Genomic DNA, 99,621 nt, shown 5'->3' on the forward strand with positions numbered 1-99,621 from the left:
CTGCCCCTTAGCTTCAATCACCCTGCTACGACAGGGCAATGGTGGTGGTCTCTCACCTCCACTCGATCGATCAGCGCCTCACGGCGCTCGTGGATGTCGCACCATTCGGGCGGTAGGTCGCAGCCGGGGAAGCTGCATCCACCGTCTCGGGCGATGAGGGCGTGGAACTGGCTCGCGGACGCGAGCCGCCTCGCCCGTCCCAGGAATAGCGGCACGCCGTTGGTGTTGAGGACCGCGGGAATGATTTTCAGGTCCGCCGCCTCCCGCAGCAAATCCCGTACCGGGATCCGTTGACCGTGGGTGCTGGTGGCGTATCCGCACTGGGTCATGAGGTGGTCGGCGTTCATGGTGACGATGACCGTCGCCCGGGTGCCGGCCTTACCGTGCACTTGACCGGTGTCGAGGAGCCGGTTGCAGATCGCCTCCAACGCGTCGTGGCGGCGTTGGGTACCGGTGCGCGGGTCGGGCCCGGACTCGCCTGTGGGTCGGGGCGCGGCGAGCGGGTCGATTAAGGCCTGCAGTTTCGCGCACGCTGCGGGTGTGAGTCGTCCGGTGATTTTCCCGTCCCGGGTGAGGGTCAGTGCGCGGCGGCGCTGCTGTTCGGCGTCCGATGGCGGGTCGCCGTCGGGGTCGAGGACGTCGAGGATCCGGGCGGCGGCGGTATCGAGGTCGGCGGGTCCGAGGGTGTTGGTGAGGTCGGTGAGGATCTGTTCGGCCTGCTCGATCTGTGCGGTGCCGATCCGGGGGTTCTTCTCGAACGCCTCGAGGTGGTGCAGGATCCGTCCGGCTTGCGGGGGCGTGACGGTGCCGTCTGCTTGTTTTTTCGCGAGGACCGGCCGCAGCGGTGCCATGGCCTGCCCGGTGAACGCGATCCGCGGCGCTAAGTTTTCGGCGGCGCGGACGCGGGCCCGCGCTTCGGCGGGCGTGATTCGTAGCGTCAGCGCGAGGAGGGTGGCGGTGGTGGGCCGCGCGAACAGGGTGGCGGCGTGCGTGGCGTCCAACGCCGCGACGTGGGCGTGGTCGGCGAGCGCGATCCGGTTACGGACTGTCTCGAAGTCGCGGGTCGAATCCAGCGCGCCTTGGGGTCCGAGTCCGGACAGGACCGCGGGAGTCGCCGTCTTGAGGTAGGCGCTGAGCGCGTCGTCGAGGTCGCGCCGGGCGGTGGCGAGTTGCTCGCGTGGGCTCATGTAGTCGGTCGTGACGGTTCACCTCCCGAAACAATCCCGAGTTGCTAGTTCGTACGTTCGACTGTATGAGGAGGTGCCGACAGTTTCGCGGGTGTAGTCCTGGTCTTGCGAACTGTTGCCGATTCGTAATATGTGTGCCGCTATCCGTGAGTTCGCGCCCGGCGATCCGCCGGAAAGTGCCCACGGTCAGCGCCTTCGATCGTCCGCGAGTTGTGCGCGAGCGGTCTTGACGGGTAACCGAAGCCATCCGAAGCGCCGCTGCGTGTGTTCGGCCTGCCTGCAGCGCAACCCGGGTCGAAACGTGAGGGTGCAGGAGTGACGGACGGCGGGACATTAGTGACGGACGGCGGGACATTAGTGACGGATCGGCAGCCATACGTGACGGACGGTGGGGTACAAAGTCACTCCGGGCAGATTGACTCACCGACCGAGCGCTCGTACGGTTGCTACATGCCAACGACTCGGGCCGTCCACACCCATGCCTCATGGCGCACATACGGTCCGAGCCCGGTCGATCCGGTGCTCGCCGCGGCGGTCGAGGCGTTTAACGAGGTCGGGTACGACGGTGCGACGGTTCGTGACATCGCGCGCCGCTGCGGTCTTTCGGTCGCTGGCATCTATCACCACTACGCCGGCAAGCAGGAGATGCTGTTCGCGGCCATGAGCTTCACCATGGACGAGCTCGAGTGGCGCGGCGCAGCGGCGTACGCCGAGGGCGGCGACGATCCGGTCGAGCGGTTCAAGCTCCAGGTCGAGACGCTCGCGCTGTCGCACATGCATTGGATCGCGCAAGTGTCCATCGGTTCGACCGAGATGCGTAGCCTCACACCACAGAACCGCGTCGTCATCAAGCGCCGCAGAGCCGATCTCGAACGACGAATTGAGGAAGACGTGCTCGCCGCCATCCAAAGCGGTGCGTTCGCGGTCCGGTATCCCCGTGAGGCGGTGCGAGCGGTATCGGTGATGTGCATCGCGACGGGGCAGTGGTACAACTCCGAGGGAGAGCTCAGTCCCGAGCAGATCGCGCATCGCTGCGTCGCCATAAGCCTCGACGCGATGCGATACACGGGGCCGGAAGTGGCCGTGGAGAAGGAGGCAAAGTAGCGATGACAGGCAACGAGGCGCCGGACCCCTACGAAGCGCGCCCGTGGCTCGCCTTGTACGACGGGGGTCAGCCGCAGGACATCGAGATCGAATACCAGTCGGTGCTTGAGGCGGTGCGTGCTTCGGCGGCGGCGCATCCTGACCTCGCTGCGATCAAGTACTTCGACGGCGAAATCCGGTACGGCGACTTCGATCGGCTGACGGATGCGCTCGCTGCCGGCCTCCAGGATCGAGGCATCGTCAAGGGCGACAGAGTGGCTCTATATCTGCAAAACGTTCCGCAGTACATCATCGGCATGGTTGGCATTTGGAAAGCGGGAGCGATAGTCGTCGCCATCAACCCGATGAACCGGTCGCGTGAGTTGACCTACCTCCTTGGCGACTCCGGTGCGCGGGCTCTGATCTGCCACGAGTCGCTCTATGCAGAGGTCGCAAACGCCGTCGTGCCGGACTCGGCGGTTGAGATCGTGCTCACCACCAGCGAGCTGGATTTCCAGTCCCGCAACGATTCGCGGGTGTTTGGCGGTTCGACGCGGGTCCGTAGTGACGGCACCGAAGACCTGGTCGAGTTCATGGCGGCGTACGACGGCCAGCAGGCGGCAGACCCTGGACTCCGCCTGGACGACCCGGCAGTGCTGACCTACACGTCGGGTACGACGGGGGAGCCGAAGGGCGCGATCAACACGCACTCCAACATGCTGTTCGCATCGCGCGGATTTCGTGACTGGAGTGGCTGGACGCGCGATGACATCGTGTTCGCCGTGGCGCCGCTCTTCCACGTCACGGGTCTCATTGCGCATATCGGCGCGGCATTCTTGACGCCGATGACGTTGGTACTGGGGTACCGGTTCGATCCGGTTGTGACCGCCGAGCTCATCGAAGAACACCAATGTACGACGACGACTGGAGCCATTACGGCGTTCATCAGCATGATGAACAACGAGTCGACTACGGCGAAACAGCTGGAGTCACTGAAGGTGATTTACTCGGGCGGGGCGCCCATTCCGCCGAAGGTTGCGAACGACTTCGAGGAGAAGTTCGGCCGACATATCTACCCGTGCTACGGGCTCACCGAGTCCACGTCTCCGGCGCACATAGCGCCGCTCGAGCGGCCGGCGCCGGTCGACCCCGAGTCGGGCGCGCTGAGCATCGGCGTACCGATCTACAACACGATCGTGCGGATTGTCGGGGAGGACGGGGCGGTCTTACCTGTTGGCGAAGTAGGCGAGTTTCAGATCGAGGGCCCGCAGATCGTGCCGGCGTACTGGGGTAAACCCGAGGAAACCGAACGAGCACTGCCGGGTGGCCGCCTCAACACCGGTGACGTCGGTTTTATGGACACTGCGGGCTGGTTCTACATTGTCGACCGCAAGAAGGACATGATCTCGGCATCTGGTTACAAGGTCTGGCCACGGGAGGTTGAGGATGTGCTTTACGGTCACGATGCGGTGCGTGAAGCGGCGGTGGTCGGCGTGCCGGATGAGTATCGTGGCGAGACCGTGCGCGCGTTCGTGAGCTTGAAGCGGGGTGTCCAAGCGAGCCCGGATGAGCTGGTTGCCTATTGCAAGGCGCAAATGGCGGCATACAAGTATCCACGCGAGGTCATCATCATGGATGAGCTTCCCAAGACAACGACCGGCAAAATCTTGCGCCGCGAGTTGCGTGATACAACTGCTTAGCCCGAACCCAACTCGCCGGGACACAGTCACACCAAAAGATCGCACCAAAAGATGAGGTATAGCCCCGAATGACCGATCCGGTGTCCACGGATGAACGTCCCTGGTTGAAGCGCTACCCGGCAAGCTATCCGAGCGGATTTGAGCCCGAATACGCCAACCTGGCGGAGGTCTTCGCCGCGACGGTCGCCCGCGACCCCGACGCCACTATCGTCCGTTACTTCGACTTCGATATGTCGGTGGCGCAGCTCGACGCTGCCAGCGATGCCGTGGCCGCAGGGCTGACCGACCACGGGATCGTCAAGGGCGACCGGGTTGCGCTTTATCTACAAAACATCCCGCAGTTCTTGATCGCGATGATCGGGGTGTTCAAGGTTGGCGCGGCAATAGTGACCATCAACCCGATGAACCGGCAGCGCGAGCTCGCCTACCAGCTCAAGGACTCCGGCGCGAAAGCCCTGGTGTGCTTACAAAGCCTGTACGACGTCGCCGCCGAAGTAGTGCCCGACACGGACGTGGCTCTAGTACTGACGACAAGCGAACTGCGTTACCAGACCCGTAACGACCAGCGCGTCCTCGGCAAGTCGGTCGACGTAGCGACCGGTGGATCGGATCTTGAGGAGTTCATCGAGCGTTACCGCGGCGTGGCCCCACCGGCTCCGCAGATTGATCCGGAGGACCTCGCTGGGCTCTGCTACACCTCCGGTACGACGGGCGAACCCAAGGGAGCGATGCTGCTTCACCGCAACCTCATCTTCGCCGCCCAGAACAAGGTGATGTGGAACCAGATCACGCCGACCGACGCGGTCTACGCCGTCGCCCCGTTCTTCCATCTCACCGGATTGATCAACCACCTGTTCGTCGGCATGTACGCCGGAATCCCGATCGCCATGACGTTTCGATTCGACCCGATCGTCGGCGCCGAAGAAGTCCGCGACAAACGGCTCACCCTCACGACCGGACCGATCACGATCTTTATCGCATGGCTCAACAATTCATCGGTGAAGCGCGAACATCTGGCGAGCATGCGTCAAATCGCTTCGGGAGGGGCGCCGGTGCCGCCGCAGATCGTCGCTGACTTCGAGGAGAAGTTCGGCAAATACATCCAGATCGGTTACGGCATGACGGAGTCGTCGGCTGGCACCCACACCGTCCCGATTGGGATGCGCGCACCGATCGACCCGGCGTCTAACGCGATCAGTGTCGGGCTGCCGGTCTTCAATACGATGGCGCGAGTGATTGATGATCAGGGTGTTCCGCTGCCACCCGGTGTTGTCGGGCAGTTGCAGGTCGAAGGTCCAGGCGTCATCGCTGGCTACTGGCAACTGCCGGAGGCCACCGCCGAGGCGATGCCGCGCCCGCGTTGCATCAATACTGGCGATATCGGGATGATGGATGAGGATGGCTGGTTCTACATTGTCGACCGCATGAAGGACATGATCTCCGCGTCCGGGTTCAAGGTGTGGCCGCGAGAGGTCGAGGATGTCCTCTACTCGCATCCTGCCGTGCGCGAAGCGGCCGTGGTCGGCGTGCCGGACGACTACCGCGGCGAGACGGTCAAGGCGGTCGTCAGCCTGGCCGAGGGCAAGACGGCGACCGCAGCGGAGATCCAGGAGTTTTGCAAGGCGCAGATGGCGGTCTACAAGTATCCGCGGTTCGTCGAGATCGTCGACGAACTCCCGAAGAACGCCAGCGGCAAGATTCTGCGCCGAGAACTACGGTTAACCTAGGGCAATGTTCCGGTCCGCGATTCGAGATGCTGCTGATAACAGCGCCGTTCAACGAGTGCTCAGCGAGGCGCCGTTCGCGCAAGGGGTGATCCGCAGATTCGTGGCGGGTGAAAATCTCGAGGCAGCGATTGATGTCGCGCGTAGCTTGTCGACGCAGGGATTGCGAATATCGCTGGAATATCTGGCCGACCCGATCGTTGAACGGGACGGCGCGGCACGGGTCACCAACAACTACGCGGAGATGCTTCGTAGGCTCGCGGTCGAGGGGCTGGCCGGCTCCGTTGAGGCCGCGTTGCCGCTGAGCGCGGTCGGCCAGGTCTTCGACCGGCATACGGCATACGACAATGCCGGGCTCATCTGCGAGGCCGCGCGGGAGGCAGGCACCCGCGTGACGCTGGAAATGCATACGCACCAGTACGTCGACGGCACGCTCGACATCCTGCGCCGACTGCGGCCCGATTTCCCTGACATCGGCGTCGTCGTACAGGCATACCTGAAACGCACCGAAGGCGATATCGCCGAGCTTGCCGGGCCCGGCTATCGGGTGCGACTGACCAAGGGCACGTACGACGAACCGGAGTCCGTCGCCTACCAGTCGAGGGCCGAGATCGACAAGTCCTATGTGCGGTGCATGAACCTGTTGATGTCGGGCGAGGGCTATCCCGTGTTCGGTACCCACGATCTGCGCCTGATCACGATCGCCAAGGAACGGGCCGCCTGGCACGGGCGGACGCGGGACAGCTTCGAATTCGAAATGCTGCACGGTGTCAACGCCGCGCTGCAACGCCGACTCGTTGCGGCCGGCTACCCGGTGCGGGTCTATGTGCCATACGGCGAGCAGTGGCATCGTTACCTCGGCCGGCGGCTGGCCGACCGGCCGACCGCGATGCTGGCCTTCGCCAAGGGGCTTCGACGTCACTATCCGCGCGAGACACTTCATCCGGTACCGAAGATGCACGAGGAGCAATAGTGGTAGCAAAGCACAATGTGGTCGGGTTCGTCGGCGGCGGCAAGATGGCCGAGGCGCTCATCTCGGGCCTGCTGCGCGACACCGCTATCGACACCGCTCAGGTCGTCGTCTGCGAGACCCATCCTGAGCGTGCGCAGTACCTTCGGGACACATACGGCATTCGCTCGTGCGGTTTCGAGGACTTGGCCGACCGCGCCGATATCATCGTGATCGCGGTGAAGCCGCAGGTGGTGCCGGAGGTTATCGAGTCGTTGGCGCCGCACATCACCGACCGGCACATGGTCATCTCGGTTGCCGCCGGTGTCGCTACGTCGACGTTTGAGGCGACGTTTGACCGGACCCCGGTCGTGCGGGTCATGCCCAATACGCCCGCGCTTGTCGGGCAGGGTATTGCGGTCGTCGCGCCGGGCGCGAAGGCCGACCAAGAGCACCTCGATATTGCCAAGCGAATCTTGGCCACCACCGGCGTCGTTCTGCAGCTTCCCGAGAACCAGCTCGACGCGGTGACGGCCGTATCCGGTACCGGCCCGGCGTATTTCTTCCTTCTTGCCGAGCTCCTCATCGACGCCGCCACATCCGTCGGCATTGAGCGGGATGTTGCGCGGGACTTGGTCGTGCAGACGGCGCTCGGCGCCGCGGTCATGTTGCGTGATTCGGGGGACGACGCTGCGGGCCTGCGCGCGGCGGTCACCTCTCCGGGCGGTACGACGGCCGCCGCGGTCGACGTACTCGAGGAACGCGGACTGCGCGACATCATCTCGGCCGCCGTGCACGCGGCGCGCGATCGGTCGGTCGAACTGGGTAATAAAGCCTGAAACGAGTGGTGCGCTTGTGGCGTCGCACCAAAATCGGGGCCATTATCTAACTGCGGGAGATAAGTCCAGTATTACGAAGTCGTGTCGATCACACAGTCTTCACTTCTATTAGTCACAGTAGTCACGCTAGGCTGCAACAAGCACGTGCGTGTCATGCCGCGGGTGGGGAAGCCAGCGGGCGACACGTGCCGAAGGAATAGGTGAACTATGTCCGCTGACCAGCAGGCCAAGAAAGGTCATGCCGCGCAGAGCAAGAAATCGACCACCAAGTCGACGATGAAAGATAGTGCAAACACAGAGCAGTCGCAACGGATGGCGAAGGTCGACTTCTTGACCGTCGCCGAGGTCGCGACGTTGATGCGTGTTTCGAAGATGACGGTCTACCGGCTCGTGCACAGCGGAGAACTTCCCGCTGTACGCGTCGGACGCTCGTTCCGGGTGCCGGAGCGCGCCGTGCACGAATACCTCGATTCGGCGTTCATCGAGACGGCATAACCGCATGCGGCGTCGCCCGTCTTTGGTCCAGACGTTAAACTCGACCAGTTAACTACCTAGGCTCCAACTAAGGATTTTTATGGGTTCGGTAATAAAGAAGCGTCGCAAGCGGATGGCGAAGAAGAAGCACCGCAAACTTCTGAAGCGCACACGCGTGCAGCGTCGCAACAAGAAGTAACCACCGCTAGACGCGAACCCGGTCTGAACTGGAGCCCATAAATGTCGCCGCGAGTAGTAATGGTGACTGGCGTCAGTCGATACCTCGGAGGTCGACTGGCGCAGGCTCTGGCTGCCGATCCATCGATCGAGCGGGTGATTGGCGTGGACTCGGTGCCACCGACCCGCGCCGGGCACGGCGGAATAGGTCGCACCGAGTTTGTCCGCGCCGACATCCGTAACCCGCTTATCGGCAAGGTGATAGCGGCGGCTGGTGTCGACACGGTGGTGCACATGAACATCTCGTCCACGCCGGCCAGCGACGGTGGTCGCATCCCGATGAAAGAGCTCAATGTCATCGGGACCATGCAGCTTCTCGCGGCGTGTCAGAAGTCCGAGACCGTACGCCGACTCGTGGTCAAGTCGACCAGCGCGGTGTACGGCGCGAGCCCTCGCGACCCGGCGTTGTTCACCGAGGACATGCAGCCCAAGTCGGTGCCTAGGTCGGGATTCGCCAAAGACGCTACGGAAATCGAGGCCTACGTTCGCGGGTTTGGACGGCGACGGCCAGATGTCTCGGTGTCCGTGCTTCGGTTCAGCAACTTCATCGGTCCCAAGATCGACTCCATCTTGACGTCCTATTTCGCGCTGCCGGTCGTACCGACCGTTCTTGGGTACGACGCTCGCCTTCAGCTTGTGCACGAGGACGACGCCGTCGAGCTGTTACGCCAGGTTTCGGTGAGCGAAGACGACCGCGTCCGTGGCGTCACCAACGTCGCTGGCGACGGTGTTTTGCTGCTGTCCCAGGCGATCCGGCGCGCCGGACGGCTGTCGGTGCCGGTGCTACCGCCTGCGGCGCGGTTCGTCGGCAGGGCGATCAGGCGGCTCGGGCTAGCAGATTTCTCGCCCGAACAAATGCGATTTCTCAACTTCGGGCGGGTCATGGACGTCTCGCGGATGAAGGATGTGCTCGGGTTCGTCCCACGTCACACCACCGCGGACGCCTTTGCCGATTACATCCAGGGCCGCGGATTGCAACCCACGTCGACCCTTCGGCTTGTCGAACGTGGACTATCCGGCCGCTCGTCGCGGGCGGGGGCCGGCGCATGACCGATGCCAAAGTAATCCCAATCAACCCCGGCTACCGCGATGACCCGGGTCTCGGGCACCCAGTCGACAACGAAGCATCCCAAGGTGGCGGTCTCGAGCATGCTCTGTCCCAGGTGGCGGCGTTCTTACGTCGCCGGATCGCCGGTGACTACGAGGTCGACGAGTTCGGGTTCGACAAGGACCTGTCCGACTCGCTGATGGTGCCGGCGCTGCGACCGCTCTACCAGAAGTGGTTTCGCGTCGACTGCATCGGCATTGAGAACGTACCGACCGACGGTGGCGCGCTCCTGGTCGCCAACCACTCCGGCACGATCCCGCTCGACGCTCTCATGCTGTGGACGGGCATCCACGACGAACTTCCCGAACACCGGTTCCTGCGGCTGCTCGGCGCCGATCTCGTGTTTACCACGCCGGTCCTCGGCCAACTCGCCCGCAAGGCCGGTAATACGTTGGCCTGCGCGCCGGACGCCGAACGGCTGTTGACCAGCGGCGAGCTGGTGGGCGTGTTTCCCGAGGGTTTCAAAGGCGTCGGCAAGGGCTGGTCCGAGCGTTACAAACTGCAGCGTTTTGGCCGCGGCGGATTCGTCATGTCGGCGATGAAGACCGGCGTGCCCATTATTCCGGTGTCGATCGTCGGCGCCGAGGAGACCTATCCGATGATCGGCGACATCAAGCTGCTCGCGAGGGCGCTCGGTTTTCCGTATTTCCCAGTCACACCGACGTTTCCGTTGCTCGGTCCGCTCGGCGTGATCCCGCTGCCGAGCAAATGGATGATCGAGTTCGGCGAGCCGATCGAGACTGCGTCCTACGGGGCAGAGGCATCCGAGGACCCGATGACTGTCTTCAACCTCACCGACCAGATCCGCGAGACAATTCAGCAGTCGATCTACAGTCTGCTTCTCCAGCGCAAAGGGATCTTCCGGTAGATCAGGGGACGTGCTTGCTCGTCCGCTCGGCGCCGGTCGGCGACGATCTTGCGGCGGATGCCGATCGTCGCGAGCACCAGCCCGGCAAGCACTCCGCCGGCGAGGGTCGTCGCCGCGCCGGCCTTGACGACCTTGCGTCCGGTGCGGAAGTCACGAATCTCCCAGCCGCGTGAGATCGCCTCTTTGCGCAGGTCCGCATCCGGGTTGACCGCGACGGCGGTACCGACCAGGGACAGCATAGGAATGTCGTTGACCGAGTCGCTGTACGCCGTGCACCGTGACAGGTCCAGACCTTCGCGCTCGGCGAGCGCCTTGATCGCCTCGGCTTTGGCCGGCCCGTGCATCATCTCGCCGACCAGTCGTCCGGTGTATTTGCCGTCCTTCTGTTCGGCGACCGTGCCGAGCGCGCCGGTCAGGCCGAGCCGGGTCGCGATCGTGCCGGCCAGCTCGACCGGGGTCGCGGTCACGAGCCAAACACGTTGTCCCGCGCTTTGGTGCAGCTGAGCCAGCGCCCGGGTGCCCTGGTAGATCTTGTCGGCCATCGACTCGTCGTAGATCTCCTCACCGAGGCGCACCAGCTCGGTGACGTCGACGCCCTTCACGAACTCGAGTGCCCGATCCCGCGAGGACTGCATGTCGTCGTGGTCCTCGGCGCCGACGATCCGGAACTTAAGTTGCTGCCACACCATGCTGGCCACGTCGCGGGTGGTGAAGAACTTGCGTGCAGCCAGCCCTTTGGCGAAGTGGAAGATCGACGCGCCCATCATCATCGTGTTGTCGACGTCGAAGAAGGCTGCGGCCGTGGGATCGGTCTTAACCTCGAGCGCGGCCTCGACCTCCGCGGCGGCCGCGGATGCGACGCCCGCCGCGCGGGAACGCTTCTTGGCATCCGATGCGCGTCCCTTGGGGGCGATCGCGGCGCGTAACCGTCCCATGGCGCTGACCTCCCTCGTCGTCGTACTGGCGCTGTCGTGTCACGAGTGTATGCGACACGATCCGGCGCCGGTGGACATCCGCGGGGCTACGGAAATGGTGCCGCAGGAAGGCAATTTCCGGCCCGTGGGGCCGCCTGGATGGGTGAGCGTCGATCCGGTGCGGACGGGAAATGGGCAGCGATCCGGCCATTCCCGTCCACGACCCTATCGCCAGGCGGTCACGAGGGGGTGCTGGCAGTACGTGTAATGACAGCCGCTTCCTCACGCGTTCAAAGACGCATTGACTGCAGTCATGTGTACAAGGTCAATTGCTGGTATTCCAGGTGGTGGCGTGTTGTCGGCGGCCGGTTCCGTTGTCTGATCGTGGATTGCTCGTCCCGGCTCCGGTCGCATCGGCGGGTCCCGCGATCCGTGCGCGTGCTTCGTTGGCTGTGGCGATGCTCGGATTCTTCGTCGTATCGCTGGACGCTCAAGTGGTCAATGTCGCGCTGCCGAACATCCGTTGTGATCTAGGTGGCGGCCTGACGGGTCTTCAGTGGGTGGTGACCGGGTACACGCTAAGTTTCTCGGCGCTGCTGCTGTTTGCCGGGACGTTCTCCGATCGAGTGGGCGCGCGTAGCGCGTACCGGACCGGCATGGTGGTCTTCGTCCTCGCCTCGGCTGCGTGCGGTCTTGCACCCTCGCTCGCTCTGCTGGTCGGCGCGCGGATCGTGCAGGGCCTCGGCGCTGCGCTGGTGACACCTACCTCGCTGGCGTTGATCCGCGAGGCCTATGACGACCCACGCCGACGGTCGAAGGCGATCGCCTATTGGGCGATGGGTGGATCGGTGGCTTTGGCGGCCGGACCGGTCCTGGGCGGTGCGTTGGCACAGTTCGATTGGCGGTTCATCTTCTTCCTGAACTTGCCTGTCGGGGTGGCAGCGATCTTCGTGCTGTCGCGGGTCGCGCCTTCCCCGCGTCGGGTAGCCCACTTCGACTGGACCGGCCAAGTCTGTGCCGTGCTTGCGCTCGCATCGCTGACCTACGCCATCATCGCGGGAGGTGAACTGGGCTACGGCAGCACGGCCGTGGTCGCGGCGTTCGTCATCAGCGCAACCGCTTTCGCGTGCTTCCTTGTTGCCGAAGCACGCGGCCGTAACCCGATGGTGCCACTGAATATGTTCCGCTCCCGCACGGTCAGTATTGCGCTGCTAACGGCGTTCATCAACATGGTCGGCTTCTACGGCGTCGTGTTTGTGCAAAGCCTGTACTTCCAACAACTGCGCGGCGCCTCACCGCTGCAGACCGGGCTGTTGTTCCTCCCGATGAGCGCTCTGGTCGCGCTGCTCAACCCCGTCGTGGCGCGAACGGTCGTCCGCTTCGGCCGGATCGTGCCCATTCTCGGCGGTCAACTGTGCATGGCAGCCGGCTTGGTGTTGCTATGCACTGTCCCTGGCGATACGCCGACGATCCTGGTTGCCGTCCTGATGATTCCGGTCGGCGTCGGAGGATCGTTTACTGTCCCGCCGGTCACCTCGCTACTGATCGACAGCGTCCTGATATCCCGAGCAGGCACCGCGAGCGGCGTACTCAATACTTTCCGACAGATGGGCGGCGCGCTCGGCGTCGCCGTCTATGGCGCCGTCATCGCCGGACAGGCCAGCTTCCTGCCCGGCCTGCGTGCCTGTTTACTGGGCACGGCGGTTCTGCTGGTCGTCACTGCGGCCGCCACCGTGACGCTGCGCCGCGCCACCAATTAAACCAACGGGTAGCCCAGTTAGACCGATGGGCAGCGCTCGTGGGGTCGTCGCGAGTGCGTAGCTGACTTGGGTTCGGGCGGTTCGTGGACCGGTGTGACTTCAGCCGGGCGTGGGAGTGGCCGCGGTGTCGACTGGATGGGTGGCGGTCCAGCTGGAGAGGACACGTAGTGCGTCGTCGCTCGCTGAGCCGGCCTGCGCGCTGAACGCGATCAGGGATAGACCAGGGTCGGCGGGCAGGTCCATCGCTTCGTACGACAGGTGCAGTTCGCCGACGACCGGGTGCTGGATGTTTTTGACACCGCTGCGGTGCAGGCGGACGTCGTGGGTGGCCCAGCGTGTCCGGAAGTCGTCGCTGCGGGTGGACAGTTCACCGACCAGGTCGGTCAGTGCCTTGTCGTAGGGGTCGCGGCCGGCTTCGGTGCGTAGCGTGGCCACGGTGTCGTCTGCGGCTAGCTGCCAGTCGATTAAGAACACTCGGGCGTGCGGGTCGAGAAAGGTGAACCGGGCGAAGTTAGCGGGTCGGGCGGGATCGGTGAACGCCGGCGCGTAGAGCGCCCGGGCCAGAGGGTTCGCGGCGAGAACGTCTAGGCGTCCGTTGCGGACGTAGGCGGGCACCTCGGTCATGCCATCGAGGATGCGGGCCACGCTCGGTCGGAGCTGGCGGGCCGCCGGTGGCGCCTGGGGGCGACGTGCGGGGCTGGCGGCACGGGCGAGATCGAGCAGGTGTTCGCGTTCGGCGTCATCGAGGTGTAGCGCTCGGCTGAGCGCGTCGAGGACGCTGTCGGATGCGCCGGCGAGGTTGCCGCGTTCGAGTTGGGCGTAGTACTCGACGCTGACGCCGGCGAGGTCGGCGACCTCGCTGCGGCGCAGACCTGGCACGCGCCGCGCGCGACCGTAGTGCGCCAGTCCGGCCTGCTCGGGGGTGATCTTGGCACGACGGGAGGTGAGGAAGGCCTTGATCTCATCACGGTTGTCCACCCCTCCAGACTAGATGCAGACGCGGCGGCAAGGGGTGGGCTGGCAGTACACCCACAAGCAGTGACTTCTTCACGCCGTCGACGACGAGTTACCTAGAACTCGAAGCAACGACAAAGGAGTTTCTGATGAAACATGTCTCTCTGGGTGGGCTGGACGTCTCCCGGATCGGTCTCGGAACGATGACGATGGCCGGCACGTACACCAGCGGCGGCGGGCTGGACGACGCCGAGTCGATCCGCACCATCCACCGCGCTCTCGATGTGGGCGTTACCCATATTGACACCGCCGAGGTATACGGTCCGTTCCACAGCGAGGAAATTGTTGGCCGGGCGATCAAAGATCGCCGCGACCAGGTGGTGATCGCCACCAAGTTCGGCCTCGTCTCCCATTCCGGCGGCGGGCCCGGTGTCACCGACAGCAGCCCCGCGAACGTCCGTACCGCGGTCGAGGGCTCCCTGACCCGGCTGGGCACTGACCACATCGACCTGTACTACCAACACCGGGTTGACCCGAACACCCCCATCGAAGACACCATCGGCGCTGTGTCGGAGTTAGTGAGCGAGGGCAAGGTCCTGCACATCGGCTTGTCCGAGGCCAGCCCTGCCACGATCCGCCGCGCCCACGCCGTCCACCCGCTCGCCGCGCTGCAAACCGAGTACTCACTGTGGACCCGCGACCCCGAAGCTGAGCTGCTGCCGCTATTACGCCAGCTGGGTATCGGCTTCGTTCCCTACTCTCCACTCGGCCACGGCTTCCTCACCGGCCAGATCCGCAGCGTCGATGACATCCCCGACGACGACTGGCGCAAGGACAACCCGCGCTTCATCGGGGAGAACTTCCAACGCAACCTGCGCATCGTTGATGAAGTTCAGGCTGTTGCCGCCGAGGCCGATGCGACACCGGCCCAGATCGCGCTGGCGTGGCTGCTGGCCCAAGGTAACGACATCGCCCCGATCCCTGGCACCCGCCGAGTCGCCCGCGTCCAGGAGAACACCGCCGCGGACAGCATCGAACTCGCCGACGACCAACTCCAACGACTCGACAACCTCAAACCGGCCGCAGGCGAACGGCACAGCGAAGCGAGCATGGCCGCCATCGATCGCTGAACTGTTGGCCGTGACAGCCCGGTCGAACGGTTCGATCTGGCCCATCCCATATCAGTTCAGTATCCCGCCGTTCCAGAGCTTGCAGCCTGGGGCGCAGCGCACCGCAGAGGGCGTGCCATTCACGTACTGCACCGTTGTCGGCACGCTCGTCGCGCGCAAGGCGTACGCGCGCCCCGGGCGACTATTGGGCCATATGCGGGGGCCGCGCAGTGAACTATGTACCGCCGGCGTACTTAGGCGCCGATCAGCACGGTGGCCTTCTCCAGCGAGACCGGCTCTCCGGAGATGAGGATGTCGGTGATCTCGATATCCGCGGGATCATGCTGGGCGGCGAATGGGTCGGCGGTCTCGATGCGGTGCTTGACGACCTGTCGTGCCAGGAGCAGCCGGCGGGCATCGCCGGTGCGGTCGGCGATCTCGGCGCCCTCGGTGGCCAGCAGTACGGCGCTCACGACGTGATAGAACAGCCCCGACACGGTGCGGTAGTGCTCCTCGAGCTCCGGATCGCCAACACACCGGTCCATCGAGTCGACGGCGCGCGTGAGAATCGAGGACAGCTCCTCGCGGAAGTCGCCCGGGATGTTGGGGTGCTTGAGCTCGATGTGCAGCTTGTCGGCGAGGGTGTGGTGCGCGTTGTCCTTGCCGGCGGCCCGTGTGATGACGTCGAGCGCGTTGACGTTGGCGGTGCCCTCCCAGATCGTGCCGAGCTGCGCGTCGCGCAGGATGCGCGCGTTGGCCCACTCCTCGATGTAACCGTTACCGCCGCGGACCTCCATCGAGGTACTGGCGACCGCGAAACCGTCGCGGCAGGCGCGAAGCTTCATCAGCGGTGTAAGGATTCGCAGAAGGTCCTCTTCGCCGTGGTCCATCGCGGCCGCGGTGTACATAATCATCGACACGGACTGCTCCGTCGGCAGCAGAATCTTCATCAGCTGGCGGCGCAGCATGGGGTATTGCAGGATTGGGTTGCCGAACGCTTCGCGCGATTTGGCGACGGCCATGGCCTCGTTCCACGAGCGACGCATCCGGCCGGCCGCGCGTACGCCGTTAGAGAGCCGCGAGAGGTTGACTTGCGCAAGTGCCTGCTTGATGCCGTTGTCGGCATCGCCGAGCAGGTAGGCAACCGCGCCGTCGAGCACGATCTCGCCACTGGCCATCGACTTCGTGCCGAGCTTGTCCTTCAACCGCACGATCCGGTAGGAGTTGCGAGTGCCGTCCTCGAGCGTCTTCGGAAGCACGAACAGCGCGAGGCCTTTCGAGCCGGGTCCGCCGTCCTTGCGTCGCGCGATCAAGATCGACGCGTCCGCGTCGGCGTGCGAGCAGAACCACTTCTGGCCGCTGATCTTCCAACGCTCTACACCATCTTCGTCGACATCGAGGGGCTCGGCGACGGATTCGAGCGCGCCGACGTCCGAACCGCCGGTGCTCTCGGTCAGGAACTGCGCGCCGCGCCAGAAGGTGTCAGTGTCGGTCGAGAGCATGCGCGGCAGCAGCCGGTCTTGAAGCGCCTGGCTACCGTATTTGATGATGAGATAGATCGCGGTGTCGGTGACGTTGACCGGGCACAGGATGCCGAACTCGGCCTGCGCGAAGAGGTACTGGATGGCGTACTTCTCGACGGCATTAGCCGGCCGGTCCAGTCCGAGTACGCCGGCGCGGTGCGACATCGCATGCATACCCAGGTCGCCGAAGGCGATCTTCTCCATCTCCTTGTACGCCGGGTGGTATTCGATCCACTCCTCGTCGCGCCCATACCGATCGCGAGGGTGCAGCACCGGCGGGTTCTTGTCCGCCGCGTCGGCCAGCTCGTCGAGATGGCCGCCCGCAAGCTCGCCGAGGCGGTCGAGATGCGGCTCGATGTGATCGAGTGCGGCTTTGTCCAGTCGCAGCGGCAGCAGTTCGCGCAGGCCCCTGTCGACCTGCCAGTAGTTCTGGCCGCGGGTGTCATCGGCGATGTGTTGTGCGCTCATGGTTTCTCCCGGAGTTCGGTATTCGGACTGTTGTTAAGTATTGGTGATGAGGTACGTCGTCTTGGTCGGCTGCCGTGGTTACGCGGTGCCGGTACGGCCGGCGTCCGCTGCTATGTCGTACGCCGTGCGCAGCAGCCTGGGCAGGATGTCGGAGTAGAAGTCGATGCGGGCGACATTTTCGGTGCGCACCGAAACGTTGATCGCGCCGATCACCGAACCGTCGGCGGCGGTCATGGCGCAGGCCGCGCCGCGTACGCCGGGCTCGTATTCCTCTTCGCTGACCGCGAAGCCCTGCCGCCGGATCTCGCCGAGCGCACCGACCAGGTCGGGAAGTGTCGTAATCGTGCGGCTGGTGTGGGCGGTGAGCGGGTGGCCGGCGTACAGCCGCTCGACCTCGGGCGCGGCGAGCTGCGAAAGCAGCACTTTGCCTACGGCAGTGGCGTGGGCGGGAAGCCGGGTGCCGATCTGCACGCCGACGCTCAACGCCTCGCGTTCGGACACGTGCGCGGTGTAGACGGTCTCGGTGCGGTCCAGGATCGCCAGGCTGGTCGAGGTGTGCGTGTCGCGGCAGAAGCGCTCGAGGTGCGGCATCGCGTGGGTTGGCAGCACGGTCGTCCGGAAGTACATCGAAGACAGGTCCAGCACCCGCGCGGTGAGCTTGTGGGTGCCGTCCGGGAGTCGTTCGACGTAGCCGAGGTCGCACAGGGTGGCCAGGAACCGGCGCGCGGTCGTCTTGTTGAGGTCGGTCGCGCGGGCGATGTCGGCCAGCGCCATCGGTACGCCGGCTTGGCCGAGCAGTTCCAGCACAGCGAAGGACTTGACGGTGGAGCTGTTGCGCTCTTGGACGGGCGTGGTCGTCATCAGAAATCCAATTATCGAACGTAGTGGTTCGGTTAATGAACTAACTGTCCCTGGCCTGCGCGGCCCCGTCAAGCCCCGGGATGCCGTTGTGACGCGCACAACGCATACTTAAAGGCCGAAACAGAGCAGTCGCGAGGGGGACGCTATGACGGACGATCCGACAGACGTGAGCGACGTGCGCACCCAGGCTGACTTGGTCACTCGCGCCGCGGTGAGCGCGCCGGGCCGCACGGCATACATCGACCGGGACGGATCCATGACGTGGACGCTGTTCGATGCAGGGGTCGGCCGCGTCGCCGCTGCATTGCAGGCGCTCGGTGCCGCGAGGGGCGACCGGGTGGTAATCGCCGTGCCGACGACTATCCCATTTGCGCTGGCCTATTTCGCCGCCTCACGCGCGGGTCTGGTGGCCGTTCCGGCCAACCCCGGATTCAGCCGTCGTGAATTGGGGCACGTCGTTGCCGACAGTACGGCGGCCGTCGTCGTCGGTGCGCTGGATGCCGACGGACTGTCCGCGATGCGCGACCTATCCGGGACGGTGTCCGGATACCTGACCGCGGACGACGTACGCCGGATCGCGCTCGACGAGCACGCCCCGTCGATCAGCCAAGTGCCGGTGGAGAGTGACGATCTGGCGACAATGGTCTACACCAGCGGCACGACTGGTACGCCGCGTGGTGCGATGCTCACGCACCGCAACCTGATGGCCAACCGCGAGCAGCTCGGCCGAATCCAACCGCCGCCGCTGAACGCGAAGGACGTGCTCTACGTCGGCGTACCGGCGTTCCATATCTACGGGCTCGGCTCGGGACTGTGCCAAGTGGCATGGGTCGGTGCGACCGGCGTACTGGTCGACGACTTCCACCCGGTGCCCAGCCTGGACGTGATCGCCGAGCGGGGCGTCACCAATATCCTCGCCGTGCCGCAGATGTACGCCGCCTGGGCGGCATGCGACCCGGCACTCCTCGCGTCCGCATTTGCCAACGTCCGGATTGCGTCATCGGGCGCGGCTCCGCTTGACGCTGACGTGATTGAGACGCTCCGCGAAGTCGCCGGGCTGACCATCTGGGAGGGATACGGGTTGACCGAGACCTCTCCCGTAGTCACCAGCACGCTGGTCGGGGGACTGCCCAAACCCGGGTCGATCGGGCGCGCGTTGCCTGGCGTCGAGATCGAGCTGCGTGATCTCGAAGACGGCTCGATCATCGACAACGCTGATCCCGAGAGCGACCATGACTCGGGGGAGATTGTCGTACGCGGCGCCAACGTGTTCGTCGGCTATTGGCCCGATTCGGCCGACGGGCCCGACGCCGAAGGTTGGTTCGCGACCGGCGACATCGCGTACGCCGACGACGACGGTGACCTATTCCTCGTAGACCGCGCCAAGGAGCTGATCTTGGTCAGCGGTTTCAACGTCTACCCCAAAGAAGTCGAGCAGGTGGTCGCGTCGCTCGACGGGGTCCGGGAGGTGGCAGCGGTCGGCGTACCGCACGCCGCGACCGGTGAGGCGGTGAAGGTATTTATCGTTCGAGAGCCTTCAGAGGCCGGGTCGGCGCTCGACGAGGCGGCCGTACTTGATCGGTCCGAACGCGATCTAGCCCGGTTTAAGCGGCCGACCGTTGTCGAGTTCATTGACGCGCTGCCGCACACGTCGACCGGCAAGGTACGCCGCAACGCGCTGCGCGCGAGTGAGGCAGGCAAGCTATGAGACCCACCGTGGAGCTGATGGTTCGCGCGGACTGCCATTTATGTGCCGTCGCTCGCGAGGTACTCGAGCGGGTGCTTCCGTCATACGGCCTTACTGCGTCGTACGTCGACATCGACCGCGATCCGGAACTGCGAGCCGAGTACGGCGATCGGGTGCCGGTCACGCTGATCAACGGCAAGGAACACGGCTACTTCGACGTCGACGAAAAACGACTCCGCGCGTCCCTCGACGCCCTGACCTGAACCGGATCACGCAACCTCCGGTCATCGATCACGAAAAGCCCGCCATTCGGCGCATCAATCGCACAGGTGTGCTGTTCGGCAGCGGAATTTCCCATCAGCGCTGCGGATTCATACATTTGTGTGAGTGGCGAGGACGAAGCGTAGCCCCGCCAGCAGCGCGTCTTCTCGTGTCTCGCAGCGAGTCTTCTCGTGTCTAGCCCGCATGAGTCCGAACCGCAGAACACGCGAGTCGCCAGGGCGACGCAACGAGTTCGCGGATTTTGCGTATCAAGTGACGGTTGCCGTACTAAGTGACGGACGGCGGGTGTGAAGTCGCGGGCGGCAGAGGCGACTTTGTGCAAGTGTTCACAAGCGGGTAACCTGAGCGATGCGCGAACCATAGCTGCGCGCAATGAACTCACCGATCCACCGCACCTCCAGGAGCCTGCTGTTGTCTACCGTCGAACGCGTCCCGGCAGCCGGGACCCTTCGACCGGGTCAGCCCTTGCGGCAAACGCAAGAAGCACGTGGTCGGACGATTCCCGAGGCCACCGTCGGCCGGTTGGCGACCTATCTACGAGTGATCGACGACATCCTCGACGACTCGGAAGACGTCATCTCCTCTGACGGGCTCGCGCGGGTCTGTGGCGTCAATTCGGCAAAGCTGCGCAAAGACCTTTCTTTCCTCGGCTCGTTTGGGATCCGCGGGGTCGGATATGACCTCGTCAACCTGCGCGCCCGCATCGCCGAGGTGCTCGGCGTCACCGAACACCGCGATGTCGTCATTGTCGGGCTCGGCAACCTCGGGCATGCACTCGCCGGGTACGCCGGCCTCGCTGCCAGGGGTTTTCGGGTGGCCGCGCTATTCGACATCGACGACGACCGGCTTGGCGAGCGGGTCGGTGCGGTGAGCATCCGGTCCATCTCTGAATTGCGCGGTGTCGTGGGATCGCTGACCGCGCCGATCGGTGTGATCGCAACCCCGGCGCTCGCGGCGCAGGAGGTGGCCGACCTGCTCCTTGCGGCCGGTGTGACGAGCATCCTCAACTTCGCGCCCGCCGTATTGACCGTGCCGTGCGACATTGATGTGCGGAAGGTCGACTTGGCGAGCGAACTACAGATCCTGTCGTTCCTCGAACGTCGCAAGTCCGGCAATCACGACGCGACGACCGCGCGCGAAGCGGTATCGCCTGGAGGGGCAAATTGAGTTTTCTGATAGTGGGGCTCACCCACAAGCAGACCCCCGTCGACCTGCTCGAAAACGCCTCGGTCACTCCTAGCCAGCTCGACGAGGAGCTCACCGCACTGCTGACACCCGAGTCGGTGAACGAGGCGATGATCCTTTCCACGTGCAACCGGGTCGAGGTGTACGCCGACGTCGACAAGTTCCACGGCGGACTCGACGCGGTGATCGAATGGCTCGCCGGCCATATGACACTTACCGCAGCCGACCTTGTGCCGTATGTCCAGGTGTACTACGCCGAAGAGGCAGTTGAGCACGCGCTTCGGGTCGCGAGCGGGCTCGATTCGCTCGTCGTGGGCGAGCCGCAGATCCTCGGCCAACTGCGTACGGCGTACCTCGAGGCGACCGACCGCAAGAGCGTCGGCCGTCAGCTGCATGCCCTGTCGCAACACGCGTTGAAGGTCGGCAAGCGGATTCAAACCGAGCTCGGGCTCAGTGCGGTCGGGCGCAATATCGCCTCGGTGGCCGTCGACCTGGCGGCGCACGACATTGGTGACCTGACCGGCAAACGCGCCGTCGTACTCGGTGCCGGCGCGATGGCCACCCTCGCGGCGTATTCCTTGCAGCGCAAGGGAATCGAAGATATTACGATCATCAACCGATCGCAGGATCGGGCGGCGCAGCTCGCGGGCAAGGTCGGTGGTACGACGGCGCCGATCGACGACCTCGCGGACCGGCTGGGCGATGCCGACGTACTCGTCACGGCGTTGGGTTCGTCGCGCGCATCGGTGCACGCCGCAACCGTCGGTACGACGCGGGCGAAGCCGTTGACCGTGGTCGACCTTGCGCTGCCCAAGAACGTCGCCGACGAAGCCATCGCACTGCCCGAGGTCAGCTATATCGGGCTGACCCAGATCCAGCAGCGTGCCGCCGAGCTCAACGTCGCGATCGACGGTGGCAAAGCCGACGTACTGGTCAACGACGAAGTGGCCAACTTCCTGGCCAAACAGCGCAGCGCCGCCGTCACGCCGACGATCGCCGCACTACGGGCCAAGGCCGGAGAGGTCGTGGAGAGCGAGCTCAAGCGGCTCAAATCACGGATTCCGGATGTCGATGACCGGGCGATGGGGGAGATCGAATATGCGATCAGCCGGATTGTGGACAAGATCATGCACACGCCGTCGGTCCGGGTCCGTGAGGTTGCCGGTACGCCGTCCGGCGACGCGTACGCCGAGGCGCTGCGGGCGCTGTTCGATCTGCCGGAGTCGCTGCGCAACCTTGGCGATGCGGTCGATCCCGAGGTCCGGTCGTCCGCGGCCCGGCTGCGAACGATCACCGTCGAATAATCGCCTGTCAACGTCAAAGCCGGTAATTGAAAGAGCTGACTACCACGTGAATCACACCTCTACCGATCGCGCGCTGCGCCTCGGCACCCGGGCCAGCCGGCTCGCGCGCGGCCAGTCCCAGCAGGTCGCGGACCTGCTCTGCGAGCTGACGGGTCGGGCGGTCGAGCTGGTCGATATCGCCACCAAGGGCGACGCCACGACCGCGCCGCTGCACACGCTCGGCGGGCAGGGCGTGTTCACCTCCGCGCTGCGCGAGGCGCTGCTGGACGGGCAGATCGACTTCGCTGTGCACTCGTTGAAAGACCTGCCGACCGCGCCGGCCGACGGTTTGACGCTGGCCGCCATCCCCGAACGGGTCGACCCGCGCGACGCTCTCGTTGCCCGGGACGGGCTCACCCTCGCCGAGCTGCCGACCGGTTCGAGGGTCGGCACCGGCTCACTTCGTCGGTCTGCGCAGATCCGTGCGCTCGGTCTCGGCGTCGAGCTGGTCGGCATGCGCGGCAACGTCGACACCCGGCTCTCCAAGGTCACCTCGGGCGAGCTGGACGCCGTCGTACTGGCATGTGCTGGACTTCACCGGATCGGTCGATCGGACGCCATCACCGAGGCGCTGGACCCCATCGCGATACTGCCCGCGCCCGGTCAAGGAGCGCTCGCAATCGAGGCCCGATCCGATGATCCGGCCACGCTCGATTTGTTGAAACCACTAGATCATCACTACAGTCGTATCTCGGTCACGGCTGAGCGAGCATTGCTCGCCACGCTCGAGGCCGGTTGTTCATCACCGGTCGGAGCGCTCGCCGAGGTCGTAGAGGCTGAAAATGGCCTCGAAATTTCGCTACGAGGTTCGGTCACGGCAATCGACGGAAGTGATTCCGTCCGGCTGTCCGCTACCGGCCCACTCACCGACGCTGTTGGCGTGGGGGAGCGGCTTGCCCGCATCCTTCTCGACGATGGCGCCGCCGAACTCATGGGGAGCTCGCGATGACGCGCGCGCGTAAAAACAAAGGCCGCATCCTTTTTGTCGGTACCGGCCCAGGCGATCCTGACCTGCTGACCGAGGGTGCCCGCGAGGCACTTGCCTCGGCGCAGGTTGTGATCTCTGACGCCGACGTACCGGAACCGATTCACGCATTGGCCGAGGTCGAGGTCGTCGTCAACGAGGACGAGCCGACGGTCGTCGGCAAGACCCTTGTCGCCGAGGCAAAGCTGGGCCAGGTCGTCGTGCGCCTCGTCGCCGGCGACCCGCTCGCCAGCGAATCGGTTACCAAAGAGATCCAGACGGTCAGCCGGTCAGCCGTAACGTGGCGGGTCATCGCCGCGGTCTCCGGCCGCACCGCGATCCCGTCGTACGCCGGCATCGCCACCGGACCGCTCACGTCGTACGCCGACCTGACCGAAGAGGGCGCCGACACGCAGCTAGCCGCGCTGGCCGCCACGGCGTGGCCTTTGGTGCTGTCGACGAGGCTCGAGAGCCTCAAGTCGGTCGCCAAGGCGCTCATCGAGGGCGGCCGGTCCGCGGATTCGCACGCCGCGGTCACCGTCAACGGCACTCGGCTGAGCCAGAAGACCGTCACCGGTCACCTGTCCGGTCTCGTCGACGGCACTCTCGACGTTAAGTCACTTGAGGGACCGGTGACGCTGGTCATCGGCAAACCCGTTGCGCAGCAAGGAAAGTACAGCTGGTGGGAGAAGCGCGCTCTGTACGGTTGGCAGGTCCTGGTGCCACGCACCAAGGATCAGGCCGGCGACATGAGCGAGCTGCTTCGCGACCACGGTGCGATCCCGATCGAGGTTCCGACCATCGCCGTCGAGCCACCGCGCACGCCCGCCCAGATGGAACGCGCGATCAAGGGCCTGGTCAACGGCCGCTACTCGTGGATCGTGTTCACCTCGACCAACGCGGTCAAGGCCGTCTGGGAGAAGTTCACCGAGTTCGGCCTCGATGCGCGCGCGTTCGCCGGCGTCAAGATCGCCTGTGTGGGCGAGGCAACCGCCGACGCGGTGCGTGCCTTCGGCATCATCCCGGAGCTGCTGCCGTCCGGTGAGCAGTCCAGCCGCGGCCTGCTCGAGGACTTCCCGCCGTACGACGACGTGCTCGACCCGATCGATCGGGTACTGCTGCCCCGCGCGGACATCGCGACCGAGACGTTGTCCGAGGGCCTGCGCGAGCAGGGCTGGGAGATCGACGACGTGACCGCTTACCGCACCGTGCGGGCCGCACCGCCGGCCGCGCACATCCGTGAGTCGATCAAGGGTGGCGGCTTCGACGCTGTGTGCTTCACCTCGTCGAGCACCGTGCGCAACCTCGTCGGCATCGCCGGCAAGCCGCACGCGCGTACCGTCGTCGCATGCATCGGTCCGGCGACCGCGGCCACCGCGGTCGAGTTCGGGCTACGGGTCGACGTACAGCCCGAGACCGCGGCGATCCCCGATGTGATCGACGCGCTGGCCGACTACGCGATCAACCTGCGCGAGGTCGAGGGTTTCGACCGTCCGCCGCGCAAGACCAAGTCGCGCGCCAAGAGTCGTTCCTAGGCGCCACTAGCTCGGGCTGCGCTGCCCGGAAACGGAGGATCCGATGAGATTTCCAGAGTCACGTCCGCGGCGGTTGCGCCGTACCCCGGCGATCCGCCGGCTCGTGCAGGAAACACGCGTCGACCCTTCGCAGCTGGTGCTGCCGATGTTCGTCCGTGAGGGCATCGACGCCCCGGTGCCGATCGAGTCGATGCCCGGCGTCGTACAGCACACCCGGGACTCGCTGAAGAAGGCCGCGCACGAAGCGGTCGAGGCCGGCGTGGGCGGGTTAATGCTCTTCGGCGTACCGGCGGTGCGCGACGCGCGCGGCACGGGCGCGGTCGACCCGGGCGGCATCCTCAACGTCGGCATCGCCGACCTCATCAGCGAGGTCGGCGACGCGACCGTTGTCATGTCCGACGGTTGCCTCGACGAGTTCACCGACCACGGTCACTGCGGCGTACTGGATGCAGGCGGCGCCGTGGACAACGACGAGACGCTCAAGGTGTACGCCGAGATGGCACTCGCGCAGGCTGCCGCCGGCGCGCACATGATCGGCCCGAGCGGCATGATGGACGGCCAGATCGGTGTCATGCGGCAGGCGCTGGACGGTGCCGGCTATCAGGACGTCTCCTTGATCGCCTACGCCGCTAAGTACGCCTCGGCGTTGTACGGACCGTTCCGTGAGGCGGTCGACTCGCAGCTCAAGGGCGACCGGCGTACCTATCAGCAGGATCCGGCCAACGCTCGCGAGGCGTTGCGCGAGCTGGAGATGGATGTCGACGAGGGCGCCGACATTGTCATCGTCAAACCGGCCTCGACCTACCTCGACGTGATCTCGCTGGCCAGCGACGCGGTCGACGTACCCGTTGCGGCGTACCAGGTTTCCGGCGAGTACGCGATGGTGGAGGCGGCCGCGGCCAACGGCTGGCTCGACCGGGAGCGGATGATCGACGAACAGCTCACTTCGATTGTGCGCGCCGGCGCCAGCATCGTGCTCACCTACTGGGCCGTCGAGGCCGCGGGCCGGCTCCGGGTCTAACCCATGTCCGACCGCGCGTTCCCTAGTATCACGCCGACCTCTGTCGGGCGCAGTCCGACGTCGCTCGTGCGGTGGGGGACCGGCGTACTCGGACTCGGGCTCGGGCTCGTTGTCGTTGCGACGCTTGCCTTCGGCTTCTTCAGCCGGATTGACGGCAATGTCGAGACCGCCGGGACGATTCAGGTTGGCTACGCCGCCGACCAAGCTTCGTCGAACGCCAAACAGGCTTCCGGCTACGGGATCTACCAGGTCGAGTACTCGATCGACGGCAACGATCACGTCGGTTTCATCGTCGGTAGCTTCAGCGTGGGCCAGGAGATCCAGATCAAGGCGCCGGCCGACGGCTCGCCGTACAAACGTCTTGCTCTCGCCGACAGTGTCACGACGAAGGTCCTCAGCTGGCTCTTTATGCCGATCGGTCTGGTGCTCGTCGTCGTTGGGGCTATTTGGCTGACCCGTGGGCTGATTACGCGGTCCGCGCAGATCCGCGCGGACGTGCAGCGCGCGTACGGGCTTCCGGTTCAAGCCGCACCGACTGCGCCACCCGTGCCGCAACGGCAGGTGATTCCGCCGCCGCAGCGGCCTCCCGAGGACGGCAACGAGCCGCCTAAGGGATTTTTCACAGCGCCGTACGACATCTAGTAGAACCCGAACGAGCCGGACCATCCAACGTCAGGGAGAATGAGCAACGTGAACTATCCCTCCGAAGCGCCCGAGTCGGCGCGCCTGTTCGAGCGCGCCGGAGTAGTCACCCCCGGTGGCGTCAACTCACCGGTCCGCGCCTTTGGCGCGGTCGGCGGTACGCCGCGGTTCATGGTGAGCGGCAAGGGTGCGTATCTAACCGACGCAGACGGCCGCGAATACGTCGACCTCGTCTCATCGTGGGGGCCGCTGCTGCATGGCCATGCCCATCCAGCAGTCATCGACGCCGTCACGAAAGCGGCAGCACACGGCACCAGCTTCGGTGCTCCGACCGTCAACGAGGTCGCGCTGGCCGAGGAAATCGTCGCGCGTACCGCGATCGACCAGGTGCGTTTGGTCAGCTCCGGTACCGAGGCCACTATGTCGGCGATCCGACTGGCCCGCGGCTACACCGGACGCAGCACGGTGGTGAAGTTCGCCGGCTGCTACCACGGCCACGTGGACGCGCTGCTCGCCGCCGCGGGCTCCGGAGTCGCGACTTTCGCCACGCCCGAAACTGAAGGCGTCACCGGCGCGCAGACCCACGACACCGTGGTCATCGACTACAACGACGCCGAGGCCGTGTGGGAGCTGTTCGAGCAGCGTGGCGACGAGATCGCCTGCGTCATCACCGAAGCATCGCCGGGCAACATGGGCGTCGTCCCGCCGCGGGACAGCTTTAACCAGGTGCTGCGCGAGGCCACGCTCAAATCGGGGGCACTACTGATCAGTGACGAGGTCATGACCGGATTTCGGGTCTCGCGCTCCGGCTGGTGGGGACTGGAGGCCGTCGACGCTGACCTGTTCACCTTCGGCAAGGTCATGGGCGGTGGACTGCCGGCCGCGGCGTTCGGCGGTCGCGCGGACATTATGGCGAAACTCTCTCCGGGTGGGCCGGTCTACCAAGCCGGCACGCTCAGCGGCAATCCCATCGCGACCGCGGCGGGCCTCGCAAACCTGCAGCTGGCGACCGACGAGGTCTACTCGCGGCTGGACGCGGTGAGCACCGAACTGCAGGGAATGGTCTCGGCCGCGCTGTTTGGCGCCGGTGTGCCGCACCGCGTGCAATACGCGGGCAACATGTTCAGTGTGTTTTTCTTCGACCGCGAGGACGACGTGCGCGAGGTGCGCAACTACGACGATTCGCGCACGCAGAGCGCGTCCAAGTTCGCGGCGTTCTTCCAAGAGATGCTCGCCCGCGGCGTGTATCTGCCGCCGTCGGGATATGAGACCTGGTTTGTCTCGGGGGCACTCGACGACGGCGCGATGTCGCGGATCAGCGACGCTTTGCCGTACGCCGCACAGGCCGCAGCCGCGGCATAGTGACCAACCGACCACCGCAACGTTAGGAAACGGCCGCAGATGCGCACCCTGGTACACCTTGTCCGGCACGGCGAGGTCTTCAACCCGCACGACATCCTCTATGGACGGCTGCCGGGTTATCACCTCTCGGACACGGGCAAGCAGATGGCGCAAGTACTTGGTGAGCATTTTCGCGGTATGGACGTGACCTACCTTGTCTCGAGCCCGCTCGACCGGGCCCGCGAAACTTCCGCGCCGATCGCCGACGCGCTCGGCCTGGACGTGGCGACCGATCGCCGGCTGATCGAGGCGGAAAACCAGTTCGAGGGCACCCGGTTCAAGTTTCGCAAGGACGGCGCGCTGCGCAACGTCGCCAACTGGCGCAAGCTCGTCAACCCGTTTCGCCCGTCGTGGGGCGAGCCGTACGCCGAGATCGCGTCGCGGATGAACGCCGCGATCAATGACGCATACGAGAAGGCGCGCGGGCACGAAGCGGTGTGTGTCAGCCATCAGCTGCCGATCTGGACGGCCCGCCAGGCGATAGAGGGCAACCGGCTCTGGCACGACCCGCGGGCGCGTCAGTGTGCCGTCGCCAGCGTGACCACTATCGAGTTCGACGACGGCAAGATCACCGGGATCGGCTATGCGACCCCCTGGGGCGCGACCAAGGACTCGGTGCCAGGGGCATGACGCGCCTTACCGCCAACCTGCTACGTGCCATGCTCGTTTTGATGAGCATGGTGCTGCTGGCGGGCTGCACGAGCGGTAACGGCGACAGCGCCAAGAACGGCGGCAGCGAGTACCGGTTCGTGGAGGCCCAGCCCAAGGGTGAGGTCATTCCCCAGGCGGACCGCAAACCGGCGCCCGATCTTAAGGGCGAGCTGCTCAATGGTGACGCGTTCGCGCTGTCCTCGCTGAAGGGCAAGGTCGTCGTACTCAACTTTTGGGCCACCTGGTGCGCGCCCTGCCGAGTCGAGGCACCGGAGCTACAGAAGATCTACGCAAAGTACAAGCCCGACGGTGTCGCGCTGGTCGGCGTACTCGTGCGTGACAGCAAGGACCAAGGCGAGATTTACGCGAAGCAGGAAGGGCTGACCTACCCGAGCCTCTACGACCCCAAGACGCAGGTGGCGCTGCAGTTCCGCAACTATCCGATCGTGGCTATCCCATCGACAATCGTGTTTGACAAGAAGGGCGAGGTCGCGGCGGCGTACGTCTCGACCGTAGACGCCAAGAGCCTCACCAAGACTCTCGACCAACTGCTGGCGGAGAAGTAAATGCAGGTGTACGCCGACGTCGCCGGCACCGTCGCGGCAGGACCGGTGCTGGTCGCCGCGCTCATTGCCCTTGTGGCCGGGCTCGTCAGTTTCCTCTCACCCTGTGTCCTGCCACTCGTGCCCGGCTACTTGTCTTATGTCGCAGGCATTACCGGCGAAACCGTCAAAGCCAGCCCCGGAGGCACCAAGACCCGCCAGGCGTCCGGCCGGGCGCGGGTGTTGCTCGGTGCCGCACTATTCGTGGCGGGGTTCTCGGCCGTGTTCATCTCCTTCGGCGCGCTGTTCGGAGGCGCCGGGCTGGCGCTGCGCGAACACCAGACACTCATCACCCGCATCCTCGGCGTGATCACGATCGCGCTTGGCGTCGCATTTCTGGGGAAGCTGCCGTGGATGCAGCGCGAGTGGCGAATTCATAAGCTGCCCGCGACCGGGCTCGCAGGCGCGCCCCTGCTCGGGATCGTGTTCGGGCTCGGCTGGACTCCATGTCTCGGTCCCACGCTCACTGCAATCCTTGGCCTGTCCTTAAAGGAAGGCAGCGCCGGGCGTGGCGCCTTCCTGAGTGTCGCCTACTGCATTGGCCTCGGCGTACCGTTCCTGCTCATCGCGTTTGGTGCCAGGTGGGCGATGCGCGCCTCCGGATTCGCCCGAAAACATGCCGGCGTAGTGATGAAGTTCGGCGGCGTGATGCTGATTGTGCTGGGAATCTTGCTCGTCACGGGATGGTGGGACGCCGTACTTTTCCAACTTCAAGGCTGGTTGGCGACGACCGGGCTGGGAACGCTCTTATGAGCCGCGAGAAGGAGCCCACCGTCGAAAACGGGCCTGTCGTCGATAAGAAGCCCGATGTCCTGTGGGCCGAGGACGCGACCCCTCGGAAGCCGATCAGCGGTTCGCTCAAGGAGATCGCGCGTTATTGGTGGCGCCAACTGACCAGCATGCGCACCGCGCTGATTCTGTTGTTCCTGCTAGCGCTCGCCTCTGTGCCGGGATCGCTTCTGCCGCAGAAATCCCTGAGCCAGAGCAAGGTCAACGAATACATCGCGAAGCACTCGGTACTCGGCCCATGGCTGGACCGACTCGGGTTCTTCAATGTCTTCTCAGCACCGTGGTACGCCGCGATCTACTTGCTGCTGTTCATCTCGCTCGTCGGCTGCCTGACACCGCGTATCGCCGTCTACTGGAAAGCCGTCCGTGCCGCACCACCGGCCGCACCCAAACGACTGAACCGAATCGGCGAGTACGCCAGCGAGACAATGACAGGCGCCTCGGACTCGCGCATCGATGCGTCGTACTCCTTGCTGCGTAAGGCGCGATGGCGCGTCGAACGCAGGGAGAGCGACGACGGCACGATTACGCTCAGCGCCGAGAAGGGCTACCTGCGCGAGGCCGGCAACCTGGTCTTCCACATCAGTCTGCTCGCGTTGTTGCTGAGCCTCGCGCTAGGCAAGGTGAACGGCTACGAGGGCTCACGAATCGCGCTGGAAGGCGAAGGCTTCTGCAACCAGCAGCAGTCGTTCGACAGTTTCCGCTCGGGAGACCTAGTCACCGGCGCCGACATGGTGCCGATGTGTCTGGACTTGCACACCTTTAACACCACGTACGACGCGGACATGACACCGGCGAAGTTCGACGGCAAGGTCACCTGGTACGTCGGCCTGGACGGCAAGAAGCACCAGGCAAACATCGGGGTCAATCACCCGCTTCGTCAGGACGGTGTGCGCGTCTACATCACCGGACATGGGTATGCGCCGGTCTTCACCGTCACCATGCCGGACGGCACCGTACGCAAAAACGTGACTGCGCCGTTCCTGCCGACCGACCAGAAAAATTTCGGCTCCGAGGGAGCGATCAAGCTCGACACAGGAGACCCCGAAAAACAGCTGGCGCTGCAAGGATTCCTCGCCCCGACCGCCGTCGACCAGGCCGGTGTCATCGCCTCGGCCGACCCGCGAGTGCTCGACCCGCAGGTCGCGCTCGTGGTCTACCAGGGGTACACCGGGCTCGACACGGGCATCCCGCAGTCGGTCTACACGCTGGACCAAAGCCTGATCAAGGACGGTCTGCTCAAGAAGGCCGCGGCGAAGAACCTCAAGCCAGGCGAGTCGATCGTGCTCGCAGACGGCACGTCGATCACGTTCGACAAGGTCCTCCAGTGGGCGGCATTCCAGATTTCGTACGACCCCGGCCAGGACTGGGTGCTCCTGTCGGCGGTCGTGCTACTCGTCGGAATCACGACGTCGCTCAGCCTGCGTCGCCGACGGCTCTGGGTCCGCCTCACCCCGCGAGACGACGGGTCTCACCTGGTCGAAGTCGGCGGACTCGCGCATACCCAACCAGCAACCTTTGCCCGGGAGTTCGCCGGAATCTCCGCGCGTATTCTTGACCGAGCACCAGCCAATCCCGATGAGGAGGCCTAGATGGCCGTCGACCTAGCGCTAGCGAATATTTCCGATCACCTTTACTCCGGTGCGCTCGTGGGATACTCCGCCGGCATAGTGATGCTGTGTGGTGACTTCGCGTTCGGCAAGAGCGGACGCAAGAAGGAGGCCAAGGAGGCGGCGCTCCTCGCCGCCGCCGAGGAAAAACAGCCGGCCTTGGTCGGTGCATCAGTTGGCTCCACGCTGCAACCACCAGCCGGTTCAGAGGATCGCGCCGATTCCAGTGCCGTTCCGGCGCCTGGTGAAGGCGCCGATCGGACGGCCCGGATCGGCGCCAAGATGGGCCTGTTCGGCGTGGTGTTCACGCTGCTTGGGCTGATCGCGCAGATCGCCTCGGCCGCGGTACGCGGAATCGCGATCGGCCGGCTGCCATGGGGCAACATGTTCGAGTTTGCCTCGATCATCTCGATTGTCGCGGTGGCGACCTACCTGATCACGCTCGGTCGTAAACCACGGCTGCGTTTCATCGGGCTGTTCGTGCTGGTGCCCGTCGTAATAATCCTGGTGCTAGCCGGCCTCGACCTATACGTCGAAGCAGCCCCGGTCGTCGCGGCGCTGCGCTCGTACTGGCTGGCCATCCACGTCACGGCGGCGAGTATCGCCACCGGCATCTTCTTTGTGAGCACCGTCGCCAGCGCGCTGTACCTCGTCAAAGAGCGACACGAACGCAAGGAGGCGGCCGCTGGGATGCGACTGCCGTCTCGGGTCGCGGGGTCGCTGCCGTCGTCCACGGCACTCGATCGGCTCGCCGCGCGTACGGTCACGTTCGCGTTCCCGATCTGGACGTTCGCGATCATCTGCGGCGCGATCTGGGCCGAAGCGGCATGGGGCCGCTACTGGGGCTGGGATCCCAAGGAGACCTGGGCATTCATCAGCTGGGTCGCGTACGCCGGCTACCTACATGCTCGCGCGACGGCCGGCTGGAAGGGCCGCAAGGCGGCGTACCTCAACTTGCTGGCAGCGGTGACGATGCTGTTCAACTTCGTCGTCGTCAACACCGTTGTCTCCGGCCTGCATTCATATAGCGGTCTGAGCTAAGCGTCGTCTTCCGGGTGCGTGTTGGGCCGCTTCGGCATCTTGCTGCTGAGCTGACGCAAGAACTCCGGATCGTCGTCGGGCGCGGTTTGGCGACTGCGCGACGGAAGTTTCGGACGTGGCATGTTGGGTCGCGTCTTCGACTGGCTGTCCTCGTTGGGGTCGAGGAATCGCCACATTGCAAAGACGACCAGTATGCCAATAATGGCAGCGATCAAGGGAATCATCGGGTTCCTCCGTGGCGGGTTAACCCCACTCTAATCTGGTCGTCGCCAGGCTGTTGGATTGGCCAGTAATGGTAATCAATGAGCAACGTGGACAGCGCTTTGGCGCGGTGTGCACACGCCACTCGCCGGCACCGAACGGGCAGTCGGCGCCGGCGAGAGTTAGACGGGTTATGCCGGCGGCATCAGGACCTTGTCGATGATGTAGACGGTCGCGTTAGCCGTCTGTACGTTTCCGCAGACCACCATTGCCTCGCCGTTGACGGTGAACTTGCTACCGGAACCCTCGACCTTGAGCGACGCGCCGTTCAGCGTCTTGTGCTCGCCGGCGAGCTTGTCGGGTGCCAGCCGCTCGGGTAGCACGTGATAGGTCAGGATCTTCGTCAGATCTCCGGTTGGATCGGCGAGCAGCTTGTCCATCGTGTCCTTTGGCACGGCCGCGAATGCGCTATCGGCGGGCGCGAAGACCGTGAGCTTCGCTGCGCTATTGAGCGAGTCGACGAGTCCAGCGGCCTTGACCGCAGCGACCAACGTCGTGAGCGCCGGGTTGGCAGATGCCGCCGTAGCCACAGGAGCCGTTGCCATACCGCCGAAACTGCCGGGGCCGTCTTTCGGAACCGCCGAGCATCCGGCGCCGAACTCCTTGCCGGTCGCCATCGTGTCCCCCGAGGCGGTACCAGAGGAGTTGTCGTTCATGCTCGTGCCCTTGGCCGCGGATCCACTCGATCCGGATCCGCTGTCGGCGCTCGTCCCTGAGCACGCCGAGAGCGGAATGAGGCAGGCGGCCGCAAAGGCCGCGAAGACCAAGGCCCGCGGGCGACGCTTGAGGGCGGGGGCTTGGTTGGCTGTGTGGAGCTGGTCGGTCGTCATTTTTGGTATTCCTCTACGTTGGCGAGCATGATCACTGGGCAAGTGCGCTGGGTGTGTGCGCATACGTAGTTCGGAGGCCCCGGTCGGCTGGATTGGCGCTCCGGCAGGATTTCTGAAGAAATATCGGGGGATTAGGCGCAGGTGACGGTGATGGTGTGCCAGCCCGTGGCGCCCTTGGGAAATGGCTCCGCACGTTGGTCTGTCTGGGTCATCCCGGTCATGTCCGTCGCGCGTACCTGGAGGTCATGACGGCCGGCGTCTAGCTCGAGGACGACCGACCACTGACGCCAGACGTCCTTTCCGCCGTCCGCGGCGAGTGTGGCGACTTTCCAGTCGCCGTCCTTGTCACGCACCTCGACCTTGCTAATTCCCTTGTTCTGCGCCCAGGCGACGCCGGCGACCGTAACCTTGCCGGACGGCAGCTGCGCGAACGCCTTCGGTACGTCGATCCGCGATTCGGTGAAGATGGGGGACTTGTCGGCCCACCCGCGTTCGGTCCAATAGGCGGTTGCCTTGGCGAACGTCGTGAGCTCGATATTCGTCAGCCACTTCGTGCCCGACACGAAGCCATAGAGCCCAGGCACCAGCATTCGGGCCGGAAAGCCGCGCTCAAACGCCAGTTGTTGGCCGTTGAGCCCCACCGCGATCATGGCGTCCCTGCCGTCGGTCACGGTGGCGAGCGGCGTGCTCGCGCTCCATCCATCCGTGCTGGTGCTGAAAAGCTGATCCGCGCCGCTTTGCACCCCGGCCTTGTCGAGGATGTCGGTGAGCCGTACGCCGGTCCAGGTTCCGTTGCTGATGTAAGGCCCGCCAACGGGGTTGGACACACACGCAAGTGTGATGTTGCGTTCGATGAGAGGCATCGCAAGCAGGTCGTCGTAGCTCAGCGAAACCTTCTTGTCGACCATCCCGCCCACGGTCAGCTTCCACGTCTTAGCGTTGACCCGGGGAACTTTGAACGCAGTGTCGACGCGGTAGAACTTCGAGTTCTTGGTGAGCCACGGCGTGGCGGTGTTGGCCTTGGCCTGGACCCCGGCCGGCACCGCCGGAGCCGGGTCGGCGGGCGCCGGGAGCTTGCGGTTGCGTCCAAGGGCCTGGTCTGACTTCGTCAGCCGATCAACGGCGATCCCCGCGCCCAGCGTGACTATCGCGCCGCCGGCGGCGGCACCGATCAAGACGTTGCGGCGGGTCGCGCCGGCAGTACTGGATGAGTCCGGTTGCTGGTCACTTGCTGCCGCGTTGACGAGTGCCCTGAGCACGAGTATTCCCACGACGACGGTGACGAGCGCCGGCAGCAGTGATGCCGGCGAGGCATCTGGTCGGCTCATCGCGGCGACCGCACCCAGTACACCGAGTGCGGTGACCATTGCATACGCGAGCCGGACCCGGCGAAATGCCACCACACCGATGAGCGCAGAAAGGGGGATGAGCACGGCGATCACGCCGATGCTCAGCGCGAGCTTGTCGTTTTCGCCGAAATGCTCGATGGCGAAGTCCTTCACGCCACGTGGCGCGAGGTCGATCATCGAGGAACCGATCGCGACAACGGGAGAAGCACTCGGCGCAATTAGCGCCGCAACGATTTGTGCGACCCCCAGCCCCGCGGCGGAGCTAACGATGCCGACGACACCGGAAACCCAACGCGGCCGCCTTCTGAGGGCATTCACGTCGTCGGATCGAGTCTCATCGTCGGCGGTGGCACTAGACGCCGCCGGAGCGCTATCTGTTTGCATAAATGTGGTTCGCACCCGGCGACGCTTCGGATTGGCCGATCGGGTACAGCAACATCGTACGGCGCAGTATCGTAGTGCCGTGGACGACGTCGATCGCAAGCTCATCGAATTGCTGCGCGCGTCCGGCAGGGCGACGTACGCCGAGTTGGCGCGCACCGTTGGGCTGTCGGCGCCCGCGGTGCACGAGCGCGTCAACAAGCTCGAGGCGCAGAACGTCATCACCGGCTACCACGCCGAAGTCGACCATAAGGCCGTTGGTCTCGGGGTCACCGCGATGGTGGGTGTGCAGGGCGCGGACTGGGCGGCCGACGACGTATTGCTCGACAAGCTCGGCGCGATGCCGCAGGTCGAGGACTGCATGTTCGTCGCGGGCGACGAGTCGTATGTCCTCAAGGTCCGGGTGGCCGATATGGAGCTACTCGAGGACACGCTCATGGCCATCACCCGGATCAAAGGTGTGACTCGTACCCGTACGACGATCGTCATCTCCACCAAGTGGGAGGGTCGCTCCCCGGCACTGAAACCTCGACCCGTCGAACCGGATCACAACGATCCAGAAGAGGACGACTAGCTCGAATGGAACTTGTCACGATCGACGACATCCGGCAGGCGGCAAAACGGATCGAAGGGGACGTCGTACGCACCTCGTTGGTGCCGATCGACGGAACCGTAGACCGCACGCTGTGGGTGAAACCGGAAAGCCTGCAGCCCATTGGCGCTTTCAAGCTGCGCGGAGCGAGCAACGCGGTCGCCCAGGCCGTCGGGCGGACATCCACCGTCATCACCCACTCCAGCGGCAACCACGGGCAGGCCATAGCGATGGCCGCCGCCGCACACGGGCTGCGCGCGATCGTGGTGATCCCAGACGATGCACCGCAGATCAAGATCGACGCCGTGCGAGCCCGCGGCGCCCAGATCGTCCTCGTGCCCGGCGAAGAGCGAGCCTCGCGGGTCGAGCAGCTCGCCGCGCAGAAGGGTGCGCTGGTTATTGCGCCGTACGACGATCACGACGTGATCGCCGGGCAGGGGACCGTCGGCCTGGAGATCGCCGAGGACCTGCCGGAGCTACCCGGCGGGGCCACCGTCCTGGTCCCGGTCGGTGGTGGCGGCCTGCTGTCGGGAGTGAGCACGGCGCTCGCGGCGCTGCGCCCGGATGTCCGGGTCGTCGGCGTCGAACCGGAGTTAGCCGGTGACGCGGCCGAAAGCTTCCACCGGCACACACTGATTCGCTGGCCACGTTCGCGGACTGCCCGCACCATCGCCGACGGGCTGCGCTCAGACCTCGCCGATCGCACCTTCGCGCACATCGAGAAGTACGTCTCGGACATCGTGACCGTGACCGAGGAACAGATCATCGAGGCGTGCCGATTCCTCTACCGCCGGGGGCGGCTGGTCACCGAGCCGAGCGGGGCGGTGGCCACGGCGGGGTTCTTCGCGCACCCGCAGGTCGTTGGCGACCGAGCCGTCGCGGTCATTTCCGGCGGCAACGTCGACCCGCACTGGTACGCCGAGAATGTCGTCACGTCTTCGGCACCGCGTTAGGCATTGAGCCATAATGGTCGGCGTGGCTACCTCAGACTCCGCTTCCGGCGCACCGACTGAAGAAGGCCCCACGCCTGCCGAGAAGCGCGCCGCCGGTAGCGGGACGACCGCGGCCAAACCGGTCGGCGGGCTGATGGCGGCGTACTTCGTGGGCCGGTTCGGCGTGTTCGTCGTCCTTGTCGTCATCTGCTATCTGGTGCACTTCCGTGGGTTCCCGGGCCTGATTGCATCCGCGCTGGTATCGATACCTATTTCGTATTTCCTGTTCCGCGGCTGGCGCGTCGAACTCGCGCAGCGGATGGCCGTAAAACAGGAGCAGAAGCTGCGGTTCAAGGAAGAGTTCAAGACCGCGACCGACTAGCGGTAGACCTAACTCCACCAAGAGCGCTGTCCCTAGAACTATCGCGTCGTACCGCTGCGCCGGTTAGCGTTGTGGACGTGACTCAAGTAGCGCACCCCCGCATCTCGCCCTCATGGGAACAACACCTGCGGTATTCCGCTACGGCGGCCTGCTACCTCGTGCTCGTGATACCGGCGTTCGCCTTGTTCCTGGTAGTGGCGATTTCGATACCGCTTGTCCTCATCACGGCCGGCGTTTTCGTGCTCGCGTTCGCCGTGCCCCTAACGCGACGGTTGACCGACCTGCATCGTCGGCTGGCCGGCGAAATTCTCGGCGCCCGGATCGAGTCGCCGTACCGGTCGACCGAAGGCATGGGCGCGTTCTCGAGAATGGCATCCTGCGCCAGCGACCCGGCGCGGTGGCGCGACTTCGCGTTTTTGTTTGTTTCCGCGACGGCTGGGTTCGCCTTGGCGATCCTCACCATTATCTGGCTGCCGGCGACGATCTGGTATCTGATCGCCCCCATCGTGACGTTCGGCAACTTCTGGTACTGGCTGCTGGCGCCGATCTCGTTTCTCATCTGGTGGTTCGGTACGCCGCTGCTGCTGCAGGTGCTGGCCCTTCTCAGCCGCAGCCTGCTAGGCCCCACTCGGGCGCAACGGCTGGCGGCGCTCGAGTCGTCGCGCACCGAGACGATCGACCACTCGGCCGCGGAAGTACGACGCATCGAGCGCGACCTACATGACGGGGCCCAGGCCAGGATGGTGTCGGTGGGCATGAGCGTCGGGCTTGCCTCTGAGCTCGTCCATCGCGACCCCAAGGCCGCGGCCGACCTGCTGGCCGAGGCCGGCGTGATGACCAACGCGGCGCTGGAGGATCTGCGGATGGTTGTGCGCGGGATCCGTCCGCCGGTGCTCGCCGACCGTGGCCTCGTCGGTGCACTTGAAGCGCTCTCGCTGGACTTGTCGCTACCGGTGACGGTGACCGCGGATCTGGTCGGCCGGCCGCCGGACCCCGTCGAGTCGGCGGCATACTTTGCCGCAGCCGAATGCCTCGCCAATGTCGTCAAGCATGCGGACGCCTCGCAAGCGTGGGTGCGGATCGCTCACGACGGCGCGGCGTTGTGGCTGCAGATCGGAGACGACGGCGTCGGTGGCGCCGACGCGACGCGCGGCACCGGACTTGCCGGCATCATCCGCAGACTCGACGCCTTCGACGGCAGAATAGGTATCGACAGTCCGATCGGCGGCCCGACCGTCGTCACCATGGAGGTGCCTTGCGCGTTGTCCTAGCCGAGGACCTTGCCCTGCTCAGGGACGGTCTGACGCGAATCTTGCAGGCGTACGGGTACGACGTAGTCGCCGCCGCGGACGATGTCGACGCACTCGAAGAAGCGCTGCGCGAGATGAAGCCGGACCTGGCGATTGTCGACGTACGAATGCCGCCGACCTTTACCGATGAGGGCTTGCGGGCGGCGATCGAGGCGCGCCGCGTGCGACCCGGCCTGCCGGTCCTGGTGCTGAGCCAGTACGTCGAGCAGCTATACGCGCGTGAGCTGCTCGCCTCGGGGGATGGCGCGGTCGGCTATCTGCTGAAGGACCGGGTTGCCGACGTAGCTACGTTCATCGACGCGGTACGCACGATCTCCGAGGGCGGCACCGTGCTCGACCCTCAGGTAGTCGCGACGCTGTTGTCGAAGGCGGCGCCCCTGTCCAGACTCACCCCGCGCGAGCGTGAGGTCCTGGGCTTGATGGCAGAGGGCCGCTCGAACGCGGCGATCGCGTCGCGACTGTTCGTGACCGAAAAGGCGGTCAGCAAACACACCAACAGCATCTTCACCAAGCTCGACCTGCCCGTGGCCTCCGACGACAACCGCCGGGTGCGCGCCGTACTGACCTACCTCCAGGGCCAGGGCTGACCGCGAACCCAAACCCGCTCATCCGTCACGTATGTCCGCTGATCCGTCGCGAAAGTACGCTGATCCGTCGCGAAAGTACGCTCATCCGTCGCGAAAATACGCTCATCCGTCACGCCCGCGACGCTCCGGGTGACTTCGGCTTGGCGCGGGGCGACTTGCCGCGGATCGCGGGATCTTTGGGAGGGATGCGCTCGTCAGTTAGTCGCGTTTCGCGATTGCGAGCGTGACCGCCGCTTTGTGGTCGAGCTTGCCGATGCCCATCCGCGGAATCGCCGCCACCGTCACGAGCTTTTTCGGTAGCGCCGCAGTAGGAACACGCCCGGTTAGTTCGCGGCGTACCGCATCCAAATCGACGTCGCCGGGCGCGACGACAAGGGCGGCCACGACCTCGCCCCACTCCACATCCGGTACGCCGACCACGGCCACATCAGTGATGCCGGGAAGCTCGCGCATCGCGGCCTCGACCACCGCCGGGGCGACTTTCTCGCCGCCGGTGTTGATCAGATGATCGCTGCGGCCGAGCACCTGGAGCTCGTTGCCGGCCATGGCGCCAACATCCGAAGTCCGAAATTTCCCTGCTATAAATGGGTTGTCTGCGAGTCGAGCGCCGTGACGGTAGCCGCGGGCAACGACCGGTCCCGCCAGCGTGATCTGCCCAGCCTCACCCAGAAGCGTCCGAACCCCGTCGAGCGGTACGCCGTCGTACACGCAACCGCCCGAAGTCTCGCTCATGCCATAGGTCGTGACGATACGGATGTCCAGCGCGCGGGCCTGAGCGAGCAGCGCGGGGTCGGCCGCCGCGCCGCCGAGCAGGATCGCGTCGTAGGAGGTCAGCGCGATGCGACTGTCCGGGTCGTCGAGCAACCGTCGCAGCTGGGTCGGAACCATGGAGACGTAGCGCCGGCCCCCGGTCATCTCATTGGTGGTGCGGGCGAATGCGGCGGGGAAATCGGGGCCGCCGGCGGGGCATCGCACGGGAGCGGTTCCGGCGAGCGCGGACCGCAAGACGACCTGTACGCCGGCGATGTGCGTCAGCCCCAGGCAGAGGTTCCACTGACCATGGCCGCCGACCCGGGCTGCCGTTGCCTCACCCGACGCGACGAGGGCCGACCGAGACAGCAGCACGATCTTCGGTACGCCGGTGGACCCGCTGGTGGCGATGCCGAGCACCGTCGGATCACGGGGGTCGTCTTCACCGGTCTCCAGCGCCGACTCGACCTGCGCGGCCTGTAGGACGCGATCGCCATGGCCGCGGTCATCAGCGGACAACGGCAGCAACGCCCCGGCAGGATCGTCGAGTACGCCCGCTACTCGAGCGACGTCGGCCGCGGTCGGCGTACCGCCGAACCAAAGCGGCTCAAGGAATCTCGGCAATATCGTGGCCTAGAAGTGATACGGGAAGGCGGACCAGTTGGGATCGCGCTTCTCCAAGAACGAGTCACGCCCCTCGGCAGCCTCATCGGTCATGTAGCCCAGTCGGGTCGCCTCGCCGGCAAAGACCTGCTGGCCCATCAGCCCGTCGTCGATCATGTTGAAGGCAAACTTGAGCATGCGCTGCGAAGTGGGGGACTTGCGGGTGATCTCGCGGCCCCACTCGAGCGCGACCTTCTCGAGATCGGCGTGCGGCACGACCTTGTTGACCATGCCCATCTCGCGGGCTTCCTGTGCGCTGTATTCGTTACCGAGGAAGAAGATCTCGCGAGCGAACTTCTGGCCCACCTGCCGGGCGAGGTACGCCGAACCGTATCCGGCGTCGTACGAACCGACATCGGCGTCGGTCTGCTTGAAGCGCGCGTGTTCCGCACTGGCGATCGTCAGGTCGCACACGACGTGCAGGCTGTGGCCGCCGCCGGCCGCCCAGCCGTTGACGACGCAGATCACGACCTTGGACATCGTGCGGATGAGGCGTTGGACCTCGAGGATGTGCAGGCGACCTGCGCGGGACGGATCGATCGAGTCGGACGTGTCGCCCTCGGCGTACTTGTAGCCGTCCTTGCCGCGGATGCGCTGGTCACCGCCGGAGCAGAACGCCCGTCCGCCGTCCTTAGGCGACGGCCCATTGCCGGTCAGCAGTACGGCGCCGACATCGGTGGACATGCGCGCGTGATCGAGCGCGCGGTAGAGCTCATCGACGGTGGCCGGCCGAAACGCGTTGCGCACTTCCGGTCGGTCGAAGGCGATGCGCACGACGCCGCGCGACTTGGCCTCCTCGTCGCCGACGCTGCGGTGATAGGTGATGTCGTTGAAGTCGAAGCCCGCGACAGGCTCCCAGGCGCTGGAGTCGAAGATTTCAGAAGTCACCGCCCGAGTCTATGAGACCGCCGATCCGTCACGGTCGCGCGCCTCCGGGATGGTTTGTGTCGCATCGTCACGACCAAATCAGCCCCAGAACGGTCTGTGGGATAGTCACCGTCAACTAGTCGCAGCCAAACCCGGGAGACAGTATGAGTAAGCCGCAGGAAGTCCTGTATGAAGTGTCCGAACACATCGCGACGATCACGCTCAACGCGCCCGAGCGGATGAATACGATCTCTGGCCCAATGCTCAACCAGCTGACCGAGCGACTGCTCGAGGCCAATCAGGACAAGGATGTGCGCTGCGTGATCCTGACTGGCGCGGGGCGGGCCTTTTGCGCCGGGCTCGATCTGCGCCCGGAATCCGGAGGAGTGTCGGGACTCTCTAGCTCAAGTGATAGCGTTTCGCCCTCGCTCGACCTGCGTAATACGCCTCCGACCGTCCTTTTTGACATGGATACACCAGTTATTGCAGCGATCAATGGCGGCGCGGCCGGTTACGGCATGGACACCGCGCTTGGCTGTGACATCCGCCTGATGGGCGCGTCGGGCAAGCTCGCCGCCGCCTTCACCAAGCGGGGGCTGGTGCCGGAGTCCGGCGGGACGTGGTTCCTGCCGCGACTCATCGGCTGGTCCAAGGCATCGGAGCTAATCTTCACCGGCCGGACGCTGAACGCCGAGGAGACCGTGGAGTGGGGGCTTGCCTCCGAAGTGGTCGCCGACGAGGACCTGCAAGCGCGCGCTCGCGAACTGGCCAGGGAGATCGCCGGTAACGCGCCGCTGGCGGTTCAGGCAGCCAAGCGGATGATGCGCATGGGCCAGAACGAGCCATTCGTCGAGCACGTGCATCGTGTCTATCTGCAATTGCTGCCGTTGATGCGGACCGAGGATCTCAAGGAGGGCATGTTGTCTTTCATGGAGAAGCGCCCGCCAGTCTTCAACGGACGATAGATACCGTATGCGGGTGCCTATCACTCGCCCGCCCGACGACGACGTCGTCGTGTATTCGATTCCCATGCGCTCGAAGTTTCGCGGCATCACCGTGCGCGAAGGGATGCTGTGGCGCGGGCCTGCCGGGTGGACCGAGTTCTCGCCATTCCTCGACTACGACGCTGCACAGTCCGCGCCGTGGCTGCGCGCGGCGGTCGAGCAGGCCACCGAGCCCTATCCGGCGGCCGTCCGGGACGCCATCGCGGTCAACTGCACCGTCCCGGCTATCCAGCCCGATCGGGCCCGCGAAGTCGTGTTCTCCAGTGGCGGCTGCCGTACGGCGAAGGTGAAGGTCGCCGAGCCCGGCCAGTCACTTGCCGAGGACTGTTCCCGGGTGGCGGCGGTTCGTGAGGCGCTCGGATCGCGTGGTGCCATTCGGGTAGACGCCAACGCCAACTGGAGCGTCGAGGAGGCGGTCGAGGCGATCACCGCGCTCGATAAGGCCGCTCGGGGACTGGAGTACGCCGAACAGCCGTGCGCCTCGGTGGACGACCTCGCGCGGGTACGCCGGAGGGTCGGCGTACGCATCGCCGCCGACGAGTCCATCCGACGAGCCGAGGACCCCTACCTAGTGGCCCGCGCCGAGGCCGCCGACGTCGCCGTGATCAAGTTGCAGCCGCTCGGCGGAATCGCCGCCACCATGCGGATCGCCGAGCAGATAGGGCTGCCGCTCGTCGTATCTTCGGCGCTCGAGACCTCGGTCGGTATTGGCGCCTCGATCGCGCTCGCCGCGGCACTGCCTGACTTGCCCTTTGCGTGCGGGCTCAACACCACGAAGCTGCTCGTCGACGACTCGGCGACCGAGTCGCTTGCGGCGGTAGCGGGCTATATCGGCGTGCCGACAAAACGGCTCGTGCCGGACAATCTCGATGCAATACGCGCCCCGGCGCAGGTGCGGCAACGCTGGCTGACGCGGCTGGCCGAGGTGAGCGCCCAGTGACCGCGGACCGCGGACCGGCCAACGACGCAACCGCGTGCGCCACCGTCATCATCGACGAGCTCGTCCGGGGCGGCGTGCGCGAGTTCGTCATGTCGCCGGGGTCGCGCAACGCGCCGCTGTCCTTCGCGCTGCTGGAGGCACAGGACGCGGGCCGACTGCGGATCCACGTGCGCATCGACGAACGTTCGGCCGCATTTCTCGCGCTCGGGCTGGCTAAAGCAACAGGTACGCCGACGGCCCTCATGTGCACGTCGGGTACGGCGCTTGCCAACTTCCATCCGGCGATCGTCGAGGCCGACATGTCCGGCACGCCGCTGGTGGTAGTCAGCGCTAACCGGCCGCAGAGTCTCTGGGGCACCGGCGCCAACCAGACCATCGACCAGGTCGGCATCTTCGGCCGCGCGACACGCGACGTCGTACACCTGCCCGCCGTGGGCGGACCGCCGGCGAATGCGCTGTGGCGCTCGCGGGTGTGTCGCATCCTGGCCGCGGCGACGGGGACCGTTGGGCGGCCGGGCCCGGTGCAGCTGGACGTCGGGTTTGCCGAGCCACTCACGCCGTCGTACGACGAGTCACCGAGTCAATACCCCGGCCGCGCCAATGGGGAGCCGTGGACGGCAGTGATTGCCGCGCCACGGATCGAAGGTGAGATCAGCCCGCCCCGACGTACCCTGGTCTTCGTCGGCGAGACGTCTACTTCCCTTGCCGCGTCGGCGGTCTCGTCGGCATGCGAAGCAGGCTTCCCGGTGCACGTAGAAGCCGGTACGTCGCTCGCGGCCGCGCAGAGGGGCTGCCTCGATGCCGGTTCGTGGTTGCTCGCGGACGAGAAGTTCCTCGATGACTACCGGCCGGACCACGTCGTCATCGTCGGACGGCCGACCCTCGCCCGGTCGATCGGCAAGCTCACCTCGCGCCCGCGGGTCGGGGTGAGCGTGATCAGCGATCACGGCGAATGGTCGGACCCAACGGGGAAGGCGAGTACGACGCTGGTCATCGACACCGTGCGTATCAGTGGCACCGTGGACACGGAGTTCGCGACCGCCTGGCGCGACGCGGATCGGCGAGCGACTGGCGCCGTGCGCGCCCTCGACGCAGGCGAGTTGGACGGCGGCGTGCTGGATGCGGGCGAGGTCGCGGCCGTTGTCACTGGTGCGGGTGCCGACGTACTCCTCGTTGCATCGTCCAACCCGATCCGAGATGTCGACCTTCGCGCGCAACGTCGCGCAGCCAACGTAGTCGTCAACCGTGGTGCGGCCGGAATCGACGGCCTCGTCTCGACCGCGATTGGTGTCGCCCTGTCGGTGACTGACGCGCGACTGCCTGCACCGCAGGCGAAGGCGGTCGCATTGCTCGGTGATCTCGCGCTTCTGCATGACAGCAACGGGCTGGTGATTGGTCCCGATGAACCACGGCCCAGGCTCACCATCGTGGTCGTCAACAATGACGGCGGCGCCATCTTCGCCAGCCTTGAGCAAGGCGCGCCAGAGTATGCCGCGCAGTTCGAGCGGATCTTCGGCACGCCGCACGGCGTGGACATCGCGTCGCTGTGCGCGGCCACCGGCACGACGTACGTCGAGGCGAAGAGCGCAAGCGAGCTGGCCTTGTTGTTGGCACAGGACCCGGCGGGGATCCGGGTCATCGAGGTCAAACTGGACCGGGCGGAGGAGCGTCGCCGCCGGCTCGACCATGCGGAGGCCGTCAGCAGGGCAATCCACGCACGCTAACCAACGGGCGCCGACCCACCACCGCTAGCCCACGTGTCGGCAGCTAGTCACGCCGGTCTCCCGCTTGTCACGTCACACGAGGCGTCACAAGCAGGAGTTTTGGTGGACAAGGAGCGGACCGGCTCCTGTGATGGGGTGCGACGATGAGCCAGCGCGCTAGATCTTCGTGAGGTTTGGCGGTTCGATGGCCCGCGCGCTTATCGTGATTACGTGAAACTTCCCGGGCGCGACGAAACGCGCAGCCACCTTGGATTCCTCGTGATGTCGATGGTCATCGCGGCGCTCGCCCTTAGCGCCTGCACGGTACCCGCTGCTAAGTCCGCGAAGGCCGCGCACAGCAGCGCGCAGAGCACGGCGCCATCGACATCGTCGAGCCCGTCGCCGTCGCCGACCCCAACGGGAGCGCCGGTGCACATCCGGCTCTACGAGAGTGACGGTTCGACGTACGGCGTGGGGATGCCGATCATCGCTTACGTGTCCGCGTCCATCACCAGCGCCGCGGCGTTTGATGCGGCCACGACCGTGACGGTGAACGGCGCCCCAGCGAACGGCGCCTGGTACTTCGAGAAATCAGCTGTCTACGCGGGGTACCCGCTTGAGGCTCACTATCGGCCGCCGGCCTACTGGCCCGCTCACGCCAAGATCGAGATGCACCTCGCCACCAAAGACAAGAGCGCCGGACCGGGCCTGTTGTTCGACGACAGCATTGACCTGTCGATGTCGACCGGGGCGGCGCAGGTCTCCACGGTGGACGGTGCGACCGAGCAGATGACCGTCGTCTCGGATGGCGTGACCGTCAAGACGATGCCGGTGTCACTGGGCAAGGCCACGACTCCGACCTTCACCGGGACCAAGGTCGTGATGGCGAAGAACAACCCCAAAGAGATGATCAGTACGACGCCTGGCGACAGCTACGACCTGATGGTGCCGTGGTCGGTGCGGGTCACCAACTCCGGCGAGTTCGTGCACGCGGCAAGCTGGAACGGTGGGAATATCGGCAGCCGGTCCACGTCCAACGGTTGCACAAACCTCAACCCTGCGGACGCTCAGTGGTACTACAACTTCGCGCAGATCGGCGACCCGGTGACCTATACAAATACCGGCGGCGGGCCGATGCCGGTGTGGGACGGGTACGGCGACTGGAACATGCCGTGGTCGACCTGGGCGAAGGGCGGCGTCGTACCGCAGCAGTAGGCAGTTCGTCACCCTTCAGCGAATTGGTAGCCCGCGGGCGACTCTCCGTTATTTCAGCTGGCCTGCAAAAAGGGACTTGCCGTACCAGTCGCCGGCTTTGGCGAGTCCCGGGGGACAGGCCCACAGACCGCTGCCGACGTGCGTGATGTATTCGTTCAGCAGGTCGGACTTGCCGAGTTTTGTCTGCAGTGCAGCGAACTGGCTGCGGGGGTCTTTTTGGAAGCAGATGAAGAACAGTCCGGCATCGAGCTTGCCGGTGCCCGGATGCTGCCCGTCGGTGTAGTTGTAGCCACGGCGCAGTAGCTTCGTTCCGATGTTCTGTTCGGGAGCCGCCAGCCGAATGTGTGAGTTGACGTCGATGATGGGCTTGCCGTTGTCGCCCTTGGCGCCGAAGTCGATGGTGTCGAACTCCTTCTTGCCGGTCAGAGGGGCGCCGCTGCTCTTGTCGCGGCCGAAGATCCGCTCCTGGTCGGACAAGAAGTCAGCATCCCAGCTCTCGATCTCCATCCGGATCTTGCGGGCGACGAGGTAGGAGCCTCCTGCCATCCAGTCCTGGTCGCTCTCGTTGCCGACCCACACGTAGTCGTCCAGGGCAGTGGCGTTGTCGGCGTGAATGTTATTGGTGCCGTCCTTGAATCCAAACAGGTTGCGCGGCGTACTTTGTCCGGCGCCCGTCGCCGACGCGCGGCCAAACCCGAGCTGTGACCACCGCAGTACGGCGGTACCCCGCGCGGCCCGAACCATGTTGCGTACGGCGTGGAAGACGACCTGCGGATCGTCCGCGCACGCCTGGATGCACAGGTCTCCGTCGCTGATGGCCGGGTCGATGACGGACGAGCCGGGCAGCACCTCGAGCGGCTTCAGCGCGGCCGGCATCTTGCCAGTCAGTCCGAACCGATCGTCAAACATGCTCGGCCCGAAACCCACTGTGATGGTGAGGTTCGAGGCGGGCAGACCCATCGTCTCGCCGGTGTCGAGCGGCGGCTGGGACGGCTTGGTCGGCGCGCTGGTGACGGGCTCGCCCGCGCAGAAGCGGGCCGCCATAGCCGACCACCGGCCGAGCATGAGCGCGACCTGCTTCGGGTCGGTGGCCGTGATGTCGAGCGCGGCGAACATGAGCCGGTCCTGAGCGGCGGTGGAGATCCCGGCCTGGTGCTGGCCGTAGAACGGCACGGAGTCTTTAGCGACCGGTGCCGGGTCGTCGGCGATCGCGTAGCCGGCGGCGCCGCCGGCGACCGCCCCGCCTGCCACGCCCGCCGCGAGCAGACCGGCGCCGGTGAGGAACCGGCGCCGCGACGGGCCGTGTGCGGGTGGGCCGTCAGGTTCAGGATGAGTCATGTTCGGAGCGGCTCTACTAGGCACTTGCGATCTTGGATGACACGTCGGAGAGCGGTTCGATGACGGCGAGCAGCGCGTCGGTCAGGCTCTTCTTCTGTGCATCGGTGACCTTGTCGTAGGAAACGTAGCCGCCGAGAGAAGCGGGGTCCTTGAGTGCCTCTACGCCGCTCATCAGCTCGTCGAACTTCGTCGAGATCGTCGGCACGATGCTCGCGTCGATCTTGTCGAGCGCGGGCTTTAGGGTGGCGAAGGCCTGCATCGAGCCCTCGACGTTGGCCTGGAAATCGACGATGTCGAGATGCGAGTAGGCCTCTTCCTCACCGGTGATCTTGCTCTTCTGGACCTCGTCGAGCAGCGACACCGCGCCGTTGGCAATCTCGTCCGGCTGATACCGATCTTCGGTCTTGCTGTCGGCTGCGGTGTTGGTCGCGAGCTTCTTGGTACGCGACTGCAGGTCCTTGACGTCGGTGGTCAGCTTGTCCATCAGATCACCGAGACCCTCGGTCGAGCCGTCGATCCAGAGCGCCTTCTCGATCGGGTGAAAACCGGTCCATTTCTGGCCGGCTTCCAGATCCCCCTCGCGCAGGTCGATGTCCGGGTCGAGGTCGCCGAACGACTCCGCTACCGGTTCGATCTTCTCGTAAAAGACGCGTGCCGCGGCGTACGCCTTCTTCGCGGCCTCAAGATTGCCGGCCTTGATCGCATCGTCGAGCGCCGGAAGGGCCTCGACCAGTGAGTCGACCTGGGTGCTGATGTAGTCGCCGTACTGGACGGTTGCCTCTTGCAACAGGGTCTGGACATTGTCGGAGGTCTTCGCGGCCTTACCGGTGACCGTGAACGGCACCTTCTCGGTGCTCGCGCCGGGGCAGTAGATCTCGTACTTGCCGCCGTCGAGCTTCGAGCTGAACGTCGCATCGAAGCCAGGCGCCAGGTTTTCCTTCTCGCCGCGGATCCGCTGGTCGGAGACGACCTCGACCTCGGTCACGCCGGCCGCGTCGACATTGGTGACGTGGAAGGTGATCGCGCCGGCCGGCGCGGTGTCCGGCGACACGGTGCACCCGTCGGCCTCGCTCACCTTGATCTCCACGGTGCCACCCTTGCCCGACGGTCCGGACGTCGCATCGGACTTGCTGGCGTCGCCGGAACTGCTGCATCCGGTGAGCAGAAGCGCCCCGGTCAGTCCCGCGACGAGAATCGCCCGGGAGGTGATCCGGGGAGCGGGGCGACTAGAACGGTGCATGGTGCTTCTCCTTAGGTTGGGAATCGATTGGTGGCGTGACAGGCGCCGGCGACTCGGCGCGCGAGTCAGCGGGTCGGGCACGACGTCGTACCGTGAATAGCAAGACAATGACCGCGAAGGCGATCAGCAGTGGCGGTACGACGGACCGGAAGATCTCCCGCTGGTTGAGCGCTTCAGCGGCGTCGCTCAGTCGCGACCGGGTGTCAAGGGCAAACGACTTGGTCTCGGTGTGTGTCTCGGCGGCCGCGACGCCGGCCTTGATGGTGCTGCCGTTTGTGTCGTGGACCGTCGCGCTCGATGCGGTCGAGTCCGAAAACGCGCTGATCGCGCCGGTCCGCGGATCAAGAGTGAGCGAGACGGTGCGTTGCGTCGTGTACGTCGCCGGAAATTCGGTCTGCGCATCGAGAGTGGACATGCCGACGGGATAGCGACCGCCGCGTAGGTCCTTGATCTGCGAGCCGCTCAGCGTCGGCGGCAGCGAGGCGGTCGCGTCGGCGTCTTTGCTTGCCTGATACGTCGTCACGCTCAGGTCGGCGACCGTTGAGTCGTCCGTCGCGTGCAGCGTCCATTCGGTGCCGTCGGGGAGTCGCACCATGACGGTGTCGACACGCACCGCGTCGACCTGCAGCGACACCGGCTGTGCGGCGTTGGTGACCGGGATCTTCGTCGTGCCGGTAGAGGTCACGGACGGCGCGAGCACGAAAGACAGGATCGCGCCGAGGACGGCAAGGGCCGCCACGCCGGCCTGGGTGCGGCGCAGCGTACCGGCCGACAGCGCTCGGGTCGGCGGCCACAGGACGACCAGAAGCATCGGCACGGCGTACAACAGGTATGCGAGGACCTCGATGAGGACCGGCTGCGCTTGGATGCCGAGCACGCCGGTGACCAGCGACTCGGTGATCGAGCCGGGGCTGATGAACCCGGTGAAGTCGAAGGCCTGTTGTTGACCGACGTGCAGCCAGCCTGCTTCGTGTGCCGCCCGGAACGTCTTCATGACCAGGCCGGCCGCGACAAGCACGAGTACGACGCCGGTGATCCGGAAGAACCGGGACATGTTGAAATGCACGCCGCCGCGGTAGATCAGCCAGCCGAGGAACAGTGAGACGAGGATGCCGCTGAAGGCGCCCACTACGGCGAGCAGGGTGGAGGTCGAGGACTGAAAAGCGGCGACCAGGAAGACTGCGGTCTCGAAGCCTTCTCGAAGTACGGCGAGAAACGCCATCGCGACCATCGCCATTGCGGAGCCGCGTTCGAGTGCGCTCGCGGTTGCCCCTTCCAACTCCGCCTTGAGCCCGCGCGAGTGCTTCTTCATCCAGAGAATCATGAAGCTGACCATGACGACCGCGACCGCGGCGATCACGCACTCGAGCATTTCTTGCTCGCGCTGCGGCAGGCCATTGGTGACGAACTCGAGGCCGATCCCGACCGCGATGCACAGCACCACCGCCGTACCGACGCCGGCCCACATCTTGCGCAGGTCGCTGGCGGTGCCGTTGGACTTCAAGAATGCCGCGATGATGCCGACGATCAGCGCGGCCTCGAGCCCTTCACGCAAACCGATGACAAATGTGGCGAGCAACCGTTCTCCTCAGCAGCGCCCGGCAAACGAGCGAATTTAGTTAAGGCAAGCCTTAGCGATCAATGCTTAGGCTAGCCTTAGCCGAGGTTTCGGGGAAGTGACTGTGATATTGATCTGCCGACGCGGCGGCAGCGGGGAGCGGTCTACGGTGCCTTGATGACCTGACCGGCGTACGACAGGCCGCCGCCAAAGGCAAACATCAGGATCGGCGCGCCGCTGGGCAGCGGGTGCTCCTCAAGCAGCTTCGACAGCGCCAACGGCACGCTGGCCGCGGAGGTGTTGCCCGAGTAGACGACGTCGGTGGCAACAATCGCGTTGGGCGCGCCAATCTTGCGGGCGAGCGGTTCGATGATGCGCAGGTTGGCTTGATGGAGCACGATGGCGGCGAGATCGTCGGGGGTCAGACCGGCCTTCTCGACGATCTGCTTGGCGATCTTGGGCAGCTCGCTGGTCGCCCAGCGGTAGACCGCCTGTCCTTCTTGCGCGAACTTGTCGTTGTTCTTGCGTTCGATCCGTACGGCGCTACCCATCTGAGGGATCGCGCCCCACACCACCGGACTGACTCCTTGCTCATCGGCCGCGGTGAGAATTGCGGCGCCGGCGCCGTCAGCGGTGAGTACGACCGTGCTGCGGTCGGTGAAGTCGGTGACATCGGTGAGCTTGTCGACGCCGATCACCATGACTGTCTCGTTGGAGCCTGCGGCGATGGCCTGCGAGGCGAGCGCGACTCCGTGCGTGAAGCCGGAGCACGCCGTATTGATATCGAGCGCGACAGGATCGTTGGTCATCTCCAGGGCCAGCGCCACGCGAGATGCGACGTTAGGGGAATGATCGAACGTCGTACAGCTGGCGAGAATGATCATGTCGATCTGCGACGCGTTCATGTTGGCCTTGGCGAGCGCATCTTGGGCGGCCTTCGTGGCCATCACCTCAACGGTCTCATCCTCGGAGGCCCACCGGCGTTCCTTGATCCCCACGCGACGCTGGATCCACTCGTCGGAGGTCTCGACGATGGTTTCCATCTCTGCGTTGGTGACCACACGTGCGGGTTGGAAGTGTCCGAACCCAACTACTCGCGTACCGGTCATGCTCTTGCTCCTTGCTGCATGGCGACAAGTCTAGGGGCCGCAGGTACGCCGAAAGTTCCTACTACGTCCAAGTATCGCGCGCTGTGGCCGCATCATAATATCCGCGTGCGCGACCAAAGTCGGGGAGCGCGCAGCTAATTCGAGCTCGGTTCGAGCGCGTCGCGCATCACCACCAGTTTGCTCATCGACTCGGCGAGCTCGGTCGCGGGGTTGGAGTCCGCGACAATGCCGCAGCCGGCGATCAGCTGCATCGTGTGGTCGTCGCGCAGCTGGCCACCACGCAACGCGATCCCGAATTCGCCATTGCCCGCGCTGTCGATCCAGCCGACAGGTCCGGCGTACCGGCCGCGGTTGAGACCCTCGAGCTCGGTGATGGTCGCGACGGCGAGGTCGGTCGGCGTACCTCCGACTGCCGCGGTCGGATGCATCGCGGCGGCGACCTGGCAGGCGCCGATCCCGTCGGCGACGTCACCGCGGATCTCGGTGGCGAGGTGTACGACGTTAGGCAGCGTCAGAACCTTCGGTTCGCCTGGTACGTCGAGCCGGATCGTCACCTTCTCCAGCGCCGCGGCGGCCGAGCGGGCGGCGTAGGCATGCTCCTCGCGGTTTTTCGGCGACTGCACCCGCTCGTAGGCGCCCTCGCCCCACTCGGTGCCGGCCAGCACGCGCGAGTAGACGTGCCCGGCGGCCAGCCGCAGCAGCAGTTCGGGCGTCGCGCCGACGAGGCCGTGCACGGAGTAGGTCCAGCACGAGTGGTACGCCGAGGTCAACTGCTGGATCAGGAACCGCGGATCGATGGGTTGCTCGGCGATGGCCATGATGTCTCGAGCCAGCACGACCTTGTCCAGCCGGCCGGCCTTGATCCGGCGTACCGCCTCAGCGACCGCCTCCATCCAGTCCGCGGCGTCGAGGTTGCCGTCACCATAGGTGATCGGGCCCGGACCGTCGATCTCCACGCGCGGTGGGATGGCGTGCGGCGAGGCGGTGTCGCCGATCGTCGTCATCCACGAGCCGAACTCGTCGCGTCCCAGGATGTGGCTGGGGATGACGAACGACGTCGTGGCGCGGTCGGGGTCGAACGCGCCGCTGACAAAGGCAAGTGCACCGGTGCCGGGCCGTCGTACTTGGTCATCGAGCTCTAGATCGGCGGTCTGATCGGCAAACCAGGCCTCGCCGGCGTGCAGCGCCTCGGTTCCGTTGAGCCGCACGCTGGCGTATTCACCCCACGCGATGAGCCCATGACCGTCCTTGAGCCAGGAGAATACTTCCGGCGACGGGGAACGGAACGCAAGGTCAGGGATGTCCGACACGGGAGTCGTGACGATTCGGGTGTTCGGTCCGGGCATGTCCTACAGCGTAGGTCGTGCCGGCGCCTCACACGTCGTGATGGTCGCGACATCGGCGATGATGTGATCGAGAAAGCATTGGTGGTGCGTGAGAGTGCAATCAGTAGAGCTGTCCCGTCGGCGGGCGTTGGCCCTCGGAGCGTTGGCCACGCTGTCGGCGGCACTGCTAGGTGCGTGCTCGGACGAGGTGCCGGGGCGCGGCTCGCACGGCGGCTCGGGCGGCGTGTTTAAACCCGCATCAGGCCCCGCGAAACCTGTTGGCGTCTCGGAGGCACCCGAGTACGTCGGTGCGCAGCTCGGGTTTGCGTTCGCGCTGCTGGGGCAGACAAGCGCCGCCACCTCGCAGGGCAACGTGATTATTTCGCCGTACAGCGTGGCGCAGGTGCTGTCGATGATCGCCCAAGGCGCAGCGGGTACGACGTACGAGCAGATTGCCGCGGCCATGGGGATCGAGGGGCCCGCGGACGTTCTCGCCAAGGGTTCGAATGCGACGGCCGGAGCGCTGGAGGACCTGGCCAAGACCACGCTGTCGTCGGGCAACGCGCTGTTCCGGTCAGCGCAGTTCGCAGTGAAGAAGCCGTTCGACCAGGCGATGATCGACGATTTCGGCACCGCGTCGTACCCGACCGACTTCGGCAATCCGACGAACGCCGTCGGCAAGATCAACGACTGGGTCGCACAGTCTACGAACGACAAGATCAAGAAGCTGCTGAAGCCCAACCAGGTCGACGCCAATACTCGGATGGTCCTCGTCAACGCGGTGTACATGCTCGCGAAGTGGAAGGAGCAGTTCGACCCGGACGACACTAAGCCGTCAACTTTTCAAGCCGCGAGCGGCGATACCAAGGTCGCGAAGATGGTCGAGAAGCTTACTTTCCGTTACGCCGAACTCGACGGGGTCGAGATCGTGGACCTGCCATACGAGGACGACAACCTGCTCGCCACCTTCGTCGTACCACCGGCCGGCGGGCTTGATGCCGCGCTGAAGTCCGGAACGTCGCTGGCCTCGCTCGTTGCCGACGAGCGGCCCGAGATCGAGGCGACGCTGCTGCTGCCGAAGTTCGAGGCACGACTGCGGGTGGAGCTGACCGACGTACTGGGGCAGCTTGGAATCACGCAGGCGTTCACCACGACGGCGGACTTCTCAGCACTGAGCGACGAGCCGACGCATGTCTCCTTCGTGCAGCACGAAGCATGGGTCAAGGTCGGCGAAAAGGGGACCGAGGGCGCCGCGGCTACGGCCGGGGGACAGGCGGCGACTGCGGTGCCTGGTGAAAAGAACCCGAAGATCGTCGACATCGACCGGCCGTTCATCTTCCTAGTGCGCGAGAAGACGTCGAACGCCGTACTGTTCGCGGCCACCGTGCGCGACCCCTCGCTCGCCGCGAAATAGTTATGGGCTCGCCTCATCCTGCGGACGGGCGGACATTCGGGACGGATGGTGCGACATATGTGACGGATGGTCGGACATTCGTGACGGATGGTGCGTGGGGCAGGGGGCCGTCGCCGTAGCATGGCACCGATCGCACTACAGATACTCGCATTACAGATACTCGCAGCCCAGACACTCGCACTACGGATACTCGCACTCCAGACACAGGATTTCGCCTTGGCAGATCAGCAGCACGTCCGCGCTTCCCTTGATAAGAAGCCTGAAGAAGTCCAGGCGATGTTCGACGGGGTGGCGAAGTACTACGACCGCACCAACACGATTACGTCGATGGGCCAGGACAAACTGTGGCGAATTGCCACCCGCAAGTCGCTCAACTTGCGCAAGGGCGAACGGGTGCTTGATCTCGCCGCCGGTACCGGCGTGTCCACCGCTGAGCTCAGCAAGAGCGGTGCGTACGCCGTGGGTGCCGACTTCTCGCTCGGCATGCTGCGTGCGGGCATCAACGTCGCGAAGGTGAAGGAGTCCGGCGTGCCGCTGGTCGCCGCTGACGGGCTGCGGCTGCCGTTCAACGACGGCGCCTTCGACGCGGTCACGATCTCCTTCGGGTTGCGCAACATCGTCGATCCGGATGCGGCGCTGCGTGAGATGGCCCGCGTGGTGCGTCCCGGTGGTCGGCTGGCGGTGTGCGAGTTCTCGACCCCGACGTTCGCGCCGTTCCGGTTCGTCTACCTCAACTACCTCATGCGCGCGCTACCGGCGGTGGCCCGCAGCGTGAGCAGCAATCCGGACGCCTATGTCTACCTCGCCGACTCGATTCGCGCCTGGCCCAACCAGGACGCGATGGCCCAGCGGATCGCCGCAACGGGCTGGGCTGATGTGCAGTGGCGCAACCTGACGGGCGGCATCGCGGCGATTCATCGTGCGACCAAGCCGCGCTAGACTTCCACCCGCACTACGTAAGGTGATCCTAAGTTAAAGCCTCAAGGCGGGTCGGCCTTACACTAGGCCGGTTAGTTCGTGAACACTTTCACAAGCGCGCGCGGACGCTAACAGTATGCCGTACAGATTCGTTCGACAGGGAAATCGATGGGTGCAGCAATGCCGCAGCTTGATATTGGCGACGACGCCGATGTCATAGTCGTTGGTGCCGGACCCGGCGGCTCGGCCGCCGCTTACTACGCGGCGCTTGCCGGGCTCAACGTCCTGCTTCTGGAAAAAGGCATCTTCCCGCGCGACAAGGTATGCGGCGACGGACTGACCCCCCGCGCGGTCAAGAGCATCGTCGGCATGGGTATCGACACCTCCGAGGGCAAGCCGGGTGCAGACGGCATCAACGGCGGCTGGATCCGCAACAAGGGTCTGCGCGTCATCGGCGGAGGCATGCGTCTTGAGCTGGATTGGCCCGAGCTCGCCTCGTTCCCCGACTACGGTCTTGTCCGACCGCGCCAGGACTTCGATGAGCTTCTCGCCCGTCAGGCGCAGAAGGCGGGCGCAAACCTGATCGAGGCCGCTAACGTCACCGGTCCGATCACTGACGACACCGGTCGCGTCGTCGGCGTCACGGCCAAGGTCGGCCCGGACAAGAAGCCAATGCAGTACCGCGCCCGCGCGGTCATCTCGGCCGACGGTATGGGTGGCCGGCTGGGGCTCGCGACCGGAGTTGAACGCAACGAGAAGCGTCCGATGGGCGTCGCCGTACGCCGCTACTACAAGTCGCCGCGGCACACCGATGACTATCTCGAATCGTGGCTTGAGCTCTGGGAAGACACTCCGGACGGTGGTCGGCGGCTACTTCCGGGCTATGGCTGGATCTTTGGCGTCGGTGACGGCACATCCAATGTCGGACTCGGGATCCTCAACTCGTCAGCGTCATTCCAGGACCTCAACTACCGCGATCTACTCGTGCGGTGGCTCGGCGGACTTCCTGAAGAGTGGGGTTTCGTCGAGGACAACGCGACCGGACCGACTCGCGGCGGCGGACTACCGATGGGATTCAACAAGGCACCGCATTACCGCGACGGACTGCTGCTGGTCGGCGATGCGGGCGGGGCGGTCAATCCGTTCAACGGCGAAGGAATCGCCTACGCGATGGAGACCGGGCAGCTCGCCGCGGAAGCGGTCGTTCAGGCTTCCGGCCGGCGCAGTGACCGGGCTAAGGAACGTGCGTTGGTCGGCTATAACGGCGCGCTACGCGATCACCTGGGCAGCTACTACCGACTCGGCGGCGTATTCGTGAAGTTGATCGGCAACCCGCACATCATGCGGATCGCGACCAAGCACGGCATGCCGCACCCGACGCTGATGAAGTTTGTGCTGAAGATGATGGCCAACCTCACCGACCCGCGAGATGGCGACGCGATGGACCGGATTCTCACCGGACTGCAGAAGATCACGCCGGCGGTGAAATGACCGTGTCGCAGACATTTGTGCAGACTGTTGCAACATGCTCGCCCGCACGTCGAGGCGGCATACATATATGAGAGCGTGGTCGATGCGGCGCAGCATGCGTGAACGCAAAACACAAGTCCGGACGCGCGACGAGCGTCCGGTCATCCAAAAGTACGACGTGGAAAGGGAAGCGCGCTAATGCTGAGCATTTACGTCCCGCTTGTCACCCTGATGGTGCTGGCCTTGGCGTTTGCCCTGTTTTCCGTGGTGCTCGCCACGGTCGTAGGCCCGAAGCGTTACAACAAGGCGAAGTACGACGCGTACGAGTGCGGCATCGAGCCGGTGCATCAGCCCCTCGGGGCCGGTCGATTCCCGGTGAAGTACTACCTCACCGCGATGCTTTTCATCATCTTTGATATCGAAATGATTTTCCTTTACCCATTTGCCGTGGCCAATGGACTGCTCGCCTGGTTCGGGTTTATCGAGATGGTCCTTTTCATCCTTACCGTGTTCGTCGCGTACGCCTATGTCTGGCGTCGCGGTGGACTTGACTGGAACTAGGGGGTAACCGCTCATGGGTATAGAAGAGAAACTCCCCGGCGGGATACTGCTGACCTCGATAGAGAAGCTTGCCAACTGGAGCCGTAAATCCTCCATGTGGCCGGCAACATTTGGGCTGGCTTGCTGCGCGATCGAAATGATGACCACCGGTGGCCCGCGTTACGACTGGGCGCGGTTCGGCATGGAACGCTTCTCCGCCACGCCACGCCAGGCCGATCTGATGATCGTCGCGGGACGGGTAAGTCAGAAGATGGCGCCTGTCGTGCGGCAGATCTACGACCAAATGCCCGATCCTAAGTGGGTCATCTCGATGGGCGTCTGTGCATCGTCCGGTGGCATGTTCAACAACTACGCGATCGTGCAGGGTGTCGATCACATCATCCCGGTCGACATGTACCTGCCCGGCTGCCCGCCGCGGCCGGAGATGCTGCTGGACGCGGTCCTCAAGGTCCATCACAAGGTGATGAACGAGCCGCTGAACAGCAAGCGCGCCAAGCAGTTGGCCGAACAGGGCAAGGAACTGTACGTCGAGATGCCGTCGTCCGTGCGCTACAACAAGAAGAAGCGCAAGGAATGGATTGCCGCGGCCGAGGAAGGGCGCGAGAAACAGTACATGCTCGAACAGCCCAATGCGCAAAAAGCACTGGCAGCTAAGCAATCTTCGTCCACTGAGGTGACCCGCCGCTCATGAGCATCTCGACCCCCGATAGCAACCCTGGCAAGGAAGAACGAGGCCAGGAGAAGTCGAAGGAGACCTCGGCCAAGCCGCGCCCCAGTGGGCGTCGCAGCCGCCGTACGTCGAAGCCACGCGACGAGTCGCCGACGACGGATGAGTCGCTGACGACCGTAGAAGGCGACCACGCCGCCCACGCGGACAAGCTCGCGGCGACCGAGGCACCCCCAGAAGAGGGCGCGCTCCTCGACGACCTGCACGACGAGGCCGACGACAAGCCAGCCGAGGACAAGTCGGACGAGGACGCGGCGGCGCCGGATGACGACGAGGAAGCGTCATCAGGTGAAGTCGAGAAGGTCCACGACTTCTCGACTGCGCCGCGTATCGACCAGATGCGTCAGATCGTCGAAGAGACAGAGTCGGTCGACAAGTCGAACATGCCGGCCAAGCCGGATCGAATCGACCCGACCCCGGCCCCGCAGGCCGGGCCACGGCAGGGGCTGTTCGGCGTACAGGGCACCGGCGATACCTCAGGCATGTCGGGCCTCGCGGCGCAGGCGGGTTCCGGGATTCCGGCTCGGTCAACTGAGCGCCCGTACGGCGGCTGGTTCGACGAAGTCGCCGACCGCATAGCCAAGGCCTACTCGGGCTGGAAACAGGCGCACATCGCGACCGTAGTCGACCGCGGCGAGATCACCTTCTACGTCGAGAAGAGTCACATCTCGAAGCTGTCGAAGGTGCTGCGTGATGATTCGATGCTGCGCTTCGAGCTGCTGGCCTCGCTCAGCGGCGTTGACTACCTGCGTCCAGAAACCGGCCTCAGCTCACACGTCGACCCGCAGCAGGCCGAATACGCCAAGGCCCGACTGCACGTCGTGTACCACTACTTGTCGATGACCTTCCGCCGCCGGATTCGAGTCGAGGTCGCCACAACCGTCGAGGATCCGCATGTCCCCACGGTCAGTGACGTCTACCCGACAGCGGACTGGCAGGAACGCGAGACATACGACATGTTCGGGGTCGTTTTCGACGGCCACCACGCGCTGACTCGAATCCTGATGCCCGACGACTGGGAAGGCTTCCCACAGCGGAAGGATTACCCGCTCGGCGGCATCGAGGTCGAATACAAGGGCGCGTCTATCCCACCACCAGATCAGCGGAGGGCCTACAAGTGAGCAACGCACGTAAGCGTGGCTACGCCGGTTCCCAGGAGACCACCGAAGGCAAGGTTTACACCGTCACCGGTGGCGACTGGAGCGACCTGCTCGCCGACAACGACCCGGTCGAGGAAGAACGCCTCGTCGTCAACCTCGGACCGCAGCATCCGTCGACGCACGGCGTGCTGCGCATCGTCATCGACCTCGACGGCGAGACGGTGGAAAAAGCGCGCAGCGTCATCGGCTACCTGCACACCGGTATCGAGAAGAACGTCGAATACCGCACGTTCACGCAGGCCACCACATTCCTGACGCGCGCGGATTACCTGTCGCCGATCTTCAACGAGACGGCGTACTGCATGGCCGTGGAGAAGCTGCTCGGCGTAGAGGTTCCGCGCCGTGCGCAGATCATCCGGGTCATCATGATGGAGATCAACCGGATCTCCTCGCACTGGATCTGGCTCGCTACCGGCGGCATGGAGCTCGGCTCGACGACCGCCGCGACCAATGGCTTCCGCGCCCGCGACTGGTGCCTCGACGTACTCGAGGCAGTCTCCGGCCTCCGGATGAACCACGCGTACGTTCGGCCCGGCGGCGTGGCCCAGGATTTGCCTGCAGACTTCTCCGAGGTCATCGAGAAGTGGTTTGGCCAGATGGAGGAGGAGATCGACGGTATCGAGCGTCTTCTCACCGGTCAGCCGATCTGGATCAAGCGGCTCAAGGACGTCGGCTTCATCAACACCCCGGGCTGCATACAGCTTGGTGTGACCGGACCGCTGCTGCGTTCGGCGGGGCTGGCCTGGGACATCCGCAAGACGGAGCCATACCTGACGTACGACGAATACGACTTCGAGATCCCCACGCACGACGCTGGGGACAACTGGTCGCGGTACGTCGTACGCGTGGCCGAGATGCGCGAGTCGCTCAAGATCGTCCGGCAGGCAGTCAAGACGCTCGAGCCGGGCCCGGTCATGGTCCAGGACAAGAAAATCGGCTGGCCGGCGCAGCTATCCATCGGCGCCGACGGCATGGGCAACTCGCTCAATCACGTCAAGCACATCATGGGCCAGTCGATGGAAGCGCTCATCCACCACTTCAAGCTGGTGACCGAGGGCTTCCACGTGCCGGCCGGCCAGGCGTACGTCGCTATCGAGGGTCCGCGTGGCGAACTCGGTGCGCATGTCGTGTCCGACGGTGGCACCCGGCCGTGGCGGGTACATCTGCGCGACCCCAGCTTTGTCAACCTGCAGGCGATTCCGGCGTTGTCCGAAGGCGGCCTGCTCGCCGATGTCATCGCATCGGTGGCTTCACTCGACCCTGTAATGGGAGGGGTTGATCGCTAATGGCGATTACCGACGCAACGCGCGAGAAGGCTCGCGAAATCATCGCGCGCTACCCACAGTCGCGCAGTGCACTGCTTCCGATGCTGCACCTGGTGCAGGCCGAGGAAGGCTACGTCACCCTGGAGGGTGTCGCGATGTGCGCCGAAGAACTCGGCCTGACCAAGGCCGAGGTCGGCGCGGTCGCCACCTTCTACACGATGTACAAACGCCGCCCGACCGGTCAGCACATCGTCTCGGTGTGCACCAACACGCTGTGCGGTCTGCTCGGCGGCGACGAGATTTACGCGGCCGTGTCCAAAGAGCTCGGCGTCGGCCACGACCAGACAACCGAGGACGGCACGATCACCCTTGAGCACGCCGAGTGTCTCGCGGCCTGCGACTACGGGCCCGTCGTCACCGTCAACTACGAGTTCTTTGACAAGCAGAACGTGTCCTCGGCGCTGGACCTGGTCGGCAAACTGCGCGCGGGGGAGCGTCCGACTCCCACCCGAGGCGGCGAGCTGGGCACATTCCGCGAAGCCGAGCTTGAGCTCGCGGGGCTGCTCGATGAAGAAACCCGACTGCGTAAGGTTGCGGCCGTCGACTCGATCGAGCCGACACTGCGTGGCCTCACGCTCGCGCGAGAGCGTGGCGAATCCGCGCCCGAGGCCGATTACAACACCGTGATCCCGCCGGTACCGGCGAAGGAGAGCAAGTAATGCCGTTGACACCTGTCCTGACCAGTCGCTGGGCCGCAGACAAGCCGTGGACCATCGACACCTACGAATCGCTCGATGGATACACAGCGCTGCCGAAGGCATTGCGCTCGACACCGGAGGAGCTCATCGAGCTGGTGAAGAACTCCTCGCTGCGCGGCCGTGGCGGCGCGGGATTCCCGACCGGCATGAAGTGGTCGTTTGTCCCGCAGGGGCCGGACGGGCCGGGCGCGAAGCCGAAATACCTTGTTATCAACGCGGACGAGGGCGAGCCCGGCACCTGCCGTGACCTGCCGCTGATGATGCAGGACCCGCACGCGCTAATCGAGGGCGTCATCATCGCGTCGTACGCGATCCGCGCCAACTTCAGCGCGATCTACATCCGCGGCGAGGCGATCCACGCCATCCGCCGCGTCGAGAACGCCGTTCGCGAGGCCTACGCCAAGGGCTACCTGGGCACCAACATCCTCGGCACCGGTTTCGACCTCGACGTGGTCGTACACGCCGGCGGCGGCGCCTACATCTGTGGCGAGGAGACCGCGCTACTCGAGTCGCTTGAGGGCCGCCGCGGACAGCCTCGTCTGAAGCCGCCGTTCCCTGCTGTGGCAGGCCTTTACGCCTCGCCCACGGTCGTCAACAACGTCGGCACCATCGCCAGCGTGCCGTCGATCGTGCTCGCCGGCTCGGACTGGTACAAGGAGCTCGGCCCCGAGAAGTGCCCGGGTACGAGCATCTACTCGTTGTCGGGCCGAGTGAACAAACCCGGTCAGTACGAAGCCCCAATGGGTACGACGTTGCGCGAGCTGATTGAGATGGCCGGCGGGATTCGTGACGGGCACGAACTGAAGTTCTGGACGCCCGGAGGCTCCTCAACACCGATGTTCACCGCCGAGCACCTCGACGTACCGCTCGACTTCGACTCGGTCGCCGCAGCCGGATCCATGAACGGAACCAGCGCGATCATGATCTTCGACGACTCCGACTCGGTCGTCGAGGCGACGATGAAGTGGATCGAGTTCTACGCCCACGAGTCCTGCGGCAAATGCACGCCGTGCCGTGAGGGCAATTTCTGGATGGTGCAGATCTTGCGCCGCATGGTCGACGGCAACGCGACGGCCGACGAGGTCGACAAGTTGCTCGACATCTGCGACAACATCGGCGGCCGGTCGTTCTGCGCGCTCGCCGACGGCGCTGTCGCCTGCGTGATGGCGGCGATCAAACACTTCCGCGAGGAGTTCATCGAGGTCGGCACTCGCAACGCCCCACAGGGTTCGGCGACCGCCGTCGACCCCACCAGCGACAAAGCAATGGTCGACGCGCCAGTAGCCATGGCAGGGAGCTAAGCAACATGACGATTGCGCAAAGCAAGCCGGATGCGCCGGCAACCTCGATGGTCACGCTGACCATCGACGGCATCGAGGTGACCGTGCCCAAGGGCACGCTGATCATCCGGGCCGCCGAGACCGTGGGCATCCATATCCCGCGATTCTGCGACCACCCGCTGCTCGAGCCGGTCGGCGCCTGCCGCCAGTGCCTGGTCGAGGTCGAGGCCGGTGGCCGGCCGTTCCCCAAGCCGCAGGCATCCTGCACGATGGAAGTCTCCGACGGCATGGTCGTCAACACGCAGTACACCAGCGCCGTATCTCAGAAGGCCCAAGAGGGCATGATGGAGCTGCTGCTGATCAACCACCCGCTGGACTGCCCCATCTGCGACAAGGGTGGCGAGTGCCCGCTGCAAAACCAGGCGATGTCCAGTGGCCGCAGCGAGACTCGGTTCACCGACGTCAAACGCACCTACCCCAAGCCGGTGTCTGTTTCCACGCAGGTGTTGCTCGACCGCGAACGCTGTGTGCTCTGCGCCCGGTGCACGCGGTTCTCCCAGCAGATCGCCGGCGACCCGTTCATCGAGCTGTTCGAGCGCGGCGCTCTCGAGCAGGTGTCGATCTTCGAAGACGAACCATTCCAGTCCTACTTCTCCGGCAACACCGTGCAGATCTGCCCGGTTGGCGCGCTGACCGGTGCGTCGTATCGCTTCCGTTCTCGGCCATTCGACCTACAGTCGACGCCGAGTATCTGCGAACACTGCGCAATTGGTTGTGAGCAGCGCACGGACTGGCGGCGTAACAAGGTCATGCGGCGGATGGCCGGAAATGACCCCGAGGTCAACGAAGAGTGGAACTGCGACAAGGGTCGCTGGGCATTTACGTACGCCCAGGACAACGATCGCATCCTCAACCCGATGATCCGTGACGATCAGGGCAACCTGGTCGAGTCCAGCTGGACCGAAGCGCTCGAGCGTGCGGCCGAAGGTATTCGGACCGCCGACGCGGCCGGCGGAGTCGGCGTACTGCCTGGTGGCCGGCTGACGACTGAGGACGCCTACGCATACGCGAAGTTTGCCCGCGTCGTACTCGGCACCAACGACATCGACGCGCGTGCTCGTGCGCACTCCGACGAAGAGCTGGAGTTCCTGGCCACGCACGTCGCGGCGACGACTCCCGCGCTCGGCGCGGTCACGTTCGCCGACCTCGAGACTGCGAAGTCGGTGCTGATCGTCGGCCTCGAGCCCGAAGAGGAAGCGCCCATTGTCTTCCTGCGTCTGCGCAAGGCGTGGAAGGCGACCGGCCGCGGATCGTTTGCGATCGCGCCGTTCAACTCGCCCGGCTTCAGCAAGATCGGTGCCGACCTGATCCAGACCCCACCGGGCGCGGAAACGTCCGTACTGTCAGCGATCGCGGATGGCACTGCCGGCGGGACGGCCAGCGATGCCGTCGATGCACTCAAGGGCGGCGACGGGGTCATCCTCGTCGGAGAGCGTCTCGCCGAGATGCCCGGGGCGCTGCGCGCCGTGGCGGTGCTGGCAAACAAGAGCGGTGCCCGGCTGGCGTGGATCCCGCGTCGTGCAGGGGAACGGGCCGCGGTTGATGGCGGCGCGTTGCCGTCGATGTTGCCTGGCGGCCGGTTGGTTGCCGACGCGTCCGCGCGCGCAGACATCGCCGACCTGTGGCGCCGGGAGATCCCGGCCGAGGTGGGTCGCGACCTGACCGGCATTTTACAGGCGGCGAAGTCCGGCGAGCTCGGCGGACTTCTCATCGGTGGCGTCGATCCCGACGACCTTCCCGACCCGCAGCTGGCCCGCGACGCCATGGCAGCGACGAAGTTCGTCATCAGCCTCGAGATGCGCCCGTCCGGTGTCACCGAGTGGGCCGACGTCGTACTGCCGATTGCGCCAGTCATCGAGAAGGCCGGTAGCTACACCAACTGGGAAGGCCGCCGTCGCCCGTTCGACCTCACAATCCACAGCACCGGGGCACTGAGCGATGGGCGAGTGCTCAACGCGCTGGCCGAGGAGCTCGACGAAGACCTGCGGCTGCCCACCGAGGCCGCCGCCCGCGTCGAGCTCGACCTGCTTGGCGGGACCGAGAGCCGGCCGACTCCGGTGGGCTCGACTCCGGTCGGACCACCGGCGACCCCGCCGCTTGGTAGTGCGCTGCTTAGCTCCTGGCATCACCTGCTGGATGAAGGCGCGCTGCAGGCCAGCGAGGAACACCTCGCCGGTACCGCGCGGCCGGCGCTGGTCCGCCTCTCGGCTGCCACGGCCGCTGAGATCGGTGCCGGGCAAGGCGACGCGATTACGGTCTCGAGCATCCACGGCGCGGTCAGGCTGCCGCTGGCGATCACCGAGATGCCCGATCGCGTGGTCTGGGTGCCGATGAAGTCACGCGGTAGCGAGCTACGTCGTGAGCTACGCGTGCCGGTAGGCAGCGTCGTACAGATCTCCGCCGGAGGTAGGCACTGATGACCGCAAGTATCGCCACGGCCACGCTTGCTGCGACCGACAAGATGCCGAACCTTTCAAGCTTCGGGCATGATCCGTTCTGGATGATCCTGCTCAAGACGGTGGGTGTCTTCGCGATCCTCGTCGTGCTGGTGCTGTTGATGATCTGGTGGGAACGACGGCTGATTGGCTTCATGCAGCAGCGACCCGGTCCCAACCGCACCGGACCGATCGGGATCCTGCAGTCACTCGCGGACGGCATCAAACTCGCGTTCAAGGAAGAAGTCATCCCGACCCTGGCTGACAAGCCGGTCTATTTCCTGGCGCCGGTGATCGTCGCGGTGCCGGCGTTCCTTGCCTTCTCGGTCATCCCGCTGGGCCCAATCGTGAGCATCTTCGGCACGCATACGCCGCTGCAGCTGACCGACTCGCCGGTCGGCGTCCTGGTGATCCTGGCGGCCGCGGCCGTGGGGTCCTACGGCATCATTCTCGCTGGCTGGTCATCCGGTTCGTCGTACCCGCTGCTGGGTGCGCTTCGCTCGACCGCGCAGATCATTACCTACGAGATCCCGATGGGCTTGGCGATCGTCGGGGTATTCCTGTTCGCCGGCAGCATGTCGACCTCGGAGGTTGTGGCCGCGCAGACCCATCGGCCCTGGTTCTTCATCCCACTGTTCGTATCGATGATCATCTACGTCGTGGCGATGGTCGGGGAGACCAACCGTGCGCCGTTCGACCTCGCCGAGGCGGAGTCGGAACTGGTCGGCGGGTTCCACACCGAGTACTCGTCGATGAAGTTCGCGATGTTCTTCCTCGCCGAGTACATCAACATGATCACCGTGTCGGCGTTCGCCACCACGATGTTCTTCGGTGGTTGGCGCGCGCCGTTCGGCCTCGGCGCATTCGAGTGGGCCAACTCCGGCTGGCTACCCATGGTGTGGTGGCTGGGCAAGACCTGCGTCCTGCTGAGCGGTTTCGTGTGGCTGCGCGCGGCGTTGCCTCGCATCCGCTACGACCAGTTCATGGCCTTCGGCTGGAAGGTGCTCATCCCGGTCGCGTTGGTCTGGGTGCTGGTCATCTCGTTCATCCGTACCGCGATGAACACCAACGGTGACAAGATGCCGACGTTCGCGTGGTGGGTCAGTGGTGCGGCCGCGGCTCTCACCCTCGCCGCGCTGGCCTTCCTCTATACGTATATGGGCAGGGAGAAGCCCCGCGAGAACATCAATGCGGAGGCGTCATTCCCGACTCCGCCGATGAATCTCGTCGTACCGCGCGGCGCCCGTACGTCTGACCGGCAGGGAGTCACGGCGAACATGAATCGCGAACAACGACGCAAAGCAACCGCCGGAGCGCTCTCATCCGGTGACAGCTCGAAGGAGTCGAACGATGGCTAAGAGCTATCTGCCCGGGCCTCTCCAGGGGTTCGGACTGACGCTGGCGACGGCGTTCAAGAAGTCCGCCGTACTCAACTATCCCGAAGTCAAGGTTGAGGTCAAGGCGCGCTACCACGGACGGCACGTGCTCAACCGGCACCCGGACGGGTTGGAGAAGTGCGTGGGCTGCGAGCTGTGCGCGTGGGCCTGCCCAGCGGACGCGATCTACGTCGAAGGCGGCGACAACACCGACGAGGCTCGGTTCTCGCCCGGTGAGCGGTACGGCGCGGTGTACCAGATCAACTACCTGCGGTGCATTTTCTGCGGGTTGTGCATCGAAGCCTGCCCGACCCGGTCCTTGACGATGACCAACGACTACGAGCTCGCTGACGACGACCGCCAAGACCTGATCTTCACTAAGGAAGACCTACTCGCGCCGCTGCTGCCCGGCATGGAGCAGCCGCCGCACCCGATGCGACTTGGCGACAACGAAAAGGATTACTACCTGGGCGGTCCGGAGCTTGCCAAGGCGGCGGCCACGGCCGACAACGCGGCACCGGTGAGCGACGAGGTGACCAAGTGATCTCACACGCGGTGTCCGTGCTCGCGGCCGGCTCCGGTCAGGTAGGCGGGGGAGAGTTCGCGGTCTTCTTCTTCCTGGCGCCATTGTCGATCCTCGGCGCGCTAGGCATGCTCTTCGCCCGCAACGCGATCCACTCCGCGCTCTGGCTCGTGCTGACGATGCTGTGCATCGGCGTGTTCTACATGGTGCAAGCCGGCCCGTTCCTCGGCGTCGTACAGATCATCGTCTATACCGGCGCGATCATGATCTTGTTTGTCTTCGTGCTGATGCTCGTCGGGCGTGACTCGTCCGACTCAATGATCGACACGCTGCGCGGGCAGCGCGCGACGGCCGCCTGGTTCGGGATCGGCTTCGCTATTGTCGTCGGCGTGACCGTCTTCCGCGGCGCACAGGACATTCCTTACAAGGGAATCAGCACCACGGACGGCCTCGGCGGTAACGTCCCGGGCATCGCCAAATACATCTTCACCGACTACCTGCTTGCTTTCGAACTGGCTTCGGCGCTGCTGATCACGGCGGCCGTCGGGGCGATGGTGCTCGCGCACATCGAGCGCGCGGCCAAGTCCTCGCAGCGCGAGCGCGCTCTTGCCCGGTTCGCCTCCGACCATCCGCACCCGCTGCCCGGGCCCGGCGTGTTCGCCACCTCCCATTCGGTCGCGACGCCGGCGCTGCTGCCGGACGGCCGAGTGGCACCTGACAGCGCGTCCACCGGCGTGGAGATGCTCCCGCTTTCGCGTGGTCACCTGATTGCCCAGGAGCACGCGGACCCGGACTCGACTTCCCACGATGAAAAGGGGAACGACCAGTGACTCCGGTTGCCTATCTGGTACTCGCCGCCATCTTGTTCACGATCGGTGTGGTCGGCGTACTCGTACGCCGCAACGCCATCGTGGTGTTCATGTCGATCGAGCTCATGCTCAACTCGGCCAACCTGACGCTCTCCACGTTCGCCCGCATTCACGGCGAGCTTGAGGGTCAGGTGATCGCCTTCTTCGTGATGGTCGTCGCGGCCGCCGAAGTCGTCGTGGGCCTCGCGATCATCATGGCGATTTTCCGTACCCGCCGGTCGGCCTCGGTCGATGACGCGAACTTGCTGAAGTACTAAGGGATTGAATGTGACGACCTCTTCAATACTTGCCGCTGAGCATTACGTCGCAGCCACCGGGCCTTTCTCGCTCGCGTGGTTGTTGATTGTGCTCCCGCTGGCCGGTGCCATCGTGCTGCTCCTGGTCGGCAAACGTGCCGACAAGTGGGGCCACCTGCTCGGTACGGCGACTGTTGTCGCCGCGTTTGTCCTCGGCCTGTGGATGTTCATCTCGTTGGGTGACTCCGCCGACAAGGCGATGTCCCTGCATATGTTCACCTGGGCACCGCTCGGATCGTTCAAGATCGATGCAGGTCTGCTATTCGACCCGCTGTCGGCAATCTTCGTACTGCTGATCACTGGCGTGGGCGCGTTGATCCACGTCTACTCGATCGGCTACATGGAGCACGATCCGGACCGTCGCAAGTTCTTCGCGTACCTCAACCTGTTTGTGGCGACGATGCTGCTGCTCGTTCTCGGTAACTCGTACATCGCGATGTACGTCGGGTGGGAAGGCGTGGGCGTCTCGTCGTACCTGCTGATCGGTTTCTGGCAGTACAAGCGGACCGCTTCCAGCGCCGCGAAGAAGGCGTTCATCATGAACCGCGTCGGTGACGTGGGGATGTCGATCGCAATCTTCATCATGATCGCCACGGTCGGCTCCTCCAGCTTCGCCGACGTCTTCGGCGCGACCGGTCAGATCAGTGCCGGCATCGCGACCGCCATAGCGTTGTTGCTGCTGCTCGCCGCGTGCAGCAAGTCCGGCCAGGTGCCGTTGCAGGCATGGCTGCCGGACGCAATGGAGGGCCCGACCCCTGTCTCGGCGCTCATCCACGCGGCGACCATGGTGACCGCCGGGGTCTATCTCATCGCCCGGTCGGCGCCCATCTTCAATCTCAGTGAGAGCGCCCAGTTAGTCGTCACGATCATCGGCGCCGTCACCTTGCTCTACGGGTGCATTGCCGGCTGTGCGTACGACGACATCAAGAAGGTCCTGGCGTACTCCACGGTCAGCCAGATCGGCTACATGTTCCTCGCGGTGGGACTCGGCCCAGGCGTTTACGCGCTGGCCATCGTGCACCTGCTCGCGCACGGCTTCTTCAAGGCCGGCTTGTTCCTCGGGGCGGGCTCGGTCATGCACGGCATGAACGACGAGGTCGACATGCGCAAGTTCGGCGGGCTGGCCAAACACATGAAGATCACCTTCGTGACGTTCGGCTTCGGCTACCTCGCGTTGATCGGCTTCCCGTTCCTGTCTGGCTTCTACTCCAAGGACCCGATCATCGAAGCCGCGTTCGCGGCCGGTGGTGCCAAGGGCTGGATTCTCGGCGGTGCGGCGACCCTCGGCGCGGGACTGACGGCGTTCTACATGACCCGTCTCATGATCATGACGTTCTTCGGCAAGCCTCGGTGGGAGAAGGACGTACACCCGCACGAGTCGCCGTCCACCATGACCATTCCGATGATCGTGCTCGCGCTCGGCTCAATCTTCGCTGGTTTCATCATGGTCAAGGTGCTCAGCGTGACCGAGTGGCTCACGCCGACCGTGGGTCCCGAGGCCGACCTGCACGGGGGGCTCGACGCGATCGGGCTGCCGTCCATTGCGATCTCGTTGATCGTTCTGGCGTTCATCGCGGTCGGCATCTTCGCGGCCTGGTGGTTCTTCGGACGCAAGGCGGTCCCGCGGGTAGCACCGGCCAAGGTCTCCTGGGTCACCCGCGCGGCTCGCGCCAACCTGTACGGCGACGCGTTCAACGAGGGCGTCTTCGAGCGTCCCGGTCTCGCGCTTACTCGCGCCTCGCTCTGGATTGAGGAACACGGCATCGACGGCACCGTCAACGGCATCTCCGGCAGCGTCACCTCCGGGTCCGGGCGATTACGACGTACCCAGAACGGAGCGGTGCGCAGTTATGCGCTCTCCATGTTGGGCGGCGTCGTCATCATCCTGGTCGCCCTCCTGGCGGTGAGGTTCGCGTGAACAACTTCCCCTTCCTGATTCTGCTGCTGTTGATCCCGCTCGCGGGATCGATCCTTGTCGGCTACCTGGGCCGGGATCGCTCGAATGAGACCTTGGCCAAGCAGACCGCGCTGGCCACGGCGGTCCTCGAGTTCGTCGTCGCGATCATCATGCTCATCGCATACAAGCCGGACGGGCCGCGCCTGCAGTTCACGACCAGCTTCGGCTGGATCGACAGCCTGGGCGTGAAGTTCTCGGTCGGCGTGGACGGCATCGCGATCGTGATGATCGGGCTCGTCGGTCTCTTGGTGCCGATCGTGATGATCGCGTCCTGGCACCGCGACTCGCTCGGCGACGACACCAATGAGCCTGGTTCCGAAGACGAGATCGCGCCGCCTAAAGGCAGCGTCTCGCGGATGTTCGCGTGGATTCTGTTGCTCGAGGTCTTCATGGTCGGCGTCTTTGCCGCCACCGACGTGTTCCTCTTCTATGTCCTGTTCGAAGTCATGCTCGTGCCGATGTACTTCATCATCGGGGCGTACGGCTCGGCGAAGCGCCGGGCGGCGGCGATGAAGTTCTTCATCTACAGCCTCGTCGGCGGCCTGGTCATGCTGGCCAGCGTCATCGGCCTGTATGTCATCAGCCGTCAGCAGCTTGGCAACGCGACATTCTCCTGGGATGCGCTTCGTCAGCTCGACCTGAGCCATACGCAGCAGATGTGGCTGTTCCTCGGGTTCTTCGTCGCGTTCGCGATCAAGGCTCCGCTCGTACCGTTCCACACGTGGCTGCCCAAGGCGGGCGCCGAAGCACCGATCGCCGGCGGGTTGCTACTGATCGGCATTCTCGACAAGGTCGGCACGTTCGGGTTCCTGCGTTACTGTCTGCCGCTGTTCCCCTGGGCATCGCAGAAGATTGCGCCGCTGGTGCTCGTGCTGGCCGTCATCGGGATCTTCTACGCGTCGTTCCAGGCGATCGGCGAAAAAGACATCAAGCGCTTCGTCACGTACACCTCGATCGCGCACTTCGGGTTTATCGCGCTCGGTATCTTCGCGTTCACCACGACCGCGGGCGTCGGCGCCGTGCTCTACATGGTCAACCACGGCATCGCCACCGGCCTGCTGTTCTTGATCGTGGGCATGGTCATCCGGCGTGGCGGCTCGCGGAACATAGCCGACTACGGCGGGCTGTTCCGGGTAGCGCCAATACTGTCCGGGCTGTTCCTCCTGGCCAGCCTGGCCGCGCTGGCGCTGCCAGGCACCAACTCGTTCGTGAGCGAGTTCCTCGTGCTGATCGGCGCTTACGCGACCGTGCCGGTCTTCACGATCATCGCTTCGGTGGGGATCGTGTTCTCGGCGATCTACGCGCTTTGGATCTTCCAGCGCGCCGCGACCGGGCCCGAAAGCGCCCTTGTGGTCGCCCGCAAGAAGGTGTTCGGCGACCTCAACAAGCGTGAAATCGGCGTGCTTACGCCGCTAGTGATATTGATTTTCGCGATCGGTATCTACCCGAAGCCCGTCCTCGACATCATCACCCCCTCGGTGGAGGCGACCTTGCAGATCGATGTGGGAGTCCATGACCCGGCTCCGACGATTGCCAAACCGGCCGCGCTGAGCATCAATGGAGGCGCAAAGTGACCGCACTAGCCGCCGCCGGGCTGCACGCGCCGTCGATCGCGTACACCAGCCTCTCACCGATTCTGATCATTCTGCTGGCGGCCTGCGTCGGCGTACTGATCGAAGCGTTCGTACCCGAACCGGCACGGTTCCCGGCCCAGGTCGGCGTGTCCGTCGTCGCGATCGCGGCGGCGTTCATCGCCGTCATCGCTGTACGCAAACACGAGACACTCACCGTCGCGCGGGCGGTTTCCATCGATGCTCCGACGCTGTTTGCGATGGGTGCGCTACTGATATTCGCCCTGTTGTCCACGATGCTGTTTGCGGACCGGTCGGTGGACTCCGCCGGGTCGTTCTTCGTGGCTGAAGCCGCGATGCCGGTGGGATCGCGCGCGGACCGTGCACTGCTGACCAGCACTCGGGTACAGACCGAGGTCTTCCCGCTGGCCAACTTCGCGCTTAGCGGAATGATGGTGTTCGTCGCGTCGAACAACTTGCTCGTCATGTTCATCGCGCTTGAGGTGCTGTCCCTTCCGCTGTACCTGATGGCCGGGCTCAGCCGCCGCCGTCGACTGCTGTCGCAGGAAGCCGCCGTGAAGTACTTCCTACTCGGCGCATTCGCTTCGGGCTTCTTCGTCTACGGTCTCGCGCTGATCTACGGATACTCCGGGTCGGTCGACCTGCGAGCCATCTTCGATTCGAGCCGCGAGAGCGGTGGCAGTGACTCGCTGTTGATCATTGGTATGGCGCTCCTGCTCATCGGCGTACTGTTCAAGGCCGGCATCGCCCCGTTCCACTCGTGGTCGCCGGACGTCTACCAGGGCTCGCCGACGCCGGTCTCGGGCTTCATGGCTGCCGCGACCAAGCTCGCCGCGTTCATCGTGATCCTCCGACTGATGTACGTCGCGTTCGGTGCGATTCCGGGTGTCTGGCAGCCGGTGCTGTCCTGGGTAGCGATCATCTCGATGCTGGTCGGCGCCATCATCGGCCTCGCGCAGACCGACTTCAAGCGACTACTCGCTTACTCGTCGATCGCGCACGCCGGCTTCATCCTCGTCGCGATCGTCGCCAACAACACCGCAGGCGTCTCAGGGGCACTGTTCTACCTGTTCACGTACGGCGTTACCACGATTGGCGCGTTCGCCGTGGTGAGCATCGTGCGGCGTTCCGACGGCGATGCGACCAACCTCGACAGCTGGAAGGGCCTGGCCAAGCGCAGCCCGCTCACGGCCGCGACCATGACGGTGTTGATGCTGTCGATGACCGGCGTACCGCTGACCGCCGGATTCATCGGCAAGTTTCAGGCGTTTCAGGCGGCCGTCGAGTCTGGCCACACCTGGCTTGTGGTGGTGGCGCTCGTGATAAGCGCAGTGACCGCGGTCTACTACCTGCGGGTGATTGTCTTCATGTACTTCCACGACGCCGTGGACGATAGCGTGGCGGTCGTCGTACCTGGTACGACGACGGTCAGCGCGATCGCGATCTGTACCGTAGTGACCATCTTGCTGGGCATCGCGCCCGGTCCGATCCTGCACCTCGCAGATATCTCCTCGACGTTCATCGGTTAGCGGGGTAGAAAAGCAGGGTGTCCGATAATCACGTCGTCGCGGGTGTCCGATTCGACGATGCCGAGATGGCGTCGTCGCTGAGGCGCGGACTCGAGCGCGTAGAGGACCTGTTGCTGCGAGCCTGCCGCAGCGACGACCAGCTGCTCGAAATCTCCGGTGCGCACCTGGCCGCAGCGGGCGGCAAGCGGTTCCGCCCGCTGTTAGTGCAGCTGGCCGCGCAGTTTGGCGAGACCGGCCGGACCGAGGTCGACAAGGCGGCCGTCGTCGTCGAGCTGACCCACCTCGCCACCCTCTACCACGACGACGTGATGGATGAGGCTGAGATCCGTCGCGGCGCCCAAAGCGCCAACGCCCGTTGGGGCAACAGCGTTGCGATCCTGACTGGCGACTTCCTTTTCGCGCGTGCGTCGATCCTGGTCGCCGAGCTCGGCACGGACGCCGTACGGATCCAGGCAGAGACCTTTGAGAGACTCGTTGCCGGTCAGATCCGAGAGACCGTCGAGCCTCGTGAGGGGGTCGACCCGGTCGATCACTACCTCGGCGTACTGGCCGAGAAGACCGGATCGCTCATCGCGACCTCGGGCCGGTTCGGCGCGATGTTCGCTGGCTGTTCCGATGAGGTCATCGATGCGCTGACCCATTTCGGGGAGTCGATTGGGATGGCGTTTCAGCTGTCAGACGACCTCATCGACATCACGTCCGAGGCCACCGACCTGGGTAAGGCCACCGGCACCGACCTGCGCGAAGGCGTCCGCACGCTGCCGATGCTCTATGCGTTGGCGGACGAGACCGCGACCGATCCGGAACTGTTGAAACTCCTGCGGGCCGGACCATTGACCGACGACTGGCAGCACGCCCGGGCGCTAGAACTATTGCGCGGCTCCGCGGCGATGGACAATGCACGGGCCACGCTGATGCGATTCGTAGAGGAAGCGCGGGGGAGTCTTCGCGCGCTGCCGGCGGGCGTACCGCGCGATAGCCTGGATTCGCTCGTCGATTTCATGCAGCTCCGCTCCGCCTAACCCGCTCATCCGTCACGAATGGCCGACGATCCGTCACGAATGGCCGACGATCCGTCACGCCGCACCGTGCGTTCGATGCTGGTTGGGTTTCAAGCAGGCTGAACACGGGCAGTGACGGTCGATTTCCGAGGCCCATTGCGACCGTTCGCGTACATTTGTGCTACTTGGCAACATGAATCCGCCAATCCCTGCTGCGGAATCATACATATGTGTGCGGACGCGACGACGGAGCGCGACCCGGCCAGCAGCGCTACTGCCGTGTCTAGCCAGTATAAAACCGGGCTACACGACACGCGAGTCGCCAGCGCGACGGACGAACTCACCGGTCCTGCGGTACGGCGGGTGGATTAGTCGACGGTCCAGGTGTCTTTTCCGGTGAGCAGCGACTGCAGGTCGTTGGGACCCTTTTCGATTGCCTCACCGAGTTGCATCTGCAAACCCGAGTCGTACGTCGGACGCTGGACCTGACGGAAGATCCCCATCGGCGTATGCGATAGGTCGGTGCCGCTGAGCCGCGACAACGCGAACGCGTACGCCGGGTCATCGCAATGCATGTCATGCCGCACGATGTCGGCCTCGTCGAGCGAGTCGTCGACATCGACGACCTTCAGCGCAAAGCCATCTCGTACGACGGCCCGCTTGCGTTCGTTGCCGAAGATCAGCGGGGCGCCGTGCTCGAGCCGGATCATGGCCTCGTCGCGGGTGTCGGGGTTCTTTAAGATCTCGAACGCGCCGTCGTTGAAGATGTTGCAGTTTTGGTAGATCTCCACTAGCGCCGTACCGTTGTGCTCGGCCGCCGCGGTGAGCACTGAAGTCAGGTGGTTGCGATCGGAGTCGAGCGTGCGGGCCACGAAGCTCGCCTCCGCTCCGAGCGCGAGTGACACCGGGTTGAACGGGGCGTCGAGCGAGCCGAGAGGCGTCGACTTCGTAATTTTACCGACCTCGGAGGTGGGCGAGTACTGCCCCTTCGTCAGCCCGTAGATCCGGTTATTGAACAGCAGGATCTTGATATTCACGTTGCGTCGAAGCGCGTGAATGAGGTGGTTGCCGCCGATCGACAGCGAGTCGCCGTCACCGGTGATGACCCACACTGACAGGTCGGGTCGGGTCGAGGCGAGACCGGTCGCGATAGCCGGTGCGCGTCCGTGGATGGAGTGCATGCCAAAAGTGTCGACGTAGTAAGGGAAGCGCGACGAGCACCCGATCCCGGAAATCATGACGACGTTTTCGCGTTTGAGACCCAGCGCGGGCAAGAAGCCCTGGAATGCCGCCAGGATGGCGTAGTCGCCACATCCAGGACACCAGCGGACTTCGCTGTTGGAGGTGAAATCCTTACGGTTCAATGGTTCGTCGGTGGTCGGTACGCCGTCCAGGCCCCCGATCTTGGGCATTCCCATCAATACGGGCTCAGCCACGATCTTCGACCTCCTTCACGATTTCGGCGAAGTGTTCGCCGAGCTCTTCTGCGCCGAACGGAAGTCCGCGCACTTGGTTGTAGCCCTCGACGTCGACGAGGTATTTCCCGCGCAACAGCAGCGCGAGCTGACCGAGGTTCATCTCCGGTACGACGACGCGGTCGTACCGTCTCAGGATGTCACCGAGGTCGTTAGGTAGTGGGTTCATGTGCCGTAGGTGCACGTGCGCGATCTTGCCTAGGTCCTTGCGCACTCGACGTACGCCGGCGAGGACGGGACCGTACGTCGAGCCCCACCCGAGCGCGAGAACCTTGGCATCGCCGGTGGGATCATCGACCTGCGTAGGTTCGTAGGTCTTCGCGACACCATCGACCTTCGCTTGACGCAAATGGACCATCTTGTCGTGGTTGTCCGGATCGTAGGAGATTTCGCCGGTGATGTCGGCCTTCTCCAGGCCGCCGACGCGGTGCTCGAGACCCTTTGTGCCCGGGATCGCCCACGAACGGGCCAGGGTCTCCGGATCGCGTTTGTAGGGCATGAACGCGCCACCCTCGCCGTTGGGCTCAGTGGCGAATTTGACGCTCAGGTCCGGCAGTTGGTCGACTTGGGGGATCTGCCAGGGTTCGGACCCGTTGCCGAGATAGCCGTCGGACAGAAGCACGACCGGTGTGCGGTAGGCCAGCGCGATCCGTGCGGCCTCGATCGCCGCGTTGAAGCAGTCGACGGGTGACTGCGCCGCGACGACCGGCACCGGTGACTCGCCGTTACGGCCGTAGAGCACCTGAAGCAGATCCGACTGTTCGGTCTTGGTCGGCAAGCCGGTAGAGGGCCCGCCCCGCTGTACGTCGATGATCAGCAGCGGCAGTTCGAGCATCACGGCGAGCCCGATGGTTTCGGACTTCAGCGCGATACCAGGACCGGACGTGGTCGTGACGCCGAGCGCGCCGCCGAATGCAGCACCGAGCGCAGCGGCGACGCCGGCGATCTCGTCTTCGGCCTGAAAAGTGCTGACGTTAAAGGACTTTAGCGTCGATAGCTCGTGCAGGATGTCCGAGGCGGGGGTGATCGGGTAGGAGCCGAGAAACAGCGGAAGCCCGGCGCGCTGTGCCGCGGTCACCAGTCCGTAGGCGAGCGCCCGGTTGCCGGTGATCGTGCGGTAGGTGCCGGCCGGTGTCGGTGCCGGCGCGACCTCGTAGGAATGCGAGAAGGACTCGGTCGTCTCGCCGTACGCCCATCCGGCCTTGAACGCGGCAAGGTTGGCGTGCGCGATTTCCAGGTTCCCGGCGAACTTCGCCAGCAAGAACTCCTCGATCGACTCGGTCGGCCGGTTGTACATCCAGCTGAGCAGGCCGAGCGCGAACATGTTTTTGGAGCGCTGAGCATCTTTCTTGCCCAGGTCGAACTCCTTGAGCGCTTCGACAGTCAAGCTGGTCAGCGCGACGGGGTGGATCCGGAACCGATCAAGCGAGTCATCCTCAAGCGGGTTGCTGTCGTAGCCGACCTTGGACAGGTTGCGTTTGGTGAACTCATCGGTGTTGACGATGATGTCCTTGCCGTCGCGGACGTCCTTGATGTTGGCTTTAAGCGCCGCCGGGTTCATCGCGACGAGTACGTCGGGAGCGTCGCCCGGGGTCACGATGTCGTGGTCGGCGAAATGCAGTTGGAACGACGAAACGCCGGCGAGCGTGCCAGCAGGTGCGCGGATCTCGGCCGGGAAGTTAGGCAGTGTCAACAGATCGTTGCCGAAGGTCGCGGTCTCAGAGGTGAAGCGATCACCGGTCAATTGCATCCCGTCGCCGGAGTCCCCGGCAATTCGGATCACGACCCGATCGAGTTGCTGTACGTACTTCGCCATCGACGAGCAGCCTTCTTCCTAGTTCGCGCTGGTACGGGCGCGGCGAACCGTCCTCTGATTAGCCTTTTGTACCCGCTGCGAGCGCTGTTTGGCGCCCGACACACCGCCGTCCATTGTCCACCGTTTTACGCTGGCCGCACAGACGGGTCCGGTGTGATCCTGCTCGGACCCTATGAGCCGCCGTCGCGCTGTTTTTCGAGCTCGGCCCGGAGACTCATCCGTAGCTTGTGCTTCTCAATCTTGTTCGTCGGGGTCTTCGGGATCTCGGTGACGATCCGATAGTGCTTGGGTCGCATGAACTTAGGCATTTGTTTCTCGCTGTGGGCGCGCAGTTCCTCTTCTGTGACGGTGGCACCCTCGACGAGTTGCACGAAAGCGGCGATGTCGTCTTCGTTGCCTTCGGCGCTGGGTACGCCGACAACTGCACAGACACCGACGGCTGGATGTGCTCCGACGAGGTCCTCCACGTGGACGCTGGAGACGTTTTCGCCGCGGACCCGGATTCGATCGCCGAGACGGTCCATGAAGAAGATGTCTCCGGTCTCGTCCTGCATTGCAGAGTCGCCCGTGTGGAACCAGAGATTGCTCCACGCTTCGACCGTCTTTTCGGGCTTTCCGATGTACTCGACGAACAGTAGTGACGGCAGCTTCGATCGCAACGCGAGATGCCCGACGGTGCCCGGCGCGACGGGTTGGTCGCGTTCATCCAGTATGGCGACCTCGACGAAGGGTCCGGCCTTGCCCATCCATGCTTTTCGAGTCACGGCCGCGCCATCGACGGCAGGCAGCCCGTTGTCGAGGTTGTCCTGGATCAGCGCGTCCAGGGGCTTACCCCGGTAGAGCGTTTCCGGCGTGCCTGAGCCCGGCTCGCACTCGTTGAGCATCCCGAAGATCAGGGCCCCGCTTTCGGTTTGTCCGAATCCGGCGCTGACGGTGTCGATGCCGAACCGCTGCGCGAACGCTTGATGACCGATCGGCAGGGGTTGCATGTGGGCCTTGTTGAGCGGGTTATTGCGGTCATCAGGCTGCTCGGGTGCGGCGCTCAGCCACGGGATCATGACGTCCAGGAGGATTGCCATGGTGCATGACCCATCGGTGATGCGTCGCCAAAAGTCGCTGGGGGAGAAGCGGTCCCACAGACAGCTGCCCGCGCCGACCCACAGCGCCGCGCCGACGTTCGCGATAGCGCCGCCCACGTGGTACATCGGCAGATCGTTGTAGAGGATGTCGTCGTCGGTCAGTCTCCGTCGAAATCCCCACGTGTATTGGGTGATCCACCGGTGGTTCTGTAGGACGCCCTTGGAGGGCCCAGTTGTGCCCGAGGTGTAGACGATGTTGGCCGGATCGTCGAAGGCGATCTCAAGCTGAGGTCGCGGCGATTCGGTGGTCAGATCGGCGTACGACAGGACGTCAATTCCGTCGATGCCGGGGTCGTCGCCGATGACCGCCACTATCGGCTTTTTCGTGAGCTCGCCCCATACTGCCGCTACGGTCGGCAGAAGTGCGGCGTCCACGATGAGCAAGTCGGGGGCGGTGTCCCCGAGTTGGTACGCGAGAAGCGCTCCGCTGTACTGGAAGTTGACCGGAGCGTAGACGCAGCCCGCTTTCCAGATGCCGACCATGGTGGTTGATGCGGCCATCGGGTTTGTCGTCAGCACGCTGACCCGGCTACCGCGATCTAAGCCCATCCGATGCAGGTTGCCCGCGACGTTGTCGGTCAGCGCGCCGAACTGCGCAAAGTTCAGTCGTTCGCCGGTTTCGCCGTAATGCAACGCCAACCGGTCGCCACGCTCGCGCGCATTGCGGTCGATCGCCTCGACGATCGTTGCGCCGTCGTACTCCAATAGCGCGACAAGCTCGGACTGTTCCTCGGTGACCGTCATCCTCGACCCCTTCGGCCTGCGTGGTAGGACTATGGAGACACCTTCGCCACTGGAAAGGGCCCCGTCAATGTCCATTGTTCTACTCGTTGAGTACAAGCCTATCGACGGTCGTAAAGATGACCTGCTTGCTGCCATCACCGATATCGTCCCGGAAGTGCACGCCGAGTCCGGCTGCGAACGCTACGCGTACCACAGCACCAAGGACGGTCGGGTCTTCCTGATCGAGACCTGGGCGGACAAGGAGGCGCTCGGTGCGCATGCCGAGGGCGCCGCGATCAAGAAGCTCCAGGCGGCCACCAAGGATCTCGTCTCCGAGCCGGCGACGATCCTGCCACTCCGGCCGGCGCCGATGGGCGACCCGGCTAAGGGCCAGCTCTAGCGAGCTTTAACAAACTAGCGATTTCGCATCGAACGATGCGGTCGTTGGCGTGGTTATCCGCGCTGACGACCGCATTGTTCGCTATACACATGTAATGACCGAGCAAACAGCCCAAAAACATCGTCCTACCAGGAGCCGATGGTTGCGGATCATCATCTGGATCGTCAGTATTCTGCTGACGATCGTCGTGGGGGTCGCGGCCGCGCTGACCCTCAGCCCGTGGCCCGGTGCGCTGCTCGTCCGGGCGCTGTTCAGCATCGGTGGGTCGAAGATGTCGAGCGCCCTCGAGAAACATGTCCCGGGCGGCGTCACTTCGATGCTCAACCAGCAGTACGGCGCCGACGGCCCGGACACCACGCTCGACGTTTTCTTCCCGACCAAGATCAAGGACACTTCGGCCGCATTGCCAACCGTGGTCTGGATCCACGGCGGCGGATGGGTCGCCGGCGATAAATCCGAGATCGCCAACTACCTGAAAATACTGGCTTCTAAGGGATATACCGTCGTCGGACCCAACTACTCGATCGCACCGGGCGAGCAATACCCCACGCCCATCGTGCAGGTGATGCAAGCGCTGGCGTACGTACAGAAGAACGCGGCGAAGCTGCACATTGACCCGACCCAGATCGTCCTCGCCGGGGATTCGGCCGGAGCGCAGATCGCCTCGCAGGTTGCGGCTATTACCACCAATGACGAGTACGCCGATCTGGTGGGCATCGGATCGACGCTGAACCCTGACAATCTGGTCGGAACAGTCCTCAACTGCGGTGCTTATGACGCGCACGCGTTCAATCTCAATACCGGCGGCATCGCCGGGGTGTTCATCCGGACGGTCGTTTGGTCGTACCTCGGCAGCAGGAATCCGTCGCAGGCCAAACTGACGGAGATGTCTGTCGTCGACAACGTCGACGGTCAGTTCCCTCCGACGTACATTTCCGGCGGGAACGCCGATCCGTTGACACCCCAGGGCAAGGAGATGGCTAAGAAGCTCCAGTCACTCGGCGTCTCGGTCGACTCGTTGTTCTACCCGGCCGACTACACGCCAAAACTCCCGCACGAGTACCAGTTCAACTTGGACGACAGCGCCGGACAAAATGCGTTGGATCGCACCGTCGCGTTCCTCGAAGCGCACACAAGTAACCAGTAGTCGGCGTGGCCTTCTATCCGAGGGTCCGCTCCCGCGCACCCTGTCACGACAACCTGGCTAGCGTGCATGCAACCTGACCACGAATACGAGTAACGCTGAGCTACTCGGCGTGGTCGGCGCGCAGCGTGTGCTTGGTGACCTTTCCGCTGGCGTTTCGTGGCAGAGCGGCGACGAACTCGACGCTCTGAGGCCACTTGAACTTCGCTAGTCGGCCGGCGCAGTGTTCGAGCAGCGTCTGTTCGGTCAGCGTGGAGTCGGGGCGTCGTACGACGATCGCGATCGGTACCTCGCCCCACTTATCGTGCGGCTGCCCGATCACGGCGGCCTCGACGACCTCGGGATGCGCGTGGATCACCTCTTCGACCTCGGCGCAGTAGATGTTCTCGCCGCCGGAGATGATCATGTCTTTGAGCCGGTCGACTACGTAGATGAAGCCTTCTTCATCGGCGCGGACGAGATCGCCGGAGTGGAACCAGCCGGCCGCGAACGCAGCAGCGGTCTCATCGGGCTTGTTCCAGTAGCCCTTCATGAGGGTAGGTCCGCGATACACGATCTCGCCGACCTCTCCGACCGGTACGTCGTGCATAGCCGCATCCACGATGCGACTTTCGACGCTGGGTATCGGTTTACCGACCGAGCCGATCTTGCGGATCGCGTCTTCGGCGTCCAGGGCGCAGGTCACCGGGCTCATCTCGGTCTGGCCGAATACGGCGACGTTCGCGACGCCGGGGAAGGTGCGGTCCATCGCTTCGAGGATCGCGATCGAGGTCGGTGAGGCGCCCCAGCTGATCCGCCGCAGCGACGTGATTGGCGGGTCCATCGGAGGCAGCGCACAGACGGCCTGCCACTGCGTAGGTACGAGGAACAACGTCGTCACGCCGTACCGGCGCACGGTCTCGAGGATCGCCTGTGGGTCGAACGCGGCCAGTGGTGCGATCACCGTGTGCCCGCCGAGTAGGAATGTCGGTAGCAGCGATCCGATCCCGGCGATGTGAAACAGCGGCGTGGCGCAGAGGTTGACCTCGCTGTGCCAGGTCATGTTGAACAGTGGGATGAGGTTGGCCGACTGCATCAGTAGGTTGCCGTGCGTGAGCATCGCGCCCTTCGGCCGGCCGGTCGTGCCTGAGGTGTACATGATGATGGCGGTGTCGCACTCTGATCCGGCGGCGGGCGCCGGGGCATCCGAGGCGGCGGCGAGCACCTCGTCGTAGGCGTCGATACCTGCCGGTCGGGTGCCGTCGTTCGTACCGACCCAGATCCGCAAGGGCGGCTGGCTGAGGCTCATCTGGTCGACCGTGTCGAGTACGGCGTCGAGGATGAGGACCTTCGCACCGCTGTCGTCGAGCAGATACTCCAGTTCCGGTGGCGAGAGTCGGAAGTTGAAGGGCACGCAGATCGCGCCGAGCCGCCAGGCGGCCCAGTAGGTCTCGATGAACTCGATCCGGTTGAACATGAGCGCGGCGACTCGGTCACCGAGTCCGACGCCTCGTTCGACGAGCGCGTTGGCGAGCCGGTTTACCCGCGCGTCCAGTTCGCGGTACGTGACCTCGATGCCGTCGTCGTGCTTGAAAGCGACTGCGTCCGGCAGCGTACGTGCGAGCCGCGCTAAATGTGCGGCGAGATTCATGCTGCGGCTCTGGTTCAGTTCATCTAGGTCCTGGCTCATGGTGCCCCCGTGTAAATAACTGGTCAGGTGTGCGCTGACGAGCACGATACTTCGAGAGCAGGGCTTGTGGGTCAGCCGGAACGCGTGGTTCGACGGTCGCGTCGGAGGCCACAGTGCTATCCGCCGGCGGAATCGGAACGAGTGAGAATTGCGTGCACACTTCCAAGCGTCTGTGTCTCCTGGCCATGTTGGCGAGCCTGTTGGTTGCCATCGCCGGCTGCGGCGCCGATGGCGCGGTCAAAGCCCCGGCGGCGTTCGACGTTTTCGTTGACAGCCCCGCGGTCCTGGCGCCTGTGGCGCTCAGTGCGGAGCCCGCCTGGGGCAGCGAGCAGGTGCCCGTCAAGCACGTGAGCGACGTACAGTTCCGCGGCGAGACCGCGATCGTCACCGGCAGCGCGGAGTCCAACTCGAGCACTGCCTTCGTCACCGCCGTCGATGCGGTGACTGGGTCGGTGACCTGGTCGATAAAGACCCTCGAAGATCTGCCCGGCGGGGACGGTGCCGTGCTGTGGGACTCGTCGGCGTACGTCGCAGGCACCGCCGACAACTGGGTGGTGCTCGTCAACTATTACTCAAGCGACTGCACGTCGGGTCTGTGTCCTCCCGGCACGGTGGACTCGACGGACGAGCAAGGGGTCGCGGCTTTGTCGCCGGTGGATGGGTCGGTGCTGTGGAAGGTCGCCGGCGTGCCGTCGGTGGCGGAGGACTCCGAGCAAGCCGATGAGCTCCAGGACGTCTCGGCGCTGCTCCTCACCGCAAGTGACGGCGTTGCCCTCATGGTCGTCGCGCCGACGGACGCGGTGTACGGCTCGAAGTTCGACAAGCCCGACAAGATCGAGATCATCGCGCTCAACCCGCTCGATGGATCGACGCTCTGGACGACGACGGGCGTGTGGCCCCGGCAGATCGTCGGTGATGTCGTGCTCGCGAGCGTGCCACCGGGCGCACTGGCCGACGGGCCCGGAACGCTGGCGGCGCTAGACACGACCAGCGGTAAACAGCTCTGGACACTCGCCGATACCTACCCGCAGGCGGGACTCGTCGTCGCCTCGCCCGGCGCCTTGGTGGTCCGGCAAGTCGAGAAGGGCAAGCTGACGAACTTCCTGATTCGAATGAGTGACGGGTCCAAGATCGCCGACATTAGTCACACCTCGACGACGTGCGCAGCCGACTCCGCCGCGGAAGTAATCGCATGTTCGATCGACGGTGACCCAGGAAAGATGCGACTAATGACCTACCGCTCGGGCGATGCCGCGATCAAAGTATCGAAGCGTTCGGTCCCTGACGAAATGATCACTGCTGTGCATAACGGATATGTCTTCTACGGCGCGTACGGCGCCGACCCGAGTTACGGGGCCGCGGACTACGCGGGAAATATTGTTTCCACTGGCCTCCCCGGCCGGGCCGTCGCAGTTACCGACAAGTACGCCGTATTTGACACGACGAAGAAGGCGAATACCGATCCCGGTTCGTTCGCCGTGTACGGCATCGTCGCGTAGGTACGCCGCACCACACCTGCAGCCGGAACCCGGCGCGAAGGTGACGCGTTGTTCAGGTCGTGACGGGCAAGCACTTCAACGGGCTGAAGACCGCGCTCCTGCTAGGCGGCATGGGCGCGGTAATTGTGCTAGTCGGATCCATGTTCGGTACCACCGGGATCACGATCGCGGTCGTCATCGCCGTGCTCATGAACGGCGGCGCCTACTTCTACTCCGACCGGATCGCGTTGCGCTCGATGAAGGCGCGCCCGCTCACCGAGGCCGAGGCGCCGGCGATCTTCGGAATCGTGCGCGAGCTGTCCACCGAGGCGAAGCAGCCCATGCCGCGGCTGTATTTGAGCCCAACACAGGCACCCAACGCGTTCGCCACCGGTCGTAACCCGCGCAATGCGGCCGTGTGCATCACGCAGGGGATAGGGCAGCTGCTGAACAAACGCGAACTGCGCGCCGTACTCGCGCACGAGCTGTCACACGTTTACAACCGCGACATCCTGATCTCGTCGGTCGCGGGCGCGTTCGCCAGCATCATCACCTTCGTGGCGCACATGGCGATGTTCTCGGGGCTGTTTGGCCGCGCGGATCGTGACGGTGACGCGAACCCGGTCGCCGGCCTGCTTCTGATGATCCTCGGTCCGGTCGCCGCCGGGATGGTGCAGATGGCGGTCAGCCGCTCCCGTGAGTATCAAGCCGATGAGTCCGGAGCGAAATTATCGCAGGATCCGCAGGGTCTGGCCAACGCGCTACGCAAGCTGCAGAGCGGGATCGACGCGCATCCGCTGAAGCAGGACGAACGACTGGTCAGCACCAGTCACCTGATGATCGCCAATCCGTTCCGCGGCGAGGGTATGGCGCACATGTTCGCCACTCATCCGCCGATGGCCAAACGCATCGCACGCCTTGAGGAAATGGCCCGCCGCCGCCCCCTCGATCCCTAAGTACGTCCCGCATGTGCGTTGTTGGCCGATTGCTAATCGGCACGAATGTGCCGTTGTGCAGCGGGTTTCACGGAATTCTTGCTGCGTATTGGTACAAATGTGGGCTTTGGTGCGGCGAGAAGGAAGCGGAAGTCGGCCGGCAGCGCTGCTTCCTGTCTTTGCCCGTTTGAGAGGCGATCGAAAGGCATCGTGACGAATCGGCGGGTCGGTCATCTGCAGGAGCGGCTGTTCACACAGCCGAAACAGAGCACGCCGCGTCCCGAAACACAGTCCCGGCACACTAGGTGCGTCGTCCGATTCGACGTACTGCCGATCGTGAGTTGGTTGCGTGCGTTGGTCGGTAGTGTTGTTCGGAGCTATCGAATGAGAATGCCCCGGAGTTTCCACCGTCCGCAGGTGAGGAAGTAGAACTGTCATGAAGTTGGTAACCGCGATCATTAAGCCGTTCATGTTGGCCGACGTCAAGGAGGCACTCGAGTCTCTCGGCGTCTCCGGAATGACCGTGAGCGAGGCGTCCGGTTACGGTCGGCAGAAGGGCCACACCGAGATCTACCGTGGCTCGGAGTACGAGGTCGACCTGGTGCCCAAAATCAGGCTGGAGGTGCTCGCCGACGATCAGGACACCGACGAGATCGTCAGCGAGATCGTTCGCGCCGCCAACACCGGCAAGATCGGTGACGGCAAGGTGTGGGTGACAACTGTCGAAGCGCTCGTCCGCGTGCGCACGGGCGAGCGAGATGCCGACGCCGTCTGAGGAGGTACCGTCGATCCGGCGGCTGCGCGAGCGGCTATTGACCGACACCTCGGTGGTTGGCCCGCAGATTCGGCGCGAGCTGACCGAGCGGTACGACGAATGGCTGCGCCAGATCACGCCACAACGCGACGGCATCGCGCTGGTCGCGGTTGGCAGCTACGGGCGTGCGGAGCTCGCGCCGTACTCCGACCTCGACTTGCTGCTGCTGCACCACAAGCGGTCCGTCGCGGTCAGCAGTATCGCTGACCGGATCTGGTATCCGATTTGGGATGCCGGGCTGGGCCTCGACCATTCGGTCCGCACCGTCGACGAGACCGTCGCGCTCGCGGCCGACGACATCAAAGTGATGCTCGGGATGCTCGATATCCGTTACATCGCGGGAGATCGAGTCATCGCCGACGAGGCGGGTACGGCGATCTCGCAGGCCTGGCGCACCACCGGCGCGCGCCGCGCTATGGAGCTGCGGGCGATGGCACGCGAGCGGCAAGAGCAGTTCGGCTCTGCGGCGTACCTGTTAGAGCCCAACCTCAAGCAGTCGTACGGCGGACTGCGCGACGGGGCGATTCTTCGCGCGCTGGCCCGCGCCCAGCTCATCGACATTCGACCCAACGTGCAGCAGGCGCGTGAGCTGCTGTTGGACGTGCGTGCCGAAGTGCACCGCGTCGCTGGACGTGCCGCCGACGTACTACGTGCGCAAGATCGCGGTGGGATAGCCCAATCCCTCGGCTTCGAAAGCGGCGATACGTTGCTGCGATCGGTGAACGACGCGGCCCGCTCGATCGGACACGCTTCGGATATGGCGTTTCGACGGGCCGCGGCTGACAGGCCCGCCTCCTTAACGCTGCGTGCCCGACTGCGCATGCCGACACAACGAGTGACCGCACAGCGGATCGGGCTCGCCAAGGACGTCGTCAGCCACAACGGCGAGGTCGTGCTCGCGCGGGACGCTCGCCCAGCAACCGACCGTGGCCTCCCGATCCGGATGGCCAGTGCCGCGGCGAAGGCCGATCTCGTCATGTCGCAGTTCACGCTGGACCGGCTGATGGCCGAAGGGGAGCGCGAGGTCGGTGTCTGGACCGACGACATGCGCGACGACTTTGTCGCGCTGCTCGCTGCGAGTCGAGGTCTACTGCAGGTCTGGGAGACGCTGGATCAGCACGGGCTTATCGCGCGCTACCTTCCCGAGTGGGACTACGTGCGCTCCCGTCCTCAGTACAACGCCGTACACCGGTTTACCGTCGATCGACACCTGCTTGAGACGGTGATACAGGTCGATGCAAACAAGCAGTCGGTACGCCGACCTGACTTGCTACTTGTCGCCGCCCTGCTGCACGACATCGGTAAAGGCCAACCCGGCGACCACAGCGAGGCCGGAACGCCAATAGCGGTCGCCATCGCCACTCGGATGGGATTCAGCCCACCGGACGTCAGCGTGATCGCGACCCTCGTGCGCCATCACTTGCTGTTGGCGCACACTGCGGCGCGGCGCGACCTCACCGAACCGCTCACGAGCAAAAACGTCGCGGACACGCTCGGCGAGTCGCGCGAGACGATCGACCTGCTGCAGGCGCTGACCCGGGCCGATGCGCTTGCCACCGGGCCGGGCGTGTGGACGGACTGGAAGTCGACTCTTGTCGACGAACTCGTGCGGCAGGTGCGTGCCCACCATGCCGGTACGCCGGTCAACGCCGCAGTGCTCGCCGACGAGGTGATCGAATCGGTCGACGAGGCCTACCGCGCGGATGCCGACGCGCCGGTTGTCGTGACGATCGCGCCGGCCGACGGCGTCCAGTCGCGGATCGTCGTCGCGGCCCGATCCGCAGACCTGTCGTTGTCGTCTATCACCGGCGTACTTGCCCTTGAGATGCTGGCCATCCGGCGCGCCTCGATTGCGCGCCCCAATGGCATCCCCATTCACGACTTCCTCGTCGAGCCGATGTTCGGGGTCATGCCGACCGAGCGGCACCTGACCCGCACGATGAACCGGGTACGCGATGGTTCGCTCGACGTGTCAGAACGGCTGACCCGCAAGGAAGCCAGCTATGGCAAAGGGGAGCGCTCAGTGCCCGAGCTGCTGTGGTTCGACGACGAGGCGACCGAAGCATCGGTGCTCGAGGTGCGCGCCGTAGACGCCTATGGCCTGCTTTCGCGCATCACTGACGGATTGCAGCGCACCGACCTGCTGGTCCGTTCCGCTGTCGTCGAGACCTACGGTCCCAACGCGGTCGACTCGTTTTACCTGACCACCAGTGACGGCGCGAAGGTGCCACCGGAAGTTCGGGCGGGTGCCGAGGCCGCTATCACGGTCGCCGTGTCGGGTGACCTATAGGGCGGCTTGATACTCGTCGGCTACCCGCATGATGTATTTGCCGTACTCGGACTTGCTGAGCGCCTTGCCGAGCTCGTACGCCGCCTGCGGTTCGATGTACTTCATCCGCATCGCGATTTCTTCGGGGCACGCGATGCGCACGCCTTGCCGGTGCTCGAGTACCTGCACGAACTGGCCGGCCTCCAGGAGACTGTCGTGGGTGCCGGTGTCCAGCCAGGCGAAGCCGCGGCCGAGGTCGACGAGCCGCGCGTCGCCGTACTCGAGGTACTTTTTGTTGACGTCGGTGATCTCCAGCTCGCCCCTGTCGGACGGCTCGAGGTTGGCGGCAATGTCCAGCACTCGGTTGTCGTAGAAGTAAAGACCGGTGATCGCGCGGTTGGACTTCGGCTTCGCGGGCTTCTCTTCAAGCGACAAGAGCTTGCCGTCGGCGTCGGACTCGCCGACGCCGTACCGCTCGGGATCGGTGACCTGGTAGCCGAACAGCGTGCAACCGGCGACGTTTTGCGCCTCGCGCTGCAGCAGGCTGGAGAAGTTCTGCCCATAGAAGATGTTGTCGCCGAGGACGAGCGCCACAGCGTCGTCGCCCACGTGCTCGCGGCCGATGATGAATGCCTCGGCCAGCCCGTTGGGGGCGGCTTGTTCGGCGTACGAGAGCGTGATGCCAAGGTCCGCGCCGTTGCCGAGCAGCCGTTCGAACGACGGCAGATCGTGCGGGGTCGAGATCAGCAGGATGTCCGTGATCCCGGCCAGCATCAATACCGACAGGGGGTAGTAGACCATCGGCTTGTCGTACACCGGCAACAGCTGCTTGCTGGTGGCGCGGGTGATCGGGTGGAGCCGGGTGCCGCTGCCGCCGGCGAGGATGATTCCCTTCACGCGTGTGCCTTCCTGCGCGAGTGTGTCGCGTCTGCTAACAGTCGTTGACGAGTGTGGATCGGGCTGACGAGTCAACCACGCTCCGTTGACTCTAACGGGGACGGGGTGCCATGCCGCGGAGCTCAGCCAGCGGGTTCGACGTTCGGCTGACTCGTGGTGGCGATGCTGGGAAAGTGTCGAGGAACGACGAGCGCCAGGATGAGCGCGGTCGCCACCGCGGCCAGCAACAACCCGATAAACACCGCATGCGTCGAGGCGCTCATCGCAGCCGACTGGCTCTGGCCGTGCTGCTGGCGCAAGACCGTGTTGGTGACGGCGCCGAACACGGCCGCTCCGAGGCTCTGCCCGAGGAAACGAGAAAACATGGCGCCGCCGGTGATGGTGCCACGCTGCGACCAGCCCACGGTGCTTTGGAGGCCGACGAGCAAGGGGGCGACGATCAGCCCCATGCCGGCTCCCATCAACGCGCTGCCGACGATCGGTTGCCATACCTGCGCCTGCGGGCCCATCAAGGTGAACACCACGCCCGAGGCGATCGCGAACCCCGACCCGATTAGCGCGGTATTGCGAAAACCGATCCGCAGGTAGAGGCGCGCGGACAGTCCGGACGCTGTCGGCCAGGTCATGCTCATCACCGCCAGCACGAATCCCGCGGCGACCGGGCTCAGTCCGAGCACCGTCTGGGCCCAGTTGGGCAGGTAGACAGACAGGCCGATCACCATCAGCCCCGCGGTGAGGGTGGCGGCGTACGAGCCGACGTTGACCCGCTTGGTCCACAGCCACATCGGCAGCATCGGCTCGGTCGCGTGACGTTCGACCCAGATCGCGGCCGCACCGGCAACGATGGCCAACGCGAAGGTCACGAAACTGGCCGGTGACAACCAAGCCCACGACGTACCACCTTGTAGCAGCCCGAGGATCAGCAGTCCCGTGGACACCAACACCAGCCCGGCGCCGGCGTAGTCGATTCGGTGTTTACGACGCACGACGTCCTCATGCAGCAGGCGCACGATCAGGAATAGCGCGATCGCACCGATGGGCAGATTGACCAGGAAGATCCAGCGCCACGACGCATACTGCGCGAACAGGCCGCCGATCGCCGGTGCCACGACGGCGGCGATGCCCCACACGCTGGAAAGATAGCCTTGTATCCGGCCCCGTTCCTGGACACTGTAAAGGTCGCCGGCGACGGTGTTGACCGTTGCGCCGATGGACCCCGCACCGATCCCCTGCAGGGCGCGAAAGGCGATCAGCGCCACCATGTTCCATGCTGAGGCCGAGAGCAACGAGCCGACCAGGAACACGATGACGCCGATGACCAAAATCGGCTTGCGTCCGTACAAGTCCGCGAGCTTGCCGTAGATCGGGATCGTGACGGTCTGCGCCAGCAGATAGACAGAGAAGACCCAACCGACCTGCGAGAACCCGCCGAGGTCATCGACGACCTGGGGGATTGCGGTGGCGACGATCGTGGTGTCCATGGCTACCAGGGCCATGGAGAGGATCAGCGCGAACAGTACCGGGGTGCGGTGATCACGCTGCGTTCTTGCCACGAGACCAGAAAACCACGATTCTCATCGGCGCCCAACTGATGCTGGCGATCGGTGTCCGCTAGCGGTAGTTGGTGAACTGAAGGGCGATCCCGAAGTCCTCGCCCTTCAGCATCGAGATGACCTCTTGTAGCGAGTCTTTCTTCTTGGCAGACACGCGCAGTTGGTCGCCCTGGATCTGCGCCTGTACGCCTTTGAGTCCCGCGTCGCGGATCGTCTTGGAAATCTGCTTGGCCTTGTCCGACTCGATGCCCTCGAGAATCGTCGCCGACAGCTTGTATCCCTTGCCGGAGGAAGCGGGCTCTCCAGCATCGAGTGCCTTGAGACTGATTCCACGTTTGATGAGTTTTTCTTTGAAGACCTCCAGGCCGGCGAGGATGCGCTCGTCGGTGTCGGAGGACAGAGCGATTGCGTTGTCGCCGGCCCAGTCGATCCGGGTGTTCGTCCCGCGGAAGTCGAAACGCTGCGAAAGTTCCTTCGCTGCCTGGTTTAGCGCGTTATCCACCTCTTGGCGGTCGACCTTGCTCACGACGTCGAACGATGGGTCTGCCATGTAGATTTCGTCTCCTGTATTGTGTTCCCTCGGACTTAGGGAGTTTACCTTCTGATGGTCTGATGGCAGGTTGCCCGAGTGGCCAAAGGGAGCTGACTGTAAATCAGCCGCGCAAGCTTCGAAGGTTCAAATCCTTCACCTGCCACCCAAATGAGAGCCGGTCGTCACAGCAATGTGGCGGCCGGCTCCTCTGATTCGGCGGCCGGTGCTCAACCCGTTGGCGGCTCCTCGACGGGCCGGGCTGCGGCGTACGTCACAGCGCTTGGTGTCTGAGCGAGTGCGGTGTGTAGAATGAACCGTAGTTGTAGTGTTGCGCGTTTTGTTTTTCAAGCGGCAAAGCCCGAATCCTCGGGAAGTGCCGCTTTTTCTGTAGAAGCCGCTACGTACACCGCGACTTAAGGCTCCGCGAACGTCGGGATCAAGCCTTGAAACAGAAGGATTGCAGATGGCAACAGGCACAGTGAAATGGTTCAACGCTGAAAAGGGCTTCGGCTTCATTGCTCCCGAAGATGGCAGCGCTGACGTTTTCGCCCACTACTCCGCGATCAACGCGAGCGGCTACCGCTCGCTTGAGGAGAACCAGAAGGTCACGTTCGAGACCGAGCAGGGCCCCAAGGGTCCGCAGGCAGTCAACATCGAGCTTGCCTGACCTAGGTTCTCGGTGTAGCGCGGATCTAGGTTCGCGCCACACCACCTAGGCACAAAAAAGGAAGGGCCCCGCTTCGGCGGGGCCCTTCTTTTTGGTTGCTGTGTATCGACCTACTTGGTCGGGCCGTCCACCCACTGACCGGTGGCCGGATCGACGTACGCCGAGTCGAGCACGTTGCCCTGTGCGTCGGTGAGCACTGCCTGATCGGCCGCGCCGTCATCGTTGGTATCGGCGATGACGACGTAATTGCCGTCCGCGGTCTCTACGACTCCGGCATCAGCATCGCCGTCGCCATCGATGTCGTAAGTCGCGTCGATGGCAACCTGCTGGCCGTTGACCGTGGCGGTGATGGTCTCCGAGCCGCTTGCCGACGCAGCGGAGCCCTCGCTGGATGCGTAGTCGCTTCCAGCGCTGCTGTCGTAGGCCGCTCCGGAGTCGCTGTACTGCCCGCTCTGCGAGGCATCCGAGGACTGCGCCGAAGCCGAGTCGGAGGAGTCCGACGAAGAGCCGTACTCGGTCGTTGTAGTGGTCGTCGTGGTGGTCGACTTGTAGTAAGTGTCGTCCGAGGACTCACTTTTAGCGTCATACGAGTCCGAGCTCGCATTCTGCGAGGCCGAGCCCTGGGAGTCATAGGCCGCACCGGAGTCCGACGCGTAGTTGCCCCCGGAGTTCGAGCCGGAGCCGCTGTTGTCCCCGAACTGCGCATCAGAAGATCCGGAGCCGGGCGATCCCGAGGCCGAGCTTGCGGCGCTGCTCGAGCCCGAGTCGCTGCCCGAGCCTGAGTCGTCCCAGACAACCTGCTGATCGACGGTGTCGGCCTTGCCGTCGCCGTCGGTGTCGACCGGCGTGTTGATGATCTGGCCGGAAGCGTAGTTGGACTGGTCGACCTCGCCATCGCCGTCGGTGTCCGAGCCGTACGAAATCTGGACCTCGTCACCGTAGCCGTCGCCGTTGGTGTCGTATTGGTCCATGATCACGACCGAGTCGTCCACCCCGTCGCCATTGGTGTCGGAGACGACAGTGACGGTGGCCGCGTCGTCGATACCGTCACCGTTGGTGTCGGAGTAGTCAACCTGGGCGATGCCGTCGGCGATGCCGTCGCCGTTGAGGTCGACGGACTGCCCGTCTTCGATGCCGACATTGATGCTGCCGTCGTCGCCGTAGCCCGAGTCATAGCTGCTGGTGTCCGGTGCGCTTGCGTCGTAGTCCGAACCGCTGTCATACGTGTCCATGATCGTTCCTTACGAAAGTATTCGAGTAAATGAAAATGCTTGCTATTTGATGGAGCTGTTCTGTCAGGTGGTGCTGTTTAGGTGGTGCCGCTCGACTGCCTAGTTGCTGAGCGAGGCGAACGGCGATACGACGTATGCCTGCGTGGAACGGATCCACGGCCACCAGAAATTCTTTCCAGGTCAGCGGTCCGAACCGGCGCGCCCCGGCCATGCAGTCAAGGTAAATGATGACGCGCCAGATAGATAGCGCTTTGGCCGTCAAGATCGCCGACAGCGGTGGCTCGGGCGAGGGGAGTGGCGCCAAAGTGCGTTGTCGCGGATCACAGCCGCCCCCGTCGATTCCACCCGGGCGTTTCGTGTAACCTCTTATGGTCTGCCCATCGCGGGCGAACCCCAGCCGGATATCACTAAGAAGTACCACTGGCAGGACCGTTCGCGACCACGTAGTACGACGCCCCTTTAGCTCAGTCGGCAGAGCGTCTCCATGGTAAGGAGAAGGTCTACGGTTCGATTCCGTAAAGGGGCTCTGGTGTCGCAGTTTGGCACTGCTGCGGCCGTGTAGCTCAGTTGGTAGAGCGCACGACTCATAATCGTGTGGTCACCGGTTCAAGTCCGGTCACGGCTACTTACCGCAAATGAACAACCGAGTTCCGCTTCGCAGGATTCACCTATGAAGCGAACCGCAACGAGACATGAGAGAGGCACGCAGTGGCTGCCACCGACGTACGACCGAAGATCACGCTGGCTTGCCAGGAGTGCAAGAACCGCAACTACATCACGCGGAAGAACCGGCGCAATGACCCTGATCGCTTGGAGCTGAAGAAGTTCTGCCCCACGTGCCGCAAGTCCACGACGCATCGCGAGACTCGCTAACAGCGTTTGACCACCTAGCAGGGTCGCCGTTCCTCACCGAACGGCGGCCCTGCTTGTTGCGTTCTCGGCTTGTTGTATTCGCTTGGCATCCAATTCGCTAGGCTGTGCGGGTGTCCCTAGATCAGTCGTTCATTGGCCGTGAGTACCCGCCGAGCAGACCCTACGAGGTCGGTCGCGAAAAAATCCGTGAGTTCGCAACCGCAATCGGTGACCTCAACCCGCTCTATTTTGACCGAGACGCGGCGATCGCGGCCGGGTACGCCGACGTCATCGCGCCGCCGACGTTCGCGATTGTCGTCTCGATGGACATCTCCGGGCAGGTCATAGCCGACCCGGACCTCGGGTTGGACTACAGCAAGGTCGTGCACGGCGATCAGAAATTCATCCACACGCGCCCGATTCATGCCGGTGACGAGCTCGTGGGTGTCCTGCACATCGACGAGATCAAGTCGATCGCCGGCAACGACGTACTCACCACTCGAGCCGAATTGTCCACGGTCGACGGCGAGCACGTGCTGACCGCCATCACCAAGCTGGCCGCCCGCGGTACGTCAGCGAAGGAGGCCTGAGCGATGAGCGTAGCTATTCCGGCGTACGCCGATATAGAGGTCGGCACCGAACTGCCCGAGACGACGATTCAGGTCACCCGCGCCGACCTGGTCAGGTACGCCGGCGCCTCCGGCGACTTCAACATCATTCATTGGAACGACCGGACCGCCACCGCGGTCGGACTGCCCGGGGTCATCGCGCACGGCATGCTGACGATGGCGAAGGCGGCCAATGCGGTCACCGCGTGGGTCGGCGACCCGGGGCGAGTACTCGAGTACGCCGTTCGCTTCTCTCGGCCGGTGCCGGTGCCCGACGATGACACTGGCGCGACACTGGTCATCACCGGCCGGGTGTCGCAGAAGCTCGAGGACAACCAGGCCCGGGTGGACCTCGTCGTTAAATGCGACGGGGCCAAGGTGCTGTCACTGGCGCGCGCGGTCGTCCGGCTCGCCTAAGCGGCCACGCATGACCAACCGCACTCGATATTAGGTTCAGGGTAGGCCCGCTCGGTCGATAGAATCGTGATGACCAAGTCCCTTTGACTGATGGAAATCGAACTCGATGAGCCTGACCGATCTGAGCAGCGAAGATCTCACCCAACTCCAAACTGAACAGCGTGCGGCGTACGACGAACTAGTCGCCAAGGGCCTGGGGCTCGACCTGACGCGTGGTAAGCCGTCGCAGGCTCAGCTCGACCTGTCTAACGCGCTGCTCGCGCTGCCTGGTGAGGGCCAGACTGTCGACGCTGCGGGCACCGACGTACGCAACTATGGCGGCACACAAGGACTTCCGGAGATCCGGGAGATCTTTGCGCCGCTGATCAACGTGCCAGTCGACCAGCTCGTCGCGGGCGACAACTCCAGCCTGGCGATCATGCACGACACGATCGTCTACTCGCTGCTGAAGGGCACCGCGAGCTCGGAGCAGCCGTGGGGCAGTGGCCCGGTCAAGTTTCTATGCCCTGCACCGGGCTACGACCGGCACTTCGCGCTCTGCGAGCAGTACGGCATCGAGATGATCCCGGTCGACATGTTCGACAACGGCCCGGACCTCGATGCGATTACCCGACTGGTCGCCGACGACCCGCAAATCAAGGGGATGTGGGTAGTTCCGACGTACGCCAACCCAACCGGCGCGGTCTACACCGAGCAGGTCACCCAAGCCCTCGTCTCGATGCCGACGGCGGCGCCGGACTTCCGGATCTTCTGGGACAACGCCTACGCCGTACACCACCTGAGCGACACCGAAACCCCGGCCTTGGACGTACTCGGCCTAGCCGCGGCCGCCGGCAACCCGGACCGAGTCTTCGTGTTCGCCTCGACGTCCAAGATCACGTACGCCGGGAGCGGAGTGTCCTTCTTCGCCGGCTCGCCGGCCAACGTCAGCTGGTATCTCGGCAACCTGGCCAAGCGGACTATCGGCCCGGACAAGGTCAACCACCTGCGGCACGCGCGCTTCCTGCAAAGCCCCGACGGCGTACGCGACTTGATGCGCAAGCACCGCGAGATCATCGCGCCGAAGTTCGAGCAGGCGCTCGCCATCCTCGACGAACGGCTCGGCAAGTACGACGCCGCCACGTGGACGCACCCGCTGGGTGGGTACTTCATCAGCCTCGACGTGCTCGACGGTACGGCGACGCGCGTCGTACAGCTGGCCAAGGAGGCCGGAATCGTGATGACCGGTGCCGGTTCGGCGTACCCGTACGGCAAGGACCCGCGCGATCGCAACATCCGGATCGCCCCTACCTTCCCGTTGCCCGAGGAGGTTTCGGCCGCTATCGAGGGCCTCTCGACGTGTGTCCTGCTGGCCGCGACCGAGAAGCTACTCGCCGGCTAGTTGTCGACCTCAGGTCCCGCGCCGGTGCCCGTTCCGGTGTCGTCGCGGGCCGGGGTAGACTCTTCGCGCCGGAGCCATTGGCTCCTGCCCTGGCGTGCCCGTAACCGGCGCGAAGAGGGTGTAGCGCATAGGGGTGTGGCTCAATTGGTAGAGCAGCGGTCTCCAAAACCGCAGGTTGCAGGTTCGAGTCCTGTCACCCCTGCCAGCGTTCGTCGGTGTCTTGACACCTGCGGGCGGTTGTACGGCGATACGTCGATCCAGGTCGGCGAAGGATGGAAGGCAACGAGTGGCGAAGTCATCTCGGCGTAAGCCCGGGCAAACCGGTCGCAACACCGATGCCAATGCCGGTGCCGATTCGCAGAAAGATCTGCCGGAGCCCGACGAGGCCGCCGAAAGTGAACTCGACGACGGGTCCGACGACTCAGACGACGAGATCGACGACGGCGAAGACCTTGACGACGACGTGGACTCCGATGACGAGGACTCCGATGACTTTGACGAGGAGGCCGACTCCGACGAGGACCTTGATGAAGAGGAACTCGAAGAGGACGACGACGAGGTAGCGGCCGCCAAGAACGACAAGAAGAGCAAAACCGCTAAGAAGAGCAAGTCCGACAAGGCGAAGAAGAGCGCCGGCACGAAGAAGCCGGCCGCGAGCAAGTCGGCCGCGCGCACCCCGACCGGTGGTCCCGTGCGGTTCGTCCGGGAGTCCGCTGCCGAGCTTGGCAAGGTCGTGTGGCCGACTCGCAAGCAGATGATCACCTACACGACCGTCGTGCTTATCTTCGTTGTATTCCTGGTCGCGGCAATCGGCTTCTACGACCTCGGCATCTCGAACCTAATGATGAAGATCTTTGGTTAAGACCGCGACGACGCCCAAACAGGGCACCTGAGCTGGTAACCCGGTCGGTCGACAACGTTCGATACCCAGCGAATAATCGATCGACAACAACAAGGAAGTGAGTAAATTCCGGTGGCAGAGCAAGACTTCGATACCGAAGGCGCCGAAGATACGACGAGCGCTCCGCTGACGATCGCCGACGAGGCGGCTAACGACGTACCGGCATCTACCGACGGCGACGCGGCTAACGATGACGCGGCTGTGGCAGACGCGTCCGTCGAAGAACCGCCCGCAGACCCGGCGCCCGAAGCGGCGCCGGCCGAGGACGACTCCGCGGCCGCGACCGAGCCCGCGGCCAGCGACGCAGCCGAGTCCGCGACGGAAGAGGACGCGGCCGAGCCAGACGAGGAAGCGGAGCTACGCGAGCGGTCGATCATCGGCGACTGGTACGTCGTGCACTCGTACGCCGGCTACGAAAACCGAGTGAAGACCAACATCGAGTCGCGTCGCGAGACCCTCGACATGGAGGACTACATCTTCGAGGTGCAGGTCCCCAACGAAGAGGTCACCGAAATCAAGAACGGCAAGAAGGTGAAGGTCAACCGCAAGCCGTACCCCGGGTATGTGCTGGTGCGGATGGACCTGACCGACGAGTCGTGGAACGTCGTACGCAACACGCCTAACGTCACCGGATTCGTCGGGGGCATGTCCCGTCCGTCACCGGTGCCGCTCGATGACGTCGTGAAGATGATCGTGCGCACGGCGCCCGCACCGGCCGAGACCACTGCCGGCGGCACCACCTCGGGTGCACCCGCCGCCAGCGCGATCGAGGTCGACTTCGAGATCGGCGAGTCGGTCACCGTCATGGACGGCCCGTTTGCGACGCTGCCGGCCTCGATCAGCGAGGTCATGCCCGAGCAGCAGAAGCTCAAGGTCCTGGTTTCGATCTTCGGCCGCGAGACTCCGGTCGAGCTGTCGTTCAACCAGGTCAGCAAGATCTAGCGAACGTCACGACGACGCTCGCCAACGGCACGAGACCGCCGTTGTGATATTCACTGCCCGGACTCGTGCGGTACGCCGATAACGCGTACTCTTGATAGGTTGCCCGCACCGCGCACTGGTCGTGCCGAACTGACCCGAGCGCCCAGGTAACCGACGTACTACTCACGGTTCTACGAAGAAACGGTAAGCAAGAGATGCCTCCCAAGAAGAAACTCGCCGGCCTGATCAAACTTCAGATCCAGGCTGGTCAAGCAACCCCGGCTCCGCCGGTTGGTCCCGCGCTCGGTCAGCACGGTGTCAACATCATGGAGTTCTGCAAGGCCTACAACGCCGCGACAGAGTCGCAGCGCGGCAACGTCGTACCGGTCGAGATCTCGGTCTACGAGGATCGCTCGTTCACGTTCATCACCAAGACCCCGCCGGCCGCACGGCTGCTGCTCAAAGCAGCTGGCGTCGCTAAGGGCAGCGGTGAGCCGCACAAGAACAAGGTCGCGAAGGTTACCCGTGATCAGGTCCGCGCGATCGCCGAGCAGAAGATGGACGACCTCAACGCCAACGACCTTGACCAGGCCGAAAAGATCATCGCGGGCACCGCACGCTCGATGGGCATCACCGTCGGCTAGTGCCCGTTAGTACGACGCGGCACCCGCGGCGTCGTACACCCGTGGGAGGGCCACGCGCTGGCTCGACGTACCACGCACCCATGAACGCCAGGACACGCGTCCGGCGCTGAAACTCTGGAGAACACATGAAGCGCAGCAAGGCATACCGCTCGGCAGCAGAGCAGATCGACCGCGAGAAGCTGTACAGCCCGCTTGAGGCGGCGGCGCTGGCCAAGAAGACCTCGACCACGAAATACGACGCGACCGTCGAAGTGGCCATGGTCCTCGGAGTCGATCCACGCAAGGCAGACCAGATGGTCCGCGGCACGGTCAACCTTCCGCACGGCACCGGAAAGACCGCCCGCGTCATCGTCTTCGCCGTCGGCGAAAAGGCTGCCGAGGCCGAGGCCGCCGGGGCTGACGTTGTCGGCTCGGACGATCTGATCGAGAAGATCAACGACGGCTTCCTGGACTTCGACGCCGCCATCGCGACGCCGGACCAGATGGCCAAGGTGGGCCGCGTCGCTCGCGTGCTCGGCCCGCGTGGCCTGATGCCCAACCCGAAGACGGGCACCGTCACTCCGGATGTCACTAAGGCGATCAACGACATCAAGGGCGGCAAGATCAACTTCCGCATCGACAAGCAGTCCAACCTGCACCTGATCATCGGCAAGGTCTCGTTCGACGAGAAGTCGCTGGTCGAGAACTACGGCGCGGCGCTCGATGAGATCCTGCGCGCGAAGCCGTCCGCATCCAAGGGCAAGTTCATCAAGAAGATCGCCTGGTCGACCACGATGGGCCCGGGTATCCCGGTCGACGCCGGTCGCACCCGCAACCTGCTGGAAGAGAACAACTAGTCGTTTTAAGGTAAGTGCCCCGGACGGATGACCGTCCGGGGCACTTTCGTTTGCGTCACGAATGTCCGGCGATCCGTCACGAATGTCCGCTCATCCGTCACTCCCGCACGGCGCGTCCCGGCTTCTGTGCATCGTCGTACAAATGTGCCAATCGACAGCAAGACTTCGGCGTCAGCGCTGCGGAACCCTACGTGTCAGTCTGGTTGTGAGTCAGTCACCCATTCCCATGGAGTTGATTGTCTTGCCCTTAGAAGGTTTCTATACCGCAGAAGAACAACGT

General features: G+C 64.6%; 90 protein-coding genes and 4 tRNA genes. 71 read left to right on the top strand and 23 right to left on the bottom strand.

What is annotated here, in order from left to right; all coding sequences use genetic code 11:
* Nucleotides 1-17 precede the first annotated feature (17 nt).
* Entirely contained in the window at nt 18-1,187 is a 1,170-nt protein-coding gene (locus CLV47_RS17750; RefSeq protein WP_106350463.1) for a DUF222 domain-containing protein, read from the bottom strand.
* Nucleotides 1,188-1,637: 450 nt separating this feature from the next.
* On the opposite strand from CLV47_RS17750, the gene CLV47_RS17755 reads away from it, so the two are divergent.
* The 9 genes from CLV47_RS17755 to CLV47_RS17795 all read left to right on the top strand — a co-directional run bounded on the left by CLV47_RS17755 (nt 1,638) and on the right by CLV47_RS17795 (nt 10,169).
* Nucleotides 1,638-2,291 carry a TetR/AcrR family transcriptional regulator gene (locus CLV47_RS17755; protein ID WP_106350464.1) on the top strand — a complete coding sequence of 218 codons (654 nt, stop codon included), beginning with the start codon at nt 1,638-1,640 and terminating at the stop codon, nt 2,289-2,291.
* Between the two features lie 2 nt (nt 2,292-2,293).
* Nucleotides 2,294-3,970, top strand: a complete 1,677-nt coding sequence (locus CLV47_RS17760) for a class I adenylate-forming enzyme family protein (protein WP_106350465.1) — start codon at nt 2,294-2,296, stop codon at nt 3,968-3,970.
* Nucleotides 3,971-4,038: 68 nt separating this feature from the next.
* On the top strand, nt 4,039-5,697 hold the full coding sequence (locus tag CLV47_RS17765; RefSeq protein ID WP_238145495.1) for an AMP-binding protein: 1,659 nt from the start codon (nt 4,039-4,041) through the stop codon (nt 5,695-5,697).
* Nucleotides 5,698-5,701: 4 nt separating this feature from the next.
* A complete protein-coding gene (locus CLV47_RS17770; RefSeq protein ID WP_106350466.1) occupies nt 5,702-6,667 on the top strand; it encodes a proline dehydrogenase family protein in 966 nt (321 codons plus the stop codon).
* Nucleotides 6,667-7,482: a pyrroline-5-carboxylate reductase gene (gene proC, locus CLV47_RS17775; protein WP_238145496.1), complete on the top strand. Its 816-nt coding sequence runs from the start codon at nt 6,667-6,669 to the stop codon at nt 7,480-7,482. Before CLV47_RS17770 ends, proC begins: the two co-directional genes overlap by 1 nt.
* 207 nt (nt 7,483-7,689) lie before the next feature.
* A complete protein-coding gene (locus CLV47_RS22855) occupies nt 7,690-7,977 on the top strand; it encodes a helix-turn-helix domain-containing protein (protein ID WP_238145497.1) in 288 nt (95 codons plus the stop codon).
* A gap of 79 nt (nt 7,978-8,056) precedes the next feature.
* On the top strand, nt 8,057-8,155 hold the full coding sequence (locus CLV47_RS17785; RefSeq protein ID WP_003948845.1) for a 30S ribosomal protein bS22: 99 nt from the start codon (nt 8,057-8,059) through the stop codon (nt 8,153-8,155).
* A 41-nt stretch (nt 8,156-8,196) separates the two neighbouring features.
* Nucleotides 8,197-9,243, top strand: a complete 1,047-nt coding sequence (locus tag CLV47_RS17790) for an NAD-dependent epimerase/dehydratase family protein (protein ID WP_106350467.1) — start codon at nt 8,197-8,199, stop codon at nt 9,241-9,243.
* On the top strand, nt 9,240-10,169 hold the full coding sequence (locus CLV47_RS17795; protein ID WP_106350468.1) for a lysophospholipid acyltransferase family protein: 930 nt from the start codon (nt 9,240-9,242) through the stop codon (nt 10,167-10,169). The genes CLV47_RS17790 and CLV47_RS17795 overlap by 4 nt, the downstream gene beginning before the upstream one ends.
* Here CLV47_RS17795 and CLV47_RS17800 read toward each other — a convergent pair.
* Nucleotides 10,130-11,104 (bottom strand): HAD family hydrolase, encoded by a 975-nt coding sequence (locus tag CLV47_RS17800; protein ID WP_106350469.1) that lies wholly within the window; start codon nt 11,102-11,104, stop codon nt 10,130-10,132. The two genes, CLV47_RS17795 and CLV47_RS17800, sit on opposite strands and share 40 nt — an antisense overlap.
* Nucleotides 11,105-11,541: 437 nt before the next feature.
* Here CLV47_RS17800 and CLV47_RS17805 point away from each other — a divergent pair, with 437 nt between their 5' ends.
* A complete protein-coding gene (locus CLV47_RS17805) occupies nt 11,542-12,843 on the top strand; it encodes an MFS transporter (RefSeq protein WP_106350541.1) in 1,302 nt (433 codons plus the stop codon).
* A gap of 99 nt (nt 12,844-12,942) precedes the next feature.
* Here the strand turns inward: CLV47_RS17805 and CLV47_RS17810 are convergent, their stop codons facing one another.
* Nucleotides 12,943-13,821: a helix-turn-helix domain-containing protein gene (locus CLV47_RS17810; protein WP_106350470.1), complete on the bottom strand. Its 879-nt coding sequence runs from the start codon at nt 13,819-13,821 to the stop codon at nt 12,943-12,945.
* A 125-nt stretch (nt 13,822-13,946) separates the two neighbouring features.
* Between CLV47_RS17810 and CLV47_RS17815 the strand changes: the two genes are divergently transcribed.
* Nucleotides 13,947-14,927: an aldo/keto reductase gene (locus tag CLV47_RS17815; RefSeq protein ID WP_106350471.1), complete on the top strand. Its 981-nt coding sequence runs from the start codon at nt 13,947-13,949 to the stop codon at nt 14,925-14,927.
* A 233-nt stretch (nt 14,928-15,160) separates the two neighbouring features.
* On the opposite strand, the gene CLV47_RS17820 is transcribed toward CLV47_RS17815, so the two are convergent.
* Together CLV47_RS17820 and CLV47_RS17825 are read right to left on the bottom strand one after the other, a co-directional pair.
* Nucleotides 15,161-16,897 carry an acyl-CoA dehydrogenase family protein gene (locus CLV47_RS17820; RefSeq protein WP_106350472.1) on the bottom strand — a complete coding sequence of 579 codons (1,737 nt, stop codon included), beginning with the start codon at nt 16,895-16,897 and terminating at the stop codon, nt 15,161-15,163.
* Nucleotides 16,898-16,975: 78 nt separating this feature from the next.
* Nucleotides 16,976-17,758 carry an IclR family transcriptional regulator gene (locus CLV47_RS17825; RefSeq protein WP_106350473.1) on the bottom strand — a complete coding sequence of 261 codons (783 nt, stop codon included), beginning with the start codon at nt 17,756-17,758 and terminating at the stop codon, nt 16,976-16,978.
* 145 nt (nt 17,759-17,903) lie between these two features.
* Here CLV47_RS17825 and CLV47_RS17830 point away from each other — a divergent pair, with 145 nt between their 5' ends.
* The 14 genes from CLV47_RS17830 to ccsB all read left to right on the top strand — a co-directional run bounded on the left by CLV47_RS17830 (nt 17,904) and on the right by ccsB (nt 32,511).
* Entirely contained in the window at nt 17,904-19,466 is a 1,563-nt protein-coding gene (locus CLV47_RS17830; RefSeq protein ID WP_202862676.1) for an AMP-binding protein, read from the top strand.
* Nucleotides 19,463-19,708, top strand: coding sequence for a glutaredoxin family protein (locus CLV47_RS17835; protein ID WP_106350474.1), 246 nt, complete (start codon nt 19,463-19,465; stop codon nt 19,706-19,708). The genes CLV47_RS17830 and CLV47_RS17835 overlap by 4 nt, the downstream gene beginning before the upstream one ends.
* A gap of 391 nt (nt 19,709-20,099) precedes the next feature.
* A complete protein-coding gene (locus CLV47_RS17840) occupies nt 20,100-20,894 on the top strand; it encodes a redox-sensing transcriptional repressor Rex (RefSeq protein WP_106350475.1) in 795 nt (264 codons plus the stop codon).
* Nucleotides 20,891-22,216: a glutamyl-tRNA reductase gene (locus CLV47_RS17845; protein WP_170111145.1), complete on the top strand. Its 1,326-nt coding sequence runs from the start codon at nt 20,891-20,893 to the stop codon at nt 22,214-22,216. Before CLV47_RS17840 ends, CLV47_RS17845 begins: the two co-directional genes overlap by 4 nt.
* Nucleotides 22,217-22,262: 46 nt before the next feature.
* Nucleotides 22,263-23,204 carry a hydroxymethylbilane synthase gene (gene hemC / locus CLV47_RS17850; protein WP_238145498.1) on the top strand — a complete coding sequence of 314 codons (942 nt, stop codon included), beginning with the start codon at nt 22,263-22,265 and terminating at the stop codon, nt 23,202-23,204.
* Nucleotides 23,201-24,754 carry a bifunctional uroporphyrinogen-III C-methyltransferase/uroporphyrinogen-III synthase gene (locus CLV47_RS17855; protein ID WP_106350478.1) on the top strand — a complete coding sequence of 518 codons (1,554 nt, stop codon included), beginning with the start codon at nt 23,201-23,203 and terminating at the stop codon, nt 24,752-24,754. Before hemC ends, CLV47_RS17855 begins: the two co-directional genes overlap by 4 nt.
* Nucleotides 24,755-24,797: 43 nt before the next feature.
* Complete coding sequence (hemB, locus tag CLV47_RS17860) at nt 24,798-25,775, top strand: porphobilinogen synthase (RefSeq protein ID WP_106350479.1); 978 nt, start codon at nt 24,798-24,800, stop codon at nt 25,773-25,775.
* Nucleotides 25,776-25,778: 3 nt separating this feature from the next.
* Nucleotides 25,779-26,417 (top strand): hypothetical protein, encoded by a 639-nt coding sequence (locus CLV47_RS17865; RefSeq protein WP_106350480.1) that lies wholly within the window; start codon nt 25,779-25,781, stop codon nt 26,415-26,417.
* A 48-nt stretch (nt 26,418-26,465) separates the two neighbouring features.
* On the top strand, nt 26,466-27,779 hold the full coding sequence (gene hemL / locus CLV47_RS17870) for a glutamate-1-semialdehyde 2,1-aminomutase (protein WP_420313799.1): 1,314 nt from the start codon (nt 26,466-26,468) through the stop codon (nt 27,777-27,779).
* A gap of 39 nt (nt 27,780-27,818) precedes the next feature.
* Entirely contained in the window at nt 27,819-28,448 is a 630-nt protein-coding gene (locus CLV47_RS17875; protein ID WP_106350482.1) for a histidine phosphatase family protein, read from the top strand.
* Complete coding sequence (locus tag CLV47_RS17880) at nt 28,445-29,035, top strand: TlpA family protein disulfide reductase (RefSeq protein ID WP_106350483.1); 591 nt, start codon at nt 28,445-28,447, stop codon at nt 29,033-29,035. The genes CLV47_RS17875 and CLV47_RS17880 overlap by 4 nt, the downstream gene beginning before the upstream one ends.
* Nucleotides 29,036-29,824, top strand: a complete 789-nt coding sequence (locus CLV47_RS17885) for a cytochrome c biogenesis CcdA family protein (protein WP_106350484.1) — start codon at nt 29,036-29,038, stop codon at nt 29,822-29,824.
* Entirely contained in the window at nt 29,821-31,452 is a 1,632-nt protein-coding gene (gene resB, locus CLV47_RS17890) for a cytochrome c biogenesis protein ResB (protein ID WP_106350485.1), read from the top strand. The genes CLV47_RS17885 and resB overlap by 4 nt, the downstream gene beginning before the upstream one ends.
* The gene (gene ccsB / locus CLV47_RS17895; RefSeq protein ID WP_106350486.1) at nt 31,453-32,511 is read left to right on the top strand and encodes a c-type cytochrome biogenesis protein CcsB; all 1,059 of its coding nucleotides are present in this window, start codon (nt 31,453-31,455) and stop codon (nt 32,509-32,511) included.
* On the opposite strand, the gene CLV47_RS17900 is transcribed toward ccsB, so the two are convergent.
* The 3 genes from CLV47_RS17900 to CLV47_RS17910 form a co-directional block, all read right to left on the bottom strand.
* Entirely contained in the window at nt 32,508-32,735 is a 228-nt protein-coding gene (locus CLV47_RS17900) for a hypothetical protein (RefSeq protein WP_106350487.1), read from the bottom strand. The genes ccsB and CLV47_RS17900 overlap by 4 nt on opposite strands.
* Before the next feature lie 168 nt (nt 32,736-32,903).
* Nucleotides 32,904-33,602, bottom strand: a complete 699-nt coding sequence (locus tag CLV47_RS17905) for a fasciclin domain-containing protein (protein WP_106350488.1) — start codon at nt 33,600-33,602, stop codon at nt 32,904-32,906.
* Nucleotides 33,603-33,733: 131 nt separating this feature from the next.
* On the bottom strand, nt 33,734-35,335 hold the full coding sequence (locus CLV47_RS17910) for a molybdopterin-dependent oxidoreductase (RefSeq protein ID WP_106350489.1): 1,602 nt from the start codon (nt 35,333-35,335) through the stop codon (nt 33,734-33,736).
* A 79-nt stretch (nt 35,336-35,414) separates the two neighbouring features.
* On the opposite strand from CLV47_RS17910, the gene CLV47_RS17915 reads away from it, so the two are divergent.
* From CLV47_RS17915 to CLV47_RS17935, 5 genes are all read left to right on the top strand, one after another.
* Nucleotides 35,415-35,906: an Lrp/AsnC family transcriptional regulator gene (locus CLV47_RS17915; RefSeq protein WP_106350490.1), complete on the top strand. Its 492-nt coding sequence runs from the start codon at nt 35,415-35,417 to the stop codon at nt 35,904-35,906.
* Nucleotides 35,907-35,911: 5 nt separating this feature from the next.
* Entirely contained in the window at nt 35,912-36,877 is a 966-nt protein-coding gene (locus CLV47_RS17920) for a threonine ammonia-lyase (RefSeq protein ID WP_106350491.1), read from the top strand.
* A 22-nt stretch (nt 36,878-36,899) separates the two neighbouring features.
* Nucleotides 36,900-37,238: a DUF4229 domain-containing protein gene (locus CLV47_RS17925; protein WP_170111146.1), complete on the top strand. Its 339-nt coding sequence runs from the start codon at nt 36,900-36,902 to the stop codon at nt 37,236-37,238.
* 77 nt (nt 37,239-37,315) lie between these two features.
* Complete coding sequence (locus CLV47_RS17930) at nt 37,316-38,509, top strand: sensor histidine kinase (protein ID WP_202862677.1); 1,194 nt, start codon at nt 37,316-37,318, stop codon at nt 38,507-38,509.
* Complete coding sequence (locus CLV47_RS17935) at nt 38,494-39,135, top strand: response regulator (protein WP_106350493.1); 642 nt, start codon at nt 38,494-38,496, stop codon at nt 39,133-39,135. The genes CLV47_RS17930 and CLV47_RS17935 overlap by 16 nt, the downstream gene beginning before the upstream one ends.
* A gap of 198 nt (nt 39,136-39,333) precedes the next feature.
* On the opposite strand, the gene CLV47_RS17940 is transcribed toward CLV47_RS17935, so the two are convergent.
* Nucleotides 39,334-40,509 carry an AMP-binding protein gene (locus tag CLV47_RS17940; protein WP_106350494.1) on the bottom strand — a complete coding sequence of 392 codons (1,176 nt, stop codon included), beginning with the start codon at nt 40,507-40,509 and terminating at the stop codon, nt 39,334-39,336.
* 9 nt (nt 40,510-40,518) lie between these two features.
* Nucleotides 40,519-41,436 (bottom strand): 1,4-dihydroxy-2-naphthoyl-CoA synthase, encoded by a 918-nt coding sequence (locus CLV47_RS17945; protein WP_106350495.1) that lies wholly within the window; start codon nt 41,434-41,436, stop codon nt 40,519-40,521.
* Between the two features lie 143 nt (nt 41,437-41,579).
* Between CLV47_RS17945 and CLV47_RS17950 the strand changes: the two genes are divergently transcribed.
* From CLV47_RS17950 to CLV47_RS17965, 4 genes are all read left to right on the top strand, one after another.
* On the top strand, nt 41,580-42,380 hold the full coding sequence (locus tag CLV47_RS17950; protein WP_106350496.1) for an enoyl-CoA hydratase/isomerase family protein: 801 nt from the start codon (nt 41,580-41,582) through the stop codon (nt 42,378-42,380).
* Nucleotides 42,381-42,393: 13 nt separating this feature from the next.
* Entirely contained in the window at nt 42,394-43,359 is a 966-nt protein-coding gene (locus tag CLV47_RS17955; RefSeq protein ID WP_238145499.1) for an o-succinylbenzoate synthase, read from the top strand.
* Complete coding sequence (gene menD, locus CLV47_RS17960) at nt 43,356-45,083, top strand: 2-succinyl-5-enolpyruvyl-6-hydroxy-3-cyclohexene-1-carboxylic-acid synthase (RefSeq protein ID WP_106350498.1); 1,728 nt, start codon at nt 43,356-43,358, stop codon at nt 45,081-45,083. The genes CLV47_RS17955 and menD overlap by 4 nt, the downstream gene beginning before the upstream one ends.
* A gap of 210 nt (nt 45,084-45,293) precedes the next feature.
* A complete protein-coding gene (locus CLV47_RS17965) occupies nt 45,294-46,277 on the top strand; it encodes a L,D-transpeptidase (protein WP_106350499.1) in 984 nt (327 codons plus the stop codon).
* Nucleotides 46,278-46,325: 48 nt separating this feature from the next.
* Here CLV47_RS17965 and efeB read toward each other — a convergent pair whose 3' ends face one another.
* From efeB to CLV47_RS17990, 5 genes are all read right to left on the bottom strand, one after another.
* Nucleotides 46,326-47,615, bottom strand: coding sequence for an iron uptake transporter deferrochelatase/peroxidase subunit (gene efeB, locus CLV47_RS17970; RefSeq protein ID WP_106350500.1), 1,290 nt, complete (start codon nt 47,613-47,615; stop codon nt 46,326-46,328).
* A 16-nt stretch (nt 47,616-47,631) separates the two neighbouring features.
* On the bottom strand, nt 47,632-48,855 hold the full coding sequence (efeO, locus tag CLV47_RS17975; protein ID WP_106350501.1) for an iron uptake system protein EfeO: 1,224 nt from the start codon (nt 48,853-48,855) through the stop codon (nt 47,632-47,634).
* Nucleotides 48,842-50,434 carry an iron uptake transporter permease EfeU gene (efeU, locus tag CLV47_RS17980; protein WP_106350502.1) on the bottom strand — a complete coding sequence of 531 codons (1,593 nt, stop codon included), beginning with the start codon at nt 50,432-50,434 and terminating at the stop codon, nt 48,842-48,844. The genes efeO and efeU overlap by 14 nt, the downstream gene beginning before the upstream one ends.
* Nucleotides 50,435-50,577: 143 nt before the next feature.
* Nucleotides 50,578-51,522: a beta-ketoacyl-ACP synthase III gene (locus tag CLV47_RS17985; RefSeq protein ID WP_106350503.1), complete on the bottom strand. Its 945-nt coding sequence runs from the start codon at nt 51,520-51,522 to the stop codon at nt 50,578-50,580.
* Between the two features lie 134 nt (nt 51,523-51,656).
* Nucleotides 51,657-52,868, bottom strand: coding sequence for an isochorismate synthase (locus tag CLV47_RS17990; protein WP_106350504.1), 1,212 nt, complete (start codon nt 52,866-52,868; stop codon nt 51,657-51,659).
* A 94-nt stretch (nt 52,869-52,962) separates the two neighbouring features.
* Here CLV47_RS17990 and CLV47_RS17995 point away from each other — a divergent pair, with 94 nt between their 5' ends.
* The 18 genes from CLV47_RS17995 to CLV47_RS18080 all read left to right on the top strand — a co-directional run bounded on the left by CLV47_RS17995 (nt 52,963) and on the right by CLV47_RS18080 (nt 74,059).
* Complete coding sequence (locus CLV47_RS17995) at nt 52,963-54,261, top strand: serpin family protein (protein ID WP_170111147.1); 1,299 nt, start codon at nt 52,963-52,965, stop codon at nt 54,259-54,261.
* 120 nt (nt 54,262-54,381) lie between these two features.
* On the top strand, nt 54,382-55,200 hold the full coding sequence (locus CLV47_RS18000) for a demethylmenaquinone methyltransferase (RefSeq protein ID WP_106350506.1): 819 nt from the start codon (nt 54,382-54,384) through the stop codon (nt 55,198-55,200).
* A gap of 159 nt (nt 55,201-55,359) precedes the next feature.
* Entirely contained in the window at nt 55,360-56,670 is a 1,311-nt protein-coding gene (locus CLV47_RS18005) for a geranylgeranyl reductase family protein (protein ID WP_106350507.1), read from the top strand.
* A 177-nt stretch (nt 56,671-56,847) separates the two neighbouring features.
* Nucleotides 56,848-57,210 (top strand): NADH-quinone oxidoreductase subunit A, encoded by a 363-nt coding sequence (locus CLV47_RS18010; RefSeq protein WP_420313800.1) that lies wholly within the window; start codon nt 56,848-56,850, stop codon nt 57,208-57,210.
* A gap of 13 nt (nt 57,211-57,223) precedes the next feature.
* Nucleotides 57,224-57,901 carry a NuoB/complex I 20 kDa subunit family protein gene (locus CLV47_RS18015; RefSeq protein ID WP_106350508.1) on the top strand — a complete coding sequence of 226 codons (678 nt, stop codon included), beginning with the start codon at nt 57,224-57,226 and terminating at the stop codon, nt 57,899-57,901.
* Nucleotides 57,898-59,058, top strand: a complete 1,161-nt coding sequence (locus CLV47_RS18020; protein ID WP_238145500.1) for an NADH-quinone oxidoreductase subunit C — start codon at nt 57,898-57,900, stop codon at nt 59,056-59,058. The genes CLV47_RS18015 and CLV47_RS18020 overlap by 4 nt, the downstream gene beginning before the upstream one ends.
* A complete protein-coding gene (locus tag CLV47_RS18025; protein WP_202862678.1) occupies nt 59,055-60,383 on the top strand; it encodes an NADH-quinone oxidoreductase subunit D in 1,329 nt (442 codons plus the stop codon). Before CLV47_RS18020 ends, CLV47_RS18025 begins: the two co-directional genes overlap by 4 nt.
* Nucleotides 60,383-61,081 carry an NADH-quinone oxidoreductase subunit NuoE gene (gene nuoE, locus CLV47_RS18030; RefSeq protein ID WP_106350510.1) on the top strand — a complete coding sequence of 233 codons (699 nt, stop codon included), beginning with the start codon at nt 60,383-60,385 and terminating at the stop codon, nt 61,079-61,081. The genes CLV47_RS18025 and nuoE overlap by 1 nt, the downstream gene beginning before the upstream one ends.
* Complete coding sequence (gene nuoF / locus CLV47_RS18035; RefSeq protein ID WP_106350511.1) at nt 61,081-62,421, top strand: NADH-quinone oxidoreductase subunit NuoF; 1,341 nt, start codon at nt 61,081-61,083, stop codon at nt 62,419-62,421. The genes nuoE and nuoF overlap by 1 nt, the downstream gene beginning before the upstream one ends.
* 5 nt (nt 62,422-62,426) lie before the next feature.
* The gene (locus CLV47_RS18040) at nt 62,427-64,877 is read left to right on the top strand and encodes an NADH-quinone oxidoreductase subunit G (protein ID WP_106350512.1); all 2,451 of its coding nucleotides are present in this window, start codon (nt 62,427-62,429) and stop codon (nt 64,875-64,877) included.
* The gene (nuoH, locus tag CLV47_RS18045; RefSeq protein ID WP_202862679.1) at nt 64,877-66,253 is read left to right on the top strand and encodes an NADH-quinone oxidoreductase subunit NuoH; all 1,377 of its coding nucleotides are present in this window, start codon (nt 64,877-64,879) and stop codon (nt 66,251-66,253) included. The genes CLV47_RS18040 and nuoH overlap by 1 nt, the downstream gene beginning before the upstream one ends.
* Nucleotides 66,246-66,815, top strand: coding sequence for an NADH-quinone oxidoreductase subunit NuoI (nuoI, locus tag CLV47_RS18050; RefSeq protein ID WP_106350513.1), 570 nt, complete (start codon nt 66,246-66,248; stop codon nt 66,813-66,815). The genes nuoH and nuoI overlap by 8 nt, the downstream gene beginning before the upstream one ends.
* The gene (locus CLV47_RS18055; protein ID WP_238145501.1) at nt 66,812-67,624 is read left to right on the top strand and encodes an NADH-quinone oxidoreductase subunit J; all 813 of its coding nucleotides are present in this window, start codon (nt 66,812-66,814) and stop codon (nt 67,622-67,624) included. Before nuoI ends, CLV47_RS18055 begins: the two co-directional genes overlap by 4 nt.
* On the top strand, nt 67,621-67,920 hold the full coding sequence (gene nuoK / locus CLV47_RS18060) for an NADH-quinone oxidoreductase subunit NuoK (protein ID WP_106350514.1): 300 nt from the start codon (nt 67,621-67,623) through the stop codon (nt 67,918-67,920). The genes CLV47_RS18055 and nuoK overlap by 4 nt, the downstream gene beginning before the upstream one ends.
* Nucleotides 67,921-67,930: 10 nt before the next feature.
* Entirely contained in the window at nt 67,931-69,877 is a 1,947-nt protein-coding gene (nuoL, locus tag CLV47_RS18065; RefSeq protein WP_106350515.1) for an NADH-quinone oxidoreductase subunit L, read from the top strand.
* Nucleotides 69,874-71,490, top strand: a complete 1,617-nt coding sequence (locus tag CLV47_RS18070; RefSeq protein ID WP_106350516.1) for an NADH-quinone oxidoreductase subunit M — start codon at nt 69,874-69,876, stop codon at nt 71,488-71,490. Before nuoL ends, CLV47_RS18070 begins: the two co-directional genes overlap by 4 nt.
* Nucleotides 71,487-73,037, top strand: coding sequence for an NADH-quinone oxidoreductase subunit NuoN (gene nuoN / locus CLV47_RS18075; protein ID WP_106350517.1), 1,551 nt, complete (start codon nt 71,487-71,489; stop codon nt 73,035-73,037). The genes CLV47_RS18070 and nuoN overlap by 4 nt, the downstream gene beginning before the upstream one ends.
* A gap of 17 nt (nt 73,038-73,054) precedes the next feature.
* On the top strand, nt 73,055-74,059 hold the full coding sequence (locus tag CLV47_RS18080) for a polyprenyl synthetase family protein (protein WP_238145502.1): 1,005 nt from the start codon (nt 73,055-73,057) through the stop codon (nt 74,057-74,059).
* A gap of 347 nt (nt 74,060-74,406) precedes the next feature.
* Here CLV47_RS18080 and CLV47_RS18085 read toward each other — a convergent pair whose 3' ends face one another.
* The 3 genes from CLV47_RS18085 to CLV47_RS18095 form a co-directional block, all read right to left on the bottom strand.
* Nucleotides 74,407-75,474, bottom strand: a complete 1,068-nt coding sequence (locus CLV47_RS18085) for a 2-oxoacid:ferredoxin oxidoreductase subunit beta (protein ID WP_238145503.1) — start codon at nt 75,472-75,474, stop codon at nt 74,407-74,409.
* On the bottom strand, nt 75,467-77,329 hold the full coding sequence (locus CLV47_RS18090; protein ID WP_106350519.1) for a 2-oxoacid:acceptor oxidoreductase subunit alpha: 1,863 nt from the start codon (nt 77,327-77,329) through the stop codon (nt 75,467-75,469). Before CLV47_RS18090 ends, CLV47_RS18085 begins: the two co-directional genes overlap by 8 nt.
* A gap of 170 nt (nt 77,330-77,499) precedes the next feature.
* Nucleotides 77,500-79,212 (bottom strand): AMP-binding protein, encoded by a 1,713-nt coding sequence (locus CLV47_RS18095; RefSeq protein WP_106350520.1) that lies wholly within the window; start codon nt 79,210-79,212, stop codon nt 77,500-77,502.
* Between the two features lie 67 nt (nt 79,213-79,279).
* On the opposite strand from CLV47_RS18095, the gene CLV47_RS18100 reads away from it, so the two are divergent.
* Together CLV47_RS18100 and CLV47_RS18105 are read left to right on the top strand one after the other, a co-directional pair.
* Entirely contained in the window at nt 79,280-79,591 is a 312-nt protein-coding gene (locus CLV47_RS18100; protein WP_170111148.1) for a putative quinol monooxygenase, read from the top strand.
* A gap of 94 nt (nt 79,592-79,685) precedes the next feature.
* The gene (locus tag CLV47_RS18105; RefSeq protein ID WP_106350522.1) at nt 79,686-80,738 is read left to right on the top strand and encodes an alpha/beta hydrolase; all 1,053 of its coding nucleotides are present in this window, start codon (nt 79,686-79,688) and stop codon (nt 80,736-80,738) included.
* 100 nt (nt 80,739-80,838) lie between these two features.
* On the opposite strand, the gene CLV47_RS18110 is transcribed toward CLV47_RS18105, so the two are convergent.
* Nucleotides 80,839-82,404: a long-chain-fatty-acid--CoA ligase gene (locus tag CLV47_RS18110; RefSeq protein ID WP_106350523.1), complete on the bottom strand. Its 1,566-nt coding sequence runs from the start codon at nt 82,402-82,404 to the stop codon at nt 80,839-80,841.
* A 152-nt stretch (nt 82,405-82,556) separates the two neighbouring features.
* Here CLV47_RS18110 and CLV47_RS18115 point away from each other — a divergent pair, with 152 nt between their 5' ends.
* From CLV47_RS18115 to CLV47_RS18130, 4 genes are all read left to right on the top strand, one after another.
* Complete coding sequence (locus tag CLV47_RS18115; RefSeq protein WP_146135433.1) at nt 82,557-83,903, top strand: outer membrane protein assembly factor BamB family protein; 1,347 nt, start codon at nt 82,557-82,559, stop codon at nt 83,901-83,903.
* 59 nt (nt 83,904-83,962) lie between these two features.
* Complete coding sequence (htpX, locus tag CLV47_RS18120) at nt 83,963-84,838, top strand: zinc metalloprotease HtpX (RefSeq protein ID WP_238145504.1); 876 nt, start codon at nt 83,963-83,965, stop codon at nt 84,836-84,838.
* A gap of 415 nt (nt 84,839-85,253) precedes the next feature.
* Nucleotides 85,254-85,592, top strand: coding sequence for a P-II family nitrogen regulator (locus tag CLV47_RS18125; protein WP_106350525.1), 339 nt, complete (start codon nt 85,254-85,256; stop codon nt 85,590-85,592).
* A complete protein-coding gene (locus CLV47_RS18130) occupies nt 85,576-87,921 on the top strand; it encodes a [protein-PII] uridylyltransferase (RefSeq protein ID WP_106350526.1) in 2,346 nt (781 codons plus the stop codon). The genes CLV47_RS18125 and CLV47_RS18130 overlap by 17 nt, the downstream gene beginning before the upstream one ends.
* Here the strand turns inward: CLV47_RS18130 and rfbA are convergent.
* The 3 genes from rfbA to CLV47_RS18145 form a co-directional block, all read right to left on the bottom strand.
* Nucleotides 87,916-88,797, bottom strand: a complete 882-nt coding sequence (gene rfbA, locus CLV47_RS18135; protein ID WP_106350527.1) for a glucose-1-phosphate thymidylyltransferase RfbA — start codon at nt 88,795-88,797, stop codon at nt 87,916-87,918. The two genes, CLV47_RS18130 and rfbA, sit on opposite strands and share 6 nt — an antisense overlap.
* Nucleotides 88,798-88,919: 122 nt before the next feature.
* Complete coding sequence (locus tag CLV47_RS18140; RefSeq protein ID WP_202862680.1) at nt 88,920-90,350, bottom strand: MDR family MFS transporter; 1,431 nt, start codon at nt 90,348-90,350, stop codon at nt 88,920-88,922.
* Nucleotides 90,351-90,408: 58 nt separating this feature from the next.
* Nucleotides 90,409-90,900, bottom strand: coding sequence for a YajQ family cyclic di-GMP-binding protein (locus CLV47_RS18145; protein WP_106350528.1), 492 nt, complete (start codon nt 90,898-90,900; stop codon nt 90,409-90,411).
* A gap of 64 nt (nt 90,901-90,964) precedes the next feature.
* Here CLV47_RS18145 and CLV47_RS18150 point away from each other — a divergent pair.
* Both CLV47_RS18150 and CLV47_RS18155 read left to right on the top strand, forming a co-directional pair.
* Nucleotides 90,965-91,045: transfer RNA gene (locus CLV47_RS18150), tRNA-Tyr, on the top strand.
* 300 nt (nt 91,046-91,345) lie between these two features.
* Nucleotides 91,346-91,549: a cold-shock protein gene (locus CLV47_RS18155; protein WP_106350529.1), complete on the top strand. Its 204-nt coding sequence runs from the start codon at nt 91,346-91,348 to the stop codon at nt 91,547-91,549.
* 110 nt (nt 91,550-91,659) lie between these two features.
* Here CLV47_RS18155 and CLV47_RS18160 read toward each other — a convergent pair whose 3' ends face one another.
* Entirely contained in the window at nt 91,660-92,781 is a 1,122-nt protein-coding gene (locus CLV47_RS18160; protein WP_106350530.1) for a hypothetical protein, read from the bottom strand.
* Nucleotides 92,782-93,234: 453 nt separating this feature from the next.
* On the opposite strand from CLV47_RS18160, the gene CLV47_RS18165 reads away from it, so the two are divergent.
* From CLV47_RS18165 to rplA, 11 genes are all read left to right on the top strand, one after another.
* A tRNA-Thr gene (locus CLV47_RS18165) sits at nt 93,235-93,307 on the top strand.
* A gap of 26 nt (nt 93,308-93,333) precedes the next feature.
* Nucleotides 93,334-93,406 (top strand) — tRNA-Met (locus CLV47_RS18170).
* Nucleotides 93,407-93,489: 83 nt separating this feature from the next.
* Nucleotides 93,490-93,654 carry a 50S ribosomal protein L33 gene (gene rpmG, locus CLV47_RS18175; RefSeq protein WP_106350531.1) on the top strand — a complete coding sequence of 55 codons (165 nt, stop codon included), beginning with the start codon at nt 93,490-93,492 and terminating at the stop codon, nt 93,652-93,654.
* Nucleotides 93,655-93,764: 110 nt separating this feature from the next.
* Nucleotides 93,765-94,223, top strand: coding sequence for a MaoC family dehydratase N-terminal domain-containing protein (locus CLV47_RS18180; RefSeq protein ID WP_106350532.1), 459 nt, complete (start codon nt 93,765-93,767; stop codon nt 94,221-94,223).
* A 3-nt stretch (nt 94,224-94,226) separates the two neighbouring features.
* On the top strand, nt 94,227-94,658 hold the full coding sequence (locus CLV47_RS18185) for a MaoC family dehydratase (RefSeq protein WP_106350533.1): 432 nt from the start codon (nt 94,227-94,229) through the stop codon (nt 94,656-94,658).
* A 106-nt stretch (nt 94,659-94,764) separates the two neighbouring features.
* Complete coding sequence (locus tag CLV47_RS18190; protein ID WP_106350534.1) at nt 94,765-96,039, top strand: aspartate aminotransferase type Ic; 1,275 nt, start codon at nt 94,765-94,767, stop codon at nt 96,037-96,039.
* 129 nt (nt 96,040-96,168) lie between these two features.
* Nucleotides 96,169-96,244: transfer RNA gene (locus tag CLV47_RS18195), tRNA-Trp, on the top strand.
* 81 nt (nt 96,245-96,325) lie between these two features.
* Nucleotides 96,326-96,901 carry a preprotein translocase subunit SecE gene (gene secE / locus CLV47_RS22545; RefSeq protein ID WP_106350535.1) on the top strand — a complete coding sequence of 192 codons (576 nt, stop codon included), beginning with the start codon at nt 96,326-96,328 and terminating at the stop codon, nt 96,899-96,901.
* 111 nt (nt 96,902-97,012) lie between these two features.
* On the top strand, nt 97,013-97,882 hold the full coding sequence (gene nusG, locus CLV47_RS18205) for a transcription termination/antitermination protein NusG (protein WP_238145505.1): 870 nt from the start codon (nt 97,013-97,015) through the stop codon (nt 97,880-97,882).
* A 194-nt stretch (nt 97,883-98,076) separates the two neighbouring features.
* On the top strand, nt 98,077-98,505 hold the full coding sequence (gene rplK / locus CLV47_RS18210; RefSeq protein ID WP_106350536.1) for a 50S ribosomal protein L11: 429 nt from the start codon (nt 98,077-98,079) through the stop codon (nt 98,503-98,505).
* A gap of 125 nt (nt 98,506-98,630) precedes the next feature.
* A complete protein-coding gene (rplA, locus tag CLV47_RS18215) occupies nt 98,631-99,341 on the top strand; it encodes a 50S ribosomal protein L1 (RefSeq protein ID WP_106350537.1) in 711 nt (236 codons plus the stop codon).
* Nucleotides 99,342-99,621 lie beyond the last annotated feature (280 nt).

Source organism: Antricoccus suffuscus, assembly GCF_003003235.1.
Lineage (GTDB): Bacteria > Actinomycetota > Actinomycetes > Mycobacteriales > Antricoccaceae > Antricoccus > Antricoccus suffuscus.

Bases quoted from the DNA above. Each gene is read 5' to 3' on its own strand.
- CLV47_RS18010 (WP_420313800.1), top strand. From the start codon at position 56,848: ATGCTGAGCATTTACGTCCCGCTTGTCACCCTGATGGTGCTGGCCTTG.
- nuoI (WP_106350513.1), top strand. From the start codon at position 66,246: ATGGCTAAGAGCTATCTGCCCGGGCCTCTCCAGGGGTTCGGACTGACG.
- CLV47_RS18145 (WP_106350528.1), bottom strand. From the start codon at position 90,900: ATGGCAGACCCATCGTTCGACGTCGTGAGCAAGGTCGACCGCCAAGAG.
- CLV47_RS17840 (WP_106350475.1), top strand. From the start codon at position 20,100: ATGAACTCACCGATCCACCGCACCTCCAGGAGCCTGCTGTTGTCTACC.
- CLV47_RS18100 (WP_170111148.1), top strand. From the start codon at position 79,280: ATGTCCATTGTTCTACTCGTTGAGTACAAGCCTATCGACGGTCGTAAA.
- CLV47_RS17990 (WP_106350504.1), bottom strand. From the start codon at position 52,868: ATGCCCGGACCGAACACCCGAATCGTCACGACTCCCGTGTCGGACATC.
- CLV47_RS18130 (WP_106350526.1), top strand. From the start codon at position 85,576: ATGCCGACGCCGTCTGAGGAGGTACCGTCGATCCGGCGGCTGCGCGAG.
- resB (WP_106350485.1), top strand. From the start codon at position 29,821: ATGAGCCGCGAGAAGGAGCCCACCGTCGAAAACGGGCCTGTCGTCGAT.
- CLV47_RS18110 (WP_106350523.1), bottom strand. From the start codon at position 82,404: ATGAGCCAGGACCTAGATGAACTGAACCAGAGCCGCAGCATGAATCTC.
- CLV47_RS17770 (WP_106350466.1), top strand. From the start codon at position 5,702: ATGTTCCGGTCCGCGATTCGAGATGCTGCTGATAACAGCGCCGTTCAA.
- CLV47_RS17910 (WP_106350489.1), bottom strand. From the start codon at position 35,335: ATGCAAACAGATAGCGCTCCGGCGGCGTCTAGTGCCACCGCCGACGAT.
- CLV47_RS17880 (WP_106350483.1), top strand. From the start codon at position 28,445: ATGACGCGCCTTACCGCCAACCTGCTACGTGCCATGCTCGTTTTGATG.
- CLV47_RS18015 (WP_106350508.1), top strand. From the start codon at position 57,224: ATGGGTATAGAAGAGAAACTCCCCGGCGGGATACTGCTGACCTCGATA.
- CLV47_RS17755 (WP_106350464.1), top strand. From the start codon at position 1,638: ATGCCAACGACTCGGGCCGTCCACACCCATGCCTCATGGCGCACATAC.
- CLV47_RS17900 (WP_106350487.1), bottom strand. From the start codon at position 32,735: ATGATTCCCTTGATCGCTGCCATTATTGGCATACTGGTCGTCTTTGCA.
- nuoH (WP_202862679.1), top strand. From the start codon at position 64,877: ATGACCGCAAGTATCGCCACGGCCACGCTTGCTGCGACCGACAAGATG.
- CLV47_RS17830 (WP_202862676.1), top strand. From the start codon at position 17,904: ATGACGGACGATCCGACAGACGTGAGCGACGTGCGCACCCAGGCTGAC.
- CLV47_RS18160 (WP_106350530.1), bottom strand. From the start codon at position 92,781: ATGGACACGTATGACAGCGGTTCGGACTACGACGCAAGCGCACCGGAC.
- CLV47_RS17825 (WP_106350473.1), bottom strand. From the start codon at position 17,758: ATGACGACCACGCCCGTCCAAGAGCGCAACAGCTCCACCGTCAAGTCC.
- CLV47_RS17815 (WP_106350471.1), top strand. From the start codon at position 13,947: ATGAAACATGTCTCTCTGGGTGGGCTGGACGTCTCCCGGATCGGTCTC.
- CLV47_RS17905 (WP_106350488.1), bottom strand. From the start codon at position 33,602: ATGACGACCGACCAGCTCCACACAGCCAACCAAGCCCCCGCCCTCAAG.
- CLV47_RS17865 (WP_106350480.1), top strand. From the start codon at position 25,779: ATGTCCGACCGCGCGTTCCCTAGTATCACGCCGACCTCTGTCGGGCGC.
- rplK (WP_106350536.1), top strand. From the start codon at position 98,077: ATGCCTCCCAAGAAGAAACTCGCCGGCCTGATCAAACTTCAGATCCAG.
- CLV47_RS18005 (WP_106350507.1), top strand. From the start codon at position 55,360: ATGCCGCAGCTTGATATTGGCGACGACGCCGATGTCATAGTCGTTGGT.
- CLV47_RS17820 (WP_106350472.1), bottom strand. From the start codon at position 16,897: ATGAGCGCACAACACATCGCCGATGACACCCGCGGCCAGAACTACTGG.
- CLV47_RS17790 (WP_106350467.1), top strand. From the start codon at position 8,197: ATGTCGCCGCGAGTAGTAATGGTGACTGGCGTCAGTCGATACCTCGGA.
- CLV47_RS17765 (WP_238145495.1), top strand. From the start codon at position 4,039: ATGACCGATCCGGTGTCCACGGATGAACGTCCCTGGTTGAAGCGCTAC.
- CLV47_RS18000 (WP_106350506.1), top strand. From the start codon at position 54,382: ATGGCACCGATCGCACTACAGATACTCGCATTACAGATACTCGCAGCC.
- CLV47_RS17800 (WP_106350469.1), bottom strand. From the start codon at position 11,104: ATGGGACGGTTACGCGCCGCGATCGCCCCCAAGGGACGCGCATCGGAT.
- CLV47_RS17835 (WP_106350474.1), top strand. From the start codon at position 19,463: ATGAGACCCACCGTGGAGCTGATGGTTCGCGCGGACTGCCATTTATGT.
- CLV47_RS18095 (WP_106350520.1), bottom strand. From the start codon at position 79,212: ATGACGGTCACCGAGGAACAGTCCGAGCTTGTCGCGCTATTGGAGTAC.
- CLV47_RS17950 (WP_106350496.1), top strand. From the start codon at position 41,580: ATGAGTAAGCCGCAGGAAGTCCTGTATGAAGTGTCCGAACACATCGCG.
- CLV47_RS18105 (WP_106350522.1), top strand. From the start codon at position 79,686: ATGACCGAGCAAACAGCCCAAAAACATCGTCCTACCAGGAGCCGATGG.
- CLV47_RS17785 (WP_003948845.1), top strand. From the start codon at position 8,057: ATGGGTTCGGTAATAAAGAAGCGTCGCAAGCGGATGGCGAAGAAGAAG.
- CLV47_RS17875 (WP_106350482.1), top strand. From the start codon at position 27,819: ATGCGCACCCTGGTACACCTTGTCCGGCACGGCGAGGTCTTCAACCCG.
- CLV47_RS22855 (WP_238145497.1), top strand. From the start codon at position 7,690: ATGTCCGCTGACCAGCAGGCCAAGAAAGGTCATGCCGCGCAGAGCAAG.
- CLV47_RS17760 (WP_106350465.1), top strand. From the start codon at position 2,294: ATGACAGGCAACGAGGCGCCGGACCCCTACGAAGCGCGCCCGTGGCTC.
- CLV47_RS17920 (WP_106350491.1), top strand. From the start codon at position 35,912: ATGGAACTTGTCACGATCGACGACATCCGGCAGGCGGCAAAACGGATC.
- CLV47_RS17855 (WP_106350478.1), top strand. From the start codon at position 23,201: ATGACGCGCGCGCGTAAAAACAAAGGCCGCATCCTTTTTGTCGGTACC.
- CLV47_RS18020 (WP_238145500.1), top strand. From the start codon at position 57,898: ATGAGCATCTCGACCCCCGATAGCAACCCTGGCAAGGAAGAACGAGGC.
- CLV47_RS17750 (WP_106350463.1), bottom strand. From the start codon at position 1,187: ATGAGCCCACGCGAGCAACTCGCCACCGCCCGGCGCGACCTCGACGAC.
- rplA (WP_106350537.1), top strand. From the start codon at position 98,631: ATGAAGCGCAGCAAGGCATACCGCTCGGCAGCAGAGCAGATCGACCGC.
- efeO (WP_106350501.1), bottom strand. From the start codon at position 48,855: ATGCACCGTTCTAGTCGCCCCGCTCCCCGGATCACCTCCCGGGCGATT.
- CLV47_RS18155 (WP_106350529.1), top strand. From the start codon at position 91,346: ATGGCAACAGGCACAGTGAAATGGTTCAACGCTGAAAAGGGCTTCGGC.
- efeB (WP_106350500.1), bottom strand. From the start codon at position 47,615: ATGACTCATCCTGAACCTGACGGCCCACCCGCACACGGCCCGTCGCGG.
- nuoF (WP_106350511.1), top strand. From the start codon at position 61,081: ATGCCGTTGACACCTGTCCTGACCAGTCGCTGGGCCGCAGACAAGCCG.
- nuoE (WP_106350510.1), top strand. From the start codon at position 60,383: ATGGCGATTACCGACGCAACGCGCGAGAAGGCTCGCGAAATCATCGCG.
- CLV47_RS17985 (WP_106350503.1), bottom strand. From the start codon at position 51,522: ATGACCGGTACGCGAGTAGTTGGGTTCGGACACTTCCAACCCGCACGT.
- CLV47_RS17885 (WP_106350484.1), top strand. From the start codon at position 29,036: ATGCAGGTGTACGCCGACGTCGCCGGCACCGTCGCGGCAGGACCGGTG.
- CLV47_RS18185 (WP_106350533.1), top strand. From the start codon at position 94,227: ATGAGCGTAGCTATTCCGGCGTACGCCGATATAGAGGTCGGCACCGAA.
- CLV47_RS18090 (WP_106350519.1), bottom strand. From the start codon at position 77,329: ATGGCGAAGTACGTACAGCAACTCGATCGGGTCGTGATCCGAATTGCC.
- CLV47_RS18125 (WP_106350525.1), top strand. From the start codon at position 85,254: ATGAAGTTGGTAACCGCGATCATTAAGCCGTTCATGTTGGCCGACGTC.
- CLV47_RS18040 (WP_106350512.1), top strand. From the start codon at position 62,427: ATGACGATTGCGCAAAGCAAGCCGGATGCGCCGGCAACCTCGATGGTC.
- CLV47_RS17795 (WP_106350468.1), top strand. From the start codon at position 9,240: ATGACCGATGCCAAAGTAATCCCAATCAACCCCGGCTACCGCGATGAC.
- hemB (WP_106350479.1), top strand. From the start codon at position 24,798: ATGAGATTTCCAGAGTCACGTCCGCGGCGGTTGCGCCGTACCCCGGCG.
- ccsB (WP_106350486.1), top strand. From the start codon at position 31,453: ATGGCCGTCGACCTAGCGCTAGCGAATATTTCCGATCACCTTTACTCC.
- CLV47_RS18190 (WP_106350534.1), top strand. From the start codon at position 94,765: ATGAGCCTGACCGATCTGAGCAGCGAAGATCTCACCCAACTCCAAACT.
- CLV47_RS17805 (WP_106350541.1), top strand. From the start codon at position 11,542: ATGCTCGGATTCTTCGTCGTATCGCTGGACGCTCAAGTGGTCAATGTC.